Genomic DNA, 113162 nt, shown 5'->3' with positions numbered 1-113162 from the left:
ACCCAGACGCGGCTGTTGCGCGTGCTGGCCGATGGCGAGTTCTATCGGGTCGGCGGGCATGTCCCGGTGCGGGTGGATGTGCGCATTATCGCCGCGACCCACCAGCATCTGGAAAAGCTGGTCGAGGAGGGGCGCTTTCGCGAGGACCTCTTTCACCGGCTCAACGTGATTCGCGTGCATCTGCCAAGACTCTCCGAGCGGCGCGAAGACATCCCGCGGCTGGCCCGCCACTTTCTGGCCGAGGCGGCCCGTGAGCTCTCCGCCGAGCCCAAGATGCTTACCGAGGCCGCCGAGCAGCATCTCTCGCATCTGCCCTGGCCGGGCAACGTGCGTCAGCTGGAAAACACCTGCCGCTGGCTGACCGTCATGGCGTCCAGTCGTGAAGTGCTCATTGATGATCTGCCACCGGAGCTTCGTGATCTCGAAAGTCCCGGCGAAGGGAGCGGTGACTGGCGCAGTGCCTTTCGTGAATGGGCGGATCGGGCGCTGGCCGCCGGCCATACCCATTTACTGGAAGAAGCCGTGCCGGATTTTGAGCGCATCCTGATCGAGACGGCGCTCAAGCACACCGGCGGGCGCAAGGGCGAGGCCGCCGAACTGCTGGGCTGGGGGCGCAATACCCTGACCCGCAAGCTCAAGGTGCTTCTGCCGGCGCTGGCCGACAGCGCCGACTAGATCGGACCTGTTCCGTCGCGTTTCAGGGCGCTCCGTGTTGGTGCGTTATGGGACAAACGTATAAAGTAGATCGCCATCAAGGATGGGCCGCCAGGGCCCATCGCCGCTTTCTGATGTTCAGGAGTTGTCATGGCTACCCCTTCCCAGCACGATCTGCGCTACCAGTTTCGCGACCTGCTTGCCCGCGAGGACTGCTACTTCACTGCCTCGACCTTTGATCCCATGTCGGCCCGTATTGCGGCGGACCTGGGGTTTGAAGTCGGCATTCTGGGCGGTTCGGTGGCCTCGCTGCAGGTGCTTGCGGCACCTGACTTTGCCCTGATCACGCTGAGTGAGTTTGTCGAACAGGCCACCCGTATCGGTCGCGTGGCGCGCCTGCCGATCATTGCCGATGCCGACCATGGCTACGGCAACGCGCTCAACGTGATGCGCACCATTACCGAGCTCGAGCGGGCCGGCGTGGCTGCCCTGACCATCGAAGACACGCTGCTGCCGGCCAAGTACGGGCGTAAATCCACCGATCTGGTGCCGCTGGAAGAGGGTGTGGGCAAGATTCGCGCGGCCCTTGAGGCCCGTATTGACCCCGCCATGTCCATCTTTGCCCGTACCAATGCCGGGGTGCTCAGCACTGAAGACGCCACCACGCGCGCCATGGCCTACGAACGTGCCGGGGCTGACGGCATCTGCATGGTCGGCATTCGCGATTTTGATCATCTGGAAAGCATCGCCGAACACCTGAACATTCCCCTGATGCTGGTCACCTACGATAATCCCGAACTGCGCGACCGTGAGCGGCTGGCGCGGGCCGGCGTGCGCGTGGTGGTCAACGGCCACGGTGCCTATTTTGCCGCCATCAAGGCCACCTATGACTGCCTGCGCGAGCAGCGCCAGATTGCCGATGGCAACCTGAACGCCTCAGAGCTCTCCACGCGCTACTCAACGCTTGAAGAAAATCGTGAATGGGCGCGCCGCTATATGGACGTCAACGAATAAGCGGACGTTAACGAATAAACGCCGGCAAGTGCCGGGGATTCATCAGTGAATGGCCGGCGCCTGTCGTGCGGGCCCCAGGGGACGAGGCGACATGAGTCAAATGCAGTGGGAGCAGTTGCTGGCCCCCGTGCGTCTGGATGACAAGACGACCGAACGAGAGCGTGAAATCGGTCGCAGTCCTTTCCACAAGGACTTTGATCGCATCGTCTTTTCAGGCTCGTTTCGCCGTCTGGGGCGCAAGACGCAGGTACATCCGCTGACCGAAAACGATCATATCCACACCCGGTTGACCCATTCGCTGGAAGTCGGCTGCGTGGGTCGCAGTCTGGGCATGATCGTGAGTGAGCGTTTGAGCGATCGCCTGCCGGGCTGGATCACGCCAGCGGATATGGGCGTGATCGTGCAGGCGGCCTGCCTGAGTCATGACATCGGCAACCCGCCCTTTGGCCATGCCGGCGAGTACGCCATTCGCGATTGGTTCAAGCGCGCCGAAGCCGACGGCACCGGCTTTCTGGAGGCGCTGAATCCGACCCAGCGGGCAGATCTTCTGACCTATGAAGGCAACGCCCAGGGATTTCGGGTGGTCACCCAGATCGAATACAACCAGTTCAACGGCGGCATGCGCCTGACCGCGCCGACGCTCGGGGCAATGCTCAAGTATCCCTGGACCGTGGAGCGGGCGGGGCTGGCCGGCAAGTTTGGGGCCTATCAGTCGGAGAGCCGGCAGCTTGAGCGCGTGGCGGGCCTGCTCGGGCTCAAGCGCTTGAGCGATCATGCCTGGTGTCGTCATCCCTTTGCCTGGCTGGTCGAGGCCGCCGATGACATCTGCTATGCCCTGCTCGATCTCGAGGATGGTCTGGAAATGGGCATCCTGCGCTTTGAAGAAGTCGCCGGCGTACTGACCCATATCGCCGGCGGCGAGCCCGAGGATTACGCCCGCATGTCGTTCGAGAACGTCTCCCAGCGTCGGCGGATAGCGGCGCTGCGCGGTGCGGCCATGGAGCGGGCGGTCAATGAAGTGGCGGCGACCTTTGTCACCCATGAGCAGGCGCTGCTTGAAGGCAGTCTGGAAGATGACCTGCTGGATTTATGTCATCCGGATCTGGGCTGGGGGGTGAGCGAGGCCAAGAAAATTGCCCGCGACCGCATCTTTCGCAATGCGCGCAAGGCCAAACTCGAGATCGGTGCCTACACGACGCTGGGCATCCTGCTGGAAGCCTTTATCGGCGCGGCGCATGAGCTGCATTTCACCGGACAGTCCAGCTTCAAGCATCAACGTGTGCTGGCCCTGATCGGCGAAAACACCCCGCAGACCCAGTGGCCGCTATATGACAGCTATCGCCGCATGCTTGATTTCATTGGCGGCATGACGGACAACTTCGCGGTCGATCTCGCCCAGGAGATGGGCGGCAGGCTGCGCGGAGAGTAACGCCAAAAAAGCAGGCGCAGGGCAGATCAGGACCAAAAAAACGCTGGGTGCGGCATGGCCGCACCCCGCGTTTTTCGTTGGAAACTTCGTGTTCCTTTAGAACCACACCTCCATCTGGGTGCCGAAGGTCCACTCGCTGCCGGTAAAGCCGTCGCTGCCCAGTGCGTCATCATTGGAGAAGTTGTTGAGGTCATCGTCCCAGTCGCTCCAGGTGGCGAACAGGCGAATCTCGGGACGGTTCCAGAAATCGCCAACCTGCGGTTTGAAGGTGGGCGCAATGGTCAGGCGCGTATAGCCGCCGTTGACGCTCTCAAATACCTGACGAGTCTGGTTGCCATCGGGGCCCGTCAAATACCCATATCCAGCGGGGTCTAGATCCATCCACTGGTAGCTCGCCTCGTACTGCATCTCGAAGTTCTCGGTCAGCTCGTTGGCCAGCCGCGCGCTGAGGGTGACCCAGTCATAGCGATCGCCGTCGGCGTAGCGGTCGTGGCTGGTCTGGGCCAGCAGCGCCGGGGCAATACGCCATTTGGGGGCGAGATAGGTGGTGCCATAGATCGCCAAGCGACCGGTATTGGCGTCTTCGTTCAGATTGCCGTCAGAACCCAGCGCCTTGACCTCAGCGCCCAACCCGTGGCCGTACATCAGGGCTGTCTTGAAGGTGCCTTCGCCCATGCCAAAGAAGCTGTCGCCATGGTAGGCCACCATGGTATGGAAACCGTCTTCGGCGACGTTGTCGCCCGGTATGCCGCCGCGTGGGTCATTGTCCCGCTCGTCGTTGTCGTTGGCCGACATACCGCTGACCATCCACTGCCAGGGGCCAAAGCGGTTGTTGGACGTCAGAATCAGGTTGTCGGTATCGCCCTGCAGATCGGGCTGCTCATCGGTGACAACGGGGTAGTTGCTGAAACTGCGGCCATAGAGCGAGAAACTGGTGTCCCAACTGTCGGTCACGCTGATGTCATAGATCCCCGCGCCGGTGCCGGCGAGGAAGATAATATCGCTGTCGAGCCAGTGGATATCGAAGTTGTCGCGATCAAAGCGCTTGCCCGCCCAGATCGAGGCATTTTCAAACGCGCCGGTGAAACTCGGCAGGTCGCTGAACTCGACAAAGGCCTGGCGCACGTTGAGATCTGATTCATCGGCGGTCCAGTCGTTGCTGGTGGTGACGCCATCGGCCAGCATGATGCGATACAGCGCCTTGGAACCGTTGTCGTAGCGCTGATTGTAGTCAAAGACCGTTTCGACGTAGGTGTCCGGCTCGTTGCCCAGTCGACCCACGGCACCTCCCGAGCGGCCGGCCGGCGTCAGATAGGGGCCGCCGGGTGCGCTTTTGCGATCGCTGCCGATCAAGAGCCCCGAGCGGGCGTAGACGCTCATCGACAGTCCTTCCGCTTCGTCCTCTATGCCTTCTTCACGTACCGGAGAGGGAATGCTGCCAGCTGAAAGTTCCTCTTTTCCGGCATCCTGTGACGTGTTGCCCTGAACCAGCTGCGGCGAGCCCTGCTGCTTTTCCAGCGCCGCTTCGGCCTGGGCGGCGCGCTGTTCGGCCTGGCTGGCTCGACGCTCAGAGGCGGCTATGCGCGCTTCCAGCTCGGCGAGTCGCTGTTCGATGGAGCTGTCAGCGGCCAGCGCGCTGGTGGGCAGGGCCAGCGCCAGCGCAACGGCAACGGCCAGGGGGTGACGCGTGAAGCGGTGAGGCGAAGGCATGGTGATGTCCCTTGTTTATGGTTGTTGTCACGATCCTTCTGCTCGTTGACTCGGCAGTCTTGTTATGCACGCAGTGGGTGCAGGATCGTAAAGGGAACTTACAGAGCCCTGGTTAAGGTTTCACTCATACATTGGTCTCTGTGACAAAAGGTTATAAATCCATTGTCCAATGTCGCTATCGTGTGGCGAAAAGTACCTTTTCGGATTGACTTAAACGATTAAGCCAAACATCTGGCGTTCGCCCAGGAGGCGCTGTCATGAAATCCGGATTGATTCCCGCAGGCTGTCTGTTGATGGTCGTCGGCGTCGTCTCGCAGGCGACTGCGGCTGATCTCACCATTTCCTGTGGCGCCGTGGGCGCCGAGCTGCAGCTTTGCAAGGCCGGGGTTGAACGCTGGGAGGCCAAAAGCGGCCACAGTGTCGAGGTTGTCTCCACGCCCAATTCGGCCACCGAGCGGCTGTCGCTTTACCAGCAGATTCTCAGCTCGCGCTCCGGCGACATCGATGTGTTTCAGATCGATGTGGTATGGCCCGGCATGCTGGCGCCCCATCTGATCGATCTAAATGAACATCTGCCAAAAGGTGCTACCGACGGCTTTTTTGAGGCCATCGTCGACAACAACACCGTCGATGGCAGGCTGGTGGCAATGCCCTGGTTCACCGACGCCGGTGTGCTCTATTACCGCAAGGATCTGCTCGACAAATACGGCCTTGAAGTCCCCGCCACCTGGGAGGCACTGACCGATGCGGCGCATACCGTGCAGGCCGGTGAGCGCAAGGCCGGGCACGGTGATTTCTGGGGCTATGTGTTTCAGGGCCGCGCCTACGAAGGGTTGACCGTCAACGCGCTGGAGTGGATCGCCAGCTATCCCGATGGCGGCACCATCGTCGATGAGGACGGCAAAATTACCGTCAATAACCCTCAGGCGGCGAAAGCACTGTCGCAGGCCGCCGGATGGATCGACGATATCTCACCGAGAGGCGTGCTCAACTACACCGAAGAGGAGGCGCGCGGCGTCTTCCAGTCGGGTAATGCGTTGTTCATGCGCAACTGGCCCTACGCCTGGGATCTGGTGCAGTCCGAGCAGAGCAGCATTCGTGACCGGGTCGATGTCGCCCCCCTGCCTGCCGGTGGCAAGGATGGCCATAGTGCCGGAGTGCTGGGCGGCTGGAATCTGGCGGTATCGCGCTACAGCGATCATCCCGACATGGCCGCCGATCTGGTCGCCTTTCTCACCTCGCTCGATGAGCAAAAGCGTCGCGCCATTGATGGCGCCTACAACCCGACACTGCCAGCGCTCTATCAGGATGAAGAAGTACTGGCGGCGGTGCCCTTTTTCGGCACGCTTTATGAGACCTTCACTTCAGCAGTCCCGCGACCGGCCGCCGTCACCGGCGACAACTATCCTCGCGTCTCCAATGCCTTTTTTAACACGGTGCATGAAGTGCTTTCCGGCAATGTCGCCGCCGATCAGGGGCTTGAGCGTCTTGAAGGTGAGCTTGAGCGTATCAAACGTCGTCGCTGGTAAGACGCTCGAAGGAGCACATCATGGCCGCACAAGAGTCGAACGACGCCCCGTCTGAAAATGCCCGTTACCCAGGAGGTAACGGGTCATCAAGGCCATCGGCCGAAGGCCCGCATCGCGAGCGTGGCACCCGGGTACGTCGCCAGCGGGTGCGTGCGGCCTGGCTGTTTCTGACGCCCATGCTGATCGGGCTGGCGGTGGTTGCCGGCTGGCCGCTGATGCGTACCTTCTGGTTCAGTCTGACCGATGCCAGCCTGTCCAGCCTTGGGGGCGCGCAGTTCATTGGCTTCGAAAATTATCTGGTTTTCGATAACGGCTGGTATGGCATTCTTGCCGACCCGCTGTGGTGGCAGTCGGTGTGGAATACGCTCTATTTCACCCTGATTTCGGTGTCACTGGAAGCGGTGCTGGGCGTGATCGTGGCAATGGTGCTCAATGCCCGCTTTCGCGGCCGCACTCTGGTGCGTGCAGCCATGTTGATCCCCTGGGCGATTCCGACGGTGGTATCGGCCAAGATCTGGGCGTGGATGCTCAATGACCAGTTCGGCATCATCAACCATATGCTGCTGGGGGTCGGATTGATCGATACACCGCTGTCATGGACGGCGGATGCCAGCCTTTCCATGTGGGCGGTCATCATGGTCGATGTCTGGAAGGCCACTCCCTTCGTAGCGCTTTTGGTGCTCGCGGCGCTACAGATGCTGCCCAGCGACTGTTATGAGGCGGCAAGGGTCGACGGTATTTCTCCAGTGAAGGTTTTCTTTCGCGTGACGCTGCCCTTGATCACCCCGGCGCTGCTGGTGGCAGTGATTTTTCGGGCGCTGGATGCGCTGCGCGTGTTCGATGTGATCTACGTGCTGACGTCCAACGCAGCCTCGACCATGACCATGTCGATCTACGCTCGACAGCAACTGGTCGAGTTCCAGGATGTGGGGTATGGCAGTGCGGCCTCGACGCTTCTGTTCATGATCATCGCACTGGTGACGGTGGTTTACCTCTACCTCGGGCGCCATCGGCTGGGAGGGGGTAAATGAGCCTGCGCATGCTGAAGTCCATCCTTTTGAAAATCGGCTTCTGGGCGCTGGTCGCCGTGCTGGTGCTCTACGCCGTTTTTCCCTTCTACTACGCGGTCGTGACCTCACTGAAACCCTCAAGCGAGCTGTTTGAGGTGAGCTACTGGGTCGATAGTATCGATTTTTTCAATTACGCCGCGGTGCTTTCTCAGCCCACGTTTCTGGCAGCCATCCGCAACTCCGTGCTCGTGGCGGTCAGCGTGGTGATCATTGCGCTGCTGCTGGGTCTGACCGCGGCCTGGGCGCTCGGTCGAGTGCGTTTTCGCGGGCGCACCATGGTCATGATGATCGTGCTGGGCGTGTCGATGTTCCCTCAGGTGGCGGTGCTGTCGGGGCTTTTTGAGGTCATTCGCACGCTTGATCTCTACAACTCGCCCGGCGGTCTGATTCTGAGCTACACCATTTTTACCCTGCCATTTACGGTGTGGATTCTGACCACTTTTATGCGCCAGTTGCCCGATGAACTCGAAGAAGCCGCCATCGTCGATGGGGCTTCCCCCTGGATAACGCTAACGAAGGTGTTCATGCCGCTGCTGTGGCCGGCCATGGTGACCACAGGGCTTCTGGCCTTCATTGCGGCATGGAATGAGTTCCTCTTTGCCCTGACCTTCACGCTGACCGATACCCAGCGCACGGTGCCGGTCGCGATCGCGCTGATTTCCGGCGGCAGCCAGTATGAATTGCCCTGGGGGCCCATCATGGCGGCCTCGGTGATCGTTACTGTACCGCTGGTGGTGCTGGTGGTGATCTTCCAGCGTCGCATCGTCTCCGGTCTGACGGCGGGTGCCGTCAAGGGCTGATATCGAAACGCCTGCCACGCTTTGGCGTGGCCCGCTCTGCAGGAGGTAGACATGGCTTCCGTGACGCTTGAAAAGGTCAACAAGCGCTTTGGTTCGACCCGGGTCATCGAGGATGTCTCGCTCGATATCAGTGATGGTGAATTCGTGGTCTTTGTTGGCCCCTCGGGCTGTGGCAAGTCGACCCTGCTTCGCCTGATCGCGGGCCTTGAGTCGATCACCCATGGCGATCTGATGATTGATGACACGCGGGTCAATAACATGACCCCGCCGGAGCGCGGCATCGGCATGGTGTTTCAGTCCTACGCGCTTTATCCGCACATGAGCGTGTACGACAACATCGCCTTTGGCCTGAAACTTGCGAAGTCTGACCGACAGACCGTCGATGAGCGAGTGCGACAGACTGCGAAGATCCTGCAACTTGACGGTCTGCTGGACCGGCTGCCAAAAGCGCTCTCCGGGGGGCAGCGCCAGCGTGTGGCGATCGGGCGGGCCATGGCGCGCGAGCCCAGAATTCTGCTGTTTGACGAGCCGCTTTCCAACCTTGACGCCGCCCTGCGCGTACAGACCCGCAACGAAATCGCCCATCTGCATGAACGCCTGGGTGCCACCATGATCTATGTGACCCATGATCAGGTCGAGGCGATGACCCTGGCCGATCGTATCGTGGTGCTCAATGAGGGGCACGTCGAGCAGACCGGCTCGCCGCGTGAACTCTATGAGCGACCCGGATCACGTTTTGTGGCCGGCTTTATCGGTTCACCAAAGATGAACTTTCTCACCGTAAAGGCGCGTCGCGAAGGCGGTGCCGGCTGTCGAATCAGCGTTCCTGGCATGGGTGAACATGTGCTGTCGCGTCAGCTGAATTCTGACAGCGAAGGAGGCGCCGTCACGCTGGGTGTACGTCCTGAGCATCTGAAGCCGGTAGCGGCAACAGGGGCGGTGGGATTTAACATTCTCAACGTCGAATATCTGGGCAGTGAAGCCTACCTTTATCTGGAAACGCCAGACGGTGAGCCTCTTGTATGTCGTACCGAGGCGCCCAGTGCCTTTGCGCGCGGCGAGCGCGTCACCCTGGACTTTGCCCCCCATCAGGCTCATTTGTTTGACCACGAGGGCCGGGCACTGCCACCGGTCGACGCCAGTGAAGCCAGAGTGTCAGCCACAATGTCCTGAACTTCTCCCTACACGACGGAAGCCCATATGACTCAGCAGCATTCCCGGCCACAGTGGTGGCATGACGCCGTGATCTATCAGATCTATCCGCGCAGCTTCATGGATGCCAACGGTGACGGTATCGGTGATCTGAACGGTATTATTCAGCGGCTCGATTACCTGGCAAACCTGGGAGTCGATGCGCTCTGGCTGTCGCCCTTTTATCGCTCGCCGCAGGCCGATGCCGGCTACGACGTGGCCGACTACCGTGATGTCGATCCGCTGTTCGGCACACTTGAAGATTTCGATTCGATGCTGTCAGGCGCCCATGAGCGCGGCATGAGAATCATCGTGGATATCGTGCCCAACCATACCTCCAGCGAGCACGTGTGGTTTCAGGAGGCGCTGGCATCAAGCTCCGGCAGTCGGGAACGGGCGCGCTACATGTTCCGGGAAGGGCGCGGCGAGCACGGGGAGCAGCCGCCCAATAACTGGCAGAGTGTCTTTGGTGGGCCGGCCTGGACGCAGGTGCCGGGTGAGCGAGAGTGGTATCTGCATCTGTTCGATACGCGCCAGCCCGACCTCGACTGGCGCAATCCCGAGGTGCTGGAAGAGTTCGACAACGTTCTGCGCTTCTGGCTCGAGCGTGGGGTCGACGGGTTTCGCATCGATGTCGCCCACGGCATGATCAAGGTGCCGGAACTGCCGGACTGGGACGGCAGCCAGGAAATGATCGAGGGCGGCAATCGGGGGCCCATGTGGGATCAGGAAGAGGTCCATGAGATCTATCGCCGCTGGAACCGGGTGCTGACCGAGTTCGGTCGCGACCGCATGATGGTCGCCGAGGCCTGGGTGCATCCGCCGGCGCGAACCGCGCGTTATGTGCGATCCGACGAGATGCAGCAGGCGTTCAACTTTGATTATCTGCTCACCCCCTGGGATGCCGACAAGCTGCGCCGTGTCATCGATACCTCGCTGGAGAGCTACAGCGCGGTCGGGGCGCCCACGACCTGGGTAATGTCCAATCATGACAGCGTGCGTCACGCCTCGCGGCTGGGGCTTTCACATCCGGGCCAGCGGCCCAACGGCATTGATGCCGACGGCGAACAGCCTGACGAGGCGCTGGGGCTGCGCCGGGCACGGGCACTGATCATGCTGACACTGGCGCTGCCGGGCTCTGCCTATCTCTATCAGGGCGAGGAGCTGGGACTGCCGGACCACACCACCATGCCGGCCCGCTATCGTCAGGACCCGACGTTTCATCGCACCAACGGTGAGCAGATCGGGCGTGATGGCTGCCGCGTGCCACTGCCCTGGCGCGCCGATGCGCCGGCCTTCGGCTTCAACACCACCGGGGAGCGCTGGCTGCCGCAACCGGAGAGCTATGCCCGTTACTCGGCCGATCGCCAGCTTGAGGATGCAGACTCGACGCTCGAACTCTATCGCCGGCTGCTGGCCATGCGCCATGAGTACGGGCTGGGCCACGGCGAGCTGGTCTGGCAGGAGAGTTCGCGCAGCGACGTGCTGAGCCTGACCAATGGCGGTGTAACTCTGGTGCTCAATCTGGGGGAAACCCCAGTGGCATTGCCCGAGGGCCAGGTCGCCCTGCAAAGCGCGACGGATGCCATCAGTCATGGTCAGCTGGCCGGTAATGCGGCGGTCTGGTTAACGACGCCTTGAACCGTCCACTGGTGCCGGCCATGCATCACTGCCAGGGCATTCTGGCCCGGGGCAGGGCATGAGCCGGGCCCGTCCGATGACGCTCAAGGCCGTCGCGGCACATCTGGGCGTGTCGACGGCGACGGTTTCCAACGCCTTCAACCGCCCCGATCAACTCTCTGCCACGCGCCGTGAGGAGATCCTGGCGGCTGCCCGGGCGCTGGGCTACAACGGCCCAAGCCGCCAGGGGCGCACGCTGCGTACCGGCTGCACCGGCATTATCGGGGTCATGCTCTCGGATGGGCTGGGGTACAGTCTCGGCGATAGTGTGGCGGGCGATCTACTGGCGGGAATCGCCGAGGTACTGGATGACCGTGGTTATCACATGCTGCTGCTGACGGATGCCGCCCGTACCGACCGTCAGAATGCTTCGCTCAACGGCGTGGCCGATGGCTATCTGATCTACGGCTCAATTCCTGAAGCGGGCACCATGGCGCTGCTGCGACATCAGCATCAGCCACTGGTGACCGTGGATATGCGCCTGCCGGGACTGGCCTCCGTTCAGATCGATCATCGCAACGCGGCGCTGAGCATTGCGCGTCATGCGCTGGCCGGCGGCGCACAGCGCCCGGCCATCGTGGCCCTTCGCATGACCCTGGAGGCACCCGGGGGCAGGCTTGAACGGTGCTTGCGCTGGTCCGAGCCCAATTCGGTGGCCATTGAGCGACTGGCCGGCTTTGACCAGGCACTCATGGAGGCCGGCCACGATCCCGAGGCGGTGCCGCTATGGAACGTTGATGGCAATACTTATGAGGCTGCAGCGCCCGTCATCGAGGCGCTGCTGGCTGACTCCGCCCCGGATCTGTTGCTGTGCATGTCGGACCGGCTTGCCCTGACGGCGCTGAGCCTGGCCGAACAGCGCGGTCTGGCCGTCCCCGGCCAGCTGAGGCTGACCGGCTTTGACGGGATTGCCGAAGGCCAGCATCGCCGACCCATGCTGACCACGGTTCATCAGGACAGCCATGCCAAGGGCGTCATGGCCGCCCGCATGGTGACCGGTGACTGCGATCAAAGCGAGGTGGTTCAGCCTGTCTGGCTGATCCACGGTGATACCTGCCTCAGCGTCAACTGACCTGACCTGACCTGCCATGCCTTCATCAGTCAGTTCTGTCTGGTGTGGATAAACCTGATCTATATTTGAGACGGCCACAGAGCAGGTTCGAATGATGCGCTGGCAAGTGCTCATGGTAGCCTTCAAATTGACAGCAACAGTAACTATAAATCTTTTGGATAAAAGCGAAGAAGTTGAAAACACAGCGTTATAGGTTATATTGAATATCCGTTCAATAAACATCGGCGCACAGGCGACGCTCATGCCGGGTGATCCTACTTCCCGCGGACCGAGTCAGTCTCTGGCCTGATAACAATATCGGAACCCGCTATGCGCAATGCTTTTGCTCAACTCGAAAAGCCGATTTTTTTCGGCTCACTTCTGCTGTTACTGGTCGTTACCATCCCATTGATTGTCTTTCCCGAAGTGGGCGCTGTCTGGGTTGCAGCGGCCCAGAGCTTCGTGACCGAACACTTCGGCGTGGCCTATCAGCTCATGGGAGTCGCCTCGCTGGGCTTTATGCTCTATATCGTTTTCAGCGATATAGGCCAGATCAAGCTCGGCGACCCTGACGATGATCCCGAGTTTTCACTGCTTTCCTGGGGTGCCATGCTCTTTGCCGCCGGCATTGGCGGGGCCGTCGTGTTCTGGGGGATGGTCGAGTGGGCCTACTACATTCAGAGCCCGCCATTTCATCTTGAGCCCTTTTCCGAAGAGGCGGCTACCTGGGCGGCGACCTACGGTATGTTTCACTGGGGTCCGATCGCCTGGTCGATCTATCTGGTACCGGCACTGCCCATGGCCTACTTTCTGCACGTGCGCAAACACAAGGTGTTACGCATCAGCGAAGCTATCCGACCGGTACTCGGGGAGAAGCTGGCCCGCGGCTGGCTGGGCAACATCATCGATGTGCTCTTCATTTTCGGCATGCTGGGTGGCGGCGCCACGTCGCTGGGGATTTTGGTACCGCTGATCAACATTGGTGTGGGGGATCTGTTCGGCTTTGAACCCAATACCACCAGCCAGATTGCGGTATTGCTCGGTACTACGGCCATCTTCGCCGTCAGTGCCTGGCGCGGTCTCAAGGGGGGGATCGAGAAGCTCTCCGACATCAATATGTGGCTAGGGCTTGTGATACTTGCTTTCGTGTTGATTGCCGGGCCTACCCTGTTCATTCTTAATACCGGGCTTAATTCGATCGGCATGATGCTTTCCAATCTGATGCACATGGCGACCTGGACCGAACCCTTTGGTGGGCTTCAGGGCTTTGAAGACTCCGGTTTTCCGGGCTCATGGACCATCTTCTACTGGGCATGGTGGCTGGTATTTGCCCCAACCGTCGGACTTTTCATAGCTCGTATCTCCAAGGGACGTCGCATCAAGACCATGGTGGCCGGATCGATCTTTTTCGGCTCTCTGGGCTGCGCGCTCTTTTTCATTATTCTGGGCAACTTCGGGCTCTATCTTCAGCTTTCCGGCACGCTGGATGTGGTCGGCATCATGAACAACCAGTCTGCCAATGCAGCCTTCTACGCCGTTCTTCATCAGCTGCCGTTTTCCTGGATCCTGATTCTTGGGGTCGTGATTTTGCTGGCGATCTTCACCGCAACCACCTTTGACTCGATTGCCTATATTCTGGCCTCCGCGTCCGAGAAGAATCTTGAAGATGAGCCGATGCGCTGGCATCGCCTGTTCTGGGCCTTCGCACTGTCGCTTTTGCCGATGACGCTGCTCTTTCTGGGCGGACTTCAGACTCTGCAAACGGCCAGTATCGTCAGTGGCGTCCCGCTGCTTGCCATCGCCCTGCTGCTGATGATCTCGATGGTGCGTGCGGCCAAGTATGATTTGCGCTATCAGCCAAGCTATAACGAGCCTGAAATCAATATCGAGGAGTTCCCCAGGCACGATCCCTGGACGGAAGAAGGCAGTTGGGACCTGGCGCAGAACGAAAGCGGTAAAGAGGTGCGTACCGACAGCCCTGATGATAATGCGGCCGGAGAAGCGGGCACCTCGCCTCGCTGAGAACCGTCATGCTATTAAAAGGCCCCATCGCTTTCGGCGATGGGGCCTTTTTTATTGCCAGAACTGTCCTGTCGCTTGGCCCGTGGGGGTTCAGGCTTTGGCCGCCGGCCGCGCCAGCGCGATGGCAAGCGCTGCGGCCACGGCCAGCGCGATAAAGGCGTAGTGCAGCGTGATGGCCTCGGCCAGAAACCCCAGCATTGGCGGGCCGCCCAGCATGCTCAGATAGCCCAGCATGGCCACCGAGGCGATGGCACCCGAAGGTGACATGGCGCGGTTACGCCCGGCCAGGCTCAACAGGCACGGGAACAGGGTCGACATGCCAATGCCGGCCAGCGCGAACCCCAGCAGGGCCGCGGTGGGGCTGGCCGCCACAATGGCCAGCCCGAGACCGAACAGGGCCAGTGCACTGCCGGCTTCAAGGGCTCGTATCGCGCCGACCCGGTCCAGCCAGCGATCTCCCAGCAGGCGACCGACGGCCATGGTGCCGGTGAACACGGCAAGCCCGAGGGCGGCATGCCCGCGCGAGGCGCCCAGTTCGGTGAGAAAAAGCGCCGACCAGTCCGCCATCGACCCTTCGATGAAGACCACGGCCGCCGCGATGATACCCAACAGCCAGACTCGCCCCTTCGGCCGCACGAACAGGGCACCAACAGGGCGTTCGGCACGCGGCGGCGGGGCCAGCAGATGGCGATGGCTGATCAGAATGCCCACCATCAAAAGTCCCGCGACCAGCAGCAGATGCCAGCGGGGCGTCAGCCCCAGCGTGGCCAGCGCCCCGCCAATCAGGGAACCGGCCATGCCGCCCAGGCTAAACAGGCCGTGAAAGGAAGACATAATGGAGCGTCGATAGCGCCGCTCGAGCGTGGCGGCCTGATCGTTCATGGCAATATTGAGAAGCCCCATGCCGGCACCAAAGACCACCAGCGCCAGACCCAGCGTCAGCATTGAAACGGCAGCGCCGATCAACACCAGTGACACCACGATGGCGCAGGCCGCCACGCGCGTAATGCGCCGGCTGCCAAAGCGGGTGTTGAGATAATTCGACAGCAGCGTCAGACACAGCGACCCTACCACCGGACACAGCAGCAGGGCCCCGAGCTGGGACTGCGACAGGTCCAGCAGGGTACGAATATCGGGAATGCGAACCGCCCAGTTGGAAAAGGACAGGCCCGAAAGGGCAAAAAACCAGGCAATGGCGGCGCGGCTCGCGGGCGCATGCGTCGTGATGCTCTCACCGGCGGGCTCATTCATGGCGTACTCCTTGTCAAGCAGGATGCGCCCGTGGCCTCCGGCAGCAGGGGCGCATCGTCTTTCGTGGTCGTAATCAAGAGGGTGAGGCCGGCGTCACGGCGCACGCTGGGCGCCGGGCTACGGGCCTGTCGGAGAAAGCGCATGGTGGGTCTGATGGTCATCGGTCAGACGGATCAGCGCCTGGATGACATCGTCATGCAGCGGCTGTGGCAGCACCGGCTGCTCGCGGCGCTGCATGAAGTGCACCAGTTCATTGTCGCCGACCACCCGGACATCCTCGTTGTTTCGGACCCGCTCGATGCGCCAGCCCGGCATGACCAGCATGGCCTGAACAGGCACCTCCCGCTTGCATTCGCGGCTCAGGCGCTCCTGCAGCCAGCGTTTGGCACGCTGGGCTTCGCGTACGGGGCGGGTTTCTTCCCGGTCGGGAAAGAGAAGCCGCTCGCCATCGAGTCGAAGTGTTCGGGTGCTGTCCAGGGCGGCTTCGGGGCCTGCGTGACGAGTGCGGACCAGCAGTGAAAAGATGCCATGCTCGGTGACCACGACATGGTCGATGGTGTACCCCTCGGCCGGCACATCGTGAAAGATGCAAATCCCCTGATGCTGCGCCCGCAAAAGGCTCTGCAGGTCATGCGCCACGTTCATGGCGCCGGCCAGCCGCAGACGCAGATTAGAAATTCGGTAGGAAAGTGCCATCATGAAAGCGCCCACGATCATTGCCGCGATCGTGGTGATCAGTCCGTAAATGCTCCATTCGATCCAGTCCTGATAGGACGAAAACAGCATTCGGCCCATGCCATAGATCAGTGGCGTAATGGCCAGTACGGGCCCAAGGGCGCCGGCGAGAAAGAGTTTGACGCGCGCCTCGGCCAGGCGTTCGCGAAAACGATTGCCGGACTGGCGAAGCCGGTGGCCGGAAGGGGAAAAACCGGGCTTGTCCTGAAACAGATGGCGCAGTCCGAGGACCACCACGGCGGTGGCGAACAGGGGGGTCAGAAAAATCAGGGGAAGCAGATATTCCAGCCAGCGCATGACGTCATCCCGATAGGTTGAGGTTTAGTCTAGCGTTCTGTCGGGTTGGCATCCATGCCCGACAGAGTTTTTGCTGGCCAACGCCACGTTCGGCCAGCAGGTCGTGAGGAGAGGGCATGAGTAGTGTTGTGACAGATAGCCCGATGGGCGTTGATGAACAGGCACTGATCGATCTTGTACGGCGGTACCCGCGTCTATGCGTTTTAACAGGCGCCGGAGTCAGCACCGACAGCGGTATTCCCGATTATCGGGATGAACGGGGCGAGTGGAAACGACCGCCGCCCATGACCCATCAGGTCTACATGAAAAGCCATCTCGGCCGTCAGCGCTACTGGGCACGCAGCCTGGTCGGTTTTCGCCTGCTGGCGAACGCCTCGCCCGGGCGAGCCCATCACACGCTGGCCGAGCTGGAAGCGCAGGGGTTTATCGAGGGCATCATTACGCAAAATGTCGATCGCCTGCATCAGAAGGCGGGCAGTCAGCGGGTGGTGGATCTGCACGGCCGGGCCGATCTGGTGCGCTGCATGCAGTGCAATCTGCTGGTGCGTCGCCATGTGCTGCACGATCATCTGGCCACCCTCAACCCTGACTGGGTGGGGATGGAGGCCGAGATCGCCCCGGATGGCGATGCCTATCTCGACGATGTGGATTTCTCTGACTTCCGGCTTCCGGACTGCCCGCGCTGTGGCCACGGTATTTTAAAGCCCGATGTGGTGTTTTTCGGTGACAACGTGCCGCGCTGGCGTCTGGAGCGGGCCATGTCGATGCTTGATGACAGTCAGGCCCTGCTGGTAGTGGGCTCGTCGCTGATGGTGTTTTCAGGCTTTCGCTTTGCCCGGCATGCCGCGTCCAAGGGGCTGCCGATCGCCTGCATCAACCGGGGACACACTCGCGCCGATGCGCTTTATGCGCTCAAGTGCGAGGCGCCCATCGACGAGAGCCTGACGGCCCTGCTGGCCGGGCTGTCAGACGCTCAGGGCAGGCCGTCTATCGACTGACCGGCGTCAGCGGCACACGTACCTGCTGCGTGGGCGCGCCATCGGTCAGCACCGGTAACGGCTCCATGGTCAGATAGCGCGTGTTGTCCCCTTCATGCAGCGCGGCACTCAGGGCGTAGCGACGATCGCTGTCGATATAGTGACGGTCATACTGCAGCATGAAGGGCACCGGCCAGCGCCCGTGCGTGTTCTGATCGACCTGGGCGATGGTGGTGCGCCCCTGAGTGAGGTCGAGCAGTCGAATTTCCAGCCGGGCATCATCGGCAATCGGCGCCTGCTCATCGCTGATGGCCTCGCCCGAGAGCGTGGCAAAGTCAGGGCCGCTGGCAAACAGGGAGCAGCCACTCAAAAGGCCTGTCACCATCAGCGGGGCGACCGCCAGTAACGGGCGAAAACGACGCATCTGCATGATCAGCCCCCCGCCAGCTTGACGGTATGGCCACGCTTTTCCAGCTCGGCGCGCAGCGTGTCGCGATGATCACCCTGAATTTCGATGATGCCGTCCTTGAGTGACCCGCCGCTGCCGCAGCGCTTTTTCAGCACCTGCAACAGGGCCTTGAGTTCTTCGGTGTTCAGGGGGATGCCGTGCAGGGTCGTCACCCCCTTGCCCTTGCGCCCGGACGTTTCGCGTTTGATGCGCACGATGCCATCCAGCCCGGCGAGGCGCGCGGCCTCCTGCGCTTTCTGATCATCGTCCTCGTCGTGCTTGCGCATATCCCCGGTTTCGGTGGAATACACCTTGCGGCTCAACTGATCGCGCAGTGATGACATTGCCTGACTCCCGCTCGCCTCATGAAGGCTCAAGAATAGCGCAGCGCCGGCGTCATTCGAAATGACAGGCGGCGCTGTCGCGTGAGAAATACAGATCCAAAACGGTGCTTTTCTCTCAATTGATTGCCGGTGCCCTGCGTAAACTTGTGGTCATTAAATGACGTCGACCTCATCGGCGCACCGGAACTTCGATCATTCTTGAGAGGCTACATCATGCGTCGTATCGCTACTGCCGTCATCACTGGATCCCTGTTGCTGGCTACCAGCGCCGCTGCCATGGCGGAAGAGCACTGGTCGGTCGCCGGCAGTGCCGGTACGACCGGTCTGGGCGCCAATGTCAGCTGGCGCTTTCATGATCACTTTGCACTGACGGCCGGCTACAGCGGTTACAACTATGATGACCTGGACCACACCAACGGTGATGTCACCTACAAGGGTGAGGTCGACATGGACATCTACAGCCTCAAGCTGGATGTCTATCCGTGGGTCAACAGCGGCTTTTTTATCTCGGCAGGTGCGGTTAAGCCGGATGTCCAGCTCAAGGCGGTCGGTCGCTATACCGGTGACGATACATTTGACGACATCGGCGGAATTTCCATCAGCGCCGATGACGCTCGCCTGGATGGTCGCGGCAAGCTCTCCGATGGTGTCGAACCCTATCTGGGTATTGGCTGGCGCAACAGCTCGAAGCAGGGACTGGGCTTTTATGCCGAGGCTGGCGCCTTCTGGATCGATCCCAGTGTGTCTCTGACGCCTCGCGGCGATGCCCTCAATATTCCGGGTGTGCGCCCTATCGCCGAACAGGAAGCGCGTGATCAGGAAGACGATCTGCGTGACGACCTCAACAAGTACAATATCTACCCGGTCGCCGTCATCGGTGTCGAATACACGTTTTAAACCCGATTTTTCGTGAGGCCTGCCCCGCTTTAAGCGGGGCTTTTTTGTGGCCATGGTTCGGGATTGCCCGGTTGCCTGTCTCGAAACCTGTCATGAGGGCAGACGTCGCCGCCTGATGCTCAAGCCGACAGGCACCCGGTCGATAAGACTGGCAGGCCTGCCTGAGTCACCGGCTGTGGCGACAACCTGTTGGCAAGGCGATGGCGCCACCTTCTAAACAGTGACGAACACTTCGAAAGCTGTCGATCGGTGCCGCGGACAATGGAAGCCACCATGCAGGAAGATGCCACCGAGCTGGACCGCGCGCTGGAAGGCAAAGGACGCCTCGATAGGGTCACGATACCGGCCGGCAGAAGAAGCGCCTTTGCTGCCATGACGCTGGCACCGCGTCGCCGCGCCCTGTCGATGTCGGTGCTCATCGGGACAAGCTTTTATGTGGCCTTTGCCCCCGGGGACGCGTTCGCCGTGCCCGATCAGCGCCATCTGGCCCTGATCTTTCGCCTGGCCATCATGCTACCGATAGGCATGGCGGTGTTTTATTGGCTTCGTCATGCCCGCTGCTCACTGATCCGCCAGCAACTCGTTGCCTGTGGTTTTCATTTGCTGGCCGTGTCGCTTCTGGCGCTTTTGATCACGCGCTCCGATTCCATTAATGCTTTGGGGTTTGTCTTTGCCAACTACGCCGTGTTGATGGCCATGGTGATCAGCATGGCGCTGCCCCTGCGGCTCGTGCTGGGGCTTGCCACTATTGTGGTGCTGATCCAGGGCATGGCGATTGCCTATGGGCCTCTCCGGTTACCGGTGCTTGAACTTCATAATGTCATGATTGCCATCGTGATCATGGGGCCGGCGATGTTTGCCAACCGGACGCTGGAAAACGAGCGCCGCCGGCATTTTCTGCTGGTCGAGCGTGAACAGCTTCGCCAGCGCCAGCTGGCCGAACAGCGCGATATGCTCGGTCGGCTGGCCGCGCTGGATCCTCTGACCGATCTGGCCAATCGACGCGGATTCCATGCAGGCCTTGCAAGCGATCTCGACCGTCTGGCCCCGGGGGCGATGGTGGCGATGGCCATGATCGATATCGACCATTTCAAGGCCTATAACGATCACTACGGCCATGCCGCCGGCGATGAGGCGCTCAGGCGCGTGGCACAGGCGCTGGCAGATGCCGCTCGCCCGGCAGGGCGTGCCGGGCGAATGGGGGGGGAGGAGTTTGCCGTTTTCGTGACCGGCCTCTCCGGCAATGAACTGGCCCTTTATGCCGAGCGTCTGCGCGCTAGCGTGCAGCGCCTGATGCTGGTGCATCATCACAGCACCACGGCCAGCGTCATGACCATCAGCGTTGGGGTGGCGCTGGGAGCCGCAGGCACCTCGGAGACCAAGGTGCTGCTCGGGGCCGCCGACGCCGCGCTCTATCGTGCCAAGGCGGCCGGGCGTAACCGGGTGGTGATCGAGGGTCTGGACCGGCCGGACACGGGCGTCAGCCGGACCGGCTGAAACGCGCCTGAGGATGGCGGAATATGGCACCACTACCTGACAGCACCGAAGGCTTGCGCCAGGCTTGATGAGATCGTTTTTATTCACGAACCCATCAGGAGTTCTCATGGCACAGGGAAAGGTGCGCTACGCCGTGGTCGGCGGTGGAGAAATTTCACAGGGCGCGTTCATGCCGGGGATCGCGGCCAGCGACAATTCGGAAATGACGGCGCTGGTCACCGGTGACCCCAAAAAGGCCGAGGTGCTGGGCAAACGCTACAACCTCAAGGTCTACGGCTACGATGACTACGAGACGCTGTTGAACTCCGGCGAGATTGACGCGGTTTACGTCGCCACACCCAACTTTCGTCATTGCCAGGACACCGTTCCGGCACTGGAAGCGGGCATTCACGTGCTGTTGGAAAAGCCGATGGCGACCAGCATTGAAGATTGCCAGGCGATGATCGAGGCCGCCGAGCGCGGCAATGCCAAACTCATGATTGCCTACCGGCTGCACCATGAGCCGGGCACGCTGGAAATGATTCAGTACATGCGCGAGGGCACCATTGGTGCGCCGCGCACGTTCTCCTCCCAGCTGACCCAGGATCTCAATGAGAAAAACCACCGTGCCCTGCACGGCTACTGGGCCGGCCCGGTGCCCGATATGGGGGCCTACCCGATCAACGCGGTACGTCATCTGTTCGGTGCCGAGCCGGTCGAGGTCAGCGCCATGAGCGATAACACGCCGGGGCGCGACTACACCTGCGATGACAGCGTGACCGTCAGTCTGCGTTTCCCTGGGGGGCGACTGGCCCAGTTCTTCGTCAGCTATGCCACCAGCGGGCACAATCATTTTTCGGTCGTCGGTGAGCGAGGCGCCCTGTTGGCACGCCCCAGCTACATGTTTGGCCCCGGCGTGTCGATTGACTATGACCTGAGCGTTGACGGTGAGACCACGGCGCATTCACCCGGCGCGGTCGAGCAGTTTGGCGGACAGACCGACTACTTCTCGCACTGCATTCTCCATGACCTCGCGCCCGAGGCCGACGGCATGGAAGGGCTGCGTGATGTGCGCATTCTGGACGCCATCGAGCGCGCGCTCACGACCGGTCAGCCGCAGTCGCTCGACCCGCTTGAGTATCGCCACCGCATTCGTCCTGACCAGGTGCGTCGCCTGACGCCGGTCGAGCCGCCGGAAGTGGTCAGCGTCGAGACCATCAGCGGAAATTGAGTTCACCGCTGCGGCAGATGACGCTCACAAGGGCCGCCTGACCGGGCGGCCCTTTTTCATGTCTGTCTTGCTGTTTGCCTTTCATGCCGGAGCTCGTATAGGGATCCGGCATGAAGGGCATGCCGACATGATCAGGACAGCATCAGCATGGGTTTTACCCTTGAATGACTGTCATGCCAGATCAGGGCCTGGCGCCAGTCGGTGAGCCTGAAATCCCGCGTGGCGGGCATGTCGATATCACGCAGCAGCGCCCAGAGGGTTTCAAAGCTTTCCTGCCACTGATGGGGGTTCAGCCCGGCAATATGATCGCGCAGATGAAAATGCCGCACGCGGGCGTTCATGCTGCACGGACTGATGGGCGCGCCGGACAGCAGTCCATAGGTAACCAATATACCGTCGGGCGGCATGTGGCTCAGCAGGCGGTCGGCCAGTCGTCCGCCGGTGGCATCAAACAGGCGCTGGGCGTGTGCGGCGGCAGCCTCTATGGCAGCGTGATCTTCCTGATCCAGCACGTGAACGCCCATGTCGGTCAGCGCCTTGCGGTGATGGGCACTGCGGCAGATACCGGTCACCGAGCGGGCGCCACAGCACAGCGCCCACTGCGCCAGCAGCCGCGCACAGTTTGAACCGGCCGCAGTCAGGAGCACATCGCATCCGGCGACCGGCCAGCGTCGCAGCATGGCCATGGCCGCCATCGGATGGATCCAGGCCCGAGCCGCCACATGATCGGGAATATCGTCGGGCACGGGTACCGCCAGACGGGGATCGCAGTCCAGCGACTGCTGCCAGGTACCCGGGCCGCGCAGCGGCAGCACCCGGCGCCCCTCGAGCGCGCGCCATGGACCATGGGCCTGGGTCACCACGCCCACGCCTTCATGCCCTGCCACCAGCGGAGGCTTGATCCGATGGCGATAGGCGCCGGCAATCGGGATCAGATCCGAAGGATTGATCGGGGCGCAGCGCATGCGCACGCGCATCCGCTCCCGAGGCAGCGGGCCATCGGGCTGTGGCTCCAGATGCAACACCTCCAGCGGCGAGCCAAAGCGGTGATAGCGCAGCGCAGGGTCCTGCATGTCGAGCATCAGATCAGGGTGGGCATGGGCAGCCGTCATGAGGTGGCCTCCTTTCGAATTGTTGTGGCTAAAACAGATCGATCTGCTGATGGGACGGTGCAAATCGTGTGGTGTCGAGGCGCTCTTCCTCACGGCGTCGGTTAAGTCCGAGGCGGCGAATACTCAGGCGAAAGCGCTGGGCCAGCAGATCGGCGAAGGGCCCTTCGCCACGCAGGCGATGGCCAAAGCGGCTGTCGTTATCGCGCCCGCCGCGGGACTGGCGAATCAGGCTCATGACGTGCGCTGCCCGATCGGGGAAATGTTCGAGAAGCCACTGTTCAAACAGCGGGCGCACTTCAAGGGGCAGGCGCAGCAGGGTGTAGCCGGCGCTGGTGGCACCGGCATCAAGCCCGGCCTGCAGGAGCGTCTCCAGTTCCATGTCATTGATCATGGGGATCATCGGCGCGGTAATGATGCCGACCGGTACCCCCGCCTTGCGCAGCGTGCGGATCACTTTCAGTCGCGCACCGGGCGAGGCTGCCCGCGGTTCCATGACCCGCTTGAGCTCATTGTTCAGTGTGGTGAAGCTGATAAAGACCCTGACCAGTCGCAGGTCTGCCAGCTCGGTGAGCAGGTCCAGATCGCGCAGAATCAGCGTGCTGCGGGTGGTGATGGTCAGCGGATGTCGATGGCGCAGCAGCACCTCAAGCAGCTGGCGGCTCAATTGGTGCTGACGCTCGATGGGCTGATAGGGATCGGTATTGGCGCCCAGCGCGATGGGCTCGCAGACGTAGCCGGGGGAAGCGAGCTCCTCGGCCAGCAGGCCGGGCAGGTTGGTACGCGCGATCAGGCGCGTTTCAAAATCAAGCCCCGGGGAAAGGTCCCAGTAGGCATGAGAGGGGCGGGCAAAACAGTAGATGCAGCCGTGTTCGCAGCCCCGATAAGGGTTGAGCGAGCGTGAAAAGGGCATGTCCGGTGACTGATTGCGCGAGATCGCCGTTCGACTGTGTTCCAGACGGACCTCGGTAGCCCGACTGACGGGGGCATCGTCCTGCCACCAGCCGTCATCGACCGCCTCGATGCGGATGCGATCGAAGCGGTGATGCAGGTTGGCGCTGGCGCCGCGGCCGATAATGGATTCACCTGACATACCCGAGCCCTCTCTGAATACTGTTTAAATATACAGTTATCTCGGAGAGAACCCAAGGCGTCCCTGACGTTTGTTCTGCAGTTACGCCAGCGCTTTCAGATCCTTCAGCAGATTCTCAAGGCGTGCCTCGGTGAACCCTGAAAAGGACACCAGCGCCCGCAGCGGCAGATAGTGGCCCATGGCATTCATCAGGTCATCACCGCCTTCGCGCGCCATCAGATCATTGAGCATCGGCAGTTCATCGGCAATGTCGGCAAGATGCTGGCGCAGCACCCGGGTGGCGTCCTCACGGCGCTGAAGATCGCCCAGCAGGGTATTGCGATCGATCACCGGCAGCGCCACGTCATCGCCCTGCACGTCAAGGGTTTGACTCAGACGGATATCGCGCGAAGACGCGCCGATGCGGACCTCAAAGGTGCCGGTGGGCAGGCGCCAGTCGCCACGCTGCGCGTCGTACCAGCAGAAATCCCGCCGCGTAAGCCTCAGCTCGACCCGTGCGGTCTCGCCCGGTGCAAGCGCTACCCGATCGAAGCCGCGCAGGGCCTGCGTCGCCACCGGCACAGTCTGCGTCTGATCGCTCAGATAAAGCTGCACGATCTCACTGGCCTCCCGCTCGCCGCTGTTGGTGATATCGCAACTGATCGTCAGACTGCCCTGACCGTCGAAGTCGCTGGCAGAGAGCGTCAGGTTGGCGTAGTCAAAGCGGCTATAGCTCAGGCCGTGACCGAAGGGAAACAGGGGTTCGGTGCCCAGCGTGTCATAGTGGCGATAGCCCACAAAAATACCTTCGCCATAACGCACCACATCGCCCTCACCGGGGAAGTTGAGATGGGCCGGTGTGTCCTCCAGCCGCTGCGGGAAGGTTTCAGCCAGCTTGCCGCTCGGCGAAACCTCGCCATAAAGCAGATCGGCCAGGGCCGCGCCGACGGCCTGTCCGCCCAGATAGCCTTCCAGAATGGCGCTGACCTGACCGACCCAGGGCATTGCGATCGGCGAGCCGTTGGCCAGCACCACCACGGTATTGGGCTGAACGCGGGCCACCGCCTCGATCAGGGCGAGCTGGTTGGCCGGCAGGTTCAGATGCGTGCGGTCATAGCCTTCGGACTCGTGACGCTCGGGCAGCCCCAGACAGAGTACGGCAACGTCGGCGTGGCTTGCGGCGGTCGCTGCGTCCTGCTCGAGCTGCTGATCGGGCGCATCGCGGTCGATCTCGAAGCCTTTTGTATAGTCAAGGCTTGCGTCCCGGGACCTGAGGGCTTCCAGCAGGGTTTCGACGCGGGTGGCGTTGACGTGTGAGCTGCCGCCGCCCTGATAGCGCGGACGTTCGGCAAATTCGCCGATCACCGCCACACGATGCTCGTTGGACAATGGCAGGGTGCCATCGTTTTGCAGCAGCACCATGCTGTCGCGTGCGATGTGGCGGGCCAGCTGGTGATGGGCCTCGGCATCGAATTCAGCGCTGTCCTTGCGGGCATCATGCGCCCTGAAGGTAATGCGCAGCAGACGCTCGACGGCGCGATCCAGTACCGCTTCCTCCAGCCGGCCCTCTTTTACTGCCGCAACGATCTGTGCGTCGCGCTCGCCGCCGGAGGCCGGCATTTCGAGCTCCATGCCGGCCTCAAGCCCCGGGACGCGCTCGTTGACGGCGCCCCAGTCAGAGACCACAAAGCCTTCAAAGCCCCATTCATCGCGCAGGATATCGGTCAGCAGCCGCGAATGTTCGCTGCAGTACTCGCCGTTAAGCCGGTTATAGGCGCACATGACCGTCCAGGGCCGGGCTTCCTTCACGGCATGTTCAAAGCTTGCCAGATAGATCTCGCGCAGGGTGCGCTCGTCGATACGGGCATCTACCGACATGCGGCGATGCTCCTGATTGTTGGCGGCAAAGTGCTTGAGCGAGCTGCCCACGCCACGCGACTGGGTGCCGCGGATGTGGGCGGCCGCCAGGTGCGAGGAGAGCATCGGGTCTTCGGAGAAGTATTCGAAATTGCGCCCGCACAGCGGCGAGCGCTTGATGTTGGCCCCGGGGCCCAGTACCACATGCAGCCCTTCTGTCTGTGCCTCATCGCCCAGCGCGGCGCCGAGCTGTTCAAGCCGTTCGACACTCCACGAGCTGGCAAGGCCTGCCGCGGTCGGAAAGCAGGTGGCCGGCTTGCTGTCATTGACGCCCAGATGGTCCTGCTCCTCGCCCTGAGCGCGCAGTCCGTGTGGTCCGTCGGAAAGATTGATCGCCGGGATGCCCAGGCGTTCAACGACTTTTGTGCGCCAGAAGTTATCACCCGAGCACAGGCCGGCCTTCTCCTCCAGCGTCATTTGTTCGATCAGTGTCTTCAGGTTGCTCATGCAGTGGCTTCCTTGTGGGTTGAATGGATGGGAGGTGAGGGTCAGGCTGCTGTCGGTTTGGCGGTACGGATTTCGGCCATGCGGCGGTCCCCCAGCGGGTAGATCAGCATCAGCACCGCTACCCCGAACGCGCCCACGGCCGGCAGCACGCTCATCATGGATTTGATCAGTACCAGCACGGTCTCGCTCTGCGAGGCATTGGGGGTGTAGCCATAGGTGCTGAACAGCACACCGGTCAAAAGCCCGCCGATGCTCATGCCGAATTTCTGGCTGAAGGTGACCGCGCTGGTGGTGGTGCCGGTCGCCCGGCGGCCGCTTTTGTATTCCACGTAATCGGCGATATCACCGACCATCGCCCACATGGTGGGCGCGATGATGCCGTTGATGAACTTGGCAGCCATGAAAGCGGCAAAGTAGAACGCCGGGCCATGGTCGGCGGCCACGAAAAAACTTGCCAGGGCGACGCCGTAGGCAAGGTTGGCGCCGATCATGACGCGGCGTTTGCAAAAGCGGCGCATCACCAGCTGATTGAAGATCACGCCTGCCACCATACTGGCGTAACCCATGGCCAGAAACAGCGACACTGAAGATGCTTCACCCAGGTAGTACTTGAAGAAGTAGATGGCTGCCGAGTCCGGCATTAGCATGAGGGTGAAAATCAGGATGCTGGTGGCAAACATGATCCAGAACGGCCGGGCGCGCCCAATGTGAGCAAAGCTTTTCAACGGGTTGCTGGCGCTGTCACCTTCCACGTAGCGCTCGCGCACGCCCTTGAAGGTCAGCAAAAAGACGACAAAGGTGATGACGCCATAGACGGCATAGGTCAGTGCAAAGCCGCGCTGCTCGTCGCCGTTGCCCAGAAAATCCACCAGCGGCAGCGTGCCATAGCTGATCAGCACAAAAGCAATGTAGGAGAGCAGCATGCGGTAGTTGGTCAGCTGGCGTCGCTCGTCGTTGTCGGTCGTCATCGATACCGGCAGCGCCGAATAGGGAATATTGACCAGGGTATAAAGCCCCATCAGGGCGATGTAGGTCGCGAAGGCGTAGATGATGCGGCCGTTCTCACTCAGTGCCGGCGTGGTAAAGGTCAGTGCCAGCATCGCCCCGAGCGGCAGCGAAAAAAACAGCAGGTAGGGGCGCAGGCGGCCAAAGCGGGTGCGGGTACGATCAGCCATCAGACCCACGGCCGGGTCGGTGATGGCGTCCCACAATCGGGTCACCAGAAACAGCGTACCGACCAGCGCCGGACTGATGCCGAACACGTCGGTGTAGAAATACATCAGATACAATGACAGCGAAGCCCAGGTAAAGGCGCTGGCAAAGTCACCCATTCCGTAGCTCAGCTTCTCCCGAACTCCCAGCATTGAGGCACCCTCGTGATCGGCATGTATTTATGAAACCGGTTTCATGATGGCGCGTTGCGTTGTCTCTCACTATGCGACCTTGGCAGGAATCGCGGTATGAACACGACAACAGGGCGCCGCGGTACGGGAAGCAGAGGGGATGGGTTGCCGTGGCACACGGCATCTGGTCAAGTAGCCGGATCATTTCAAGGACAACACCATGCCTACCATTCGTGAGGTGGCTGCGTACGCCAGCGTTTCTGCTGCCACGGTGTCTCGCGTCATGAAAGGGGAAGTGCCGGTCAATGCCGAGACGCGCGGACGTGTCGAGGCCGCCATCGCTGCACTGGGGTACGCGCCCAACGCCTTTGCCCGCTCGCTGGCTTCCAACCGGATGGGGGGCGTGGGACTGGTGATCTCGCATCTGGCCGGCCCCTTCATGGGACGCGTCATGATGACGCTGGAAGCAACGCTGCGCCGCGCCAACGTCTCCCTGCTGGTCGCCAGCGGCGGCGGTGAGGCTGGGCGCGAGCAGGAGGCCGTGGACTTTCTGCTGGGCCGACGCTGTGACGGGCTGATTGTGCACGCCGATGCGCTGTCAGACGCCATGCTTGCAACGCTTGCAGCCACCACACCGCTGGTAGTGTTCAACCGACGGGTGCTGGAGATCGATGCGCACTGCATTTACCTGGACAACGAGTGCGGCGGCTATCTGGCCACGCGTCATCTGCTGGATCAGGGTCATCGCCATATCGCGTGTCTGACCGGGCCGCTGCGCCAGCAGGACGCCGCCGGGCGACTGGCCGGCTACCAAAGGGCCTTGAAAGAACGGGGCATCCAGGTAGATGAGCAGGCCATTCTTGAGGGTGACTTTACCGAGCGCAGTGGCGAGCAGGGCATGGCGGCCCTGCTGGCGCGCGCGGCGCCCATCACGGCGGTGGTGGCCGGTAATGACGATATGGCACTGGGCGCCATGACGATATTGCGGGCGCGAGGCGTGGCGATTCCGCAGACCCTGTCACTGGTGGGTTATGACAACGAGGCCTGTGCGCGACACGTCATGCCGGCACTCACGACCGTACATGCCCCACTCGAGGAGATGGCGCAGGAAGCTGCCGAGCGCCTGCTCAAGCTGGTGGCCGGCGCCTCACTGCCGGCCCCGACACCTTTCATGCCCACATTGATCGAACGGGAGACGGTTGGGCCGCCGCTGTCCTGATCATTTCTGCTCTGGCGTCATGGTCGTGGTCGTGGTCGTGGTCGTGGTCGTGGTCGAGGTGTCACCGTCAAGGGCGAGCTCACGGGGCGCTCGTTTGAGTCGCCTGACATTGATAATGGCGATGCCGCCGACCACCAGTGCGCCACCGACCAGCTTGTTGAGCGCCATGCTTTCATCCAGCATCAGCACGCCCAGCACGACCACCACCAGCGGTGTCAGAAGTGACAGCGGAATGAGGCGCGCCACTGAATGTCGCCGCAACAGGGTATTCCACAGCCCATAGGCGAGAATCGAGGACATCACGGCGCTGTAGATGACCGCCCCCCAGCCACGCCAGCCGGCCTCCATCATGGCGGTCCACTGATGCTGCTCAAACAGCAGAGATCCCATGCCGACCAGCGGAATGGCGAACATCGACAGCCAGCCGGCCATGGTCAGCGGCGCGATCTCCGGGCCTGTCTTGACCAGCAGATTGGTAATCGCCCAGCCCAGCGCGCTCAGCAGCAAAAGTGTCAGTGGCAGCGGACCGGGCAGGGTAGGGCCACCGGCCAGCACCACCACGCCGGAAAAGGAGACGAGCATGCCGATGACCGGTTTCAACCGCAGGCGCTCCTTTAAAAAGATGGCGGCCAGAATGGTGGCAAAGGGCGTGCCCAGCTGTACCAGCAGGGCCCCGGTACCGGCTTCAGCGTAGTTGAGCCCGATGAACAGAAAGCCGAAATGCATCAGCCCGAAGCTGGCGGCCAGCTTCAGCACCAGCGGCAGCTGCGCACGCGTGATCCGGGTGAACGGGACGATCAGCACCGCCACCAGTGCAAAGCGCAGGGTGGTCATCAAAAGCGGCGGCATCTCGGCCAGGCCAAGCTTGATCATGATGCTGTTGAACGCCCAGATCAAAATAACGACCAGCACCAGATAAAAGTCGCGAAGCGGCACGATGTCTCCCGCAAATAATGAACAGATAGTGTGCAAGACGTCCTGGAAGGGCCGGAAAGAACGGCTCGAACGTCTGGATCAGTCCTCCCATGTTAGCAGCTTGCCCGCATCGACCTCATGATCATCGACCTTGCAAGTCGAGCAGATACTGGCAGCCACCTGAAGGGGCTGTTGTCCTGCAGCACCCATCGATTTTAAAGGATGGCTTGAACCCGAGAAGTCGTTAAGCTTGCCTATTGATCCATATTGCGAGGAAACAGGACATGCGTCAGTGGCAGGTTTTGACAGGTGCCGTATTGATGATGGGGCTGGCCGGCTGTGAAAGCATTCAGAACATGGCGGATAACCTTCCCGGCATGTCCAGCGCGGGCACGGTCGACAGTGCGCCGACGGTCAAGCGCCAGGTGCCTTTCCCGGTCGAGACCTATGCGGCGCTTGCCAAAACCGGTACCGCGACCATCAAGGGGCGTCTGGCCTATCAGCTGACTTCGGGACAGACTGTTTACGGCAATCGTGAGAAGGTCTCTATCGCACCGGCCACCGAGTACTCGGCTGAAGCCGCCGACAAGGCCCTGGCCGGTCAGCGCGTCGAGCCGGCCGACCCGCGCGCCCAGGCCTATACCCACATGACCACCACCGACGCCAATGGCTACTTCACGGCGACCGGCATTCCGGCCGGCACCTTTTATGTGGCCGGCACCGTGGCCCTGCCGGGCGGTCAGGGGCGCAGTCCCTTTATCCTCAAGCAGGTCCGAGTGAAGGAAGGCGGCTCGGCCAATGTGACGTTGAGGCGATAATAGAAGAGCGAAGCGTCGATAGCGATTCAGCCCTGTTGAACCATCCTGTCCTGGAGAGCCTCAATGAAAGCCGACATGCTCGCACCTGCTGCCGTACTGATCCTGTGGTCACTGGTCATGCTGTTCTGGATGGCCTTCAGTCGTTTCAGGGCCATGAAGGCTGCCGGTGGCGATCTTAAAGGCGCCCGGCCGGGTGGGCGCGGGCAGGATCTCGACGGGGTGTTGCCTGAGCGCGCCAACTGGAAAGCGCACAATTACACCCATCTGATGGAGCAGCCCACGATCTTTTATCCGGCGGTCATTATTCTGGCCGTGATGGGCGCCAGTCCCGTAGATGTGTTCCTTGCCTGGTCCTATGTGCTATTTCGCATCATACACTCCGTGTATCAGGCCACCGTCAACCGAGTTGCGGTGCGCTTTCCCCTGTTTCTGGTATCGACCCTCACGCTGATCTGGCTTGCCGTACGGGCGGTGGTGGTCACGCTGTTTGCCACCGGCACTGTTTAAAGGGTCGGCGACCCATGCGGGAATATGTGCAATGTGATCCAGCGATGGGGCATGCGTTTTCTCCCTGAAACGCCGGCGGTCGGGACACTTCCGGTATTCATAAAAAAACCGGCGCCTCAGGGCGCCGGTTTTGTATGGTCGGTCATCGCTGACCGTCACGCGTTAACGCTTCAGCTCTTTTTGGAGAGGGTGGCGAGTGCATCATTGAGGATTTTGCTCGGACGCATGGCCTGACCGGCCAGCTCGATATCCGGGTGGTAGTAGCCCTTGATCTCGACGGCCTTGCCCTGCACGCCGTTGAGCTCATCGAGGATCGCCTGCTCGTTGTTGCTGAGCGTTTCATAAAGCTCGCCGAAGAGCTTTTTGAGTTCGGCGTCGTCGTCCTGTTCGGCCAGTGCCTGAGCCCAGTAGAGCGCCAGGTAGAAGTGGCTGCCACGGTTATCAAGCTCGCCGGTCTTGCGCTTGGGCGACTTGTCACTGTCCAGGAACTCGCCGTTGGCGCGGTCCAGGGCGTTGGCCAGCACAATGGCGCGCTGGTTATCAAACGTCTTGCCCAGGTGCTCGAGCGAGGCAGCCAGTGCAAGGAATTCACCCAGTGAATCCCAGCGCAGATGGTTTTCTTCCACCAGCTGCTGCACGTGCTTGGGCGCGGAGCCACCGGCACCGGTTTCAAACAGGCCACCGCCGTTCATCAGCGGTACGATCGAGAGCATCTTGGCACTGGTGCCCAGCTCCATGATCGGGAACAGGTCAGTGAGATAGTCACGCAGTACGTTACCGGTGACCGAGATGGTGTCCTCACCGCGGCGCGTACGGACCAGCGTGTACTGCATGGCTTCGACCGGCGTCATGATCTGGATGTCCAGACCGCTGGTGTCGTGATCCTTCAGGTACTGTTCGACCTTTTTGATCATCTGCGCGTCATGGGCACGCGCGCTGTCGAGCCAGAAAATGGCCGGCGTCTGGCTGTCACGCGCACGGGTCACGGCGAGCTTCACCCAGTCCTGGATCGGTGCATCCTTGGTCTGGCACATGCGCCAGATGTCTTCGCGCTCGACCTTGTGCTCAAACAGCACGTTGCCGCTGTCATCGGTGACGCGCACGGTGCCGTCGGCCGGAATCTGGAAGGTCTTGTCGTGGGAGCCGTACTCTTCGGCCTTCTGGGCCATCAGACCGACATTGGGCACGCTGCCCATGGTGGTCGGATCAAAGGCGCCGTTTTTCTGGCACTCCTCGATGGTGGCCTGATAGATGGTGGCGTAGCAGCGATCGGGAATCACGGCCTTGGCGTCATGACGCGCATCGTCAGCGCCCCACATCTTGCCGGAGTCACGAATCATCGCCGGCATGGAGGCGTCGATGATGACGTCACTGGGCACGTGCAGGTTGGTGATGCCCTTGCTGGAATCCACCATCGCCAGTGACGGGCGCGACTTGTAGAGCGCCTCGATGTCGGACTTGATGGTGTCCTGCTGATCTGCCGGCAGCGAGGAGAGCGCCGAGTAGAGATCGCCCACGCCGCTGTTGGGGCTGAAGCCGGCATTTTTGAGCGCATCGCCGTGCTTTGCCAGCACGTCACGATAAAACTCGTCGACCGCGATGCCGAACATGATCGGGTCGGAGACCTTCATCATGGTGGCCTTCAGGTGCAGCGAGAACAGTACGCCCTGCTTTTTGGCGTCCTCGATCTGCTCGGCGATGAACGCGCGCAGCTGGCGGCTGCTCATGCTGGCGCCATCGACGATTTCACCCTCGGTGACGGCAACCTTTTCCTTGAGCACGGTCGTCGTGCCGTCGTTCTGGACCAGCTCGATCTTCAGGTTGCCGGCACGGTCGATTACGGCGGATTTTTCGCTGCCGTAGAAGTCGCCCTCGTTCATGTGGGAGACGTGGGACTTCGAGTCTTTCGACCACTCGCCCATGCGGTGCGGATACTTCTTCGCGTAGTTCTTGACCGACTTCGGCGCGCGGCGGTCGGAGTTGCCTTCACGCAGAACCGGGTTGACGGCGCTGCCCTTGACGCGGTCAAAGCGGGCGCGGATGTCCTTTTCTTCATCGCTTTCCGGCGACTCGGGATAATCGGGGATGGCGTAGCCCTGACCCTGCAGCTCCTTGACGGCGGCCTTGAGCTGAGGCACCGAGGCGCTGATGTTGGGCAGCTTGATGATATTGGCTTCCGGCGTTTTGGCCAGATCGCCCAGTTCGGCCAGATGGTCACCCATTTTCTGGTCGTCTTTCAGATAGTCGGGGAACTGCGCCAGGATGCGGCCGGCCAGCGAAATGTCGCGGGTTTCAACGATAATGCCGGCAGAATCGGTGAAGGCATCAACAATGGGGAGCAGCGAATGGGTGGCCAGCGCAGGTGCTTCGTCGGTGAGGGTGTAGATGATTTTCGGCGTGTTGGACATCCTGGTATAAACCTCTCTTGTCACTGCGATTGCATGGGATACATGACGGTTGCATGAAGCTGGAGCGGTACGTAGTGGTCGTGAAAGGGCAGTCTGTCGTCTGTCTTCACACCCACTCGCACGACGATACGTCTTGCCTGCGAAGCGCCCGGGGGCCATGGCGCGTGCAAGCGCATGGGCCAGCGATCCGATCATGGCGAGTATAACAGCGCACCCTGGCCTGTGCATGACCGGCCACCACGCGCCTTTTCACCCCGGGACGCCGTCATTTCACAAGTCTTTAAGACATCTGAAACCGGGGCTCGGACCGGCAGCGAGTGTGTCATCATCCCCGCCTTCATTGACCGTCAATGATCAGGGGGCCCGACGCATGGGCCCACGACATGAATGACAGGGGTATCCATGGCCTTGAGCCTGCAGCATCAAAAACAGCGTCTTGGTGACCGGCTTGCCGCACTGATGGATCATCGCCGCGCGCTCTGGCTGCTGTTTGTGGCCTCGATACTGGAAACCCTGATTGTTCCGATTCCGATTGAAACGGTCCTGATCCCCTGGATGGTGATGCGTCCCGGGAAGCGCTGGTGGCTGGCCACGGTGGCACTGGCGGGCAATCTGCTGGCCGCTGCGATCGGCTACGGGCTGGGCGCCTGGGCCATGGGTCAGTTCGGCGATCAATTGATTACGCTCTTTGGTGGCCAGCAGGCGTTCAACGACTTCGATCAGCGCTTCATCGATAACGGCTTTCTGGCCGTGCTCTCCATTGGCGTCATTCCGATTCCATTTCAGATTGCCATGCTGGTGGCCGGCAGCACCGGCTACGCCTTCCCCCTGTTTATGTTGGCCGCCCTGCTGGCGCGTGGCGCGCGCTATTTTGGCCTGGCGCTTTTGGTGCACTTTTTCGGTGACCGGGCGCTCAAGCTCTGGAAGCGCCATGAGCGCACCATGATGGGGATACTGGTCGCCGCCGCTGTAGGCGTTCTGATCTACAAGGGCATTGGTCTGCTGGGCGATGTCTCAGGCTGAAAATTTCCTGTGATAGCGTTGTTCAAAAAAGCCATCCCGCAGGATGGCCTTTCAATCATCGGTGCTGGACACCGGCGCCTCATCACAACGTGATCAGCCGATGTCGTCCCGGCCAAGCACGATCAGACGATTGGGCAGCTCGTTACGCTCATGGGTGGCGGGCACATGCGTCTTCAACAGAGCACCGCAGGCCTCAACGCAGTTCAGAAAGCCCTGCTGGGTCTGACCGGCGCGCACCTTTTGTGTGAAGTCAGCCACGATCTCGGCCCAGGCGGCGTTATCCAGCCGGCTGGAAATGCCCTGATCGACCAGAATCTCGACGTAGCGCTCGGCTTCAGAGACGAAAATCAGCACGCCGGTGCCAGCCTCGGTCCGATGCAGGTTCTGTTCGAGAAACTGGCGTCGGGCCAGGTTGGCCGCGCGCCAGAAGCGTACGTGACGCGGGATCAGGTGAGTGATGACTCCGGGCAGGCGAAAGAGGATCGCCAGCACCACAAACAGGACCCATTGCACCAGAAGCACCATCCAGGGGCCGGTCCAGAATACATCGAGTCCGAACCAGCCGGCCAGCAGGGCTAGTGCGCCTGGCACGATCAGGGCCACAAGCCCTGCCCACAGCAGCGGAATATAGGCATAGTCGTCCGCCCGGGGGGCCAGTACCGTGACAATTTCGGCATCGGTGTCGCGCTCGACGCGGGCAATTGCCTCGCCCACCTCGCGCTGTTCGTGCTCTTTCAGTAGTGACATACCGCGTTATCCTTGTTTGATCGCGACCATTACCAGCCGCCGGAAGCGCCGCCGCCGCCGAAGCCGCCGCCGCCACCGCTGAAACCACCGCCGCCGCCGAGGCCGCCCCCTGATCGGCCGCCACCGCCAAGCGCGCCGCCCAATAGCATGCCGCCGAGCAGACCGCCTCGTCCGCGGCCACCTCGACCGCCGCCACCGCCTCGCACGATCAGCATGACAATGAAGAGCAGAATCGACAGCCAGATGCCGGCGCCCCCGAGCTCTCTGGACTCGCGTTCCGGCTGCTGTCGGGTTTGGGTCTGTGCCAGCGGGTCGCCACCCAGTACCTGGATCATGGCCTGACTGCCCTCGACGATGCCGCGGGCATAGTCGCCGTCACGAAAGGCCGGTGTGATCACCTGGTTGATGATGGCGGAAGACTGCGCATCGGTCAGACGCCCTTCAAGGCCATAGCCGACCTCGATGCGCACTTTGCGCTCATCAAGGGCCACGATCAGAAGGGCGCCGTTATCCTTGTCCTTCTGGCCGATGCCCCAGGCACGGCCAAGCTGATAGCCGTACTGCTCGATGGTCTCTCCGCCCAGGTCGGGCAGCGTGACCACGACCACCTGTTCACCGGTGGCCTCTTCATGGGCCGCCAGCGTCCGGGAAAGCTTCGTTTCAGCGGCCGTGTCGAGCAGCTGGGCGTTGTCCACCACGCGCCCGGTCAGTTCGGGAAAGTCGGGCGCGGCCTGAGCGACTGCCGTGCACAGCAGCAGCAAAAGGCCGACGGCGAGCGAGCGTGTCAGTCGCATCAGTAAGTCACCTCTAGCATCAGAATTTCACCTGCGGGGCCTGGTCTGCGTTTTCGGCAGTGGCCTCGAAGTTCTCGCGAATCGGCAGGTCGCTATACATGATCTTGTGCCAGATGCTGCCCGGGAAGGTACGGATCTCGGTGTTGTAGGCCTCGACCGACTGTATGAAGTCGCGCCGTGCCACCGCAATCCGGTTTTCCGTGCCTTCAAGCTGGGACTGCAGCGCCAGGAAGTTCTGATTCGACTTGAGCTCCGGGTAACGCTCCGATACCGCCATCAGACGACTCAGTGCGCCGCTCAGCTGGCGCTGCGCCTGCTGAAACTGTTGCATCTGTTCGGGATTGTTGAGCGTATCGGCATCGACCTGAATCGACGTGGCCTTCGAGCGCGCCTCGATCACGGCCGTGAGCGTCTCCTGCTCCTGACTGGCATAGCCTTTCACCGTTTCGACCAGATTGGGGATCAAATCGGCACGGCGCTGGTACTGATTCTCGACCTGAGACCAGGCGGACTTCACCTTTTCATCCAGCGTTGGAATCTTGTTGACGCCACAGCCTGACAGGGTGAAACACAGACACAGCAGCGCCAGACACTGCCAGTGAAGGGCGCGCAGGCCGGTGCGAGCAGAGCCGGTGCGAGCAGAGGAGTAGCGGTCGTAATACATGGACATGGGTTGGGGTCTCGAACGAACGGGCTTGAGGACGTCACGGCAAAAATCATCACCATGACGGCCCACGGATGATGTCAGTCTAGATGGCGGTACGCCAATCGTCTTCAGGATGGCGATATTGCGTGTTCACACGACCAAAGCAGCAGCCGCAAAGGACGGTGATTTCTCCCGGTGCCCCCTATGCTCAGAGCTGACATGATGTTCTGGAGAACACGCTCATGAAAGCATCGAAAACCGTAATGTTGGGGCTGAGCCTGGTGCTGGTTCCCGTGATGGCCCTGGCCACCTCGCCGCCGGAGGATGACAGCTCGGCGACCCAGCCGTCTAATGCCACATCGTCCAGTCAGAATACCGGCGAGCTCTCCCGTCAGGGGGGCGCCAGTGGTATGGAGGGGCAAAGTGGCAGCATGCAACGGGAGCGCCAGCAGGAAATGGAGGCGTCGCATGAATCGTCTGCTCCTGCCATTGGCACACACGGCCAGCGTCAGCAGGACGGTGCCGGCAGCATGAACGAGCACAACACCACCAAAACCGACCAGGGCACCGCCAATATCCCCGACCAGCGCACTCAGGATGATACCGCCCCGTAAATCGGTCGGGAGCGTCATCGATACGCCTGCCTCATGAGCAGGCGTATTGAGCCTGCCATCATGATGCTGTTCGGCGATTCAGACCTGTGACGGCCACTGCCATCACAGTGACGGGGACCAGCAGCCACAGATTAAGTGCCTGCCAGCCCAGCCAGGCATTGAGCGGCCCTGCCGCCAGTGCCGAGAGCGTGACCAGACTAAAGACCACGCAGTCATTGAGCGCCTGTACCCGAGGCGCTTCTTCGGGCGTATGGGCGCTTGCAAGCCACGCACTGGCGGGAATGAACGTGAAGTTCCAGCCCAGCCCCAGAAGCACCAGCCCCATGCCAAAGGCATGGAGGGTTGGGGCAAGCAGTGCGCAGACCGCACTCAGCGCCAGCAGCGCTGCGCCTGTCAGAATCATGCGGACGTGGCCGAAACGTCGGATCAAATGGCCGGTGACAAAGGAAGGCGCAAACATGGCCAGCACGTGCGCACTGATCACATGCCCCGTGGCTTCGAATCCGTGGCCGTGGTGTGCCATGGCCAGTGGGGTGGCCGTCATGGCCAGATTCATGACCGTATAGCCCAGCGCCGCGGCCATAATGGCGGCGGCCAGCCGTGGTCGGCGCAACAGCGTGATCCGGGAGACCGACGTATTCCGGCGACCACGAGGCAGCGGGTCGGTCAGATTCAGGCTGGCCACAATCACCAGCGCCACAAGATACAAACCGGCAAGCCCTGCAAGCGTGCCCAGAAACGGCACGGCGAACAGATGGCGGGAGACGCCGGCCAGCCAGGGTCCGAACAGCGCTGCCAGCACGCCGCCTGCCATTACCATCGACAGGGCGCGATCACGCTGGTCGGGGGCGGCATCCGCCGCAGCAAAGCGATAGAGCATGCCGGCACCGATACTGGCGCCAATCCCGAAAGCACCCAGGTTAAAGCCGACGAAGCTTTCTCTCATCAGTGACAGTGCTGCCAGAGCAATGCCGGCCAGCCCTGTCAGATTGGCCATGATAAAGGTGCGCCGCCGTCCGAAGCGCGTCGTCAGCCAGCCGGCCGGCAGGGTCGCACAGGTCGTGCCCAGCATCTGGGCGGCCACCGGCAGGGTGATCCAGGTCTGCGCCGGCGACAAATGTGCACCGATCAACGGATTGATGGTGATCAACATGATATTGCCGCTGACCAGCAGGGCCTGACACAGAGCCAGCCACCACACCGTTGCCGGCAGCGGTGCTGATGGTAAGGGGCGCGTCATGAGCAGGTTCCCGAGCCGAAGCGACACTGAAACAGGCGGCGTGGCTGACAGTTCGGATGGATCAAAAGATCGAGGGTATGGGGCATCGACGGCTTTCCGCAGAGAGATGGCAGAAGTCTGCAACCGTCCAGCAATGTCGGCAACGACTTATGGCCCACCGATTCGGACATCAAGAAGGTGGCATTGTGCGCGACCGCCTTTTGTCATGCTCTCTCAGTCCAGCATGGCGACATGACCTGGTTGTGCCGAGACCCGTGTCAGCCAGGCATTAATGGCGGGGTAGCCGGAGAGATCAAAACCTCCTTCATGGGCCACATGGGTGTAGGCGTACAGGGCGATATCGGCCAGCGTAAAACGATCTCCTGTCATGAAGGAGGTTTTTGTCAGCTGCTGCTCCATGACGGCAAGAGCTGCATGCCCTTCACGTTGTCGATCAGCCAGGTCCTGACGTCGTTCATCCGGCGTGTTCAGATAGCGCACGATAAACCGCGCCGAGGCTACGGAAGGCTCGTGACTATACTGCTCAAAAAATAGCCACTGAAGCATGCGTGCACGTTCCAGTCGCGTCGTCGGTATCAGCTCACTGCCGTCAGCGAGAAAGCAGATGATGGCATTGGACTCTGCCAGGCAGGTGCCATCTTCCATCTCAAGAACCGGAATTTTTCCATTCGGGTTGCGCTGTAAAAATGCCGGTGTGTGGGTATCTCCGCTCAATACAGACATCTCTGTCCATTGATAGGGCAGAGACAAATGGCGCATGACAAGTTTTACCTTATAGCAATTGCCTGAATGCTGATCACCGTAGACGCGGTACATGACACCTCCTGTGTTCTGTGTCTGGAAGGGTTGTTCGGATAAAATATTATTTGCCTTTGGTAAAGGGTGCGCCGCTTAACCAGCCGGCCTCCTGCTCGGCCACGCCTTTCTCTTTTAGTGCGCCACACACTGCTTGCCGTGTGGCCTCATCCTTGTGCTGCGCCGCCTTGTGCTTGCTGACCAGACGCTCAATGCGAAGCTCGACGCCCACAATCGCGCGACACATACCCTCGATGTAATCCGCTGGCGCGTCCTCAATTGACCAGGGGGCGGTTTGTTCGCGTTCAAATCGGGTAGTCAGTTCGGCGACGTGTGCCTTGAGCCAGGCAGGATCCTCGATGAATCGAAGCGTGCCGTGCGCCTGTACGCTCAGGTAATGCCAGGTGGGCACGACCCGACCATGTTCGCGTTTGGCGGGATACCAGCTCGGCGTAATGTAGCTGTCGGGCCCATGGAACAGCGCCATGGCCTGTGTCGGTGGTGTTTTCAAGAGTGAGTTGGCACGTGCAATATGGCCTTCCAGTACACCATGTTTGCTGCGCTGGGCATTGAGTAGAAGCGGCAGCGAATTGGCATCGACCCCGTCGCTTGAGACGGTCACGAGCGTGGCGAAAGGGCAGCGCGCCATCAGGGCATGCTGCGCTTCAAGGCTGGTCATCTGGAAATGACGTGGGAGACACATGGTTTACGCTCCTGAAGGTACATGGGCGATCAGGAAGATAGCCTCAGGTTCTCGAGAAACCGTCATGATCCTGATCCCGGCACGGAAAGCAGATACGTGTCGAAGGCTTCGTTTTTCTGCCAGCCCAGCGATTCATACAGCGCTTTTGCCGCGTGGTTGTGGGTCTGGGTGCGCAGCATCAGCGAGCTTGCGCCGTGCTCCTGTGCCCGGGCCGTGGCGGCCTGCATCAATGCCCGGCCGATGCCGCGACCGCGTGCCTGCGGCGCGACAAACAGGTCGTTGAGCAGCCAGCGTGAGGCAAGGCTGACCGTCGAGAGCATCGCATAGAGCTGCACGAAACCGTCCGGGCCGTGGCCGGCGTCGTGGACCAGTAAGCAGGAATCCCCACGCTCAAGGCGCTTATGGAGAAAGCCACGACAGGCCGCTTCATCACTGTCCTGTTGATAGAACACGCGATAGTCGTTCAGCAGTACGGCCAGCGCATCGAGATCGAAAGAATTGGCAGTTCGAATATTAGACATGAAGACTCCAGGGCGTGGTGACGTTCGGCTATCGTGACCGCATACTGGTTCTTTCATAAGCACCAGTTTTTAAAGAATCAGGAGAACCGGTTGAGCAGGCTTGCACGAACGGCGTGGGTGATCGAGGCACTGGCCATGCGCCTGAGCAGCCACTGTGATCAAGGGCTGAGCCAGCGGTTGTATGGCGCCCTGCGCGGCTGGATCGAATCAGGCGAACTCGCCGCCGGGGAGGCGCTGCCGTCGTCCCGGCGGCTGTCGCGTGAGCTGAACATTGCCCGTAATACGGCGCTTGCGGCACTGGATCGGCTGACAGCCGAAGGGTTTGTGGTGACCCGTCCGGGGGCCGGGCTTTTTGTGGCGCGCCTGGCGCTGGTCGAGTCGGTGCAGCAGAGCCCGGTTGCTTCTCGGAAGGTGGCCCTGTCCCATCGGGGAGATCGGTTACTAACGGCCTGTGCCCCGTCCGGCGGCGGGCATCGCGCCTTTGCGCCCGGCGTTCCGGCGCTGGATCTTTTTCCCCGCGAACAGTGGCAGCGGCTGCTGCGGCGCCATCAGCAGCGTGCCCCTGAAGCGTGGCTGGCCTATCAGGCGACCGGCGGCGTCACGGCATTAAAGACCGCGCTATGTGACTATCTTCGACTGTCGCGTTCGGTGCGCTGTACGCCGGAACAGATTCTGATCACCCAGGGTGCCCAGCAGGGCTTTGAACTGATCGCGCGGCTGCTGGCCGACCCCGGAGACCGCGCATGGGTCGAAGAACCCGGCTACGCCGGGGCGCAGGCTGCCCTGATGGCCGCAGGGTTGTCGCTGGTGCCGGTGCCCGTGGATGACGACGGCATTGATGTACAGCGCGCCCCCGAAGGGCCGGCGCCGAAGCTGATCTACGTCACGCCATCGCATCAGTATCCGTGTGGCATCACGTTGAGCCTGGCGCGGCGACTGGCATTGCTGGAATCGGCTCGAGGCAGCGGGGCCTGGATCATCGAGGATGATTACGACAGCGAGTTTCGCTACAGCTCACCGCCACTGGCCTCGCTTCAGGGGCTGGTCGAGCCGTCTCCGGTCATTTACGTGGGCACCTTCAGCAAGGTGCTCTATCCCGGGCTGCGGCTGGGCTATCTGGTGTTGCCCCCCGCGCTGGTCGACCCTTTTCGACGCGCCAACGCACGACTGAATCGCGAAGGGCAGTATGTGGCGCAGGCGGCGCTGGCGGAATTTATCGAGCAGGGGCACTTTTCCCGTCACGTGGCTCGCATGCGTCGGGCGTATCGATCACGCCAGGCGGCACTGCGAGAGGCGCTGACGCCCGCCACTGCCGAGGGGCTGACGCTTTCAAACGGCCATGCCGGCATGCATCTGCTGGTACCGCTTGAGTCCATGGCGCTGGAAAGGGCACTGGTGGCCGCGGCGAAGCGACAGGAGATTCAGCTCTCGCCGCTCTCGCGTTATTTCGCAGGACCTGCGCCGCAGGCCGGTCTGGTCCTGGGCTATGCGGGCAGCCATGAGCAGGACATTGCCCGGGCCGGTGACTGGCTGGCCCGGGCATGGCAACGCCTGCGCCACAATCAGCACTGAGGTGCTGACGTTTGGCACGGCTCAGTTAAGCCCAAGCAGGCCGCGCAGGGTCGAAAGATCCTCTGCCAGAACCGTGACCGGCCCGACCAGCGCACGACGGTGCGTGTCGCTGACCTCGTCATAGGCGTCAAAGCCCTTTTCGGGATGCTGGGGGTCTACTCGATACTCGGCCAGAATCGCTTCGACATGGTCAAAGTTCTGCTGAATCCGCTGCACGGTGTCGGCGTCTTCCTGCTCGGCCAGCGGCCTGAACAGGGAAAATATTTCACGGGCGCCATCCACGTTGGCCTGAAAGTCCCACAGGTCGGTGCGGCTGTAGCGGTCTTCTTCACCGGAGACCTTGGTCGCGGCGACCTCTTCCATCAGAGCGGCCGCGCCGCCCACTACGGTTTTGGGCGGAAAGGTCAGATCCTGTACGCGGCTATCCAGCGTGTTGATATTGTCCATGAGCCCCTGGGCATAGCCGTTCATGCCTTTAGTGCTGTGATCATGAAACAGGGCGTACTCCAGCCGGTGAAAACCGGTGAAGTCAGGATCCTTGACGCCATGTTCATAGTCATCTTCGCGCGCGTCGATTCTGGCATCCAGATCGGCGAACAGCTCGGCGATGGGCTCGATGCGTTCGTAGTACACCCGCGTGGGCGCATAAAGCGCCCGGGCCTTGTCCACGTCACCGGCCCTGATCGCCGCCGTAAATGCTTCGGTATGACTGACCAGATCTTCAAGATTATCGAGCACGTAGAGCTTGTACTCGGCGACCGGGCCAACCAGCGCGTCAGGGGAGACCGCGGCCTGGGCCGGCAGCTGGAAGGTCATCAGCGCCAGCGCACCGAGGGCGGGCAGGGTGTTTCGAAGGTTCATGGTCTGTCTCCTGATGGGGTTCAAGTCTGTTTCTGTGCACTGGCCTGGCGTACTCGACAGGCCGGGCGCTATTGAGGATCAGGCGGTGGCAGCCAGCAGGCTGCGCCCCAGAAAATCGCTGTCATCGGTGACGCCGGGCAGCACGAAGAAATAGCCCCCGCCGACCGGTTTGATGTACTCCTCCAACGGTTCGCCATCCAGGCGCTGTTGCACGGCGATGAAGCCGGCTGCCAGGTCGGCCTGAAAACAGATAAACAGCAGCCCCATGTCGAGCTGCCCGTTGGTTTCGACGCCGTTGGCGTAGTTGAACGGCCGCCGCAGGATGCGATGCTTCTCGGTCGCCGGGGTACGCGGGTTGGCCAGTCGGATGTGGGCATCAAGCGGCGTGACGTGACCTTCGGGGTCTGCAGCGTAATCGGGAACATCCTGCTCCTGGCCGCCGGAGAGCGGCGCACCGCTCATCTTGCGGCGTCCGAAGATGGCTTCCTGCTCCCCCAGCGGCGTACGGTCCCAGCGTTCGACAAGGTTGCGAATAATGCGCACGGCCATGTAGCTGCCGCCATGGGTCCATGGCGGCTCATCGCGCTGCCCGTCGATCCAGACCAGCGCGTTCATCAGTGGCTGGTCCTCGGCGGCCGGATTGGCAGAGCCATCGCGAAAACCGAGAAAATTGCGAGCGCTGCCGTTGAGGTCACCCGGCGACGGCGGCAGCAGGGGAACGGTGCCCGTCTGTTTCCAGCGCACCAGCAGCCCGCCAGGCGTGTTCTTGATGATATCGCGCAGCGCGTGATAGACGGTGTCGATCGTATTGGCGCAGATCTGGATCGCAAGATCGCCATGGCAACGCGGCGCATCGAGCGCATCGTTGGGAAATTTCTGCATGCGCTGCAGATGGGTCGGGCGCTGTGAGGCCAGCCCGAAGCGCTCATCAAACAGCGATGTCCCCACGGCCACGGTCATGGTCAGCCCGTCGGGGGCAATGTGTGGGCCGAGCGTACCGGAATCCGGTGGCGGAAACCGTGGGTCATGTTCGGGATAGCTACCGCCCCGGGTCAAAAAGGCGATACGCGCTGTCAGCGTTCGCAGCAGGGTTTCCAGCGCGTCCCGGTCCATGGCCAGGATATCGAACGACACCACCATGCCGGTCGCCTGACGCGGCGTGACCACGCCTTGCTGATGGCGTCCGTAAAAGGGATAGGCGAGTTGCTCGCTCTGCTCCAGGGGCGCGCTGGTCATCTCCTGGCGGTGTGGCGCCTGCTCATGCGGCAGCCGGGCCAGTGCCTGACCGGGACAGAGCCCGCTCAGGCCCAGCCCGAGGCCGGTCATGCCGGCACCGCGTAAAAACCGGCGGCGATCCAGCGCCGTATCGTCGGTGAGGATAAAGGGGCAGCGTGTCGGGTGTTGGTCGTCTGTCATGGCGGATCCGGTATCGGCAACGGGATTAACCGCTCAAACCGAGCGCGTGATTGATCGAGGACAGCTCACCGGCCAGAGCCGCACTGTCCTCCAGCACATGCCTGTCTGCGCTGCCTGCCGAGGCCTCGACAAGATCCTGTTGCAGGGTCGCAAGTGCGGCATTGAGGGAACGGGCCGTGTCGGGAGCCTGCTGCTGAAGCAATGGGTCGAGCAGCATGACAATCTTGGCCACGCCCTCGGTCAGGCCCTTGAGGTCATCGAGTGCCTGCGGTGTCAGGGCGTCGCGGGATGTCTGCCGGTCGTGCCACGCCTGCAGGATGCGAGCGCTGCCGCTGGCCAGCAGGGCCGGTGGGATCGCGGCATCTGCAAGCCGTGTCTCGAGGGCCTTGATATCGCGGACCAGCTGATCGGCCATCGGCTGCAGGTCGGCCGTGCTCCGGGTGACGAAAAGCGCATTGGCCAGTCGATGAAACCCTGTGAATTCCGGATCCTGATCGCGTCGGGCGAAATCATCGGCACGTGCGTTCAGATGCTGGTCCAGATCGCTGAACAAACCGATCGGTACGGCCAGGTGCTGATCAATGCGTCTCGCCTCGCGCCAGGCGTTTTGCGCCGCCACCAGATCGCCGATGACTACGGCCTGATGCAGCGCCTCGATATGGCGCTGGAGCTTGCGCATCTGCAGCGTGGTATAGACGCGATACTCGGCCAGAGGACCCACAAAAGCTGTGGCGGCCAGGGTCTCGGGGACGGCTGCAGCCTCCCCCGGGGTGACGTGCAGCGTGCCGCGAGGATTGCTCAACAGGCCGCAGGTCATCGCGTAGTCACCCGGTTTCAGGCGCACGGTCAGAGGCTGTTGCAACCCGGGCGTGATGTTTTCCCGCTCCGCCAGCACCATTACCCCGTCGATAATTTCCCACTCGATCGCGCGATCTGATCGATTAACGATGGTGAACGTCTGCTGGCCGGCCGGCACCTCAAGCCGTGCCGGCTCACAGCCACTGGCCGTGACCTGGATGAGCGTACCGTCGCGGTGGGGTTGACGGTTTTTCAACGACACAGCGAACACGGCCAGGGCCATCAGCATGAACACAAATGACAGCCACAGGCCTGTACGCAGCGTGCGTGGCGAGGGGGCGGTGGGCGTCATGACTGGACGCCTGCGCGTGTCTGGCGAGCCGCGGCACTACCGGCTGCCCGGCGCGTCAGCAGAAGGCACGTTGTGAACAGCAGATAGCCCAGCCAGGCCACGACGTCGCTCAGGGTCGGCGCCGGCTGGTAGCCAAGGAGGCCTGCCAACAGTGACCCGAGCGGGGTATCCAGTGGCAGCACGTGGTTGAGATCAAAGACCACCTGCTGAGCATGATTCCATACGCCGGCCTCGTGGAGGGCGCGTACCGAACCGGCGAACAGGCCTGCTGCGACCAGCACAATGAAAAGGCCGGTCAGGCGGAAAAAGTGGCCCAGCGGCAGGCGCAGGCTGCCGCGATAGAGCGCCAGTCCGATCAGGGCGGCGCTGGCGATACCCAAAAGGGCACCCAGCGGGGCCAGTGCCCCCTGGCTCTGCTGAAAGATGGCCAGCAGGAAGAAAATCGACTCAAGGCCCTCCCGGGCGACGGCCAGAAAGACCATGCCAATCAGCGCCCAGCCATGCTGTCGGTGCCTGTCAAAGGCCTGATCCAGTGCGACGGTCAGCTCGCGTTTCATGTTGGCCGCGGCCCGGCGCATCCACATGACCATCCACGTCAGCATGCCCACGGCGAGAAACCCGACCACCGCCTCGAAGAGTTCCTGCTGGCGCTGAGGGAATTCGGCGCTGGCAAACTGCAGCCCGGCGCCTGCCAAAAGCGACACGCCGGCGGCGAGGAACACGCCAATCCATACGGCGGGCATCCACGCCTGCCGGCCGGTCTGGCGCAGGTAGCTGGCAATGATGCCGACGACGAGGGCGGCTTCCAGACCTTCGCGCAGCATGATGAGAAACGGAATGAGCATGAAAAGGCACCTGCAGGAAGGACCAGAACATACGAAAAAGCGTTTGTTGCAAAAAGTAACGCATCGCATCGGGAATGATAATTGTTTTCATCAAGCAAGGGCAATGGCTTTATCGCCGCAGGCAGCAAATGCGCTGATACGCACAGACGTGTCGTAGAGCGGCGCTCCGGCTGCCTGTGCCCAGCTGTACTATATTGTGGGTATGAATCGGTCGTTATAAACAATGATGGGCATAAGCAGGGCCTGACCCCGTGTGCCCTGGCCGTCAGTTGAGCGTCAAGGCCGTCGATCAGAAATGACATGCGATTGATCTGGTTGGCCTCTGGGCCCACCAGAAGGGAGAAACGATCATGGCCGGTGGCTGGACACGAGATGGTGCAGTACAGGATCAGATTGACGACACTGTGGAAGAGGGCGTGGCCCGTGCGCGCAGTCATCTGACGAACCGGGGTGACAGCCTGACGCACTGTGAAGAGTGCGAGGCACCGATCCCCGAACGCCGGCGCGAGCTGGTGCCGGGCGTGCGCCTGTGCGTGGAATGTCAGGCCGAGGAGGATCGTCACACCAGCCGCAGCGCCGGCTTTAATCGTCGTGGCAGCAAGGACAGTCAGCTGCGCTGAACGCTCTTCTCGAACCATCGGGCCTGCCGGCCCGTTTTTTTTCGTCTCTTGCCCTATTTGCTTATTTCGAGCATAAGTCGGTCGCGCTATGCTGTCGCCCCGACATGACGGTAAAAGGCAGATTGAGATGACCACGGCGCGCTGGGTGGGAGTGGTATGGCTACTGGTGATTCCGGGCATCGTGCTGCCCTTTACCCTGCTGTCAAACGTGCAGGCCTGGTATGGCAGCTTTCTGCTCTGGAGCGTGCTGGGGCTGGCGGTGATCGTGCTCAACGTACTGGCGACCCGCCATTTTGGGCGTCCTGCCCGCCCCGTTGAAAAAGGCACCCATCATGAGTGAGTCGCTGATCTGGAGCGCCGTGGGGCTTTATCTGGTGGTGTCGCTTGTCGTGGCGTGGCGTTCGCGACAGGGGCAGGGCACTGGCATGGCGGACTACTTTCTGGGCAATCGCCAGATGGGCGGGGTGGTCTCGGCATTGAGCTACAGCGCCACCACCTACAGCGCCTTCATGATGGTAGGGCTGGCCGGGCTGACCTATGCCGGCGGTGTCGGCGCGCTGGGTTTCGAGATTCTCTATTTTGCCGGCGTATCGCTGGTGGCGATTTTCGGGCCACGCTTCTGGGCCGTGGGTCGCCACTTCGGGTTTGTCACCCCTGGCGAGATGCTCGGGCATCGGTATGAAAGCCGCGGCGTAGCGATTGCCGTCACGCTGACCAGCTGCCTGTTTCTGATTCCCTATGCCTCGGTGCAGCTGGCCGGCGTTGGCTATCTACTCTCCGGCATGAGCGGCGGGGCAGTGTCTTTTACTACCGGCGTGGTGGTGGCCACCCTGCTTGCCATCGTTTTTTCCCGGATTGCCGGCATGCGCTCGGTGGCCTGGACCGACTCGCTGCAGGCACTGTTCATGATTGTGGCCTCGACGCTGGTCGCGCTGCTGGTGGTGCATGAGCTGGGCGGGTTCGGGGTGCTTTTCGATCGGCTGGCCCTTGAGCATCCGCAGTCGCTGGTGGTGCCGGGCAACGGTGTGTTCAATCTGGTCAACTTTCTGGGGCTGACCCTGCCGTGGTTCTTTTTCAGCCTGTCCAACCCGCAGGTCAGCCAGCGCCTGTTCATGCCGAAGGATCTGAGTGCCATGCGGCGCATGCTGCTGGGTTTTCTGGTGTTTGGATTTATCTACACACTGGTGTCGGTGCTGTGGGGCTTCTCGGCGCTGGTGGCCTTTCCCTCGCTTGAAAGTGCCGACCTGGCCACGCCGACGCTTCTGGCCTCAAACCACGTGCCGCCGGTGCTGGGTGTGATCGTGATGGTGGGCATTCTGGCCGCGGCGGTATCGACCATCGACTCGATCATGCTGACGCTGGCCTCGATGATTGCGCGCGATCTTCGCCGGTCGCCAAAGGGCGATCGCAGTGAGCAGGCGCAGCTGCGGCTGGGCAAGTGGGTAATGCCCATGATTGCGCTCATCGCGCTGGGCTTTGCCGAGCTTCGTCTCGATCTGATTGCGGTGCTGTCGGTGGCCTCCTCAAGCGGGCTGGTCGTGGCCGTGCCGGCCATTGTGGGGGCCTTTTTCTGGCGTCGCGGTACGGCAGCCGGGGCGCTGGTCAGCATTGTGAGCGCCGGTGCGCTGGTGCTGGCAAGCTTTGTCACCGGCCTCAAACCGCTGGGTCTGCCGCCGGGCCTTTGGGGCCTGCCGGTTGCGACGCTTTTATATGTCGTGGTGAGCCTTGTGACCCGGCCACCCCGCGATGGGGCGCAGTTCATGCAGATTGCCGCCCGAGCATCGCAAACCCGAGTGTGACAACGACGACAGCGCCGCCCAAAGGGCGGCGCTGTCGTATCAAGCGCTATCAACTCCGTCCATCACAGAGCGTGAATCAGGCGACCAGGCGGGTGCGAATCAAGCGCGTGACCAGCCAGGCGCGCAGCTGTGAAAGCTCGTCGGCGCAGAACTCGTTACCCATGGTGTGGGCGTGGTAATCGACGCTATAACCCATGCGCATGAACTGATCGGAACGCTGACGCGCCGCCGCTTCGCCCACGATCGGGTCCTGGCGGCCGTGATGCATGGTGATCAGCAAGTGACGGTTGGCGTTATGGGTGTTTGAAGGCATGGTGCCCAGTGCCGTGGAGAGCATCATCAGTCCGCCCAGCCCCTTGCGAAAGCCCAGTGCTGCGTGGGCGGCAATATCGGCACCCTGACCAAAACCGCCCAGAATGATCCGGCTGGCATCGATGCCATCGGCCAGTGCGCTGTCGATGCGCATCTCGACCTGACGTACGGCATCGACCATCTGCTGTTGGGCATGGCCGCCGGCGACCTCGCCGGGGGCAGCGTCATACCAGGCGCTGGCACGCTCGCCCTGACGGCATTCAAGCTGACGCATCGGGGCGCCGGGCAGTACAAAGCGTACGGCGCTGCTGTCAGGCAGGGCGAGGGCATGGAACAGCGGTTCAAAGTCGTAACCGCTGCCACCCTGGCCGTGCAGGAAGATAACGCAGGCATCCGCCGGACGGCCGCTGGCGGGTTCGATGATCGAAGACTGGGCAAAGGACATGTCGACACCTTGAGACTGTGGAAGCGATGTCCCAAGGATGACGCTGGCGTGATCTCATGTCCGTGCCGTAAAAGGCGATCAGCCCTGCCGGCGCCGTATTTAAGCGCCCCGGCATGGCAGGCATGATTTTCCTGATGCCGGGCATGAGCTCTCTTTCCTGCCCTTTGCTCCTGAACGGCTGAGGGGCTTCATGAGCCTGCGATGAAGATCCCTATTTTCCCAGTCGCTCGATCAGCCACTGACGAATGGCCGGCACCTGATCGGCGCTGATGGTATGAACCATCGGCCAGGTCCGGTATTCCACGTTATAGCCCATGTCGGTCAGGCGCTGGACGGCCCGCTGGCCCAGCGTTTCATCCACGACCGGGTCCTGAGTGCCGTGATGGATCTCGATCGGCGTGGTGCGATTGGCGTCGTCCGGCCTGATGCTGTCGGCGGTGGCAAAATAGGTCGACATGGCCAGCACTCCGGCCAGAGGTTCGGGATAGGTCAGGGCCGCTTCGTAGGCGACCGCGCCGCCCTGGGAAAAGCCGGCCAGCACGATGCGGCGACTGTCGATACCGCTGGCGATTTGCTCGTCGATCAAACGATGGATGCGCTGTGCCGAGGCCCGGAGCTGGACTTCATCGATCTCGCGGTTGAGCGCCATGCTGGTGATGTCATACCAGGCCGGCATGGTCATGCCGTTGTTGACGGTCACCGCCAGCTGGGGGGCGTGAGGAGAGACAAAGCGCACCGGCATGTCTTCAGGCAGCGACAGCGCCGGGATGAGCGGGTCAAAATCGTGGGCGCTGGCCCCGAGGCCATGCAGGATGATGACCACGGCGGTGGCCGGCGTGCGTTCGGGTTCGACAATGACAGGGGGCTGCTCGGTCATGGGAAGTCCTGTGGATCTTTAAAAGGATGACCGGATGGTGCGCGAGTGCGGCGGGGCTGTCCATGGGTACTGGTGGACGGGTACTGGTAGATAGGCACTGGTGGCGCCGAACGGGATCGGCCAGGCTTGAAGGGCTTTCTTGATCACTTGAAGGGGATACTGCCATGAAGTCTCAAACTCTCTGGACGCTGGTTGGCACGGCCACGGCGGCGGCCACCGGCATCGCCATGCGTCAGGCCATGAAAAAGACCTTCCGCCACGGTATCTTTGAACCGCCCGTCAATCCGGATCGGGATGACATCGAGTGGCGTCAGGCGCTTTTATGGGGCGCGGCCAGCGGTATGGCCGTGGGCGCGGCCAGGATCGTCGGCTGGAAGATGGCTTCGGCCGGCATGCGTCGTACCCGCCGGTCACGCCGGGGGCAGCGGCTGCTGGCACGACTCGAGGATTGATCTCCCCTCGGAAGAGGGTGCCCGCCCGGCTTTATCGCCCCGCTGGCGGGTGCCTGCGGGACAGGGCTCGACCGGGGTGTGGACGAAAAATCGCTGGAGACGCTTGTTCAAGGTCTTCGTGCGGCGCAGAGTCGTTGCACTCTGAAGTCTCTCATGTAATGATACTTTATAACATTTACCCGATGCCGAGCGTGGGTCTGCTCGGCATCGCGTCGTCATGGAATCACGTCGTGTCTCGTCACCTTTCTTCTACGGATGATTCGCCGAACGCCCAGCGCGCGCGCGATGATCATGTCATGCGCCGCTGTCAGCGCTCCATTCTGGCCTCCTCGGTGGGCTGGCGGTTGTTGCTGGCAGCGGTGGGTCTGGTTGGGCTCTGGTCCATGGTGCACTGGGCGGTGGCCGTGCCATGAGCTGCCCTGATCTGAAGGGTGCGCCCATCCACCTTGAAAACCTGACCATTACCTACCAGCGCCACCCGGCCGTTCATCATGTGACCGGCAGTTTCGAGGCCGGCAGTCTGACGGCGATTATCGGCCCCAACGGGGCCGGCAAGTCGACCCTGATCAAGGCGCTGACCGGCAACATGGCCGCCTCCGAGGGCCGCATTGACCGGGCCGGGATGTCAGCCAGCCGCTATGGCTATCTGCCCCAGGCCGCCGAGGTTGATCGCAGCTTTCCGCTGAGTGTCTTTGATACCGTCGCCATGGGGGACTGGCATCGCCTGGGCGTGTTTGGCGGCATGAAGCGCCAGGATGTGGCCCGGGCGCTGGATGCGCTCGACAAGGTCGGTCTGGGCGGTTTCGAGCAGCGACGCATCAGCGAACTCTCCTCTGGACAGTTCCAGCGCGTGCTGTTTGCCCGTCTGTTGCTGCAGGATGCGCCGGTCATTTTGCTGGATGAACCCTTCAACGCCATCGATGAGCGCACCACCCGCGATCTGCTGACCCTGATCCGTCACTGGCATGACCATGGCCGCACCGTGATTGCCGTGCTGCATGACATGTCCCAGGTGCGTCAATGCTTCCCGCAGACGCTTTTGATGGCACGCGAGGCGATTGCCTGGGGGCCGACCGAAGAGGTGCTGCAACCGCACCACCTGAAGCGGGCCAACATGATGGAAGAGTCCTGGCGCCAGGATGCCCATGCCTGTGAACTTCATGAGGAGCAGGCATGAGCATTCTCACCACGGTTTATGACGTCACCCTGGCCCCCTTTGTGGATTTCGGCTTTATGCGCCGGGCGCTGGTGGCCTGTATCGCGCTGGGGCTGGGCTCGGGCCCGGTGGGCGTGCTTCTGATGCTTCGACGCATGAGTCTGGTCGGCGATGCCATGAGCCACGCCGTACTGCCAGGCGCTGCGGTCGGCTTTCTGGTCGCGGGACTGTCGCTGCCGGCGATGGGGCTGGGCGGGCTGATCGTAGGGCTGGCCGTGGCACTGCTGTCGGGGCTGGTCAGCCGCACGACCGCCGTGCGCGAGGACGCCAGTTTTGCCAGTTTCTATCTCACCTCGCTGGCCGCGGGCGTTTTGATCGTATCGCTCAAGGGCTCGAGTGTGGATCTGTTGCACGTGCTCTTTGGCACCATTCTGGCCATCGATCAGAACGCCCTGTATCTGATTGCCGGCATTTCCTCGCTGACGCTGGTGCTGCTGGCGCTGATCTACCGGCCACTGGTCATGGAGTGCTTTGACCCCGGCTTCTTGCGCGCCGTTGGCGGGCGCGGGCATCTCTATCACGTGCTCTTTCTGCTGCTGGTGGTGCTCAACCTGGTGGCGGGTTTTCAGTCGCTGGGCACGCTGATGGCGGTGGGGCTGATGATGTTGCCGGCGGTCGCGGCGCGCTTCTGGGCGGTCAGCCTGCCGGGGATGATGTTCAGCGCCATGCTGGTGGCCTTTCTGGCCGGCATCGTCGGGCTCAACATCTCCTTTCATACCGGCGTGGCGTCGGGCCCGACCATCGTGCTTTCGGCCAGCGGTATCTATCTGCTGTCGTTTCTGTTCGGGCGGCTGGGCATCGTGCGTCAGCGCCTGTCACGGCCACATCTGGCCGGCTAGATCGGGTTTTGGGCCAGCGTTTCTACTGTTAAACGGGGAGCATGCATGAAGATCAGAGTCTGGTGGGCCGGGGCAGCCGTACTGGCACTGTCACCGCTGTCGGCGGCGGTAGCGCAGGCCGCTGACATCAAGGCAGTGGCCTCCTTTACCGTGCTGGCCGATGTGGTCAGCGAAGTGGGGGGCGACCGGGTCGAGGTGTCGAGTCTCATTGGCACCAACGGCGACCCGCACGCCTATGAACCGACGCCGAACGACGTGCGTCGGGTGCGTGACGCTGACGTGGTATTCATGAGCGGGCTGGGGCTTGAAGGCTGGATGGATCGTTTGATCACCACCTCCGGCTTCAAGGGCAAGCCCGTGGTGGTCTCAAAGGACATTCACACCCGTGAAATGGATGAGTCATCGCACGAGCATGAAGAGGGTCATGACGGCGAAGATCACGATCATGGCCATGACGCGGATGCTCACGATGACCATGAGGAGGGTGATGGCGGTCATCACCATCATCATGACGGCCCCGACCCCCACGTCTGGAACAGTCCGGCCAATGTCGAGGTGTGGGTCGACAACATCGTGGCAGCGCTGTCGAAGGCGGACCCGGCCGGGGCCGAGGAATATCGTGCCAACGGCGATGCCTACAAGCAGGAGCTCGAGTCGCTGGATGAGTATGCCAGAACGCAGATCGAGGCCATTCCCGAGGCCCGGCGCAAGATCCTGACCTCCCATGACGCCTTCGGCTATTTCGGCGACCGCTACCATGTGACCTTTCTGTCGCCGCTTGGCATGACCACCGACAGCGAGGCCTCGGCGAAGGATGTGGCAGGGCTCATCACGCAGATGAAGGGCGAGCACATCAAGAGCTATTTCTTTGAAAACTCCAACGACCCGCGGCTGGTCGAGCAGATCGCCAATGCCGCAGGTGCCGAGCCCGGCGGCGAGCTGTACGTGGAGGCACTTTCAAAAGACGATGGTCCGGCGTCGACCTACGCCGACATGTTCCGCTTCAACGTCGATCAGATGGTCAGGGCCATGAAGCAAAGCGACTGATTTATCGCCCTTGTACCGGCTTGTTCAGGGCCCGGCCTCTTCAGGGAGTGCCGGGCCTTCATGTCTGTGATGTTCTATTCTTTTGATCCGGACGGATCACTTTATCAATACGCGGCCCCGGCCGCCGGAGTCACCATGTTTCCGACCTTTACCCTGCGCTATTCGCGTCTGCCGGCCCATTTTTTTGAACCCTTTACGCCGGTCACCGTTGAACAGCCCACCCTGATTGCCTTCAATCAAACGCTTGCCGAGACGCTGGGGTTTGACCTGACCGCCTTCGATGAGCAGCAGGCCACCGAGTGGTTTTCCGGCAATGAGCTGCCCCCTGGCGCCGAGCCGGTCGCTCAGGCCTACGCCGGCCACCAGTTTGGCGGCTTCTCGCCGCGGCTGGGCGATGGGCGCGCGGTGTTGCTGGGTGAAGTCACCGACCGTCACGGGCAGCTGCGTGACATTCAGCTCAAGGGGGCAGGGCGCACGCCCTTTTCCCGTGGCGGTGATGGTCGTGCGCCGCTCGGCCCGGTGCTGCGCGAATATCTGATCAGCGAGGCCATGCATGTCATGGGCATCCCCGCCACGCGGGCGCTGGCAGCCGTCACGACCGGCGAACGGGTCATGCGGCGCATGCCGGAACCCGGCGCGGTGCTCACGCGGGTGGCCTCAAGTCATATCCGGGTCGGTACCTTTCAGTACTTTGGCTCGCGTCATGACGCCGAGGCCGTGCGAGTGCTGGCCGATCACGTGATCGAGCGACACTATCCCGAGCTTTCCGATACCCCCGAGCAGGATCGCTATCTGGCGCTGTTAAAGGCCATCCAGCAGCGTCAGGCCGAGCTGGTGGCGCGCTGGATGGGCGTGGGCTTCATTCATGGCGTGATGAACACCGACAACACCTCGATTGCCGGCGAGACCATCGATTTTGGCCCCTGCGCCTTCATGGAGCGCTATGACCCGAAGACCGTCTTCAGCTCGATCGACACCGGCGGGCGCTATGCCTACGTCAATCAGCCGGTGATTCTGCAGTGGAACATGGCGCGTCTGGCCGAGGCGATGCTGCCGCTGTTTGATGCCGATGAGCAGCGCGCCATCGAACGCGCCACCGAGGTGGTGCAGGGCTTCTCCGAGCAGTATCTCGACGCCTGGCTTGGAGTGATGCGTGAAAAGCTGGGCCTTGTGCAGGAAGAAGACAGTGATCAGGCGTTGATCGAGGCGCTGCAGGAGGCCATGCGGGTCGGGCGCGCCGACTTCACCCTGACGTTTCGTCAGCTCGGCGAGTGTGCTCGCGGTGAAGACGGTGACGCGGCGCTTCTGGCGCTGTTTGAACAGGACGCGGGCATTCGCGCCTGGCTTGAACAATGGCGTGCCCGTCTGGCGCGCGAGGCGCGCAGCGCAGATGAGATCGCCCGTCACATGCAGGCGATCAATCCGCTTTATATCCCGCGCAACCACCAGGTCGAGCAGGCACTGAGCGCCGCCGCCGAAGGCGATTTTGCACCTTTCGAGACGCTGCGCGAGATTCTGGCCCACCCGTTTGAAGAGCAGCCCGGGCGTGAGGCCTGGACATTGTCGGCCTCGCCCGATGAGGCCGTGTTTCGGACCTTCTGCGGGACCTGAGGCCGACTAGAGCACGACCTCGCAGCGCGTGGCGCTGCTTTCATGAGCGGCGTCGAGCACGCGCATGACCTCGCGGGCCTGCTCGGGGGTCACGGCGAGCTCGGCCTCGCCGTTCAGGTGCGCCACGATGTTGTCATAGTAGGCGCGGTAGTCACCCCGGGCGTTATCGATGGGCTCGCTGTCCCCGGTGTCGCCGTGATGGAGCACGCCGCGCTTCGGGTCTTCTCCCCAGCCGGGCTGGTCGGGGGTGCCGCCGTCGCGCAGGGTCTGTTCCTGGGTGTCGATCCCGTGCTTGATCCAGGACGCGCGGGTGCCATCGACCGCGTAGCGCAGCGAATCATGGGCGCTCAGGGCGTGGCTTGAGAGCACGACGCGATGATGGTCATAGCGCAGCAGCACGTGGAAATAATCCACTGCGCCGCCGCCTGGTCTGAGCGTGGCCAGATCGGCGTAGACGGCGCGCGGCGTGCCAAACAGGGTTACGGCCTGATCGGCCAGATGCGAGCCCAGGTCATACCAGGCACCGCTGCCGGGGCCGGGGCGCTCGCGCCAGCGGTCGCGGACCTCGGGGCGAAAGCGGTCAAAGTGCAGGTGGCAACGGGTGACATCGCCCAGACGGCCTGCCTCCAGCAGCCCCTTCAGGGTCAGAAAGTCAGCGTCCCAGCGGCGGTTCTGGAAGACGCTGAAAACTCTGTCATGATGGCGGGCACAGGCCGTGATGTGCTCAAGCTCCTCGCCATCCAATGACACGGGCTTGTCGATGACCACGTGCTTGCCGGCCTGAAGTGCTGCCATGGCAAGTGAGGTGTGAGTGTCGTTGGGAGAGGCAATCACGATCAGATCCACCTCGGGGTCACTGAAGGCCTGATCGGCCGTGGGATATACGTCGATATCCGGCAGGTCAGCGTGAACGTCGTCCGGGCGGCTGGAGACCACACCCTTGAGACGCATGCCGTGGGTGTGGCGAATCAGGGGCGCATGGAAGACGCGCCCGACCAGCCCGTAGCCGACAATCACGGTGTTGATGGGGGAGTGCATGTATTGTCTCCGTGTCCTTGTATGAGCGTGCACCGCGCCAGTCGCGGTCTGTGATATGACCTGCCAACCTGATCAAATGATGGAGCGCGCATGACCGATACAACCGCCGGAGCCCTGGCGCCCAGGGGCCGGGTAACCCGGTCCCACTGGACGGACTGGGGCAAGTGGCTCGCCCTGATCTCCATGACCGTGGACCACGTGGTGCGCTATGCGCTGTCCAACGAGCTCTCCTGGCAGTTTGGCTGGGCGAGTTCGACCATCGGGCGGGTGGCGTTTCCGCTGTTTGCCGCCATGGTGGCCTGGCATGGGCTTTTCGATACCCGCAACCCCATGCGCTATGCACGGCGCATCCTGGTCATCGGTCTGATCGCACAGCTACCCTATATGCTGATGCCGCGTTACTCCAGCGTGTTGGTGATCAACGTCTGCTTTACGCTGGCCTTCGGACTGGCTTGGGGCGCCTGGCTGCGCCAGCTGCTGGTGTCGCCGCCGAAGGACGGGCGTGCTCAGGTCACGAGTGCCGCCGCCGTGGCGCTGTCCGTGATCATCTGGTACACGGTGGGGCCGCTGCTGGAATACGGCCGTTTCGGGCTCCTGATGGTGCCGGGGTTCATGCTGGCGATGGCGTGTTATCAGCACTTTGATCACGGTCTGGCGCGCATCTGGGCCTGGCTTGCCGGGGTGCCGATTCTTTTGATCACGGCCCAGCTCAATATCTACACCATCAGCAAGAGCGTGGCCTTTTCGACCACCCTGATCGTTCTGGTGATCGCGGCGGGTCTGGCCCGTTTCATCCCCCGGGTGGTGCGCATGCCGCGCTGGCTGTGGCTGGGCTGGTATCCGGGGCATCTGGCCGTGATTGCCCTGATCGTTTATCTCCCCTATATGCTGACGACCTGATCATCTTTCGAGAGTGAGTGACCCATGTTTTCTGATGCCATGATATCGACCGCCGGTCTGCGCCGCGCCCTGTCCGGGCTCTTGCCGACCCTGATGCTGCTGGGCACGCTGATGAGCGCGCCCGCCGGGGCCGACACTCAACAGGTCCCCATCGTGTTTCCCGAGCATGTCCAGCAGGGGAGCATGGTTATCGGGCGGGTGCCGCCCGGCAGCCAGGTCACCCATGCCGGACGCACGCTGGGGGTCACCGATTACGGCACGGTGGTGTTCGGGATCGGCCGTGATGCCACAGGCGCCAGTCAGGTCGGGATTACCTCGCCCGATGGGCAGCAGCGCACGGTGAATATTCAGGTGACGCCGCGGGACTTCCCTGTCGAGCGCATCAATGGTGTGCCCCCAAAGACCGTGTCACCGCCGCCCAAAATTGCCGAGCGCATTCGTCGTGAGCAGGCCGGCGTCAGTGACGCCCGCACGCGCGATGAGCGTATTCCCGATTTTGCCGAGCACTTTATCTGGCCGGTGAAAGGGCGCATCAGCGGACGCTTTGGCAATCAACGCATTTATAACGGCACGCCGGGTTCTGCGCATTCGGGCATGGATATTGCCGCGGCAACCGGCACACCGGTCAAGGCGCCTGCCGGGGGCATTGTGACCTTTGCCAACCCGGATCTGTATCTGACCGGCGGCACGGTACTGATCGATCACGGCTACGGCATCAGCTCCAACTTCCTGCATCTGTCAAAGCTGGATGTGAAGGTGGGTGATCGTGTGGCGCAGGGCGATGTGATCGGCGAGGTGGGGGCGACCGGTCGTGCTACCGGGCCGCATCTGCACTGGGGCATGAACTGGTTTGATACCCGTATCGATCCGCTGCTGGTGCTTGAGCGTCAGTAGTCTATTGTCAGCGCGGGCTATTCCCGCCCTGGCGTTTTAATCGTGGCTATGGCCACCATAAGATATTTCAACGGTCATGGGCCTCAAGCTGTAAGGGTTTGAGGCGATAATCCCTGTCCATATTAAATAGCGCGTTAATTAATAGCGCGCTAACAGGACTGGATGGCTTACATGACAATGTCTTCAGGCATCTCAACGCTTTCGAACATGCGCGTTCGCACCCGCATGATGCTTGGTTTCTCTGCAATACTCTTTTTGATCGTATTACTGACAACCATTGGCGTATGGCGCGTCGGCGAGATTGATCGTGGACTAACCCACATAAACGATGTCAACAGCGTCAAGCAGCGCCATGCCATCGACTATCGCGGTAGTGTCCATGATCGAGCCATTGCGCTGAGAGATGCCACGCTGGTCAGCGACAATGAACTGCCCCAGGTCACGGCGCTGATCGACAAGCTGACGGCGGATTACCAGACCGCCGCGGCCAGCATGGCAGTCATGGCGACCAATGATGAACAGTTCACGGCCGAGGATCGTCGCCTTCTGGCCAGCATTGACGCTGTGCACGATCGCACCATGCCGCTGATCGAGCGTGTGCTGGAGGCTCGCCGTCGTGGTGATATCGACGGCGCGCAAGCCCTGCTGCTGTCGCAGGCGCGCCCGGCCTTCGTGGACTGGCTGGCCTCGATCAATGCCTTCATTAATTATCAGGGCGCCATGAATGATGCCGAGGCGGATGCGGTGCGCGGCATCAGCGGTGGTTTCAAGACCACCATGATCATCCTGTGCTCGATTGCCGTACTGCTGGGCATTGTGGTTGCCACGCTGATTACCCGTGGGCTCTTGAAAACGCTGGGTGCCGAACCCGGTGACGTTCGGACGCTGGCCGAGGCAATCGGTCGTGGTGAGCTGGATGCGCCACGCAAGGTTTATCAGGAAGAGAATCGCAGCATCATGGCCGCATTGAGCGGTACGGCGGATCGGCTGCAGGAGACCGTGGCCAACGTACGTCGCACTGCACACGAAGTGACTCACGCCAGCGGTCATATCGAGCAGGGCAACAGCCAGCTCTCTTCGCGTACCGAGCAGCAGGCCAGCGCGCTGGAGCAGACGGCGGCTGCCATGGAAGAGCTCAGTGCCACGGTGCGCCAGAATGCCGATAATGCCCGCGACGCTGAACAGCTGGCCACCAGTGCCGCCGGTGTGGCCGAACGCGGTGGTGAGGTGTTTGGCAGCGTGGTAGTCACCATGAAGGAAATCAACGAGGGGTCGCGGCGTATTTCGGAAATTATCAGCGTGATCGATAACATTGCCTTCCAGACCAACATTCTGGCGCTCAACGCCTCGGTCGAGGCGGCCCGGGCCGGCGAGCAAGGACGTGGTTTTGCGGTCGTGGCCGGTGAAGTCAGAAGTCTGGCCAGCCGCAGTGCCGAGGCGGCACGTGAAATCAACAAGCTGATTTCAGAAAGCGTTACTCGTACTGAAAAGGGTACGGTGCTGGTGGATCAGGCCGGTCAGACCATCGATGAGGTGGTGACCTCCATCAAGCGTGTTCACCACCTCATGGGCGATATCAGCCGCGCCAGTATCGAGCAGAGCACCGGGGTCAGTCAGGTGGGTGAGGCCATCGGCCAGCTTGATCAGACCACACAGCACAACGCCGTCATGGTCGAGAAAAACGGTGAGGCGTCACGCAGGCTTTATCAGCAGTCACAGGCGCTGGTCGAGGCCGTCTCGGTCTTCCGTCTGGCCCCTTCGGTGACGAGCCATTCCGTGGCGGTCGAGCCGGGGCAGGCGAGCGCTCCGATCTCGAAGGACACCGCAAAGCCTGAATTTGCGAGGGAGAGCATTTTCCGGCCGAAAGCTTCGCCTGGCAAGGCTCACGAAGCCACGGTTGATGAGTGGACAAGCTTCTAGCGGCAGGGAAATCCCTGGAGGTAGAAAAGCCTCAAGGGTAGCTGAACCGTCAGTCCGCGGCGTGATCGCTCAGTGACTGACGGTATTGGCGGATAAGACGTTTGATCAGAAGTGAAATCAGAAAGACCAGCCAGCCAACCGTCATCAAAAGACAGGCCAAAGTCCATTGCTGGGCGTCGGGCAAACTGCCAACGATGCGTTCGAGCAACCACCACAGCGGCGGGGCCAGCAGCATCGGGGGGTAGAGGATGTGCATCCACATTTCGGTGCGACGTTTTCTGACCCGGTAGCGAGCAAGCGTGAGTTTCAGCGGTTGCCACAAAAGCGTTGTCAGCGCGCAGACCAGTACCACAAGGGTCGCCAGCAAAAAGACGAGACTCTGATGGTTGACCAGCGACCACTGAATGCTCCAGGCATAGCCGACCCACAGGGCGCCTTCGAGCAGGGCAGCGGAATCGGGCCAGCTACCGGCATAAAAGAGTCGTTTGTTCATGGATGGCCTGTTTTGCACTTTGTCGCAGTGTAGCGCCGAGCAGGAGCTACGGAAACATGCTTGCAAAAAGGCGTTACAAAAGGGGCCCTGTTCCGGGAAGGAACCGGGCCCCTTTATCGAGCTTGAGCAGCGTGTCGTCAGACGTTATTTCGCGGCGTCGCGCAGGGCGCTGACGGCCGGCAGGGTCTTGCCTTCGACGTACTCGAGGAACGCACCGCCACCGGTAGAGATATAGGAGATATCATCGGTGACGCTGTACTTGTCGATGGCGGCCAGCGTGTCACCACCGCCGGCAATCGAGAAGCCGTCACTGTCGGCAATGGCATGTGCCATGGCCTTCGTGCCGCCACTGAACTGATCGATCTCAAACACGCCGACCGGACCGTTCCACAAAATGGTGCCGGCTTCACGCAGAGCCTCGGCGTAGGTCTCGGCGGTCTGGGGGCCGACATCGAGAATCATCTCATCGTCACGCACCTCATCGACGTTGCGGATGACCGCCTCGGCCTTGTCGGAGAACTCGGTCGCCACGACCACATCGATGGGCAGGGGCACGCTGACCCTGTCCATCAGGGCCTTGGCCTGATCGACCAGGTCGGCTTCATACAGGGATTTGCCCACGTTGTAGCCGGCAGCCGCGATGAAGGTGTTGGCGATACCGCCGCCCACGATCAGCTGGTCGCACTTCTCGGAAAGGGCGTTGAGGACCTCAAGCTTGGAAGAGACCTTGGAGCCGCCGACGATGGCGACCATCGGGCGCTTCGGGCTGGACAGGGCCTTTTCGAGTGCGTCCAGCTCCGAGGAGAGCAGCGGACCGGCGCAGGCGTCCGGGGCAAAGCGGGCCACGCCGTGGGTCGAGGCCTGAGCGCGGTGCGCGGTGCCAAAGGCATCCATCACGTAGATGTCGCAGAGGCTGGCATATTTCTTCGCCAGGGCCTCGTCGTCCTTTTTCTCGCCCTTGTTGAAGCGCACGTTTTCCAGCAGCACGACTTCCCCTTCCTGTACCTCGGGGTCCTGCTCCAGATAGTCGCGCTCCAGGCGTACCGTCATGCCCAACAGCTCACCCAGGTGATTGGCCACCGGTGCCAGCGACTCTTCGTCGTTGGGCTCCCCTTCGGTCGGGCGGCCCAGATGGCTCATCAGCATGATGCGAGCATTTTGCTCAAGGGCCGTGCGAATGGTGGGCAGGCTGGCACGAATGCGGGCATCCGAGGTGACCTTTCCATCCTTGATTGGCACGTTGAGGTCCTGACGAATCAGGACACGCTGGCCGGCGAGATTCAGCTCGGACATCTTGCGCACAGTCATGTCGCTACTCCCGTAATGGTAAGTGGTAAGCATTGAGCGGTAAGGATAGCCCTGATACTGCCTTCAGGACCGATTTGAAAACTTCCCCCAGCATAGCAGGGACATGGAAAATGAAGACAGTCGCCGCGGGCGTCATTATCGATGGGACGGGCGCTGTGGCGGGTATGCGACTTTCGTCCAGGGGGTGGCGATAGCGCGCATCGCGGTCAAGTGAGCCAAGGTGTTGTCGCCTCACAATGGGAACCCGTCATGGCGGCCCTGAGCACGTGGTCGTCTGTGACAGACATGCAGTGCGGCCGCCTTCATGCGTGAATACTACTGACAAAACATGACATGAACTGCAACGTATAGTTGCTTATGCTGTCCAGGCCGCGGCATTGGTCTGCGGCAATGCAAAATCTTTCGTAGAAAAGAGGATGAAGATAATGACAGATATCGCCAGGCTGCTGGGAGAGGAAGCGGATAGCCTGTTGAACCATACCTGTGCCGGATTCAAGAAAGAGGACCTGCACCTGCCGGGCCCCGATTTTGTTACTCGGGTCATGATGGACAGCAGCCGCTCGCCGCACGTACTGCGCAACATGCAGACCATCTTCAACCATGGCCGACTCGGTGGCACAGGCTATGTGAGCATGCTGCCGGTGGATCAGGGAATCGAGCACTCGGCCGGCGCTTCCTTTGCGCCCAACCCGCAGTATTTTGATCCGAAAAACATCGTTGAGCTGGCCATTGAGGGCGGCTGTAACTGCGTCGCCTCCACGCTGGGTGTCCTGTCATCGGTAGCCCGTCGCTACGCGCACCGCATTCCGATGATGGTCAAGCTCAACCACAACGAGACGCTGACCTATCCGGCCATCTACGACCAGACGATTTTTGCGCAGGTCGAGCAGGCGCATGACATGGGTTGTGTCGCCGTTGGTGCCACCATCTATTTCGGCTCGCCGGAAAGCCGTCGCCAGATCCAGGAGATCAGCGAGGCGTTTGAGCGCGCGCATGAGCTGGGCATGGTCACCGTGCTGTGGTCCTACCTGCGTAACCCCGAGTTCAAGAAAGACGGTACCGATTATCACGTCTCTTCTGACCTCACCAGTCAGGCCGTGCATCTGGCAGCGACCATCAACGCTGACATCGTCAAGCAGAAGCTGCCGGAGAACAACGGTGGCTATCGCGCGGTCGGCTTTGGTCATACGCATGACCGCGTCTATGACGAACTGCTCAGCGACAACCCGATTGACTGGGCACGCTATCAGGTCGTCAACAGCTTCATGGGCCGTGCTGGCCTGATCAACTCTGGCGGCGGCTCCAAGGGCCATTCCGACATGGGTGAAGCCGTGCGTACCGCGGTCATCAACAAGCGTGCCGGCGGCATGGGTCTGATCTCCGGACGCAAGGCGTTCCAGAAGCCGCGTGAAGAGGGCGTTGCCCTGTTGAACGCCATTCAGGACGTCTATCTGGACAAGAGCGTCACCATCGCCTGATCGGCATGTTCTGACGTTTGAGACGCAAAAGGGCCCGGCAATTCATTGCCGGGCCCTTTCTTTTGCCTTCAGTCCTTTGTCTACAGCACAAAGGATCTCTGAAGTACCGGACGGCGCGGGCCGCCCGGTGCGTGTTGGCGAGTTACGCCTTGAACATCTGTTCGGCGCGCTCAACCACTTTCTCGACCGTGAAGCCGAAGTGCTTGAACAGATCACCGGCCTTGCCGGATTCGCCGTAGGTGGTCATGCCGAACACGTGACCGTCCAGACCCACATACTTGTACCAGGTCGACGGAATGGCGGCTTCGATCGCCATGCGCTTGCGAACGCTGTTGGGCAGTACGGACTCGCGATACGCCTCGTCCTGCTCATCAAACGCGCTGGTGCAGGGCATGGAAACCACACGAACCTTTTTGCCCTTGCCTTCGAGCTCTTTTGCCGCATCCATCGCCAGGCCCACTTCGGAACCGGTGGCGATCAGGATCATTTCCGGCTGGCCGCCTTCGGCGTCCTTGAGGACGTAGCCGCCGCGACGAATGTTCTTGAGCTGCTTGTCATCGCGCGACTGGGCCGGCAGATCCTGACGCGAGAAGATCAGCGCCGTGGGGCCGGTTTCACGCATGAGACCCTCAACCCAGGCAGCAGCCGTTTCCGTGGCATCACAGGGGCGCCATGTTGCCAGGCCCGGCAGGTTGCGCAGATCCGCCAGCTGCTCGACCGGCTGGTGGGTCGGGCCGTCTTCGCCCAGACCGATGGAGTCATGGGTAAAGATGTGGAGGATGCGGGTATGTGACAGGGCCGACATGCGAATAGCGTTATGCATGTACTCCATGAATACCAGGAAGGTGGCGTCATAGGGAATGAAGCCGCCGTGGGTGGCGATGCCGTTGGCGATCGCGCCCATGCCGAACTCACGCACACCGTAGTGCAGGTAGCTGCCGTCGAAGTTGTCCTTGCTGACCGCCTTGGCACCCTTCCAGAGGGTCAGGTTGGACGGCGCCAGGTCGGCACTGCCACCAAACAGTTCAGGCAGTTCCGGGGCCAGCTCGTTGAGCACGCCCAGAGAAGCCTTGCGCGAGGCGGTAGTTTCGGACTTTTCCTGCGCCCGCTTGATCAGGGCATCGCCGTCAAAGCTCTCGGGCAGCTTGCCGTCGTAGCGACGTTGAAGCTCTTTGGCGAGTTCCGGATGGGCCTTTTCATAGGCGGCCATCTTCTGCTTGTACTCGTCTTCGAGCTGCTGGCCCTTGTCGCTGGCATCCCACGCCTTGTAGACGTCATCGGGGATCTCGAACGCGCCGTATTCCCAGCCCAACTGCTTGCGGGCTGCTTCGACTTCTTCTTCACCCAGCGCCGCGCCGTGGCTCTCCTCCTTGCCGGCCTTGTTGGGCGACCCGAAGCCGATCACGGTCTTGCAGATGATCAGAGTCGGCTTGTCGGTGACTTCCTTCGCTTCACGGATGGCGGCATCGATCTGCTCGGCGTCATGGCCGTCGACATCACGAATGACGTTCCAGTGATAGGCTTCAAAGCGCTTGGCGGTGTCATCGGTGAACCAGCCTTCAACTTCACCGTCGATCGAGATGCCGTTGTCGTCGTAAAAGACGACCAGGTTGCCAAGGCCCAGAGTTCCGGCCAGCGAGCAGGCTTCATGACTGATGCCTTCCATCAGGCAGCCGTCACCGGCAAAGACCCAGGTGCGGTGGTTGATGATGTCATGACCATCACGGTTGAACTGAGCGGCCAGCGTGCGCTCGGCGACCGCCATGCCGACGGCATTGGCCAGACCCTGGCCCAGCGGGCCTGTCGTGGTCTCGATGCCCTGGGTATAGCCGTGTTCCGGGTGACCGGGCGTTTTGGAGCCCAGCTGGCGGAAGTTCTTGAGCTCTTCCAGCGGCAGTTCATAGCCGGTCAGATGCAGCAGCGAATAGTGCAGCATTGAGCCATGGCCGTTGGACAGAATGAACCGATCACGTTCTGCCCAGTCAGGATTTTTCGGGTTGTGCCTGAGGTGATCGTTCCAGAGCACTTCTGCGATGTCAGCCATGCCCATCGGCATGCCCGGGTGGCCGGAGTTGGCCTTTTGCACGGCATCCATTGAAAGCGCACGGATGGCATTGGCGAGGTGACGACGCGAGGTCATATCTTGGTGAACTCCTGCCTGCTGGTGGTGAAAGGGGGCGCTGGCGACAGCGACCGAGTCAATGGGCCGTGGCACCAGCGCCCGCATCGATGTCGCACATCTTTATTTGCCAAGAGTAGCTGCATGAAATGGTGATGTCGCCCCCCTGGGATGAAGAAGGGCGCATCAAAACTGATGTGTCATCTCGGAATCGAGCGTCAGCGAGACGCGTCATGAAGGGTCATGACTTCATCAAGGATCTGTTCAAAGGCGCTTGCATCATGCACGAATCGGCCAAGGAACATCCCCTGCACGCTGCCCTCCAGACGTGACAGAAGTCCCGGGCCAGCACTGCCCCCATAAATGACGCGCCCGCCACCGTGGCCATCCAGCCAGGCCTGAAGCTTGATGCATACGGCACTGATATGCTCTTTCGAAGCCGGCTGAGGAGCACCGATCGCCCAGTGGGGCTCGTAGGCCACGATCAGATCGGTCTCTCTGGGCTGTGGGACATCCGTCAGTGCACTTTCTACCTGACGGATGCACTCACTGGCCGCAACGTCCGGGTCGCCTTGTTCAATCTCGCCCACACACAGCACGGGAGAGAGCCCGTTTGCCATGGCCTGCGCGGTCTTGGCGGCAATCAGTGTTTCATCTTCATGGAAATGGCGCCGACGCTCGGCATGACCGACTTCCACGCAGCGACAGCCCATCTCGGCGAGCATGGCGGCGCTGACTTCTCCGGTCCAGGCGCCAGGCGGCTGATCGGAAAGGTTCTGCGCCCCGATGCGGATATCAGTGTCGCGCACGATCTCAAGCACCGGTGACAGCGTCGGGAAGGAGGGCATGATGAAAAGCGCGGCATGCCCCTGCGTCACGGCGGGATGCTGACGAGCGATGTCGGTGACCTGACGACACCAGTCCAGCGTTTTCTGATAGCCAAAATACATCTTGAGGCTGGTGCCGATAAGCAAGGGGGCGGCCATGTCTCTCTCCTGTGGTTGGACCGTAAACAATCGCCTAGAGCACATCCACAACGGCGCGGATGATCATGGACAGCGAGACTGCACCGGCATCCGGGGTGCCCTTGCTCTTTTCTGCCAGCGGGCGCGCGCGGCCAATTTTCGGCACGAGATCGGCGGTGTCCTTTGCAGCCTGCTCGGCGCGATCTGCACCGGCCTGCCAGGCCGTTTTCAGATCATCGCCGGCCTCGATGCGCTCGCTCAGCACTTCACTGAAGGGCACCAACACATCGACCAGCGTCTTGTCGCCGACCTTTGCCTTGCCAAAGTGCATGATGTTATCGCGGGCATCGCGAACGCCCTGGGCGATACAGGCAGCGTCGGGTTTTTTCTCATCGCCGATGGCCATGGCCAGTGAATGCAGCGCCGCGCCCCAGATGGCGCCGGAGGTGCCGCCGGCGCGGTCGGCCCAGGCATCGCCTGCCATGCGCAGGGTTGTCCCGGCACCGGCGCCGCGCTCTTTTACCTCGCGGGCCTTTTCAACGGCTGCCTTGCCACCGCGTGCCATGCCAATACCGTGATCGCCATCGCCGGCCACGGCGTCAATGCGACCGAACTCCTCTTCGTTCTCTTCGATCACCTTGTAGGTGGTTTCAAGGGCGGCAAGCACTTTTGCCGCCGCGTCCTGGGACTCCTGGGTGGCATCGGGAATGGCATCGGGGTCGGGAATGTCGAGTTCGGCGGCGTCGAGTTGTTCGACGGCCGTCACGCTGCCCTTGCTGTAGGCAGGCGTGTCGCAGGGCGCGGCCCAGAATTTCTCGAGCTCGTCATCAAGCCAGAACAGCGTCAGCGAGGCGCCGGCCATATCGAGGCTGGTCACCAGTTCGCCCACTTCGGGGTCGACAATCTCGAGACCTGCCTCTTTCAGCAGTTGGTTGACGCGGCGATAGACCACGAACAGCTCTTCATATTTCACCGTCCCCAGACCGTTGAGCAGCACCGAGGCGCGGGCGCCCTTTGCACTGCCCACGCCTTCTGGAAGCTCTTCCAGCAGCCGTTTGACCAGCAGCTCGGCCAGCTCGTCGGCAGTGGGAATATCCTGCTCGCTGATGCCGGGCTCGCCGTGGATACCGAGACCGACGGCCATCTTGCCTTCCGGCACATGGAAGAGGGCGTCATCGGCACCGGGCAGGGTGCAGCCATCAAAGGCCACGCCGAAGGAGCGGGTACGCAGATTGGCGGCTTCCGCCACGCGCACCACTTCTTCAAGCGAATAGCCGGCTTCGGCAGCGGCCGCGGCAATCTTGAACACGGTCAGGTCGCCTGCAATGCCACGACGCTTTTGAATCTCTTCAAGACTGGCGCTGGAAACGTCGTCGATGACCTTGACCATTTCACAGGGGATGCCTTCGCTGACCAGCCGGTCGCGTGCCTGTCCAAAGTGCAAAACGTCACCGGCATAGTTGCCATAGCTCAGCAGAACGCCAGCGCCATTGTTGGCGGCACGAGCGACCGTATAGATCTGTTGGGCCGATGGCGAGGCAAACAGGTTGCCCATCGCGGCGCCGTGCGCCAGACCCTGGCCGACCAGGCCGCAAAAGGCCGGGTAGTGACCGGAGCCGCCGCCGATCACGACGGCAACGGTATTCGGCTCGCTTTTCGTGCTGCGGATTACGCCGCCGGGCACCTGGCGCACCCGGTGAGCGTGAGCGGCCACAAAGCCTTCGGTGGCTTCGTCAACAAAGGCAATCGGGTCGTTGAAAAGGCGTGTCATGACGGGCGTACTCCTGATAAGGCGAAAATGACCGGGCATCGCGCGCTGCTCCTTGATGCAGGGACGTTTGATGCCTCTCTCCCCTTCGCGTGCATGCGCACCCGAACAGGAAATTGTCAGAACGATAATATGATCCTGACGTGTACATTTGTTAGAAACGTTGGGACTATATTAGCCCTGCGGCCGATCACTTCGCATGAGACTTTGGTTTTACTATCGCCCTTTGTAGGGGGTGTGGCAGCGTATTTATGCCCAAAGGGGTGATATCTTCGGCAGTTGAGAGCGTTTTTACGAGCCGAGGTTATGAGCTGGCAGGGTCTTTCATATGAATACGCTTTGTTCATATGATCGGTAAGGCCTACGCTATAAAAGTGTCAACGTAGACGGTGACCGTTCACCAGGAGAAATCATGACAGCAGAGACCAAAAAGCTTCGGGTCGCACTCGGATGTGATGAAGCCGCTTATGACATGAAGCAGGCCATGGTCGAGCACGTGCGCTCGCTGGGTCACGAGGTCGAAGATTTCGGCACCCATAATGCCGAACCGGTGCTTTATCCCGATATCGCCTTTGCCGCTGCCCATGCGGTCAAGGAAGGTCGTGTCGATCGCGCCATTCTGATCTGCGGCACCGGCATTGGTGTGGCCATCTCGGCCAACAAGGTGCCGGGTATTCGTGCCGCACAGGCGCACGATACCTATTCTGCCGAGCGCGCGCGCAAGAGCAACGATGCCCAGATCCTGACCATGGGCGCGCGCGTCATCGGTGTCGAGCTGGCCAAAAAGATTGCCGAGTCCTTCCTGGAAAGCGAGTTCAGCGGGGGCGGCTCACAGGCCAAGGTCGATCGTATCAACGAATACGAGCGTGGCCAGGGCGCCAACGGCTGAGATGCCCTGGCTGTCGGGTCGGGCATGTATCGACTCCGATTGACAGACGATGGGTTGAACGACGCAGCGGCGCATCTCATGATGCGCCGTTTTTATATCGATACCCTGCCAGGCGCCAACAGCAGGGCAGGATCCTTTTTTGGAGCAGTCTCTGATGACCGAGCGTGCTGATCCCGACATTGTGCTGATGACCGAGATTGCCAGTCTGTACTACATGCAGGGTGAAACTCAGGAGGCGATCGCGGTCCGTCTTGGCATGTCGCGCATCAAGGTCGGGCGCATGCTCAAGCGGGCGCAGACGGAGGGCATCGTGGATGTTCGTGTGCGTCATCATCCGTCAGTGGCCGCCGAGATCGAACAGGCCCTGATCCGCCGCTTTGGCATTCGCCGGGCGCTGATTGCGCTGGACTGCGCCGATGCCGACCAGCAGCGTCACGAGGTTTCGAGTCTGGTGGCCGATCACCTCTCGCGTACGCTGGAAGACGGCACCATGGTGGCCGTCGGCATGGGTCGCAACGTCGGCACCGTGGCGGATAACGTCTTTACCCAGCGCACCCGTCAGTGCTCGTTTATCTGCGCCATCGGCGGCTCGCTGCGCGCCGGGGAGTACATGAACCCGGATCACATCTGTCGGCGGCTGGCGGCGAAATTCGGCGGCGAGAGTGAAACGCTCTATGCGCCCGCCATGGTGGCCAGTGCCGAGCTGCGCGATGCCATGCTGGACAACCCGACCGTGCGCCAGACGCTCGATCGCGCCCGACGCGCCGATATCGCCATGATCGGTGTGGGGGATCTGTCCGAAGACAGCAATATGGTGCGCATGGGCTGGTTCTCGCCCTCCGAAATTGCCGAGGCGCGCCTGTCCGGTACGGTCGGCGACATGATGGGCTATGACTTCATAGATCTGAACGGCCACGCTTCCAGCACGCCCATGCAGGGCCGTGTGATCGGACTCACCATCCCGGATCTGGCGCGCATTCCCGAAGTCATCGCCATTGCCAGTGAAAGTACCAAGGCCGCCGGCATCCTGGGGGCACTGCGCACCGGTGTGATCGACGTTCTGGCCACCAGCGCCACCAACGCCCATACCCTTTTGCATCTCGACGAGGCCTCGCGTCAGTCCTGAGATACTGTTGGCGCTCCCGGAGCGCTGCGCAGACTCTGTATTCGCAGGGACTGCTCGTTCCATACCTCGAAATGCGCACTCATGGCCTGGCGAGCTGCCTCGGGGTTACGCGCCTTCAGGGCCTCGACAATGGCATCATGGGTGGCATTGGTTTGTTCGGCGCTATCGCGAGAGCGTCTGACCAGCACGCGGCGGTGATGCAGCACCTGCTTGAGCACCGAGGCCAGTCCCTGGAAAAGCATCATGATCACCGGGTTGCGGGTCATCCAGGCCAGCTGTTCGTGGAACTCGTAATCAGCATTGATGCCTTCCTCGATACTGGTCGCATGCTTGATGCGATCGCATAGCGCCGCAAGAATATCTACGTCCCGGTCTTCGGCAAGCCTGGCGGCCTGCTGAACGATTTCGCGCTCCATCATTTCGCGAGCACTTTCAAGGGCCTCGACCGAGACATAGTTCAACTGCAGCGCCAGATCGAAATAGAGCTGGACGAAATCCGGCTTTGGCATCTTCAGAAAAGTGCCGCGTCCCTGGGTACGCTCGATAAATCCCAGATGCTCAAGCGTGGCCAGATGTTCACGCAGGCTTGAACGCTGCAGGCCGAAATGCGTGGCCAGTTCACGTTCAGGGGGCAGCCGAAGCCGCCCCTGTTCATCCATTCGGGTAATGGTGACCAGCTCGCGCAGGCGGGCCAGCAGGGTATCGGTCATGGCAACGTCGCAATTAAAAGGATCGGAAGCCATTTTGGCATTTTCCGACCCGTCAATGTAAAGACGGACAATACCCGCTTTGGTGTTACATCCAGCCGCGGATGCGGCGCACCATGGCCTCGGTAGAAATACCGTAGCGGTCGTGTAGGGTCGGTAGGGCGCCGGCGTCAAGGAAGGCATCCGGCAGGGCAATCTGCTTGAAGGGCACATTAATGCCGCGTCGCATCAATAAGGACGCCACAGCTTCGCCCAGCCCACCTACCTCGGAATGGTTTTCGGCCACCACGACCAGTCGGCCGTTGTTTTGCGCCTCCTGCAGGATAGTCTGCTCGTCCAGCGGCTTGATGGTTGGTGAATGCAGCACGCGCACGCCAATGCCATCGGCACGAAGCTGCTCGGCGGCTTCCAGCGCACGCATGGTCATAAAGCCTGCTGAAATCAGCAGCACTTCGTTGCCTTCGGTCAGGGCCCTGGCCTTGCCGATCTCAAAGCGGTAGTCGGCGTAGTCATCCAGTACGACCGGTACCTTGCCGCGCAACAGGCGCATGTAGACCGGGCCCTGGTGCTCGACCATGGCAGGTACGGCCTGCTCGATGTCCAGCGCATCGCACGGGTCGATGATGGTGAGGTTGGGCATGGCGCGGAAGATGGCCACGTCGTCGGTTGCCTGGTGGCTGGGGCCGTAACCGGTGGTCAGGCCCGGCAGGGCGCAGGCGATCTTGACGTTGAGCTTCTCTTCGGCGATGCCCATGGCGATGAAATCATAGGCACGACGCGAGGCGAATACACCATAGGTGGTGGCAAAGGGGATAAAGCCTTCGCGTGCCATGCCGGCGGCGGCACCAAACAGTAGCTGCTCGGCCATGCCCATCTGATAGAAACGGTCCGGAAACGCCTGACCAAAGATATGCAGATCGGTGTACTTGGCCAGATCCGCCGACAGGCCGACGATCTCTTCGCGTTGACGTGCCAGCTCCACCAGCGCATGGCCAAAGGGCGCCGGGCGGGTTGGCTGATTTTCGTCGGCGATGGAGGCAATCATCGCTGACGTGGTCAGTTTCTTGCGGGGTTGGTTCTGTTGAGCCTGGCTCATGTTTTCTACTCCAGCGATAAATGGCGAAGGGCGTCTAAGGTAGATAAAGGCTCAGGATGCTTTAAATCCGGCTTCCAGCACCTCCAGTGCCTTTTGCCACTCATCGGCATCGACCCGAATGAAGTGGGTTTTCTCACGCTCTTCCAGAAACGGCACGCCCTTGCCCATCAGCGTGTCGCACAAAATCATGCGCGGTTTGGTCTCAGGGTGCTTGCGGGCGTTGTCAAAGGCCTCTACCAGCGCCTCGATGTCGTTGCCATCAACACGTTGTGTGTACCAGCCAAAGGCTTCCCAGCGATCCACCAGCGGCTCGTAGCCCAATGTGGTGGGTGTGGGGCCGTCGGCCTGTTGATTGTTAACGTCCACAATGGCGATGAGGTTATCGAGCTTGTGGTGCGAGGCCGACATGGCAGCCTCCCATGTGGAGCCTTCATTGAGCTCGCCATCGGAGAGCAGGTTGTAGACGAACGAATCCGACTTTTTGCGCTTGAGCCCTAGCGCCATGCCGACCGCAATACCCAGGCCGTGACCGAGCGAGCCGCCGGTAATCTCCATGCCCGGCGTGTAGGCCGCCATGCCGGACATTGGCAGACAGCTGTCATCACTGCCGTAGCTTTCAAGCTCGCTTTCCGCCACGAAGCCTGCTTCCAGCAGGGCGGCGTAGAGTGCGATGGCGTAGTGACCGATAGAGAGCAGGAAACGGTCTCGACCTTCCCATTCGGGGTCGTCCGCCTGATAGCGAGTGGCATGGAAATAGGCCACCGCCAGCACGTCGGCGACGCCGAGCGCCTGGCCGACATAGCCCTGTCCCTGGACCTCGCCCATCCTTAGCGCTTTCTGGCGAATCCGGAAGGCGCGTTCATCAAGTGAAATCTCGCGATCAGGTGTTGATGTCTGTGCTTGCATGTCAGCTCCCGAATGGTGCGGTTGCAATTAATTGGTAGTACCAATTTTGGATAGTCTGCAGAAGCGCTTCCATGAATCACATAAGACCTTGGTTCAAGCAGGCCATAAAAGAATTTTTGAAGAAAAATATGGCAGCTAGAGTTGCCATCTGTTCTTTTTATTGGTTGACCAAAACTTTTAATTGGAAGCGCCACGACGTAATCTTTGGTCTTAGAGTTCCTTTTTTGGCGATTTTAGGGCTTTGAAAACAATTACTTGATGAGTAAGCCCAAAGTCGAACAATTGATTAGGTTGACTGTTAACAATGCCGCCGTGTATTGCTTTAAATCATGAGTAAAGGCGGCGCCAAAGGGGCTGCCTGCAGGTTTCCATCGGCCAGATCGAGGACAGCATCATGCAGCGGATCACCATGAGTGGGCGGCAAAACAGGAGTCAGGGATTTTCGAAAGGCTGGCGCTGGTGTCAGACCTTTGCCCTGGCAACAGGGCTAGGGGCCAGTGCACTAATGGGAAGTAGTGCACAGGCAGCACAAACGCTGGTATTGGGGCATGGTGCTGCCCCGGGCAACCCAAGGGCGCTGGCTGCCGAGCATATGGCCGAGCTGGTTAACGAATACAGCAAGGGCGAGCTTGAGCTGACCATTCAGGGGTCGGAACAGCTGGGATCTGATTTACAGATGCTGCAGCAGGTACAAAGCGGTGCACTGGGGCTGAGTGCCAATAGTCAGGGTGCCCTGGCCAATATTGTGCCCAAGGCCAACGTGTTTGGCCTGCCTTTTCTTTTTGACTCCCCGCAGGCGGCCTGGCAGGTCGTGGATGGCGAGATTGGTGACGAGGTCTCCGAACAGGCTGAGCAGCGCGGCTTTAAGGTTCTGGCCTGGTGGGACAATGGATTGCGCCAGTTCACCAACAACGTCCGCCCAATCACGTCGCCTTCTGACATGAAGGGTCTGAAGATGCGTACGCCACAGGATCCAGTGACCATCGATACATTGCGCGCCTTGGGTGCCAACCCGACGCCGCTGGCCTTTGGCGAGCTCTACGTAGCGCTTAAACAGGGCACCGTGGACGGTCAGGAGAACCCTGTAGTCAACATCGTCTCCTCGCACCTGGAGGAAGTGCAGAAGTATCTGTCGCTGTCGGACTATCGCTATGAAACCACCCCTGTGGTGATCGGACTTGCCTCCTGGCAGCGTCTTTCAAAAGACAACCAGGAGGCCCTCATGAAAGCGGCTCGTGAATCCACCGATTTTGAACGTCAAACCCTGATCAGTCAGACCGATGAGCTGCTGGAAAAACTGCGCAGTGACAAGTCTATTGCCATCAACAATGTGGATACCCAGGCATTTCGCCAGGCGACTGCGTCAGTGGATGAAACCTGGGAAGGCAAACTTGGCGATATCGTTAGCCGAGCCCGCGAGGCGGCCAAAAGCGCCAACGCACAGCACCCGGGTACTAACTGATCCTCATGTCGGGGCCGGGGCGCCGGAACTGTCGCCCAGCCCTGATACGACGTGATGATAAAAAGAAGGTGGGGGCAAACCCATGACGCAATCGCATGGTGTGCTCAACGAACAGGCATTACACACTCCGCAGGTCGGGCAGATGAAAAAAAGGCAGACGCATGCAGACCCGGTGCAGCAGGAACGTCAGGCGTCAACGGGCAGGTTGGTGAGATGGCTTGCCCGCGGTCGACGACTTTTTGATCTGGCCGGCAGTGTCGTCGTTTTGATGACCACACTGATCATTGGTGTGACGTTGATGGCCGGTGTTGTCGTGCGCTATTTCCTGAATGGTTCGCTGGCGTGGGGCAGTGAGCTGCCCGTTATTCTTTTTCCCTGGCTGGTCATGGGTGGCGTAGTCATGGCTGCAGCACGCCATGAGCACCTGGGCGTAGATTTCTTTTTGAGAAAGATGTCGGCGGCCACCGGGCGTGTCGTGCTGTCCGTCATGCAAGGATTCATCATCATTTTGATGGCATCACTGATTTATCAGTCACAGTCACTTTTGATGTTTTTACAGTATCAGAGCACGCCCGTTCTGGGGTGGTCGGCCAGCTGGGCCTTTTACAGTCTGCCGGTCGGCGCCATCGGTGTGCTCTTGCTGGCCATCATCGATTTGATCGGGTTGGTTAGCGGGCGTGAGTCTGTCATCAAGGAGATGCCGGTATGACGCTGATTGCCCTGCCTCTTTTCATGCTGTTGCTGGCCCTGGCGCTGCCGATCGGTTATGCCCTGCTGGGCGCCAGCAGCCTGGGTATTCTGGTCAGTGGAAACTATCCGCTATCCATCGCGGCCCAGCGCTTTTTTGATTCCACCCAGAGCTCGCTGCTGCTGGCGATCCCGTTTTTTATTCTGGCCGGCGAGCTGCTGATTGCAGGTACGCTGGGCCAGCGTATCATCCATTTTGCCGGGTTGCTGGTGGGCCGAGTGCGTGGCGCGCTGGGGCAGGTGAGTGTGGTCACCTCGATGCTGTTTGCCGGCGTGTCGGGCTCTGCAGTGGCAGATGCCTCAGCGCTGGGCTCGGTGCTTATCCCCTGGCAAAAGCGGGAAGGCTACCCGGCGCCCTTTGCTGCTGCGGTCAATTCGGCCAGCTCGGTCATAGGCGTCATCATTCCACCTTCAATCCCGTTGATCATCTATTCAAGCGTCTCCCAGGTATCGGTCGGGGCGCTCTTTCTGGCCGGTATTATTCCGGGTTTGATATTTGGTCTGGCCAGCCTGATCGCCGTATATCTGATTGCTCGACGCGGCAATTTCCCTCGTCAAAATCAGCCCTTTTCGCTGTTCGGCATCATCCGCGGCTTCTTCGAATCCCTGCCGGCCCTTTTGATGCCGGTCATTATCCTGGGCGCCCTGATCGGCGGTATTGCGACACCAACCGAAATCAGCGTGGTAGCGGTGTTCTATGCGCTGATTGTACGGATCTGCTATCGCGATCTCGGTTTTGCCAGCGTGCTGCAGTCAATTCTCAGTGCCGGGCGTGCCACTGGCGCCGTCATGCTGCTGATCATGGCTTCCTCTGTACTGGGTTGGATCATGACAGTGGATCAGCTGCCTGCGCAGCTGGTGAGCTTCGTTAATGGGCTGGAGCTCTCCGATGTACTGATCATTGTATTCATGAACCTGTTGATGCTGGTGGTAGGGGCTGTCATCGACATGACGCCAGCCATCCTGCTGTTGGCGCCCATCATGATTCCGCTGGCAGACGCCATCGATATGAGTCTGATACAGCTGGGCATCATGATGGTGCTCAACCTTGCCATCGGGCTTTTTACGCCGCCGGTCGGTACCACGCTCTTTATCTCCTCCTCGATTGCCGGCGTACGGATTGAAGAGACGGCCCGTGCGCTGGTGCCATTTTACATTTTCGCACTGATTGTATTGATGTTGGTGAGCTATGTGCCGGCACTGTTTCCGGCGGGTTAGAACGGGACGCGGCTTTCTAGATGGATGCCGTATCAAACTTTGACTGTTTTTATTGTTAACAGTCGACAAAGGAGGCTGGAATGAGTGTTGAACTGCCCTCTGCCGAACAGATGCGTGCTGTTGGCATGTCGGTCAGTACCGCGGCCTGGGATGGCTACGACTGGCCTGACGTTTTCGCTTCGATGGCGCGGCTCAATATCGGTGATGTTGAAGTGGCTTTCATCAAGGGCTATGTCAACGAGTTCACCGATGACGATTTAAACGACGAACTGGCCCATGAGCTGCGCACCCTGATGGCGCGCCACGGCCAGCGCTGTACGGTGCTGTCGGCTCATATCGACCTTGGCGAGGCCGGGGCTGCCGAGAGCATGGCAGTGCGTATTCGCTTTGCCGCGGCCCTGGGGGCGCGTTATCTGATTTCCAATGCGGCAAGCCAGGCCGGGCGTGATCATTTCGAACAGGGACTCGATCACATGATGTCGTCCGCGCGCGAGGCGGGCGTCAAACTCCTGTTCGAAAACCCGGGTGATGGCAGCAATAACCTGATTAACCAGGCCAGTGAGCTATCGACGCTGCTGGCGCGACTCGATGCGTCTGCGGCCGGCATCAACTACGACCCGGGCAATTTGATTTCGCATTGCCCGGCGCTGTCGCCTCTTGATGACGCGCTCCAAGCCATCCCGCAGAGCGACCATCTGCACCTCAAGGCGGTGAGCCGCGGACATGATGGCTATCACTTTGGTGCGCTGGGTACCGGTGATATCGACTATGCCCCCATTGTTGAGGCACTGGCGGCGCGCCGCCTGCCCTTTAGCCTCGAACTGCCCTTCCGGCTGCGGCGTGATGAGCACGCGCAGCCCAACAAACAGGCCGAGCCACTGCCGCTTGAGGAGATCGAGCGCGACGTGGCGGCGTCCTTGCGCTGGACGGCGCAGAACCATCCGGCCCTGTAATTACCCGTGGTCATTCACTTCAACCTCGTCCAGGAGTACATCATGAAAGGATTGTTGGAAGATAAGGTATGCATCATCACCGGCGGCGCCGGTCCCCGCGGGATCGGCAAGGCTGCCGCGCGACTCTTTCACGAGCATGGCGCCATTGTGGTGATTGCCGATCTGGATCTGGAAAAAAGCCGCGAGGCGGCGGCTGATGTCAGCAGTGAGCGTACGCTCGGGGTAGTCTGCGACGTGACCGACAAGGCTTCCTGTGAGGCGGCCGCGAAGACGGTGGCAGACGCCTTTGGGCGTATCGACGTGCTGATCAACAATGCGGGCATTACCCAGCCGCTGAAAACCATGGAGATCACGGCAGAGAACTACGAGCAGGTCACTGACGTCAGCCTACGCGGCATGCTGTACATGTCTCAGGCCGTACTGCCTTACATGGTGGAGCAGAAGGGCGGTGCTATCGTGAACACCTCGTCGGTCTCTGCCCAGCGCGGCGGCGGCATTTTTGGCGGTCCGCACTATAGCGCGGCCAAGGCGGGTATGCTGGGCCTTTCAAAGGCGATGGCACGTGAGTTCGGCGTCCACAATATTCGTGTCAATTCGGTGACGCCTGGCCTGATTCAGACCGATATCACTGGCGGCAAGCTAACCGATGAAATAAAAACGCAGATTCTGACCGGTATCCCACTTAATCGCCTGGGCGATGCCGCGGATGTAGCGCGCGGCTTTCTGTTTTTGGCCTCCGAGCTCTCCTCTTATACCACTGGTGCCGCGCTTGATATCAACGGCGGCATGCACATGTATTGATGATGTTGGGCGCAGGCCATGCCTGCGTCCGCTTTCACCTCATCTGCTCGTCGGCCTGCTGGTGAAGTGCCTGTGACAGGCGCAGTGCTGCTTCCTGCATGTGGTTGGCCAGTACGGCTGCGGTCCGATCGCCGTCCTCCTCACGCATGGCATCAATGATTCTGACGTGACGCTCCGCAGCCATGTTATGCAAGGCGCGTTCAAGACCTGCCGACATGATGCAGATGCGAATCGGCCCTTCCAGCGTCGCCCAGGTTTTCAGCAGTACCTCGTTGCCACTGAGTTGACACAGGAGGCGATGAAAGCCCATATCGGCCTCGATCTGTTCAGTCAGGTTGCCTTCAAGGCGAGCCATTTTCTCGGCCTGTGCGGCCAGTCTTGCAATATGAGCCTCTCGCTCTGGCTGGTCACAGATTAGCCGTGCGGCCAGGGTCTCCAGCGATGTGCGAACCCGGTAGATGTCTAAAACTTCCTTGCTATCGATGTAGCGTATGCTGAGCTGACCGCGTGCACCTGCGACCAGCAGCCCTTCCTGCTCCAGACGACGCATGGCCTCACGCAGGGTGCCACGGCTAACGCCAAACGCGTTGGATAGATCGGTCTCCACCAGATGATGGCCGGGCGGTAGCTGCCCGGTGGTGATCGCCGATCGCAGTGCGTTTAGACACTGGTCACGAAGGGTGGTGCGCTGAAGGCTTTTAATGCTCATGTATAGCTCCTGTCGACACAATAAAGCAGACGTCATGATTGCCATTAATAGCATTGTGAACTGTCAACAACTAACAGGAGGTAACGCACCAATGATCTGTCCGGGAGAAAATGCTCTCATTATCAATGCCCTCTACGGCGACTAACTTTAGTCGCAGCCCCTCCCGATGAATCAGTTTATTGCCTTTTATTTCAGAGCGTTAAAAACGTTAAGCATAAAGTCTTAGCGCTTGGAGTCCGCCCGGGGATTGCAGGCAGCAGGCGTCACAGCGTTAATACATTTGAACGAAGGCAGGTCAAATGATTCGAGTCAGGCACTATCGATGTAGCGTCCAGTGCGCCTGAAAGTCTTGCAAACACCCGCCCCTGCAGTGGAGACCGGTTTGATATGACAGCAGATGCCAGTACCCATGCCCGCCCTCGCTCCCGCAAAAAAAAGAGTCGTGCCATCACGGCAGTTGTGGTGGTAGTCGTGGCCGCCGCCATGGCCTGGGATACGCATGTGGTCGAGCAGGGTGCGCAGTCCGATGTTCAGAGCGGACAGTTTTCAGCAGAGCGTTATGGTCAGGAGCAGTTCCCGGAAATTATGCAAAACGTTGAATCGCGCGCCGTGGAGGCCCCGGAACTGGCACAGGCGCTAAATGATGATGCCAGCGCGGCCGGCGAGCGCTACGGAGTGGCCAGCGGGATTGCTCCAATCTTTCCGGTGCATTTCACCGGCACGGTCGGAGAGGGCAAATCCGGCATCTACACGATCGACATTCCCGATATGCCTGAAGGCACCCGGATTCGGGTGCAGACCGGGCCGGCCATCAATGGCACCACACTGCGTGATGCCACCGGCGACATCAGCTTTGGCCAGTTTACCAATCAGATCGAGTATCAAGATGCGGGTGCTGCCATCAACAATGCCATGAAGGCCGAGGTACTCGAAGGTGTGGATACTGCAGCGCTGAGCGGTAAAACCGTTGAGGTCACCGGCGTGTTTCAGATGATCAATCCCAAAAACTGGCTGGTCACCCCGGTGGCCCTCGATGTGCAGTAGGGCGGGACAGGAGTGAATGCCATGAGCAGCGCAAACAGTGTCATGGACAGGTCAACGATTTCGGGCAGTAAGACGGGTGATGTCGTGCTGTCGGCGCGTAATGTGGCCAAGTCCTTTGGCAGCGTGCACGCGCTCAAAAGTGTCAACTTCGATATCCGCCGCGGTCAGGTCACCACGCTTTTTGGTGAAAACGGCGCGGGCAAGTCGACGCTGATGAAAATTCTTTCCGGCGTAATGCAGCCCAGTGCTGGCGAGATTGTGCTTGACGGTGAGTCGGTGCGTTTTTCTTCCACCGTGGATGCCCAGCGCCACGGGATTTCAATCATCCATCAGGAGCTGAGTCTGGCGCCCAACATGAATGTGCGTGACAACATTTTCATGGGACGTGAACTGGGTGGGCCGGGCGGTGTGGATTATGCCGGCGAGGCCCGTGAAACCGAGCGACTGATGGCGGAACTGGATGAGCCCATCGATCCGATGACGCTGGTGGAAGACCTGCGTCTGGGTCAGCAGCAGATTGTGGAGATTGCCCGGGCGCTGTCAGTCAACTCGCGCATTCTGATCATGGATGAGCCGACCTCGGCCCTGTCGGCTTCGGAAGTTGAAGTGTTGTTTCGGGTCATCGAGGATTTAAAGAGTCGCGGCGTCTCGATCGTCTATATCTCGCATCACCTGGAAGAGGCGCTGACCATTACCGATCACGCCGTGGTGCTGCGTGATGGCGCCATGACCGCCTGGGCCGAGCGCCGCGAGATCGATCTGGAGTGGATCGTGCGTCACATGGTGGGCGAGAACTTCGATCTGGGCTCGCCGCCGACCGGCTATGAAATGGGCGAGGTGGCGCTGTCGTTTGACAACATCAGCGTGGCGGATGTGGCCGTACCGGAACGTTCGGTTGTGGATCGTTTGTCGCTGGCAGTACGCGCCGGGGAAATCGTGTGTATTTACGGCCTGATGGGGGCCGGGCGCACGGAGCTTCTGGAGTGCGCTGCGGGGCGCGTACCGGCAAGCGACGGTCGGATCATGCTGGAGGGTGAGGATATTTCCGGTCTGAGCATTGCCGAGCGTATAGAGCGCGGGCTGGTGCTGGTGCCGGAAGATCGCCAGCGTGATGGGCTGGTGCAGACCATGGCAGTAGGCGAGAACCTGTCGTTGGCCAGCATCGGTGCCTTTACCCGGGGCTTTCTGACCTCGCGCGCTCGCGAGCAGAACGTGATCGAGGATTCCATTCGCAACGTGCATATCAAGACCGACGGCGGTGCGGCCGGTATCGGGTCACTCTCGGGCGGCAATCAGCAAAAGGTCGTCATCGGCAAGATGCTGGCGACCCGGCCACGGGTCGTCATCCTCGACGAGCCCAGTCGCGGCATCGATATCGGTGCCAAGGCCGAGGTGTTCCGGCTGCTGGCTGAAGGCGCCTCGAAAGGACTGGCGGTGATCTATTCGACCTCTGAGGTAGGGGAGTGTCTGAGCGTGGCGCATCGCATTGTCGTGATGAGCCGGGGCCGGATCAGTGCAGAGTTCGGGGCCGATGTCAGCAGGGAAGAGATCATGGCGGCCTCCGGTGAATCCGTTGCAGGCTGAAATACGTGTATGGCAGGGATCACTATCATGTCCGATGTTCGTCAGAGTGCTTCACCCGCGAGTTCCAGCCCGTCGTCTGACCGCGTGGCACCGCGGCGTACCGGCGGTTTCGACCTGGGGCACATTCTCCTTGAAGGTCGGGCCTTTTTTGCCCTGATCGCCATCATCGTCATCTTTGCGATGCTGTCACCGGTTTACTTCTCGACCGCCAATTTCCTGACCATGTCCTCGCACGTGGCCATTTTCGGGCTGCTCTCGATTGGCATGCTGCTGGTCATTCTGACCGGAGGGATCGATCTTTCGGTCGGTTCCACCATGGGGCTTGCCGGCGTCATGGCAGGTTTTCTGATGCAGGGGGTGTCGGTAGATGCCTTTGGTGTGACGCTTTATCCGCCGGTCTGGGCCGTGGTGGTGCTGACCTGTGTGCTGGGCGCCTTTGTGGGCATGATCAACGGCGTGCTGGTGTCGATTTTCAGGGTGCCGGCTTTTGTCGCCACACTGGGCACGCTTTATGTGGCGCGTGGTGCGGCGCTTTTGATGACCGACGGGCTGACCTACAACAATCTGAGCGGTAACCCGGAGCTGGGTAATACCGGCTTTGACTGGCTGGGCTTCAATCGGCTTTTTAATGTGCCTGTCGGGGTGCTGATCTTTGCCGCAGTCGCCATTGTCTGCATGTTCGCCCTCAATCGAACGCCTTTCGGCCGCTGGGTATACGCCACCGGGGGTAATGCACGCGCTGCGGAACTTTCCGGGGTGCCGGTCAAGCGGGTACAGATCTGGGTCTATGTGCTCTCCGGTGTCTGTGCCGCCATTGCCGGGCTGGTGCTCTCTTCACAGCTGACCTCTGCCGGGCCCACGGCCGGCACCACCTATGAGCTGACCGCGATTGCCGGTGTGGTGATCGGTGGGGCGGCGCTGACCGGAGGGCGCGGGAACGTGCGCGGCACGCTTTTGGGCGCGTTCGTGATCGGGTTCCTCTCCGATGGACTGGTCATCATCGGGGTCTCCTCCTATTGGCAGACCGTGTTCATGGGCGCGGTAATCGTACTGGCGGTGCTTTTGAACAGCATTCAGTACAAGCCGCGTAAAAAGCGTACTGCCAGTACCGAGAATCAGAAGGCTTCATCGCCCTCCGGGCCAGCGTGAGCTGGCTCATGTGGGATCGAAAGGCCGGCTCGCCGGTATACCAACCGTCAAGGCAAGGGGAAGCATCATGTTGAGAAAGGGAACACGTCTTTTGATGGCGGGCCTGGCCATTGGTGCCATGGTCGTCGGGGGCAGTGCCCTGGCGCAGGATCAGCAGAAGGGATTGATTTCAATCATCGTCAATGACCCCTCCAATCCGTATTGGTTGACCGAGGGTAATATTGCCCGCGAAACGGCCCAGGAGATGGGCTACAGCGCCAATGTCAGCGCCCACAAGGGTGATACCAATTCCGAAAGCCGGCAGATCGATACGGCAATTACCAACAAGGCTAAGGCAATTATTCTGGATCCGGCCAACGCTGATGGCTCTGTCGGCGCGGTGAAAAAGGCCGTTAACGCCGGCATTCCGGTCTTTATCGTCAATGCCGAGATCAACCAGCAGGGGCTGGCGAAGGCCCAGCTGGTGTCCAATAACGCTCAGGGCGCCGCACTGGGCGCGCAGCAGTGGGTCGAGGCTGTGGGCGACAGCGCCCGCTATGTCGAGCTCAAGGGTGCGCCGTCCGACAATAATGCTGCAACCCGCTCCAACGGCTATCAGACCGTATTGACCCAGTATCCTGACCTCGAGCTGGTGGCCTCTGATGTGGCCAACTGGGACCGCACCCAGGGCTACAGCAAGACCCAGAGCATGCTACAGGCCAACCCGGATATTCAGGGCCTGATCAGCGGTAACGATGAGATGGCACTCGGTGCGGTCGCGGCCCTGCGCGAGTCGGGTAAACTCAAGGACGTCGTGGTAGGCGGTTTCGATGGTTCTCCTGATGCTGTCAAGGCCGTCAAGGACGGCGACATGGCCTACACCGTACTGCAGCCGGTAGCGGTGTTTTCAAAGCGTGCCGTGGAGCTGGCTGATCAGTTCATCCGTACCGGCGACACCGGTCTGAACGGTGAAAAGCAGCTTTTTGACTGCCTGCTGATCACGCCGGACAACGTCGATCAGGTGACGTCACCCTTCGTGCTGGAACAGTAAGCGTCAATATCGCAATGCAGCATCGAAGCCGCCTGACAGGGCGGCTTCTTTTGTTTGTGGTGGATCTGGTTGCTGGATGAGTTTTACTGCCAGGCTGGCAGTAGATGACGCTCTGTTCAAATGTTCGGGCACGGGTCATTGAATGCGCTTTTGACATGGCCATGAACGGGGCAGACATTCGTCGTGTGTCATTTGTAAAAAACCAGAGTAATCAGTTCGATAAAACGTTGTTGCGCTAAAGTATAAGGCTTGTGGCGCGGACATTTGATTGACCGGCTGCGGCTCACGGCGTTATTTCATTTGTCCACGGCAGGAACAAATGATGTTTGTACAACGCCACGAGGTGAGCATGTCTGACACGCTGACGCAGGATAACGTCTCTCAACACGACATCCCCAAAACCATGCACGCCGTGGTCGCCTATGGCCCCGGTGACTATCGCTATGAAGAAGTACCGGTTCCCGAACTCGATAATGACCGGGAAATTCTGGTCAAGGTTGAGGGCTGCGGCATCTGTGCCGGTGACATCAAGTCCTTTGATGGTGCGCCGAGTTTCTGGGGCGACGAGCATCAGCCGGCTTACATCAAGGCGCCCATGATCCCCGGGCACGAGTTTATCGGTCGGGTTGTGAAGGTCGGGGATGCGGTCAAGGACTACAAGCCCGGTGATCGCGTGATCTCCGAGCAGATCGTGCCCTGCTGGGACTGTCGCTTTTGCGGCCGTGGCCAGTACTGGATGTGTGAAAAGCACGATCTCTACGGCTTCCAGAGCAACGTGAACGGCGGCATGGCCGAGTACATGAAGTTTACAAAGGAGGCGATTAACTATCACGTGCCCGAAGAACTGCCGCTGGAGAAGGCGATTCTGATCGAGCCTTATGCCTGTTCGCTACACGCCGTTCAGCGCGCCAGAATCGAGCTGGGTGACGTGGTGGTGCTCTCCGGTGCGGGAACCCTGGGACTCGGTATGGTGGGTGCCGCCAAAAAGGCAGGCGCCGAAAAACTGATCGTGCTGGATCTTTTTGACGAGCGTCTGGAGCTGGCCAAAAAATTCGGCGCCGATATGGTGCTTAATCCCAAAAACGATGACGTGGTGTCGATCATCAAGGAGATGACCGGCGGTTACGGCTGTGATGTCTATATCGAGGCCACCGGCCATCCGAAATCGGTCGAACAGGGGCTGTCGATGATTCGAAAGCTGGGCCGCTTCGTCGAGTTCAGCGTGTTCAAGGATCCGGTCAGTGTGGACTGGAGCATCATCTCCGATCGCAAGGAGCTTGATGTGCTGGGCTCGCACCTGGGGCCTTACTGCTACCCGCTGGTGATTGAGGGCATCAAGAACGGAGACTACCCCACTGACGGTGTCGTGACGCACAAGCTACCACTGGAAAAATTCGAGGAAGGTTTTGAGCTCATGACCAGCGGCGCAAAATCACTGAAGATCGTGCTGATCCCCTGAGTGCAGATCCGAGACAGCGCGGCCACCATGCCGCGCTTTTTTTGTGCGTGTACTTCCAGCCTGAATTCATACAGCCCACGGACATTGTCATGTCCACCAACACATTTTCGGGTGAAGCGAAGGCTTTGAGTGACTCGCGCCGATGGCAGGCAGAGTGCCTGCCACCAGTGACGCAGGTTCAGGCCATCTCGACCCAGTCCGGTGACTGAGCGACTTCAACGCGGCTGATCAATTCAAGCCTGCCTTCGTTGAGATGATAGGCGGCCACATGATGGGATTGCTGGCCCGCCGCCAGCATCAGCGTTCCTGTTGCATCCAGCGCAAATCCTCTGGGCTGCGCCTCGACTTCAAAGGCGCCGATACGAGTGAGTTCGCCGCTGTCGGCATCCACCTCAAAGGATGTCACCAGCGAGCTGCTGCGCTCGGAGGCATAGAGGTAGCGACCCTCGGCGTCGAGATGAATGTCTGCTGCCCAGAAGGTATCAGCACTGCCCTTGTCTACCACGACTCGCTGTCGCTTGTTGAGGGTTCGAGTGCCACTGTCGTAGTCAAACAGTGTAATGGAACCGTCCAGCTCGCCGAGGAGATAAAGCCTTGTGCCGGCGGTGTTGAAGATCAGGTGCCTGGGCCCGGTGCCATCGGGAAGCGTGACCTCGATCGTGTCTTCAAAGGGAGGCTGGGCCTCAAGACTGGCGCAGTAAAGGCGGTCGCCGCCGAGGCTGGTGAACAGCAGATTGCGTTGATCCGGGTCAGGGAGAATGCAGTGGGCATTGGGCTCGGTGTCCCATCGACCCTGTTCGCCCTGTACGCTACCGTCAGAGGCGATCTCGTAGGCGGCGACCATATGGTGGTGATAGGACGCCGAGAAAAGCCGGTTTTCCCGTGTGGTGCAGGCGAGATACGCCACGCTTTCTTCGATGGGAAGGCTCGATACCGGCGTCAGCTGATGGCTCTGTGCATCAATGGCAAAGGTGAAGATGCCCATGGGGGTGCCGCGCCCGGCAGCATACAGATGGCGCCGATCCGGACTCAGGCACAGCGGCATGGAGCCACCGGCCTTTTCAAGGTCGGGGAGTGTGACGCGCTGAATCAGTTCAAGGCGCTCGTGTGCGTAGCGCACCAGACAGACCTCGCCGGCGCCGCCACAGCCGATATAGGCAAAAAGGGATTGCGATGATGACATGTGCCCACCCTGATGTTGAACGTGAAGGGACAAGGGTTACAGTCGTGCGCCCTTTAATCCAGTCAGTGATTGTAGGGTTCAAGGCGCTTTAAGGCGTCATCAACCATGGTCTGGCCTCTCAAGTGGCACGGCTCTGGCATGAACGTGTTGCGTGATGACCATGAAGACATTGCACGGGCGTGGGTTAGGCACTTTGCTTTTACCGGGTGTAAACTTTTCGCATTGTGCCGATAGTATCGGTATCCACATTAATGACAGGACGTCTGTTGTCTGCAGCACGGTCTGACTTTCCATGTTTTTGCTCACAAATGAGCGATAAAAGGATCCAGAGTCTTCATGAGCGAATACTCCCTGTTTACCTCCGAATCCGTCTCTGAAGGACATCCGGACAAGATTGCCGATCAGATCTCCGATGCAGTGCTTGATGCCCTGATTGCCCGCGACAAGCAGGCCCGCGTGGCCTGTGAAACGCTGGTCAAGACGGGCGTGGCGATTGTAGCCGGCGAGATTACCACCAGTGCCTGGGTGGATCTGGAAGAGCTGGTGCGTCGCGTGATCTCGGATATCGGTTATACCTCCTCCGAGGTCGGCTTTGATGGCGCCACCTGCGGCGTGCTTAACCTGATCGGCAAGCAGAGCATTGATATTGCTCAGGGCGTGGATCGTACCCGCCCCGAGGATCAGGGCGCGGGTGATCAGGGGCTGATGTTTGGTTATGCCACCAACGAGACGCCGTCCTATATGCCGGCGCCGATTCATTATTCGCATCGTCTGGTCGAGCGTCAGGCGGAGCTTCGCAAGAACGGTACGCTCTCCTGGCTGCGCCCGGATGCCAAGAGTCAGGTGACCTTTCGCTACGGCCAGGATGGCAAGCCGGTCGCAGTCGATGCGGTCGTGCTCTCAACGCAGCATGACGAGAGCATCTCGCAGGAGGAATTGCGTCACGCTGTCGAGGAGCTGATCATTCGTGATGTGCTGCCGGCCGAGTGGATCACCGAATCGACGCGCTTTCATATCAACCCGACTGGCAAGTTCGTGATCGGCGGGCCGGTCGGCGATTGTGGTCTGACCGGTCGCAAGATCATCGTGGATACCTATGGCGGCATGGCACGTCACGGTGGCGGTGCCTTCTCCGGCAAGGACCCGTCCAAGGTGGATCGCAGTGCGGCCTACGCCGGGCGCTATGTGGCCAAGAACCTGGTCGCTTCCGGGATTGCCGAGAAGTGCGAGATCCAGGTGTCCTACGCGATCGGTGTAGCCGAGCCGACTTCGGTGGCGATCAATACCTTTGGCACCGGCAAGATCAGCGATGACAAGATCATCGAGCTGGTACGCGAGCATTTCGATCTGCGGCCCTATGCGATCACGCGGATGCTGGACCTGCTCCACCCGATGTATCAGCTCACCGCCTCCTATGGGCACTTCGGGCGGGAACCGTTCGAGCACACCTATACCTGGAAGGATACGCGCGGCGAGATGCAGACCGAGACCTTCACGGCCTTCCCCTGGGAAAAAACCGACCGGGCCGAAGCGCTTCGAGACGCTGCCGGACTATAAGCCCTGCTCGACAGGCCGGTGCATCCCGCGCCATTGCCCTGAAAGGCCCACGTGCGCGTGGGCTTTTTTGTGAGAGAAGTTTGTCTATGCTCAAGGGCCCCTGCCTGTCCCAAGCAGACCGATTCTTCGATCGAGCACGTTTCTCATGCTGAACATTGCTGCGCTTTTTATTACCGTGACCGCGCTTTTTTCGTGGTTCAACTATCGCTTTCTCCGCCTGCCGGCCACCATTGGTGTGATGGTGGTGGCTCTGGTGATGTCGCTGGCGCTGATCGCGCTGGATCATCTGGGCTTTACCTATGTGACGGACCTGACCGAGCAGTGGCTTGGCAGCATCAACTTCAATGCGCTGTTAATGGACGGCATGCTGTCGTTTCTGCTGTTCGCCGGGGCCCTGCATGTCGATATCGACAAGCTCAAGCGCTATCGCTATTCGATCGGCTTTCTGGCCTCGGTGGGGGTGGTGGTGTCAACACTTGCCATTGGCAGTGCCGCCTGGTGGCTGTTTGCCACCTTTAATATCCATGTGCCTTACCTTTACTGCCTGGTCTTTGGCGCGCTGATTTCACCGACCGACCCGATTGCCGTTCTGGGCATCATGCAAAGCGCCGGGGCCCCGGAAGACATGGAGGTCAAAATCGTGGGGGAGTCGCTGTTCAACGACGGCGTGGCGGTCGTGGTCTTTACCCTGCTGGCGGGTGCGGCCACGGCCGGTGAACAGCTCACGGCGACGCATTCGCTGATGCTTTTTGGCGAAGAGGCCGGGGGCGGCCTGCTGTTGGGAATGGTGATGGGCTATATCGCCTATCGGATGATGAAAAGCATCGATCAGTATCAGGTCGAGGTGCTGATCAGTCTGGCGCTGGTGCTGGGTGGCTATGCGCTGGCCACCTGGCTTGCGGTCTCCGGGCCGATCGCGATGGTGATTGCCGGGCTTTTCATCGGCAACCGTGGTCGTGAGCACGCCATGTCGGAAAATACCCGGCGCTATGTCGATGGCTTCTGGGAGTTGATCGACGAGATTCTCAACGCCGTGCTGTTTGTTCTGATCGGCCTGGAGCTGTTGCTGATTCCGTTTGAGTGGAGCTACCTGATGGTGGCCGGCCCGTTGATCCTGATCATCCTGTCGGTACGCCTAGTCACCATCGGGCTGCCCATGATGGTGATGCGACGCTGGGTCGACTATCGCCGCGGCACCACACGGGTGCTGACGTGGGGTGGCCTGCGCGGTGGGATTTCGGTGGCACTGGCCCTAGGGCTGCCGGACAGCGAGTACCGTGAGCCGGTCGTGATGATTACCTACATCATCGTGTTGTTTTCCATCCTGGTGCAGGGGTTGACCATCGGCAAGCTGGTCAGTCACGTGGTACCGGGTGTCGACCCTTCGTCGGCCGACTCGAAACATCATTGAATGCCGGCCTCGTGTTTTGCAGCGAGAGGCCGATAGTACGAGCAGCGCTGTCAGCGTTTGCGCCTGGTATTGACCACCAAAGGTACCAGCCCGCTATAATTTGCATCAGATTTTATCGCCTCACGCGTTTGTGGGGTGTCATGTCCACCCGAGGGGCGCTGCAGCAAAGGCACGACTTTTGCGAGGCTCGGGCTGGATACTCCGGATTCAACGGCGCCCGCTATCTGCCAGGAGTGTTTCATGGCTACTGCCGAAAACGCCGTTCATCAGGACTATAAGGTCGCCGATATTAATCTGGCCGACTGGGGCCGCCGCGAGATTCGCATCGCCGAGACCGAAATGCCGGCGCTGATGAAGATTCGCGCCAAATATCGCGATCAGCAGCCGCTCAAGGGCGCCCGTATCGCCGGCTGCATCCACATGACCATTCAGACCGCGGTGCTGATCGAGACGCTGATCGAGCTGGGCGCCAGCGTTCGCTGGTCCTCGTGCAACATCTTCTCGACCCAGGATCAGGCCGCTGCTGCGATTGCTGCTGCCGGCACCCCGGTCTTTGCCTGGAAAGGCGAAACCGATGAAGAGTTCTGGTGGTGCATCCAGCAGACCATCGAAGGTCCGGATGGCTGGCGCCCGAACATGGTGCTCGACGATGGCGGCGATCTGACCCTGATGCTCCACGATGATCACCCCGAACTTCTCGATGTCATTCACGGCATCAGCGAAGAGACCACCACCGGTGTTCATCGCCTTGTCGAAATGATGCGCAAGGGCACGCTGCGTGTGCCGGCCATCAACGTCAACGACTCGGTCACCAAGTCAAAAAACGACAACAAGTATGGCTGCCGCCACTCGCTGTCGGATGCCATCAAGCGGGGTCTTGATCACCTTCTTTCTGGCAAGCAGGCGCTGGTCATCGGTTATGGCGACGTGGGCAAGGGCTCGGCGGCTGGTCTTCGCAACGAAGGCATGATCGTCAAGGTCAGCGAAGTCGATCCGATCTGCGCCATGCAGGCCTGCATGGACGGCTACGAAGTGGTTTCGCCCTATATCGATGGCGCCAACGACGAGTCCGGCAGCAACCTTGATACCTATATGCTGGGCAAGATCGATGTGCTGGTGACCACGACCGGCAACATCAACGTCTGTGACGCTGGCATGCTGGGTGCAATCAAGAAGGGTGCCGTGGTGTGTAACATCGGTCACTTCGATAACGAGATCGATACCGCCTACATGCGCAAGCACTGGGCCTGGGAAGAGATCAAGCCGCAGGTCCACAAGATCTATCGCGATGGTACGCCGGGCAACTTCGATCCGACCAGCGGTGACTATCTGCTGCTGCTCTCCGAAGGCCGTCTGGTCAACCTGGGTAACGCGACCGGTCATCCGTCACGCGTCATGGACGGCTCCTTTGCCGACCAGGTGCTGGCACAGATTCACCTTTATGAGCGCCGGTTTGCCGACATCCCGTTGGATGAGCGTCCGGCCGTGACGGTAGAAGTACTGCCCAAGCAGCTTGACGAGGAAGTCGCTCGCTATATGGTTGAAGGCTTTGGTGGCACGCTCACCAAAATGACCCCGAAGCAGGCCGAGTATCTGGGCGTGCCGCAGGAAGGGCCGTTCAAGCCGCATGAATATCGCTATTAATGTCTAAATAGCATTCTGTGACACTTTCACGCCGTCCCATTCAGGGGCGGCGTTTTTGTTTGACGGCTGAGTGCTGTGGTGATGGTCGATGTTCCGGGGGCATCGCTGCGTTCAGCCCAGGACTGCTAGCGCGTCATCAGTTTTCTGAGCTGAGTGACGGTGCGAGTATTGAGCACGTCCTTTTTTTCAAGCCAGCCGCGACGGGCCTGCGTTACGCCAAGCACCATGTGCCCCAGTTGCTCGGGGGTATGAGCGTCGGTATTGATGGCAAGGGCTACGCCAATGTCGCGCGCCATGCGTGCCCAGTGGTCGGCGAGATCAAGTCGGGCAGGCTGTGCATTGATTTCGAGAAAGACACCGCGTGCCCTGGCCCCACGCAGTACGGCCTCGATATCAACCTCGTAGCCCTCGCGGCCGTTGATGATGCGGCCGGTAGGGTGCGCCAGAATATTGACGTGTGGGTTGTCCATGGCGCGCAGGATGCGGTTCGTCTGTTTCTCTCGTGACAGGTTGAACTTCGAATGTATCGAGAAGACGCAGACGTCGAGCTCTCTTAGCACGTCATCGGGAAGGTCAAGAGTGCCATCTTCCAGGATGTCGACCTCGTTGCCTTTCAAAACGGTAAAATTCTTCAAGCGCTCGTTGAGGGCATCGATCTCTGCCATCTGCTCGCGCAGGCGTCTGGCGTCCAGACCGTTGGCCATGGCCAGCCGTTTGGAGTGATCGGTGATGGCGATATAGCGATAGCCGCGACTTTTGGCGGCGTGCACCATGTCCTCAAGGCTCGCCTTGCCGTCGGAGGCAGTGGTATGCATGTGCAGATCACCGCGGATGTCCTCCAGAGTAATCAGCTCGGGGAGTGTACCCTCGCGGGCGGCATCGATCTCGCCACGGTTTTCCCGCAGCTCCGGAGGAATCCAGGGCAAATCGATCCTTGATAGAACGTCTTCTTCGGTACGGCCTGCCAGCTGTTTTTTCCCCTTGTAGATGCCGTATTCATTGATCCTGAGCCCGCGGTCGGTGGCCATTTTGCGAGTGGCGATGTTGTGTGCCTGCGAGCCGGTGAAATAGTAAAGGGCGGCACCAAAGCTCTTGTCGGCTACCACGCGTACATCCACCTGCAGACCCGAATGCAGATAAACGGTGGATTTTGTTTCGCCGTGAGAGACGATTTCGGCAATCTCCGGGTAGTCCATCAGGTGTGCCATGATGGCCGGGCCGTCATCGCTGCTGACCAGAATGTCGAGATCGCCAACGGTGTCGCGGCCGCGTCTCAGGCTACCGGCGGCACTGATGCGCTGGGCACTTTTGGCGTGTTCCAGCCAGGCGATCAGGTCGGCCGCGGCCCGGTGAGCTTCGTCGAGTCGCGTTCGGGGTGGGGTATCCTCCAGGCGTTCGGCCTCCTTTAGAATACCGGCTTCGGTCTTTTCACCAAAACCCTCGAGTGCGCGGATACGGCCTTCACGAGCGGCCTTTTTCAGGGACTCGAGACTGTCGATGCCCAGCGTCTCGTGAAGCTGGCGCACACGCTTGGGGCCCAGCTGACTGACCCGCATCAATTGCAAAAGCCCGGGCGGCAGACGCTTTTCGACGTCCTCAAGTACCGTGAGGTGGTCCGTATTGATCAGCTCGGTAATCTTCTCGGCCAGATCACGGCCGATACCGGACAGCTCGGTCAGGGGCTCGTCACGTGCCACCATGTCCTGCAGGGCATGGGGGTGGGATTCAATGGTCTGCGCAGCACTTCGATAGGCACGCACACGAAAGGCGTTGGCGCCTTCGATATCCAGCAGATTGGCCAGGCGGTTGAGGGTACGGGCGATATCGGCGTTTTGCATGAGTCTCGGCTTCCGGTCCGGTCACATGAAAGGAGGGCAGAACTGCTGCCAGCATGACGGCGCACAGGCCTTTTTTCGTTTCCGGTAGTCTGTGATCGTCGATGACAGGTTCGAAAGAGGGCCGCCGGGCGGCCCTCTTCTGACAAGACAAGGCAGGGCAAGGGTTATTCCCAGCCAAGCTTTTCCATGTAGGCCCGCGCATGAACGTCGACCGCCTTGATGGCGTAGACGACCTGATCCGGCGTCAGCGGATAGGCCAGATTGTGGATCGATTCTCCATTCTTGAGTGCGGCTTCGGCCACGCGATACAGGTCTTCGTCGCTGATGTCCTTGAGCTTGAGCGCTTCCAGCGTCATCGGCAGGCCCAGTGCCAGGTAGAGATCCAGATATTCTTCCAGCTCGGCCTGAGGCGTCTGATCCAGAATCAGCTGGGCGACAGTGCCATAGGCGACCTTTTCACCGTGAGTGAGCTCATGGATTTCGCCGTGCAGGGCGGTGAAACCGTTATGAATGGCATGAGCACCGGCCAGCCCGCCGCTTTCGAAACCAAGTCCGCTCAACAACGTATTGGCCTCCACAACGGCCTCAAAGGACGGGGTCACAATGCCGGCCTGGTTGGCCTGATAGGCGAGCAGGGCGTGATCGAAAAGCACTTCTTCGCATTTTTCACCGATGGCCTGACCCAGAATCGTTGCCTGACCGCCGGCCATGTTGGTGGCGCAGGCGCGAATGGCAGCGCGCGCCTCGACCCAGGTGGCCAGAGCATCGGCAATGCCGGAGGCCAGAAAGCGCGGAGGAGCGTTAACGATAAGGGCGGTGTCGACCAGCACCAGGTCGGGGTTTTTGTTGTAAAAGCGATAGGACTCGAACTCGCCCTCGTCGCTGTAGATCACTGACAGCGCACTGGTCGGGGCATCCGTTGAGGCGGTGGTGGGCAGTACGGCACAGGCTGCTTTCATCCTGTCCGCCACGCCCTTGGCGGTATCCAGTGTCTTGCCGCCGCCAAAACCGATGACCACATCCGCCTTGAGTACCTCGCCCTGCTGGATCAGTCGATCAATTTCGGCGCTTGAGGATTCACCTTCAAAAATGGCGCGCTCAAAGCGTATGCCGCTGCTTTCAAGGCTGTCACTCAACGCTCTGCCGGCCATTTTCCAGACGAAATCATCGGCGATGACCAGTGCCTGCTGACCCAGTTGCGACACGTAGTGACCGGCTCGGGAAAGCGTATTGGCGCCCTGAACATAGCGGCCGGGGCTGATAAAGACCTTCTCGCTGGGAGCGGACATCAGTGTTCTCCTTGGATAGTGGCGATAGAATGGTGACCAAATGAGTGTAGCTGTCTCTATAGCCTCTTATGGGCAACGATTCGACGGATGTCGATGTTATGTCGATAATTGTCTGTCATTGAAGGTGTTTAAAGAGACGCAGTTCATGCGTTGTCGAGACTGTCCGGGAGGATCCGATGGCCAGAAGGCCCAATGCACGCACTCTGTTTGTGTCCGATCTTCATCTGGGCACGCCTGATGCCCAGGCACAGCTGTTGCTCAATCTTATGCGGCTGGTGCGCCCTGAAAGGCTGTATCTGGTTGGTGATGTCTTTGATCTGATCGCCATGAAACGTCGGGCCATTTCGGTGCTGGATGGCCACCAGCAGCGTCTGGTGCGTCATATCCTGCGGCTGGCCCGGACCGGCTGCGAGGTCATCTATATCCCGGGCAATCATGACGCCGCCTTTCGTACCTTCTGCGGCGAAACCTTTCGCAGCATTGAAGTCCGGCGCGATGCCGTTCATGTCACACAGGATGGTCGGCGTCTGCTGGTCAGTCATGGCGACGAGTTTGATGGCCACTTCAAGGCGCCACGGTGGAAACTGGTCGTGGGCGAGATGGCGCTGCATACCATGCGTCGGACCAACCGCTGGACCGTCCAGGCCCGTCGTCGCATGGGGCGCCCGTATTGGTCATTGTCAGCAGCGCTCAAGCGTCGTTCAGGTAACGTCAAACACTTTGCCGGTGCCTTTCGTCAGTCCGCCCTGGCGCGCGTACGTCGGGAAGGAGTGGATGGCTACATCGGTGGCCATATTCACATCCCCTTTTTCGGCGAGTGTGAAGGTTTTGTGTACTGCAACGATGGTGACTGGGTCGAAAACTGTACGGCGCTGGTTGAAGAATTTGATGGTCGGCTGCGTCTGGTCGACTGGCAGAACAAGACGCTGGTGGATGATCCCAGGCCGCCCTCCGGGCACCGTGAGAAAACCGAGACCGAGGACTGGCTGGCTGATGAAGAGGGCCAGTTGACTTCGGATTAAAATAAAATTAATCCGGGCGCTGCTACTAACAGACTGAATCCTTTCGGGTTTTAAACGTCATGAAAAATTGTGGCGTTTACTTTTGAAACCCGATGATGACAAAACGTACAATGTCCCTGAAAATTGGCTTATGCGGCATCTTGTCCCCGCGACGCTGGCCGCATCACCATTTCCCTACCCCTTCTTTATCTGTATCACCTGATAAAAACCATCCCATTAGTGGGAAGTATTAATAATCGGTGAGGTCATGCCGATAAACAGTGACTGGTCACATCGGCCAACGGTCGATGTTCAAGCATGACGCCTGCCCGCCCTGACAGCCGGTAAATTCGGCAGGCGATGAGGAGATTGACCCATGACGGTTAATGTAACCCGAAGACAGTTCTTCAAGCTGGGGGCGGCAGGTGTGGCCTCTTCCAGCATGGCGATGATGGGGTTCGCCCCGGAGTCGGCTGAAGCGTCCGTTCGTCAGTTCAAACTGACGCACGCCAAGGAAACCCGCAACAACTGTACGTATTGCTCGGTGGGCTGCGGCGTTCTGATCTATAGCCATGGCGATGGTTCCAAGAACGCTCGTCAGGAAGTCTTTCACATCGAGGGCGACCCGGACCATCCGGTTTCTCGTGGCTCTCTTTGCCCGAAGGGATCGGGGCTTCTGGACTTTGTTCGCAGCGAAGGCCGTCTTGAATACCCGCAGGTACGTGCGCCGGGTTCAAGCGAGTGGAAGCGCGTCAGCTGGGATGAAGCGCTCAACAAGATTGCGCGTTACATCAAGGATGACCGTGATGCCAATTTCGTCGAACGTGACGAAAAGGGCGGCACGGTCAATCATTGGACCACGACCGGCTTTCTGGCCGCTTCGGGTTCCTCCAATGAGGCTGGCTACATCACCCACAAGGTGGTGCGTAATCTTGGCATGGTAGCTTTCGACAACCAGGCGCGCGTCTGACACGGACCGACGGTGGCAGGTCTTGCCCCAACATTCGGTCGCGGTGCGATGACCAATCACTGGGTCGACATCCGCAATGCCAATTTGATTCTTTCGATGGGCGGCAACTCTGCCGAGGCTCACCCCGTGGGTTTTCGATGGGTGACCGAGGCCATTGAGCACAACAAGGCCAAGCTGATCTGCATCGATCCGCGTTATACGCGTACCTGTGCAGTGGCAGACTACAAGGCCTTTATCCGTACCGGGACCGACATCACCTTCCTGGGCGGTTTGATCCATTATCTGATCACGACCGATCAGGTACAGCACGAGTACGTCCTCAACTACACCGATGCCTCGCTGATCGTGCATGACGATTACGGGTTTGAAGACGGTATCTTTACCGGCTACAACCCGGACAAGCACACCTACGATGACAAGTCATCGTGGATGTACAAGCTCGGTGATGACGGCTTTGCCCTGCGCGATGAATCGCTCAAGGACCCGCGCTGTGTCTATCAGTTGATGCGTGAGCACTACAGTCGCTATGACATCGATACGGTGTCGAGTATCTGTGGCATGCCCAGAGAGCATATCGAACATATCTGGGCGGAAATCGGCAAGATGGCCGTGCCGCACAAGACCATGACGATGCTCTATGCGCTGGGCTGGACGCAGCATTCGATTGGCTCGCAGATTATCCGCACGGCCGCCATGGTCCAGCTTTTGCTGGGGAACATGGGCATGCCGGGGGGCGGCGTCAATGCGCTGCGCGGTCACTCCAATATCCAGGGACTGACCGATCTGGGACTGCTCTCTCAGTTGCTGCCGGGCTACATGACGCTGGCCAATGCCGCCGAGCAGGACTATCCCGCGTATATCAAAAAGCGCGCCAAGCAGCCGATTCTGGAAGGTGAGGTCTCGTACTGGAAAAACTACGAGAAATTCCATGTCAGCCTGATGAAATCCTGGTTCGGTAATGCCGCAACCGAGGAGAACAACTGGTGTTTTGACTGGTTGCCGAAGCTTTCCAGACCGCTTTATGACGTGCTGGATACCTTTGACCGTATGTACAAGGGCGAGATCAACGGCTACTTCTGCCAGGGCTTTAACCCGCTGGCGTCGTTCCCCAATCGCCAGAAGGTCACGGAAGGGCTGTCCAAACTCAAGTATCTGGTCGTCATGGATCCGTTGAATACGGAAACCAGCGAGTTCTGGAAGAACTACGGCGAATACAACGACGTTGATTCGAGCCAGATCCAGACCGAGGTCATTCGTCTGCCGACGACCTGCTTTGCCGAGGATGACGGCTCGATCGTCAACAGTGCCCGCTGGCTTCAGTGGCACTGGGCTGCGGCACCCGGCCCGGGCGAGGCACGTCCGGATACGCGCATCATGGGTGATCTGTTTATCCGTATTCGCGAGCTCTACCGTCAGGAAGGCGGGGTTTTCCCCGATCCGATCCTGAATCTGGACTGGGATTACAACATTCCCGAAGCACCGTCCTCGGAAGAACTGGCTCAGGAGTACAACGGTCGTGCGCTGGTCGATCTGACCGATGACAACGGCAACGTGACCCGAAAGGCCGGCGAGCTGCTGTCAAGCTTCTCGGAAATGACTGCTGATGGCCGTACGGCGTCGGGGTGCTGGATATTTTCCGGTGCCTGGACCCAGGACGGCAATCAGATGGCACGGCGCGATAACTCCGACCCCTACGGCACCGGCAACACGCTGGGCTGGGCATGGGCATGGCCTGCCAACCGGCGCGTGCTGTACAACCGTGCCAGTGCCGATACGCAGGGCAGGCCCTGGGGCAAGGAAAAGGCGTTTGTCTGGTGGAGCAGCGAGCAGGGGCGCTGGATCGGCGCCGATGTCCCCGACTTTCCGTTGACGTCTGAACCGTCGAAGGGCGTGAGTCCGTTTATCATGCAGACCACCGGCGGCGGTAACTTCTTCGCCGGTCAGAGCATGGTCGATGGTCCGTTCCCGGAACACTACGAACCATATGAGTCACCGATCGACAACAATCCGCTGCATCCGAACAACCCGCTGGCGAGAAACAATCCGGCAGGACGTATCTTTGATAAGGATCGCGCGGATCTGGGGTCACGAGAGGAGTTTCCGCACGCGGCAACGACCTATCGCCTGACCGAGCACTTCCACTACTGGACCAAGCACGCGCGTCTTAATGCGGTGGTGCAACCGGAGCAGTTTGTGGAGATCAGTCATCAGCTGGCTGAGGAAGTCGGTGTGGTCGCCGGGGACTGGGTCAAGGTGTCTTCCAATCGCGGCTTTATCAAGGCCGTGGCAGTGGTGACCAAGCGTCTACAGCCGCTGCGCATTGGGGATCGTGACGTGCATCACGTAGGTATTCCGATTCACTGGGGCTTCACGGGTGTGGCGAAGAAGGGCTATCTGGCCAACGCTTTGACGCCTGTCGTGGGCGACGCCAATACCCAGACACCGGAATACAAGTCATTCATCGTCAAGGTCGAGAAGGCATAAGGGAGGGCATATGATCAATTCACAAAATATCGTTGCCCGCTCCGCAACGACACTACCGGCACCGCATGCACGCGACAACGTGGTCGAAGTGGCCAAGCTGATCGATGTCTCCAAATGCATCGGTTGCAAGGCCTGCCAGGTCGCCTGCATGGAGTGGAATGACCTGCGTGATGACGTGGGCGAGTGTCATGGGGTGTATGACAACCCCATGGACCTGACTGCCGAGTCATGGACGGTGATGCGCTTTAACGAAGTCGAAACCGATTTTGTGGGCGGCGATGACGTGAGCCGGGAGAAGGAGCTTTCCTGGCTGATCCGCAAGGATGGCTGCATGCACTGTGCCGAGCCGGGCTGTCTTGAGGCCTGCCCGGCCCCGGGTGCGATTGTGCAGTATGCCAACGGCATCGTGGATTTTGATTCCAACAACTGCATTGGCTGTGGTTACTGTATTACGGGCTGTCCGTTCAATATTCCGCGCATTTCGGAAAAGGACAGCAAGTCCTACAAGTGCACCCTGTGCTCTGATCGTGTCAACGTTGGATTGGAACCTGCCTGCGTCAAGGCCTGCCCGACCAACTGCATCGAGTTTGGAAGCAAAAAGGACATGCTGGCGCGCGCTGACAAGCGTGTGAACGATCTGAAAGAGCGCGGCTACGAACATGCCGGGATCTATGATCCGGCAGGCGTGGGCGGTACACACGTCATGTACGTGCTGCACCACAGCGACGAGCCCGGGCTTTACAGCGGTCTGGCGAAGGATCCTCGCATTTCGCCGGTCGTTGGTGCCTGGAAGGGCATTACCAAGCCCATCATGTCCGCCATTCTGGGGATCACGGCGTTTGCCGGCTTCTTCCACTACATCACCAAGGGCCCGAAGGAAGAGCCTACGGATGAGGAAGTCTTCGGTGAAGGCGATGACCATCATCGTGTCTCACGTGAAGAGGAGCATCGGTCATGAACTTCAGGAAACAAAAGACCATGCTGCGTTACGGCCCGGGTACCCGGGCCAATCACTGGGCCATGGCAGGCGCCTTCATTTTGCTGGCGCTGTCGGGGCTTGCCTTCTTTCATCCACCGTTTTTCTTTTTTACTGACATGCTGGGCGGGCCGGTCTGGTCGCGAATCCTGCATCCCTTTATCGGTGTGGTGCTGTTTGTGCTGTTTGTCATCATCGCGGTGCGACAGCTCAAATATAATCTGCTGATGAAAAACGATGTGCAGTGGATGCGCCAGATGGGCGATGTGCTCAATAACCGGGATGAAAAACTGCCGCCGATTGGCAAGTACAATCCGGGCCAGAAGATGGTGTACTGGGCGCTGATTCTCTGCATTCCGGTGCTTTTGATCACGGGTGTGATCATGTGGCGGCCGTGGTTTGCCGGGTTCTTTCCCATTCCGCTGATTCGCGTGGCAAGTCTTGTGCATGCACTGGCGGCCTTCATTGCGATTGCGACCATCATCGTGCACGTCTATGCGGCCATCTGGGTCAAGGGTTCGATCAAGGCCATGACCCGTGGTCGCGTGACGCATGCCTGGGCGAAGCATCATCATCCGCTCTGGTATGAAGAAGAGATGAAAGACCCCTCGCAGCGTGCGGGAGACGAGAACGCCTCCGAGCGTGACACGACATCCCATCACGGAGATCGCCATGACAGCCGAACATCAGGCTGAACATGATTACGGCGCCACACCCGGCGGGGTCGTTGAACCCCCCGCTGTGGTGCTGCCCGAACGGCGTCTTTTCAGCCATCGGGCCCGGCGCCTGCGCGACCTTTCCAGACGCATGCGCTCAATGGCCGATTTTCTCGGCTTTGCTGCACGTCTGGCGCAGGCCCAGCATCAGGTTCTGCAAAAGCGTACCAGTACCTTTACGCCGGACAGCCAGGCCTTCGATCTGGCACTGGAGCACGGCATGCCTCCGCTTTCAGTCCAGTCATTGCAGGCTGATCTGGACTGGCAGGAGGATCTGGACGCCCTGTGTGATGCGCTGGAGCTTAATGTGGGGCAGGCGCAGCAGCAGCTGATCCGTCAGCTCCGCCAGCTTGAGCACAAGACGCGCCAGGACATTGCCACTGAGGTGCTTGAGGCCGGCACGGGAACGGAAGATTTCCGCGCCTTCATGCCGCTGGTCGCCGCTGCCCTGCAGGTGGCATGGCTTCGCCAGTGCTCCGTGTTGCCTCGTCCGCCAAAGCGGGCCGAAGGCACGGCGCAGACAGTCTGCCCCTGCTGTGGTGCACTGCCGGTGGCCAGCCTTGTTCAGGTAGGTCGCGAGCGTTCCCGTGTTCGCTACATGCAATGCTCGATCTGTGCCGCCGAGTGGTACATGGAACGGGCGCGCTGTACGACCTGCTTTGAGACCGGAAAACTGGATTACGTGAGCCTTGAGGGCGAGGACGGCAAGCGGCCGTTACCGGTTCGTGCAGAAGCCTGCGGTGACTGCCATAGCTATGTAAAGATCATTCATCTTGACACCGAGGTGGATGCCGACGCGCTGGCTGATGATCTGGCAAGTCTGGGGCTGGATATCATGATCGCCCGCGAGCGTGATATCGGTCGCAGCAGCTATAACCCCTGGATGGTGGCGGGCTGATCGTCATGGCTTGTCCCTTGAACGCGCTCAACAGGAGCGCGTTTTTTTATGTGGTTATATCAAAACAATCTCTATAGAAAATGTATCCTGCTTGTTTCAATACTTTTTTAAGGGATGATGGCCGGCTTGAAGGATGGTGTACCTTATGGTCCGATTCCAGCCTGTTACTGCCTGAGCATCTTCCATACTCCGGGTTAATGGTAATGCCTGAATTAAAAGGTGAGCGTGTGTTGAATCAACGCCCTTATCCCGATCTCATGAAAGGAGCCCTTGATGGATGACCCGCGTCGTTACCTGCCGGCAGTGGACGTGCTGCTGTCTCATCAGGCGATGGAGCGCTCGCAGATCAGCCATCGGCTTAAAATACGTGCCGTGCGCGAACTGCTTGCCAGCGAGCGCCAGCGCCTTTCACGGGCCGATGCCACACCTCTCGAGTCTGAGCAGCTGGTTTCGCAGGCGCTTGATATGGCCCGATCGCTGAGCGCTTCCAGTGCGCCTAGCGTTTTCAACCTGACCGGTACCGTTATCCATACCAATCTGGGGCGGGCACCGCTGGCCGAGCCTGCCATCGAGGCCATGACTCGCGCCGCCCGACATTCCCTGGCGCTGGAGTACGACATCGATAGCGGCCATCGGGGAGATCGCGATCAGGTTGTTGAATCGCTTTTATGTGAGCTGACCGGCGCGGAAGCAGCGACGGTGGTCAACAATAATGCTGCCGCCGTGGTATTGACGCTGTCGGCGCTGGGCGCCGGCCGTGAAGCCGTGATTTCTCGCGGTGAGCTGATCGAGATTGGTGGCTCGTTTCGTCTGCCTGACATCATGCACACCTCCGGCTGCTATCTGCGCGAAGTGGGGACCACCAACCGTACCCATGCGCGGGATTTCGAGCAGGCCATGGGGGAGGAAACCGGCATGATCTTCAAGGCGCATACCTCCAATTACGCGGTGGAAGGATTTACGGCCGCCGTGGAGGAAAGCGAGCTGGCGCGCATTGCCCATGCTCGTGACGTGCCCTTTATTGTGGATCTGGGCAGTGGGGCGCTTACGGACATGGCGGCACTGGGATTGCCTGACGAGGCCCGCCCCCGGCAGAGCATCGAGGCCGGTGCGGACGTGGTGACCTTTAGCGGTGACAAGCTGCTTGGCGGTCCTCAGTGCGGTCTTGTCGTGGGCAGCCGTGATTGTATTGATCGTATTCGGCGTCATCCTCTCAAGCGGGCGCTGCGCGTCGACAAGCTGATCATGAGTGCGCTGGAGGCCACCCTGCAGCTGTATCGGGACAGTGACGACATCGCGCGCGATATTCCGACACTGACGCTGCTGACACGTCCACAGACCGATATTGCGTCCACGGCCGAACGTCTACTGCCGGCACTGGTCGAGCATTTATCCGATATGCAGGTCAGTATCGCTCCATGCAAAAGTCAGCTGGGCAGTGGTGCGCTGCCGGTGGACCGCCTGCCCAGTCATGCCTTCGTGATTGCCCCGATCGCGTCGGAGCGCCGCTCGGGAGAGCGCAGCCTGCGCCTGATTGAAACCGCTTTCAGACAGCTGCCAAGGCCAGTGATCGGACGACTGCATGACGGGGCGCTCTGGCTGGATCTGCGCTGTCTGCAGGGCGAGGCCGAAGAGCGCGCCTTTGTAGAGCAGCTCGGCCATCTCTCGCTCAATCGGGATTCTGGATCATGATTGTAGGCACGGCAGGCCATGTCGATCATGGCAAGACAGCGCTGATTCACTCGCTGACCGGCATCAGTACCGATCGGCTGAGCGAAGAACAGGCGCGCGGTCTGACCATCGAGGCCGGCTATGCCTACCCGGAACTGTCTGATGATTTCGAGCTGGGGTTTATTGATGTGCCCGGGCACGAAAAGTTTATCCACAACATGTTGTCGGGTGTGGCGGGCATCGACACCATGCTGCTGGTCGTGGCGGCGGATGATGGCGTCATGCCCCAGACCCGTGAGCACATGCAGATACTGCGTCTTTTGGGTATCGACCGGGGAGTAGTGGCACTAACGAAGTGTGATCTGGTCGAGCCGTCGCGCATTCTGGAAGTACATGAGGAGATTCAGGCGCTGCTGGCCGGCTCGCCGCTGGAAGGCTCGCAGATCTTTGAGGTCTCCAGTCGGACCGGTGAGGGCATTGCCGCGCTCAAGGACGAGCTCTGGCAACGCGCTCGGGCCAGCGACGCCGAAGTGGCACAGGGCAACTTTCGCATGGCCGTGGATCGTGCCTTTACCAAGACCGGTTCAGGGCTTGTGGTCACGGGCACGGTTGTGGCTGGCGAGATTTCGGTGGGCGATAGCGTCAGATTGTTTCCCTCCAATCATGACGCCCGTGTCCGAGGACTTCGACGTCAGGGACGCGTGGCCGAGCATGCCCGCCAAGGTGACCGGCTTGCCCTGAATCTGGCGGGGCCGGGCATTGATCGGGAGATGGTTCAGCGCGGTGACTGGGTCGTGGCCCAGGCGCTACCGACGCCTTCGCTGACACGCGTGGATATTGCCCTTGAGCTTCTTGACGATGCGCCCCCCTTGAGCCACTGGTCGGGGGTGCATCTGCATCTGGGGGCGTCGCACGTCACCGGGCGCATTGCCCTGCTGGAAGGACAGCAGCTGCTGCCCGGGCAGCGCATGCTGGCGCAGATGATTCTGGAGTCGCCGCTGCATGCCTGCCTGGGAGATCGCGTCATCGTGCGCGATCATGGCGCGCAACATACCATTGGCGGCGCCATTGTGCTCGACGGTACGCCACCGCGCCGCGGCCAGCGTTCAAAGGCGCGTCTTCAGTGGCTGGAGAGCTGTCGTCAGGCAGTCATGGGCAGCTCGGCCGGCATGTCTCTGGACGAGCCGCTCAGGATGGCTCTGAGGCTGCGTTCGGATGGCCCGGATGTGTATGGTCTGGCGCGTAACTTCAATCGTACGCCGGCTTCGCTGGCCCGGGAGTTCGAGGCGCTGGGCGCGTGGGTCATCAGTGCCGGTCAGGAAATGCGGGCCTTCTCCCCTGAGGCGCTGGAGTCGCTTCGGGTACGCATACTCGAGGTGGTCACTGAAAACCATGAGCGCGAGCCTGCCATGCTGGGCACCGAACGCGAGCGTCTGCGCCGCCAGGTAATGCCGGGGCTGCCCAGTGCGCTGTTTCGCCAGATTGTTCAGCCGCTGATGACGACAGGCATGCTGAAACAGCATGGTCCTTTTTTGTCGCTGCCGGAGCATCAGGCCGCGCTATCAGATGAAGAAGAGGTTCTCTGGCAGCAGATTCAGCCGCATCTTGCTGCAACGCCCTTCGATCCGCCCCGTGTCCGGGACCTGGTTGGACTGACAAATATCGGCGAGGCACGGGTGCGTCAGGTATTGACCTCGGCCGCGCGTCTGGGGCGTGTCTATCATGTGCGCCGCGATCATTTCTTTCTCGCTCAATGCGTGTTTGATATGGCCGACATGATTCAACAGCTCGAGACGGCTCAGGGCGCGGCGCATGTCGCAAGCTTTCGTGACCGGCTGGGCATCGGGCGCAAACTGGCAGTCATGATCCTGGAGTTTTTTGATCGAATCGGCTATACACGACGGGTGCGCGATGACCATGTCGTGCGCCGGGCCGACATGTGGCATTAATTAAGCTATCATGCAGGCTTGCTGTAATACCCTTTGATGGTATACCTGCTGACACCGTTCGATTACGGAAAGGCTTCGTCCCCCGGTGGGGCGCTCGGGCTTCAAACCCGAGAGGGGCTGCCAGCAGTCCCTGGTGGGTTCGACTCCCACGCTTTTCCGCCATTTCCGGCACCATCAGTGCTTCCGGCACCCTCAGCGCCGCTCTGATGACGGCCAATGCAGGGGGCGTTGCTTCCCCTCCATTTGTCCTTCAAACGCTTTTGCTTTTCTGATCATGAATTCTGCTTGATCAGTACCCTCGAATCTTTCATTTGGCCTGGCCTCCCGGCGTCGTCACAATACATGGCATCCACTGCTGCTCGACCACTGCCCCGAACGGGCAGGCCACAGGCGCACACATGCTCCTGTCCGGTCGACGGCGCGACTTGTGAAAGGACTTCAGACCCATGAGTGATGCCTGCGCCCCCGAACTGAGCTTCGAGTTTTTTCCGCCCCGTACCGAGGCCGGTCAGGAGCGACTGCCGGAAGTCTATAAAAGGCTTGCCGAGCTTAATCCGCGGTTCTTTTCAGTGACCTTTGGTGCCGGCGGTACAACGCGCGATTTCACTTTTGATGCCGTCAAAAACATGTCACGGGATACCGGCGTCTGTACGGCGCCGCATCTCTCCTGTGTGGCCAGTGACAAGGAAGATATCCGCAGACTTTTGGCGCACTATCGTGAGCATGGCATCAAGCGCATCGTGGCCCTGCGCGGTGATATGCCCTCAGGCATGATGGGGATCGGGGAGCTTCGCTATGCCCGCAATCTTGTCGACTTCATTCGCGAAGAAACCGGTGATCATTTTGACCTCACCGTCGCCGCCTACCCGGAGTGTCATCCGCAGGCGCAAAACTTCGAGCGTGATATCGATCATTTTGTCGACAAGGTGCGCGCCGGGGCCGACATGGCCATCACGCAGTACTTCTTCAATCCGGATGCCTATCATCACTTTGTAGACAGGGTTCGTGCCCGCGGTGTGGATGTACCGATCGTGCCGGGCATCATGCCGATCACCAATTACACCAAACTGGCCCGTTTTTCCGAAATGTGCGGTGCCGAAATTCCGCGCTGGGTGCGTCGTCAGCTTGAAGCCTATGGCGATGACAGTGAAAGCATTCAGGCCTTCGGGCACGAAGTGGTGACGCGTCTTTGTCAGCAGCTGCTGGATCAGGGCGCGCCGGGACTGCACTTTTATACGCTCAACCAGGCAGAAGCCTGCACAAGGCTTGTGGCTGATCTCTCGCTTGAGCATGCCCGCCATTGATTGGTCGCATTGGTTTGAGCCAGCTAGTCTTGTGGGTACGCCAATCGTTAATGGGCTGACTTGAGAGGACTTGTGATGAAAAAATTGTTTCTGGCATCTGCGCTGCTGGCAATGACACCGCTGGCCATGGCCGACACGACGGTAGAGTTGCACAAGGCGAACGACAAGGGCGTGGGCGAATCCGTAGGCACCGTGACCTTCGAGGATACCGATTACGGACTGCTGGCTACGCCTGATATTTTCGGTCTGCCGGGATTTGGCATGCATGGTTTCCATCTGCATGCCAACCCGAGCTGTGATCCTTCGACCACCGATGGCAAGGTGACACCGGCTGGCGCTGCCGGCGGCCACTTTGATCCCGAAGACACGCAGACGCATGCCGGCCCCTATGCCGAGGACAGCCATCTGGGTGACATGCCGCTGCTGGTCGCAGACAACGATGGCAACATCAAGACGCCGGTGCTGGCGCCTCGCCTGAAAGAGAGCGATCTTGCCGGGCACGCCGTCATGATTCATGAAGGCGGCGACAATTACAGTGACAGCCCGAAGCTGGGTGGCGGTGGCGCGCGCTGGGCCTGTGGCGTGATCAAGGGCGCCAACTAATCCGGAGCGTTGCTTGCTGAAAAAAAGGCCCTGCCGATGAATCGGCAGGGCCTTTTTAATGCATTGGCAGTCAGCGCAGTCGTCGCGCTGGTGAGGTTAGCGTTTGCCCGGGTCGATGATCTTGACCGGCTGAAAGTCATCGCTTTCTTTTTTCGGTTCACCTCTGGAAACGCGCGTCTCCAGTGGATCAAGCGTTTCTTCGGTCATGGGCAGCTGCTCGAAAAAGTCACAACTGACGCACTCTCGATAGCGCGTGCCGTTGCTCTCCCAGCTGCGGATACGGTCCATGGCGCTACAGCGCGGGCAAATGGCCCCGGCGATAAAGCGTTTGGGGGTTGACTGATTCATCAGGGCTCCTGACCGGCAGTGAACGTCTGCCGGTCGTGATGCAGGGGTCAGGCAGTTTGTTGAATACCGCTATGGCGAAGCAGCGGTTCGATGCTGGGTTCACGTCCACGAAACTCCTGAAACAGGACCGCAGCATCGCGGGCGCCGCCCTGTTCCAGAATGCTGGTGCGAAAGCGCATGCCCGTGGTCTGGTCAAAGACGCCGGCGTCTTCAAAGGCCGACCAGGCATCTGCCGAGAGCACTTCGGCCCACTTGTAGCTGTAGTAGCCTGCCGCGTAGCCACCGGCAAAGATATGGCTGAACCCATGCTGGAAGCGGTTGAACTCGACTCTGGGCACCACGGAGACCTGATGACGGACGCTGTCCAGCAGGGACTGGATATCGTCGGCATTCGGCGCCTGATGTTCCCGGTGCAAGCGCAGATCAAACAGCGAGAATTCGATCTGGCGCACCATGGTCATGGCGGACTGGAAGTTGCGGGCTGCCTGCAAGCGATCGAGCAGATCATCCGGCAGGGGGTCGCCGGTATCCACATGGGCGGCGATCAGGTCGAGCCCTTCGCGTACCCAGCAGTAATTTTCCATGAACTGGCTGGGCAGCTCGACAGCGTCCCAGGCCACACCGTTGATGCCGGAAATATCCGCCACCCGCTGACGGGTCAGCATGTGGTGCAGTCCGTGGCCGAACTCATGAAACAGGGTCAGGACTTCATCATGGGTCAGCAGCGCCGGGCGATCCCCTACCGGACGAGTGAAGTTACAGGTCAGATAGGCCACCGGTAGCTGAAGACTGCCGTCTTCGCGCTCACGTCTGACCCGGCACTCGTCCATCCAGGCGCCGCCGCGCTTGCCCTCGCGCGCATAGAGATCGAGGTAGAACCCGGCGATGACGCTGTCATTTTCCAGAATGTCGAAAAAGCGCACATCGCTGTGCCAGCGCGGTGCCTGGGTATTTTCACGAAAGCTGACGTTGAAGAGTTTGCCAATGACCCGGAAAAGCCCTTCCACAGCGCCGGGCGCGGGGAAATAAGGGCGAAGCTCTTCCTGTGAAATGGCATAGCGCGCTTCGCGCAGCTTTTCACTGGCATAGCCGGTATCCCAGGGCGCGAGCTGTTCGATGCCCAACTCATCGCGGGCAAAATCGCTGAGGTTTTGAAACTCTTCGGTGGCCTGAGGGACGGCGCGGTTTGCCAGATCCTGCAGGAACTCGAGCACCTGGTCGGGGCTGTCCGCCATCTTGGTGGCCATCGAGTAGTCGGCATAGGTGTCAAAGCCGGCCAGTGCCGCAATCTCCTGTCGGAGCGTCACGATGTCGGACATCACGCCCGAGTTATCGAATTCGCCGGCATTCGGGCCCTGATCCGAGGCGCGGGTGACAAAGGCGGTATATACCTCCTCACGCAGGGCACGGTCATCGGCGTGGCTCATGATCGGGAAGAAGCTCGGGAAGTCGAGCGTAACGCGATAGCCATCGACACCCTTGGCCTCGGCATTGGCGGCCAGGGTTTCCAGCGCGCTCTGCGGTAGTCCACCCAGACGCTCGCGCGGAACATCCAGATGCCAGGCCTGCGTGGCATCCAGCACGTTATTGGAGAAGGTGTTGGACAGTGTGGAAAGCCGGGCCTGAATGTCGCCAAACCTTGCCTTCTTTTCTGACGGCAGATCGACACCGGCCAGGCGAAAGTCACGCAGTGTATTGTCGATCGATTTGCGCTGGCCCTGATCCAGCTGCGCATATTCGTCGCTTTCTGCCAGCGTCTGGAAGGCCTTGAAAAGCCCTTCATGCTGACCCAGCCAGGTGCCATAGGCCGATAGCTTGGGCAGGCAGGCCTGGTAGGCTTCGCGCAACGCCTGCGAATTCATGGTGGCATTGAGGTGCGATACCGGTGACCAGGCCTGAGAAAGCTGGTCATTGATGGCTTCAAGCGGTACTGCCAGCCCCTGCCAGGTATAGTCGCCTTCCTCGACCAGCTTTTCGATGGCTGCCCGGTTGCGTGCGAGCAGCTCGTCCACGGCCGGCTCGATGATGTCGGGTGTAATGGCCTCGAAAGGGGGAAGCGTATGGGATTCGAGCAGGGGATTGGTAGACATGAAGCGACCTCGCGGTTGGCGAAAGATATACTGCTGACAATGAGGGTGTCGGACGCCGGTTTCAATGCAGGCGCCGGGCATCATGAGTTGATTCAGTGCGCATCATGGCGCGGCAGAAGGGATGCAGGACATGTCCGAAGTGGTAGAGCGCTGGGGGTCACGACGTGCGTTCATTATAGCAGTGACAGGGGCGGCAGTCGGTCTGGGCAATATATGGCGCTTTCCCTGGATGACTGGCGAAAATGGAGGCGCTGCCTTTTTATTGCTCTACGTGGTGTTTCTGGCCCTGCTGGGGTTGCCGGTCATGGTGGCCGAAATCATGATCGGCCGGGCCGGGCGTCGTACACCCATGCAGGCGCTGACCTTTCTGGCACGCGACGTTGGCAAGAGCCGGCACTGGGGGCTACTGGGGCTTTTCGGTGGCATCACCCTGTTTTTCATACTTTCCTTTTATTCCGTGGTGTCCGGCTGGTCGATCGAGTATCTGGTGGAGGCGTTTACCGGCGGCTTTGCATCGCGCACGCCGCAGGAAATCGGTAGTGCCTTTGAGAACTTTCTCGCAAGCCCCGGCCTCGTGCTGCTCAATCACAGCATTTTTCTGTTTTTGACCATGGCGGTAGTGGCCAGCGGGGTCGGCAGCGGTCTGGAGCGACTCAATAATCTGCTGATGCCGCTGCTCTATCTGCTGTTGATCCTGCTGGTGGGCTACGCCTTTACCACCAGCGGATTCACGACCGCGCTGTCCTGGCTTTTCAAACCCAATATGTCGGCACTGACGCTGACGGCCATCTTTAATGCGATGGGACATGCCTTTTTTACCCTTGCCGTTGGTGCAGGGGCCCTGATGGCCTATGGGGCCTATATGCCCGATGATCAGAGCCTGCCCCGGGCCGTGATTACCGTGGCCGTGCTGGATGTGGCAGTTGCCCTGCTGGCCGGCATTGCCATCTTCTCGATTGTCTTCTCGCAGGGTATGGACCCGGCCTCTGGTCCGGGGCTCATGTTCGTAACGCTCCCCATTGCCTTTGCCGATTTGCCCGGGGGTGCGCTGTGGCTTGGCTGCTTTTTCGTGTTGCTGCTACTGGCGACCTGGACCTCTTCCATTAATCTTGCCGAACCGATGGTGGCCATGCTGGGCAGCGCCGGTCTGACACGGCCCTTGGGAGCGTTGATCATCGGTGTCGGTGTCTGGTTGATGGGGCTGCCCTCGGCGCTGTCCTTTTCGATCTGGTCGGATGTCCGTCTGTTCAATGACATGACGCTGTTCGATCTGGCCACAACGCTGCCGATCGACATCATGCTGCCTATCGGTGGATTGTTGATTGCCGTCTTTTCGGTCTGGGTCGTGGCGCCGCCTCGTGCGATGGAGGCCATTGGGGCCGGCGAGCGCTTTTATCGAGTATGGCGTGCGGTGGTGCGATGGATCTCCATTCCGCTGCTGATTCTGGTGTTGCTGGGCTTTTTCCTGATGAAATAGCCGCGTCCTGATGTGTCTGAGGGTGGGGCGAGGGCGCTGGCGGCATCGCTCGGGTTGTTGCAGACTGAGACGACACATCGGGCAGGGAGAAAGCACATGGGTATTCGAAGCTTCAGGGGAGTGTCGCCGTCACTGGGCGAGCGAGTCTTCATTGATGACAGCGCTGTGGTACTGGGCGATGTCACGCTTGGGGATGATGTCTCTGTCTGGCCGACGGCAGTTATTCGCGGTGACATGCACCGTATCCGTGTCGGCGCCAGAACCAGCATTCAGGACGGTTCGGTGCTGCATATCACCCATGCCAGCGATTACAGCCCCGGGGGATATCCGCTGACGATCGGTGATGATGTCACCGTCGGTCATCGCGCCATCCTGCATGGCTGCACCATTGCTTCAAAGGTGCTGATTGGCATGGGCGCCACGGTACTGGATGGTGCCGTGGTGGAAAGCGAAGTGCTGGTGGCGGCAGGGGCTGTGGTTCCCCCGGGCAAGCACCTGGAAAGCGGCTATGTCTACGGCGGCAATCCGGTACGCCAGCTGCGCCCGCTCAAGGAGTCCGAATACCGCTTCTTTACTTATTCAGCGGCCAACTATGTGTCGCTCAAGGATGAGTTCCTCTCTCAAGCCGACCGATAACGCTGTTCCGACGGCTGCTATATCATTGTTGTCACTGGGAAAATTGCGCCATAATATGGGTTTATATCCAGTATTTGAGTTATGGCCAATTTCAAAACGCATTTTACGGTAGCGGCGGTCGGTGGGGCACTGGCAGGTGCACTGGGCTGGCAGGCAGGTCTCTGGCCCTTCGTTGACAGCTTTCCGGTCGCAGGGCTGGTCGCGCTGGGCGGGATTGTTCCGGATATCGATGCCGATCAGTCTCGTGCCGTGCGCCTGCTCTTTACCCTGATGGCCATGCTGGCCGTGATCGGTTGTGTGTCGGCGCTTCAGCCCTTTTTGTCCCTTGCAGAGCTAAGCGGTGCGGGTGTCGGCACCTATCTCTTCGTACGTTATCCTCTGAGCAGTCTCTTCAAGCGCTTCTCCGTTCATCGCGGCATCTGGCATTCCCTGCTGGCGGCGGTACTGTCATCACTGGCCGTTGCTGTCGTGAGTTATCAGCTTTTTATACAGACCGCCATGCAGTCATGGATCCTTGCTGGGGCCATGCTGATCGGCGTGCTTATCCATCTTCTGCTGGATGAGATCTACAGTATCGATATCGAAGGCCGACGCCTGAAGCGCTCTTTTGGAACGGCCTTCAAGCTCTACGATTACGGTACGCCGCAGACGGCACTGTTGATGGGCATTGTTATTGTGTCAATGACGCCCTGGTTGCCACCTTATGATGCCCTTCAGGCTATTGGTGGGCGGGTGTTGGCGCTGTGGCGTTGATCATTAGGCCATGGGAGGAAGGGACATGGTGCAGCAGGAAATACTTCTGTTTGATGTTGGCGGTGTTCTGGCCGACTGGGATGGCATTACGCCGCTGGTGAACCTGACCCAGGGCAGATTGAGTCGTGAAGAGGCTCGTCGCTTCTGGCTGGAGTTCACCCCGCTGGCTCCCTTTGAAACAGGGAAGGCGTCGGCCACTGGTTTTCTGGAAGCGGCCGTTGAAGCCCTGTCACTGGATATGACACCCGAAGCGTTTGGACAGCATTTCGCCGGCTGGGTGTCTGGGCTCTATCCAGGGACTCTGGAAATGCTCGAGCGGATTGATCCGCGCTTTTACAGGGCCATCCTCAGCAATAACAATCCCCTTCACTGGGTCGTCATTCAGCGTACCGGACTGGAGGCATACTTTGATGCCCTCTTTCTTTCTCACGAGATTGGCTATCGCAAGCCGGATCCGCGTGCGTGGCAGCACGTGTTGAAGGCACTGTCATGCAATGCCGGGCAGATTACTTTCCTTGATGACAATCCCGAGTGCGTGGATGCCGCTCGTGCGCTGGGTATGCACGCACATCTGGTCAAGGGCAGGGAAGCCCTTGAAGCATGCCTTGAAAAGGAAGGCTATCTGCTTTCCTGAAAGCGTCTCTCTAAAGCATCTATTTTATAGAGGGTCTCTCTATATATAGAGCGATCGCCAAGCGGACCTGTCCCCTGCCATGACAGAAAAATGAAAGTTTTTGACGAAAGGGGTTGCGCCCTCAGGGTCTGATCTATAAAGTACGCATCCGCTGCCACGGAGCACACGGCGACGAGGCAGCGGGGAAGGTAAGCAGGTGATTGTTTTGACTGAGGTTTTGGTCACCCAATCAGGATCACGGATCCAGCCGCTGACTTCCGA

102 protein-coding genes, 1 tRNA gene and 1 riboswitch (1 of these 104 running past the window's edge) are annotated in these 113162 nt (G+C 60.4%); of the genes, 64 read left to right on the top strand and 39 right to left on the bottom strand.

Going from position 1 to position 113162, the window contains the following annotated elements; all coding sequences use genetic code 11:
- The 3 genes from ntrC to KSP9073_RS00495 all read left to right on the top strand — a co-directional run.
- Positions 1–675, top strand: the end of a protein-coding gene (gene ntrC, locus KSP9073_RS00505; RefSeq protein ID WP_108841009.1) for a nitrogen regulation protein NR(I). 741 nt of this gene lie to the left of the window's left edge; only the last 675 of its 1416 coding nucleotides appear in the window; its start codon lies beyond the left edge, outside the window; its stop codon occupies positions 673–675.
- A gap of 129 nt (positions 676–804) precedes the next feature.
- Positions 805–1668, top strand: a complete 864-nt coding sequence (locus KSP9073_RS00500) for an isocitrate lyase/PEP mutase family protein (RefSeq protein WP_108841008.1) — start codon at positions 805–807, stop codon at positions 1666–1668.
- Between the two features lie 91 nt (positions 1669–1759).
- The gene (locus KSP9073_RS00495) at positions 1760–3097 is read left to right on the top strand and encodes a deoxyguanosinetriphosphate triphosphohydrolase (protein WP_108841007.1); all 1338 of its coding nucleotides are present in this window, start codon (positions 1760–1762) and stop codon (positions 3095–3097) included.
- Between the two features lie 96 nt (positions 3098–3193).
- Here the strand turns inward: KSP9073_RS00495 and KSP9073_RS00490 are convergent, their stop codons facing one another.
- Positions 3194–4807 carry a carbohydrate porin gene (locus KSP9073_RS00490; protein WP_108841006.1) on the bottom strand — a complete coding sequence of 538 codons (1614 nt, stop codon included), beginning with the start codon at positions 4805–4807 and terminating at the stop codon, positions 3194–3196.
- A gap of 257 nt (positions 4808–5064) precedes the next feature.
- Between KSP9073_RS00490 and KSP9073_RS00485 the strand changes: the two genes are divergently transcribed.
- The 7 genes from KSP9073_RS00485 to KSP9073_RS00455 all read left to right on the top strand — a co-directional run bounded on the left by KSP9073_RS00485 (position 5065) and on the right by KSP9073_RS00455 (position 14150).
- Entirely contained in the window at positions 5065–6336 is a 1272-nt protein-coding gene (locus KSP9073_RS00485) for an ABC transporter substrate-binding protein (protein WP_108841005.1), read from the top strand.
- Between the two features lie 20 nt (positions 6337–6356).
- Positions 6357–7367: a carbohydrate ABC transporter permease gene (locus KSP9073_RS00480; RefSeq protein ID WP_108841004.1), complete on the top strand. Its 1011-nt coding sequence runs from the start codon at positions 6357–6359 to the stop codon at positions 7365–7367.
- 8 nt (positions 7368–7375) lie between these two features.
- Positions 7376–8206, top strand: coding sequence for a carbohydrate ABC transporter permease (locus KSP9073_RS00475; protein WP_439330924.1), 831 nt, complete (start codon positions 7376–7378; stop codon positions 8204–8206).
- A 51-nt stretch (positions 8207–8257) separates the two neighbouring features.
- Positions 8258–9379 carry an ABC transporter ATP-binding protein gene (locus KSP9073_RS00470; RefSeq protein WP_108841002.1) on the top strand — a complete coding sequence of 374 codons (1122 nt, stop codon included), beginning with the start codon at positions 8258–8260 and terminating at the stop codon, positions 9377–9379.
- Positions 9380–9406: 27 nt separating this feature from the next.
- Positions 9407–11038, top strand: a complete 1632-nt coding sequence (locus tag KSP9073_RS00465) for a glycoside hydrolase family 13 protein (protein WP_108841001.1) — start codon at positions 9407–9409, stop codon at positions 11036–11038.
- A 58-nt stretch (positions 11039–11096) separates the two neighbouring features.
- Positions 11097–12149 carry a LacI family DNA-binding transcriptional regulator gene (locus KSP9073_RS00460; protein WP_243409057.1) on the top strand — a complete coding sequence of 351 codons (1053 nt, stop codon included), beginning with the start codon at positions 11097–11099 and terminating at the stop codon, positions 12147–12149.
- Between the two features lie 309 nt (positions 12150–12458).
- Positions 12459–14150, top strand: a complete 1692-nt coding sequence (locus KSP9073_RS00455) for a BCCT family transporter (RefSeq protein ID WP_108840999.1) — start codon at positions 12459–12461, stop codon at positions 14148–14150.
- A gap of 90 nt (positions 14151–14240) precedes the next feature.
- Here the strand turns inward: KSP9073_RS00455 and KSP9073_RS00450 are convergent, their stop codons facing one another.
- Entirely contained in the window at positions 14241–15401 is a 1161-nt protein-coding gene (locus tag KSP9073_RS00450; protein WP_108840998.1) for an MFS transporter, read from the bottom strand.
- A gap of 117 nt (positions 15402–15518) precedes the next feature.
- On the bottom strand, positions 15519–16433 hold the full coding sequence (locus tag KSP9073_RS00445; RefSeq protein WP_108840997.1) for a nuclease-related domain-containing protein: 915 nt from the start codon (positions 16431–16433) through the stop codon (positions 15519–15521).
- A 116-nt stretch (positions 16434–16549) separates the two neighbouring features.
- On the opposite strand from KSP9073_RS00445, the gene KSP9073_RS00440 reads away from it, so the two are divergent.
- Positions 16550–17431 (top strand): NAD-dependent protein deacetylase, encoded by an 882-nt coding sequence (locus KSP9073_RS00440; protein ID WP_108840996.1) that lies wholly within the window; start codon positions 16550–16552, stop codon positions 17429–17431.
- On the opposite strand, the gene KSP9073_RS00435 is transcribed toward KSP9073_RS00440, so the two are convergent.
- Both KSP9073_RS00435 and KSP9073_RS00430 read right to left on the bottom strand, forming a co-directional pair.
- A complete protein-coding gene (locus tag KSP9073_RS00435; RefSeq protein ID WP_108840995.1) occupies positions 17421–17840 on the bottom strand; it encodes a YbaY family lipoprotein in 420 nt (139 codons plus the stop codon). The two genes, KSP9073_RS00440 and KSP9073_RS00435, sit on opposite strands and share 11 nt — an antisense overlap.
- Before the next feature lie 2 nt (positions 17841–17842).
- Positions 17843–18202, bottom strand: a complete 360-nt coding sequence (locus KSP9073_RS00430; protein ID WP_108840994.1) for a translation initiation factor — start codon at positions 18200–18202, stop codon at positions 17843–17845.
- Positions 18203–18415: 213 nt separating this feature from the next.
- Between KSP9073_RS00430 and KSP9073_RS00425 the strand changes: the two genes are divergently transcribed.
- From KSP9073_RS00425 to KSP9073_RS00415, 3 genes are all read left to right on the top strand, one after another.
- Entirely contained in the window at positions 18416–19099 is a 684-nt protein-coding gene (locus KSP9073_RS00425) for a hypothetical protein (RefSeq protein WP_108840993.1), read from the top strand.
- A gap of 273 nt (positions 19100–19372) precedes the next feature.
- Positions 19373–20596 carry a GGDEF domain-containing protein gene (locus KSP9073_RS00420; RefSeq protein WP_165814111.1) on the top strand — a complete coding sequence of 408 codons (1224 nt, stop codon included), beginning with the start codon at positions 19373–19375 and terminating at the stop codon, positions 20594–20596.
- Between the two features lie 106 nt (positions 20597–20702).
- A complete protein-coding gene (locus KSP9073_RS00415) occupies positions 20703–21806 on the top strand; it encodes a Gfo/Idh/MocA family protein (RefSeq protein WP_108840991.1) in 1104 nt (367 codons plus the stop codon).
- A 131-nt stretch (positions 21807–21937) separates the two neighbouring features.
- Here KSP9073_RS00415 and KSP9073_RS00410 read toward each other — a convergent pair whose 3' ends face one another.
- The 4 genes from KSP9073_RS00410 to KSP9073_RS00395 all read right to left on the bottom strand — a co-directional run bounded on the left by KSP9073_RS00410 (position 21938) and on the right by KSP9073_RS00395 (position 27715).
- The gene (locus tag KSP9073_RS00410; RefSeq protein ID WP_207771382.1) at positions 21938–22918 is read right to left on the bottom strand and encodes a zinc-dependent alcohol dehydrogenase family protein; all 981 of its coding nucleotides are present in this window, start codon (positions 22916–22918) and stop codon (positions 21938–21940) included.
- 28 nt (positions 22919–22946) lie between these two features.
- The gene (locus tag KSP9073_RS00405) at positions 22947–24008 is read right to left on the bottom strand and encodes a PA0069 family radical SAM protein (protein ID WP_108840990.1); all 1062 of its coding nucleotides are present in this window, start codon (positions 24006–24008) and stop codon (positions 22947–22949) included.
- An 81-nt stretch (positions 24009–24089) separates the two neighbouring features.
- A complete protein-coding gene (locus KSP9073_RS00400) occupies positions 24090–26351 on the bottom strand; it encodes a glycoside hydrolase family 3 C-terminal domain-containing protein (RefSeq protein ID WP_108840989.1) in 2262 nt (753 codons plus the stop codon).
- A gap of 41 nt (positions 26352–26392) precedes the next feature.
- Positions 26393–27715 (bottom strand): MFS transporter, encoded by a 1323-nt coding sequence (locus KSP9073_RS00395; RefSeq protein ID WP_108840988.1) that lies wholly within the window; start codon positions 27713–27715, stop codon positions 26393–26395.
- 199 nt (positions 27716–27914) lie between these two features.
- On the opposite strand from KSP9073_RS00395, the gene KSP9073_RS00390 reads away from it, so the two are divergent.
- Complete coding sequence (locus KSP9073_RS00390; protein ID WP_108840987.1) at positions 27915–28913, top strand: LacI family DNA-binding transcriptional regulator; 999 nt, start codon at positions 27915–27917, stop codon at positions 28911–28913.
- On the opposite strand, the gene KSP9073_RS00385 is transcribed toward KSP9073_RS00390, so the two are convergent.
- Complete coding sequence (locus KSP9073_RS00385) at positions 28914–29849, bottom strand: DMT family transporter (RefSeq protein ID WP_108840986.1); 936 nt, start codon at positions 29847–29849, stop codon at positions 28914–28916. It abuts the gene before it with no gap.
- Positions 29850–30112: 263 nt separating this feature from the next.
- Here KSP9073_RS00385 and KSP9073_RS00380 point away from each other — a divergent pair, with 263 nt between their 5' ends.
- Both KSP9073_RS00380 and KSP9073_RS00375 read left to right on the top strand, forming a co-directional pair.
- Complete coding sequence (locus KSP9073_RS00380) at positions 30113–30646, top strand: carboxypeptidase-like regulatory domain-containing protein (RefSeq protein WP_108840985.1); 534 nt, start codon at positions 30113–30115, stop codon at positions 30644–30646.
- Between the two features lie 63 nt (positions 30647–30709).
- On the top strand, positions 30710–31153 hold the full coding sequence (locus KSP9073_RS00375; RefSeq protein WP_108840984.1) for an MAPEG family protein: 444 nt from the start codon (positions 30710–30712) through the stop codon (positions 31151–31153).
- A 170-nt stretch (positions 31154–31323) separates the two neighbouring features.
- Here KSP9073_RS00375 and KSP9073_RS00370 read toward each other — a convergent pair whose 3' ends face one another.
- On the bottom strand, positions 31324–33561 hold the full coding sequence (locus KSP9073_RS00370) for an NADP-dependent isocitrate dehydrogenase (RefSeq protein ID WP_108840983.1): 2238 nt from the start codon (positions 33559–33561) through the stop codon (positions 31324–31326).
- A gap of 402 nt (positions 33562–33963) precedes the next feature.
- Here KSP9073_RS00370 and KSP9073_RS00365 point away from each other — a divergent pair, with 402 nt between their 5' ends.
- Positions 33964–34584: a YqaA family protein gene (locus KSP9073_RS00365; RefSeq protein ID WP_108840982.1), complete on the top strand. Its 621-nt coding sequence runs from the start codon at positions 33964–33966 to the stop codon at positions 34582–34584.
- Between the two features lie 93 nt (positions 34585–34677).
- On the opposite strand, the gene KSP9073_RS00360 is transcribed toward KSP9073_RS00365, so the two are convergent.
- Genes KSP9073_RS00360 through KSP9073_RS00350 form a run of 3 tightly spaced genes read right to left on the bottom strand, consistent with a single transcriptional unit; the run spans position 34678 to position 36795 of the window.
- Complete coding sequence (locus KSP9073_RS00360; protein ID WP_108840981.1) at positions 34678–35331, bottom strand: TPM domain-containing protein; 654 nt, start codon at positions 35329–35331, stop codon at positions 34678–34680.
- A 29-nt stretch (positions 35332–35360) separates the two neighbouring features.
- Positions 35361–36125, bottom strand: a complete 765-nt coding sequence (locus KSP9073_RS00355; RefSeq protein ID WP_108840980.1) for a TPM domain-containing protein — start codon at positions 36123–36125, stop codon at positions 35361–35363.
- A 19-nt stretch (positions 36126–36144) separates the two neighbouring features.
- Entirely contained in the window at positions 36145–36795 is a 651-nt protein-coding gene (locus KSP9073_RS00350) for a LemA family protein (protein WP_243409056.1), read from the bottom strand.
- A gap of 218 nt (positions 36796–37013) precedes the next feature.
- On the opposite strand from KSP9073_RS00350, the gene KSP9073_RS00345 reads away from it, so the two are divergent.
- Entirely contained in the window at positions 37014–37385 is a 372-nt protein-coding gene (locus KSP9073_RS00345; RefSeq protein ID WP_133240959.1) for a hypothetical protein, read from the top strand.
- Between the two features lie 58 nt (positions 37386–37443).
- Here the strand turns inward: KSP9073_RS00345 and KSP9073_RS00340 are convergent, their stop codons facing one another.
- From KSP9073_RS00340 to KSP9073_RS00325, 4 genes are all read right to left on the bottom strand, one after another.
- Entirely contained in the window at positions 37444–38625 is a 1182-nt protein-coding gene (locus KSP9073_RS00340) for an MFS transporter (RefSeq protein WP_243409055.1), read from the bottom strand.
- A gap of 213 nt (positions 38626–38838) precedes the next feature.
- Positions 38839–39441, bottom strand: coding sequence for a glutathione S-transferase family protein (locus tag KSP9073_RS00335; protein WP_108840978.1), 603 nt, complete (start codon positions 39439–39441; stop codon positions 38839–38841).
- A gap of 46 nt (positions 39442–39487) precedes the next feature.
- On the bottom strand, positions 39488–40123 hold the full coding sequence (locus KSP9073_RS00330; protein WP_108840977.1) for an FMN-binding negative transcriptional regulator: 636 nt from the start codon (positions 40121–40123) through the stop codon (positions 39488–39490).
- A gap of 62 nt (positions 40124–40185) precedes the next feature.
- A complete protein-coding gene (locus KSP9073_RS00325) occupies positions 40186–40644 on the bottom strand; it encodes a GNAT family N-acetyltransferase (RefSeq protein WP_108840976.1) in 459 nt (152 codons plus the stop codon).
- A gap of 135 nt (positions 40645–40779) precedes the next feature.
- On the opposite strand from KSP9073_RS00325, the gene pdxR reads away from it, so the two are divergent.
- Positions 40780–42216, top strand: coding sequence for a MocR-like pyridoxine biosynthesis transcription factor PdxR (gene pdxR / locus KSP9073_RS00320; RefSeq protein ID WP_108841960.1), 1437 nt, complete (start codon positions 40780–40782; stop codon positions 42214–42216).
- Between the two features lie 21 nt (positions 42217–42237).
- Here pdxR and efeO (KSP9073_RS00315) read toward each other — a convergent pair whose 3' ends face one another.
- The 4 genes from efeO (KSP9073_RS00315) to efeU form a co-directional block, all read right to left on the bottom strand.
- The gene (gene efeO / locus KSP9073_RS00315) at positions 42238–43077 is read right to left on the bottom strand and encodes an iron uptake system protein EfeO (protein ID WP_108840975.1); all 840 of its coding nucleotides are present in this window, start codon (positions 43075–43077) and stop codon (positions 42238–42240) included.
- Positions 43078–43155: 78 nt separating this feature from the next.
- Positions 43156–44493, bottom strand: coding sequence for an iron uptake transporter deferrochelatase/peroxidase subunit (efeB, locus tag KSP9073_RS00310; protein ID WP_108840974.1), 1338 nt, complete (start codon positions 44491–44493; stop codon positions 43156–43158).
- Positions 44494–44518: 25 nt separating this feature from the next.
- Positions 44519–45643, bottom strand: a complete 1125-nt coding sequence (gene efeO, locus KSP9073_RS00305; RefSeq protein WP_108840973.1) for an iron uptake system protein EfeO — start codon at positions 45641–45643, stop codon at positions 44519–44521.
- Positions 45640–46488, bottom strand: a complete 849-nt coding sequence (efeU, locus tag KSP9073_RS00300; RefSeq protein WP_108840972.1) for an iron uptake transporter permease EfeU — start codon at positions 46486–46488, stop codon at positions 45640–45642. Before efeU ends, efeO (KSP9073_RS00305) begins: the two co-directional genes overlap by 4 nt.
- A 350-nt stretch (positions 46489–46838) precedes the next feature.
- On the opposite strand from efeU, the gene KSP9073_RS00295 reads away from it, so the two are divergent.
- From KSP9073_RS00295 to KSP9073_RS00285, 3 genes are all read left to right on the top strand, one after another.
- Positions 46839–47108 carry a DksA/TraR family C4-type zinc finger protein gene (locus KSP9073_RS00295; RefSeq protein ID WP_108840971.1) on the top strand — a complete coding sequence of 90 codons (270 nt, stop codon included), beginning with the start codon at positions 46839–46841 and terminating at the stop codon, positions 47106–47108.
- Between the two features lie 127 nt (positions 47109–47235).
- Positions 47236–47448: a hypothetical protein gene (locus tag KSP9073_RS00290; RefSeq protein WP_108840970.1), complete on the top strand. Its 213-nt coding sequence runs from the start codon at positions 47236–47238 to the stop codon at positions 47446–47448.
- On the top strand, positions 47441–48907 hold the full coding sequence (locus KSP9073_RS00285) for a sodium:solute symporter family protein (RefSeq protein ID WP_108840969.1): 1467 nt from the start codon (positions 47441–47443) through the stop codon (positions 48905–48907). Before KSP9073_RS00290 ends, KSP9073_RS00285 begins: the two co-directional genes overlap by 8 nt.
- A gap of 76 nt (positions 48908–48983) precedes the next feature.
- Here the strand turns inward: KSP9073_RS00285 and KSP9073_RS00280 are convergent, their stop codons facing one another.
- Together KSP9073_RS00280 and KSP9073_RS00275 are read right to left on the bottom strand one after the other, a co-directional pair.
- The gene (locus KSP9073_RS00280; RefSeq protein WP_108840968.1) at positions 48984–49664 is read right to left on the bottom strand and encodes an alpha/beta hydrolase; all 681 of its coding nucleotides are present in this window, start codon (positions 49662–49664) and stop codon (positions 48984–48986) included.
- A 211-nt stretch (positions 49665–49875) separates the two neighbouring features.
- On the bottom strand, positions 49876–50541 hold the full coding sequence (locus KSP9073_RS00275; RefSeq protein ID WP_108840967.1) for an alpha/beta hydrolase: 666 nt from the start codon (positions 50539–50541) through the stop codon (positions 49876–49878).
- Between the two features lie 164 nt (positions 50542–50705).
- Here KSP9073_RS00275 and KSP9073_RS00270 point away from each other — a divergent pair, with 164 nt between their 5' ends.
- From KSP9073_RS00270 to KSP9073_RS00245, 6 genes are all read left to right on the top strand, one after another.
- Positions 50706–50993, top strand: coding sequence for a DUF4235 domain-containing protein (locus tag KSP9073_RS00270; RefSeq protein WP_108840966.1), 288 nt, complete (start codon positions 50706–50708; stop codon positions 50991–50993).
- Positions 50994–51223: 230 nt separating this feature from the next.
- Complete coding sequence (locus KSP9073_RS00265) at positions 51224–51406, top strand: hypothetical protein (RefSeq protein ID WP_133240958.1); 183 nt, start codon at positions 51224–51226, stop codon at positions 51404–51406.
- Entirely contained in the window at positions 51403–52170 is a 768-nt protein-coding gene (locus KSP9073_RS00260) for a metal ABC transporter ATP-binding protein (protein ID WP_108840964.1), read from the top strand. Before KSP9073_RS00265 ends, KSP9073_RS00260 begins: the two co-directional genes overlap by 4 nt.
- Complete coding sequence (locus KSP9073_RS00255; RefSeq protein WP_108840963.1) at positions 52167–53048, top strand: metal ABC transporter permease; 882 nt, start codon at positions 52167–52169, stop codon at positions 53046–53048. The genes KSP9073_RS00260 and KSP9073_RS00255 overlap by 4 nt, the downstream gene beginning before the upstream one ends.
- Before the next feature lie 45 nt (positions 53049–53093).
- Positions 53094–54095 (top strand): metal ABC transporter solute-binding protein, Zn/Mn family, encoded by a 1002-nt coding sequence (locus KSP9073_RS00250; RefSeq protein ID WP_108840962.1) that lies wholly within the window; start codon positions 53094–53096, stop codon positions 54093–54095.
- A gap of 135 nt (positions 54096–54230) precedes the next feature.
- Positions 54231–55706 carry a protein adenylyltransferase SelO gene (locus KSP9073_RS00245; RefSeq protein WP_108841959.1) on the top strand — a complete coding sequence of 492 codons (1476 nt, stop codon included), beginning with the start codon at positions 54231–54233 and terminating at the stop codon, positions 55704–55706.
- Positions 55707–55712: 6 nt separating this feature from the next.
- On the opposite strand, the gene KSP9073_RS00240 is transcribed toward KSP9073_RS00245, so the two are convergent.
- Entirely contained in the window at positions 55713–56744 is a 1032-nt protein-coding gene (locus KSP9073_RS00240; RefSeq protein WP_108840961.1) for an oxidoreductase, read from the bottom strand.
- A 90-nt stretch (positions 56745–56834) separates the two neighbouring features.
- Between KSP9073_RS00240 and KSP9073_RS00235 the strand changes: the two genes are divergently transcribed.
- The 3 genes from KSP9073_RS00235 (at position 56835) to KSP9073_RS00225 (ending at position 60458) form a co-directional block, all read left to right on the top strand.
- Positions 56835–57644, top strand: coding sequence for a TraX family protein (locus KSP9073_RS00235; RefSeq protein WP_108840960.1), 810 nt, complete (start codon positions 56835–56837; stop codon positions 57642–57644).
- Positions 57645–57668: 24 nt separating this feature from the next.
- Positions 57669–58538: a M23 family metallopeptidase gene (locus KSP9073_RS00230; RefSeq protein ID WP_207771381.1), complete on the top strand. Its 870-nt coding sequence runs from the start codon at positions 57669–57671 to the stop codon at positions 58536–58538.
- Positions 58539–58709: 171 nt separating this feature from the next.
- A complete protein-coding gene (locus KSP9073_RS00225; protein WP_165814110.1) occupies positions 58710–60458 on the top strand; it encodes a methyl-accepting chemotaxis protein in 1749 nt (582 codons plus the stop codon).
- 49 nt (positions 60459–60507) lie between these two features.
- On the opposite strand, the gene KSP9073_RS00220 is transcribed toward KSP9073_RS00225, so the two are convergent.
- Complete coding sequence (locus KSP9073_RS00220) at positions 60508–60951, bottom strand: hypothetical protein (RefSeq protein ID WP_108840958.1); 444 nt, start codon at positions 60949–60951, stop codon at positions 60508–60510.
- A 144-nt stretch (positions 60952–61095) separates the two neighbouring features.
- Positions 61096–62259, bottom strand: a complete 1164-nt coding sequence (locus KSP9073_RS00215) for a phosphoglycerate kinase (protein ID WP_108840957.1) — start codon at positions 62257–62259, stop codon at positions 61096–61098.
- A gap of 425 nt (positions 62260–62684) precedes the next feature.
- On the opposite strand from KSP9073_RS00215, the gene KSP9073_RS00210 reads away from it, so the two are divergent.
- Positions 62685–63737, top strand: coding sequence for a class I fructose-bisphosphate aldolase (locus KSP9073_RS00210; protein ID WP_108840956.1), 1053 nt, complete (start codon positions 62685–62687; stop codon positions 63735–63737).
- A gap of 142 nt (positions 63738–63879) precedes the next feature.
- Here KSP9073_RS00210 and tkt read toward each other — a convergent pair whose 3' ends face one another.
- The 3 genes from tkt to KSP9073_RS00195 all read right to left on the bottom strand — a co-directional run bounded on the left by tkt (position 63880) and on the right by KSP9073_RS00195 (position 68592).
- Entirely contained in the window at positions 63880–65877 is a 1998-nt protein-coding gene (gene tkt, locus KSP9073_RS00205; RefSeq protein WP_108840955.1) for a transketolase, read from the bottom strand.
- Positions 65878–66074: 197 nt separating this feature from the next.
- Positions 66075–66842, bottom strand: a complete 768-nt coding sequence (locus tag KSP9073_RS00200; RefSeq protein ID WP_108840954.1) for a triose-phosphate isomerase family protein — start codon at positions 66840–66842, stop codon at positions 66075–66077.
- 34 nt (positions 66843–66876) lie between these two features.
- Positions 66877–68592 (bottom strand): dihydroxyacetone kinase family protein, encoded by a 1716-nt coding sequence (locus KSP9073_RS00195; protein ID WP_108840953.1) that lies wholly within the window; start codon positions 68590–68592, stop codon positions 66877–66879.
- Positions 68593–69001: 409 nt separating this feature from the next.
- On the opposite strand from KSP9073_RS00195, the gene rpiB reads away from it, so the two are divergent.
- Together rpiB and KSP9073_RS00185 are read left to right on the top strand one after the other, a co-directional pair.
- Positions 69002–69478 (top strand): ribose 5-phosphate isomerase B, encoded by a 477-nt coding sequence (rpiB, locus tag KSP9073_RS00190; protein ID WP_108840952.1) that lies wholly within the window; start codon positions 69002–69004, stop codon positions 69476–69478.
- 154 nt (positions 69479–69632) lie between these two features.
- Positions 69633–70604 (top strand): sugar-binding transcriptional regulator, encoded by a 972-nt coding sequence (locus KSP9073_RS00185; protein WP_108841957.1) that lies wholly within the window; start codon positions 69633–69635, stop codon positions 70602–70604.
- Here KSP9073_RS00185 and KSP9073_RS00180 read toward each other — a convergent pair.
- The 3 genes from KSP9073_RS00180 to KSP9073_RS00170 form a co-directional block, all read right to left on the bottom strand.
- Positions 70595–71314 (bottom strand): FadR/GntR family transcriptional regulator, encoded by a 720-nt coding sequence (locus tag KSP9073_RS00180; protein ID WP_165814109.1) that lies wholly within the window; start codon positions 71312–71314, stop codon positions 70595–70597. The two genes, KSP9073_RS00185 and KSP9073_RS00180, sit on opposite strands and share 10 nt — an antisense overlap.
- Positions 71315–71399: 85 nt before the next feature.
- The gene (locus KSP9073_RS00175; RefSeq protein WP_108840950.1) at positions 71400–72407 is read right to left on the bottom strand and encodes a transketolase family protein; all 1008 of its coding nucleotides are present in this window, start codon (positions 72405–72407) and stop codon (positions 71400–71402) included.
- A gap of 51 nt (positions 72408–72458) precedes the next feature.
- Complete coding sequence (locus tag KSP9073_RS00170) at positions 72459–73313, bottom strand: transketolase (RefSeq protein WP_108840949.1); 855 nt, start codon at positions 73311–73313, stop codon at positions 72459–72461.
- A gap of 71 nt (positions 73314–73384) precedes the next feature.
- Here KSP9073_RS00170 and KSP9073_RS17565 point away from each other — a divergent pair, with 71 nt between their 5' ends.
- From KSP9073_RS17565 to KSP9073_RS00145, 6 genes are all read left to right on the top strand, one after another.
- Positions 73385–73558: a hypothetical protein gene (locus tag KSP9073_RS17565; protein WP_165814108.1), complete on the top strand. Its 174-nt coding sequence runs from the start codon at positions 73385–73387 to the stop codon at positions 73556–73558.
- 149 nt (positions 73559–73707) lie between these two features.
- A complete protein-coding gene (locus tag KSP9073_RS00165) occupies positions 73708–74775 on the top strand; it encodes a TRAP transporter substrate-binding protein (RefSeq protein WP_108840948.1) in 1068 nt (355 codons plus the stop codon).
- A gap of 82 nt (positions 74776–74857) precedes the next feature.
- Positions 74858–75484: a TRAP transporter small permease gene (locus KSP9073_RS00160; RefSeq protein WP_108840947.1), complete on the top strand. Its 627-nt coding sequence runs from the start codon at positions 74858–74860 to the stop codon at positions 75482–75484.
- Positions 75481–76740, top strand: a complete 1260-nt coding sequence (locus tag KSP9073_RS00155; RefSeq protein ID WP_108840946.1) for a TRAP transporter large permease — start codon at positions 75481–75483, stop codon at positions 76738–76740. The genes KSP9073_RS00160 and KSP9073_RS00155 overlap by 4 nt, the downstream gene beginning before the upstream one ends.
- An 80-nt stretch (positions 76741–76820) precedes the next feature.
- Positions 76821–77693 carry a sugar phosphate isomerase/epimerase family protein gene (locus KSP9073_RS00150; protein ID WP_108840945.1) on the top strand — a complete coding sequence of 291 codons (873 nt, stop codon included), beginning with the start codon at positions 76821–76823 and terminating at the stop codon, positions 77691–77693.
- Between the two features lie 42 nt (positions 77694–77735).
- Complete coding sequence (locus KSP9073_RS00145; protein ID WP_108840944.1) at positions 77736–78494, top strand: SDR family NAD(P)-dependent oxidoreductase; 759 nt, start codon at positions 77736–77738, stop codon at positions 78492–78494.
- A gap of 34 nt (positions 78495–78528) precedes the next feature.
- Here KSP9073_RS00145 and KSP9073_RS00140 read toward each other — a convergent pair whose 3' ends face one another.
- Positions 78529–79203, bottom strand: coding sequence for a GntR family transcriptional regulator (locus tag KSP9073_RS00140; protein WP_108840943.1), 675 nt, complete (start codon positions 79201–79203; stop codon positions 78529–78531).
- A gap of 387 nt (positions 79204–79590) precedes the next feature.
- Here KSP9073_RS00140 and KSP9073_RS00135 point away from each other — a divergent pair, with 387 nt between their 5' ends.
- The 5 genes from KSP9073_RS00135 to KSP9073_RS00115 all read left to right on the top strand — a co-directional run bounded on the left by KSP9073_RS00135 (position 79591) and on the right by KSP9073_RS00115 (position 85469).
- Positions 79591–80247: a DUF2291 family protein gene (locus tag KSP9073_RS00135; protein WP_108840942.1), complete on the top strand. Its 657-nt coding sequence runs from the start codon at positions 79591–79593 to the stop codon at positions 80245–80247.
- Between the two features lie 21 nt (positions 80248–80268).
- The gene (locus KSP9073_RS00130) at positions 80269–81831 is read left to right on the top strand and encodes a sugar ABC transporter ATP-binding protein (RefSeq protein WP_243409054.1); all 1563 of its coding nucleotides are present in this window, start codon (positions 80269–80271) and stop codon (positions 81829–81831) included.
- Positions 81832–81858: 27 nt separating this feature from the next.
- Complete coding sequence (locus KSP9073_RS00125; RefSeq protein WP_108840941.1) at positions 81859–82980, top strand: ABC transporter permease; 1122 nt, start codon at positions 81859–81861, stop codon at positions 82978–82980.
- 67 nt (positions 82981–83047) lie between these two features.
- Positions 83048–84010 carry a D-ribose ABC transporter substrate-binding protein gene (locus KSP9073_RS00120; protein WP_108840940.1) on the top strand — a complete coding sequence of 321 codons (963 nt, stop codon included), beginning with the start codon at positions 83048–83050 and terminating at the stop codon, positions 84008–84010.
- Positions 84011–84359: 349 nt separating this feature from the next.
- Positions 84360–85469, top strand: coding sequence for an MDR/zinc-dependent alcohol dehydrogenase-like family protein (locus KSP9073_RS00115; RefSeq protein ID WP_108841955.1), 1110 nt, complete (start codon positions 84360–84362; stop codon positions 85467–85469).
- Positions 85470–85647: 178 nt separating this feature from the next.
- On the opposite strand, the gene KSP9073_RS00110 is transcribed toward KSP9073_RS00115, so the two are convergent.
- On the bottom strand, positions 85648–86652 hold the full coding sequence (locus KSP9073_RS00110; protein WP_108840939.1) for a lactonase family protein: 1005 nt from the start codon (positions 86650–86652) through the stop codon (positions 85648–85650).
- A gap of 336 nt (positions 86653–86988) precedes the next feature.
- Between KSP9073_RS00110 and metK the strand changes: the two genes are divergently transcribed.
- The 3 genes from metK (at position 86989) to ahcY (ending at position 91264) form a co-directional block, all read left to right on the top strand.
- The gene (gene metK / locus KSP9073_RS00105; RefSeq protein WP_108840938.1) at positions 86989–88209 is read left to right on the top strand and encodes a methionine adenosyltransferase; all 1221 of its coding nucleotides are present in this window, start codon (positions 86989–86991) and stop codon (positions 88207–88209) included.
- Positions 88210–88354: 145 nt separating this feature from the next.
- Complete coding sequence (locus KSP9073_RS00100; RefSeq protein WP_108840937.1) at positions 88355–89620, top strand: cation:proton antiporter; 1266 nt, start codon at positions 88355–88357, stop codon at positions 89618–89620.
- A 144-nt stretch (positions 89621–89764) separates the two neighbouring features.
- A riboswitch (S-adenosyl-L-homocysteine riboswitch) is annotated at positions 89765–89846 on the top strand.
- Between the two features lie 14 nt (positions 89847–89860).
- Positions 89861–91264, top strand: a complete 1404-nt coding sequence (gene ahcY / locus KSP9073_RS00095; protein WP_108840936.1) for an adenosylhomocysteinase — start codon at positions 89861–89863, stop codon at positions 91262–91264.
- A 125-nt stretch (positions 91265–91389) separates the two neighbouring features.
- On the opposite strand, the gene polX is transcribed toward ahcY, so the two are convergent.
- On the bottom strand, positions 91390–93102 hold the full coding sequence (gene polX / locus KSP9073_RS00090) for a DNA polymerase/3'-5' exonuclease PolX (protein WP_108840935.1): 1713 nt from the start codon (positions 93100–93102) through the stop codon (positions 91390–91392).
- A gap of 164 nt (positions 93103–93266) precedes the next feature.
- Positions 93267–94391, bottom strand: coding sequence for a glycerol dehydrogenase (locus KSP9073_RS00085; RefSeq protein ID WP_108840934.1), 1125 nt, complete (start codon positions 94389–94391; stop codon positions 93267–93269).
- Between the two features lie 176 nt (positions 94392–94567).
- On the opposite strand from KSP9073_RS00085, the gene KSP9073_RS00080 reads away from it, so the two are divergent.
- From KSP9073_RS00080 to sodC, 11 genes are all read left to right on the top strand, one after another.
- Entirely contained in the window at positions 94568–95413 is an 846-nt protein-coding gene (locus KSP9073_RS00080) for a UDP-2,3-diacylglucosamine diphosphatase (RefSeq protein WP_108840933.1), read from the top strand.
- Positions 95414–95768: 355 nt separating this feature from the next.
- Complete coding sequence (locus tag KSP9073_RS17960; protein WP_108840932.1) at positions 95769–96362, top strand: molybdopterin-dependent oxidoreductase; 594 nt, start codon at positions 95769–95771, stop codon at positions 96360–96362.
- A gap of 12 nt (positions 96363–96374) precedes the next feature.
- Positions 96375–98846 (top strand): formate dehydrogenase-N subunit alpha, encoded by a 2472-nt coding sequence (fdnG, locus tag KSP9073_RS00070; RefSeq protein WP_108840931.1) that lies wholly within the window; start codon positions 96375–96377, stop codon positions 98844–98846.
- Positions 98847–98856: 10 nt separating this feature from the next.
- Positions 98857–99804, top strand: coding sequence for a formate dehydrogenase subunit beta (fdxH, locus tag KSP9073_RS00065; protein ID WP_108840930.1), 948 nt, complete (start codon positions 98857–98859; stop codon positions 99802–99804).
- Positions 99801–100517, top strand: a complete 717-nt coding sequence (locus KSP9073_RS00060; protein ID WP_108840929.1) for a formate dehydrogenase subunit gamma — start codon at positions 99801–99803, stop codon at positions 100515–100517. The genes fdxH and KSP9073_RS00060 overlap by 4 nt, the downstream gene beginning before the upstream one ends.
- Positions 100495–101436, top strand: a complete 942-nt coding sequence (gene fdhE, locus KSP9073_RS00055; RefSeq protein ID WP_108840928.1) for a formate dehydrogenase accessory protein FdhE — start codon at positions 100495–100497, stop codon at positions 101434–101436. The genes KSP9073_RS00060 and fdhE overlap by 23 nt, the downstream gene beginning before the upstream one ends.
- 273 nt (positions 101437–101709) lie before the next feature.
- Positions 101710–103128 (top strand): L-seryl-tRNA(Sec) selenium transferase, encoded by a 1419-nt coding sequence (selA, locus tag KSP9073_RS00050; protein WP_108840927.1) that lies wholly within the window; start codon positions 101710–101712, stop codon positions 103126–103128.
- Positions 103125–105056: a selenocysteine-specific translation elongation factor gene (gene selB, locus KSP9073_RS00045; RefSeq protein ID WP_108840926.1), complete on the top strand. Its 1932-nt coding sequence runs from the start codon at positions 103125–103127 to the stop codon at positions 105054–105056. The genes selA and selB overlap by 4 nt, the downstream gene beginning before the upstream one ends.
- Positions 105057–105122: 66 nt before the next feature.
- A tRNA-Sec gene (locus tag KSP9073_RS17560) sits at positions 105123–105218 on the top strand.
- Between the two features lie 284 nt (positions 105219–105502).
- The gene (gene metF, locus KSP9073_RS00040; protein ID WP_108840925.1) at positions 105503–106360 is read left to right on the top strand and encodes a methylenetetrahydrofolate reductase [NAD(P)H]; all 858 of its coding nucleotides are present in this window, start codon (positions 105503–105505) and stop codon (positions 106358–106360) included.
- A gap of 75 nt (positions 106361–106435) precedes the next feature.
- Positions 106436–106963, top strand: coding sequence for a superoxide dismutase family protein (gene sodC / locus KSP9073_RS00035; protein ID WP_108840924.1), 528 nt, complete (start codon positions 106436–106438; stop codon positions 106961–106963).
- A 96-nt stretch (positions 106964–107059) separates the two neighbouring features.
- On the opposite strand, the gene KSP9073_RS00030 is transcribed toward sodC, so the two are convergent.
- Positions 107060–107311 (bottom strand): YheV family putative zinc ribbon protein, encoded by a 252-nt coding sequence (locus KSP9073_RS00030; protein WP_108840923.1) that lies wholly within the window; start codon positions 107309–107311, stop codon positions 107060–107062.
- Positions 107312–107358: 47 nt separating this feature from the next.
- Positions 107359–109401, bottom strand: a complete 2043-nt coding sequence (gene prlC, locus KSP9073_RS00025) for an oligopeptidase A (protein WP_108841954.1) — start codon at positions 109399–109401, stop codon at positions 107359–107361.
- Positions 109402–109531: 130 nt separating this feature from the next.
- On the opposite strand from prlC, the gene KSP9073_RS00020 reads away from it, so the two are divergent.
- From KSP9073_RS00020 to KSP9073_RS00005, 4 genes are all read left to right on the top strand, one after another.
- Positions 109532–110878, top strand: a complete 1347-nt coding sequence (locus KSP9073_RS00020; RefSeq protein ID WP_108841953.1) for a sodium-dependent transporter — start codon at positions 109532–109534, stop codon at positions 110876–110878.
- A gap of 96 nt (positions 110879–110974) precedes the next feature.
- Entirely contained in the window at positions 110975–111514 is a 540-nt protein-coding gene (locus KSP9073_RS00015; protein WP_108840922.1) for a gamma carbonic anhydrase family protein, read from the top strand.
- An 81-nt stretch (positions 111515–111595) separates the two neighbouring features.
- Positions 111596–112267 (top strand): metal-dependent hydrolase, encoded by a 672-nt coding sequence (locus tag KSP9073_RS00010; protein ID WP_108840921.1) that lies wholly within the window; start codon positions 111596–111598, stop codon positions 112265–112267.
- A gap of 25 nt (positions 112268–112292) precedes the next feature.
- Entirely contained in the window at positions 112293–112901 is a 609-nt protein-coding gene (locus tag KSP9073_RS00005) for an HAD family hydrolase (RefSeq protein ID WP_165814106.1), read from the top strand.
- Positions 112902–113162 lie beyond the last annotated feature (261 nt).

The organism is Kushneria phyllosphaerae, assembly GCF_900312995.1.
Lineage (GTDB): Bacteria > Pseudomonadota > Gammaproteobacteria > Pseudomonadales > Halomonadaceae > Kushneria > Kushneria phyllosphaerae.
The sequence above is the reverse complement of the archived record's forward strand: the minus strand, read 5'-3'. Positions and strand labels throughout refer to the sequence as shown.

What these genes read in the sequence shown, in the direction of transcription:
- KSP9073_RS00500 (WP_108841008.1), top strand. Translation starts at nt 805, where the DNA reads ATGGCTACCCCTTCCCAGCACGATCTGCGCTACCAGTTTCGCGACCTG.
- KSP9073_RS00495 (WP_108841007.1), top strand. Translation starts at nt 1,760, where the DNA reads ATGAGTCAAATGCAGTGGGAGCAGTTGCTGGCCCCCGTGCGTCTGGAT.
- KSP9073_RS00490 (WP_108841006.1), bottom strand. Translation starts at nt 4,807, where the DNA reads ATGCCTTCGCCTCACCGCTTCACGCGTCACCCCCTGGCCGTTGCCGTT.
- KSP9073_RS00485 (WP_108841005.1), top strand. Translation starts at nt 5,065, where the DNA reads ATGAAATCCGGATTGATTCCCGCAGGCTGTCTGTTGATGGTCGTCGGC.
- KSP9073_RS00480 (WP_108841004.1), top strand. Translation starts at nt 6,357, where the DNA reads ATGGCCGCACAAGAGTCGAACGACGCCCCGTCTGAAAATGCCCGTTAC.
- KSP9073_RS00475 (WP_439330924.1), top strand. Translation starts at nt 7,376, where the DNA reads ATGCTGAAGTCCATCCTTTTGAAAATCGGCTTCTGGGCGCTGGTCGCC.
- KSP9073_RS00470 (WP_108841002.1), top strand. Translation starts at nt 8,258, where the DNA reads ATGGCTTCCGTGACGCTTGAAAAGGTCAACAAGCGCTTTGGTTCGACC.
- KSP9073_RS00465 (WP_108841001.1), top strand. Translation starts at nt 9,407, where the DNA reads ATGACTCAGCAGCATTCCCGGCCACAGTGGTGGCATGACGCCGTGATC.
- KSP9073_RS00460 (WP_243409057.1), top strand. Translation starts at nt 11,097, where the DNA reads ATGAGCCGGGCCCGTCCGATGACGCTCAAGGCCGTCGCGGCACATCTG.
- KSP9073_RS00455 (WP_108840999.1), top strand. Translation starts at nt 12,459, where the DNA reads ATGCGCAATGCTTTTGCTCAACTCGAAAAGCCGATTTTTTTCGGCTCA.
- KSP9073_RS00450 (WP_108840998.1), bottom strand. Translation starts at nt 15,401, where the DNA reads ATGAATGAGCCCGCCGGTGAGAGCATCACGACGCATGCGCCCGCGAGC.
- KSP9073_RS00445 (WP_108840997.1), bottom strand. Translation starts at nt 16,433, where the DNA reads ATGCGCTGGCTGGAATATCTGCTTCCCCTGATTTTTCTGACCCCCCTG.
- KSP9073_RS00440 (WP_108840996.1), top strand. Translation starts at nt 16,550, where the DNA reads ATGAGTAGTGTTGTGACAGATAGCCCGATGGGCGTTGATGAACAGGCA.
- KSP9073_RS00435 (WP_108840995.1), bottom strand. Translation starts at nt 17,840, where the DNA reads ATGCAGATGCGTCGTTTTCGCCCGTTACTGGCGGTCGCCCCGCTGATG.
- KSP9073_RS00430 (WP_108840994.1), bottom strand. Translation starts at nt 18,202, where the DNA reads ATGTCATCACTGCGCGATCAGTTGAGCCGCAAGGTGTATTCCACCGAA.
- KSP9073_RS00425 (WP_108840993.1), top strand. Translation starts at nt 18,416, where the DNA reads ATGCGTCGTATCGCTACTGCCGTCATCACTGGATCCCTGTTGCTGGCT.
- KSP9073_RS00420 (WP_165814111.1), top strand. Translation starts at nt 19,373, where the DNA reads ATGCAGGAAGATGCCACCGAGCTGGACCGCGCGCTGGAAGGCAAAGGA.
- KSP9073_RS00415 (WP_108840991.1), top strand. Translation starts at nt 20,703, where the DNA reads ATGGCACAGGGAAAGGTGCGCTACGCCGTGGTCGGCGGTGGAGAAATT.
- KSP9073_RS00410 (WP_207771382.1), bottom strand. Translation starts at nt 22,918, where the DNA reads ATGACGGCTGCCCATGCCCACCCTGATCTGATGCTCGACATGCAGGAC.
- KSP9073_RS00405 (WP_108840990.1), bottom strand. Translation starts at nt 24,008, where the DNA reads ATGTCAGGTGAATCCATTATCGGCCGCGGCGCCAGCGCCAACCTGCAT.
- KSP9073_RS00400 (WP_108840989.1), bottom strand. Translation starts at nt 26,351, where the DNA reads ATGAGCAACCTGAAGACACTGATCGAACAAATGACGCTGGAGGAGAAG.
- KSP9073_RS00395 (WP_108840988.1), bottom strand. Translation starts at nt 27,715, where the DNA reads ATGCTGGGAGTTCGGGAGAAGCTGAGCTACGGAATGGGTGACTTTGCC.
- KSP9073_RS00390 (WP_108840987.1), top strand. Translation starts at nt 27,915, where the DNA reads ATGCCTACCATTCGTGAGGTGGCTGCGTACGCCAGCGTTTCTGCTGCC.
- KSP9073_RS00380 (WP_108840985.1), top strand. Translation starts at nt 30,113, where the DNA reads ATGCGTCAGTGGCAGGTTTTGACAGGTGCCGTATTGATGATGGGGCTG.
- KSP9073_RS00375 (WP_108840984.1), top strand. Translation starts at nt 30,710, where the DNA reads ATGAAAGCCGACATGCTCGCACCTGCTGCCGTACTGATCCTGTGGTCA.
- KSP9073_RS00370 (WP_108840983.1), bottom strand. Translation starts at nt 33,561, where the DNA reads ATGTCCAACACGCCGAAAATCATCTACACCCTCACCGACGAAGCACCT.
- KSP9073_RS00365 (WP_108840982.1), top strand. Translation starts at nt 33,964, where the DNA reads ATGGCCTTGAGCCTGCAGCATCAAAAACAGCGTCTTGGTGACCGGCTT.
- KSP9073_RS00360 (WP_108840981.1), bottom strand. Translation starts at nt 35,331, where the DNA reads ATGTCACTACTGAAAGAGCACGAACAGCGCGAGGTGGGCGAGGCAATT.
- KSP9073_RS00355 (WP_108840980.1), bottom strand. Translation starts at nt 36,125, where the DNA reads ATGCGACTGACACGCTCGCTCGCCGTCGGCCTTTTGCTGCTGCTGTGC.
- KSP9073_RS00350 (WP_243409056.1), bottom strand. Translation starts at nt 36,795, where the DNA reads ATGTCCATGTATTACGACCGCTACTCCTCTGCTCGCACCGGCTCTGCT.
- KSP9073_RS00345 (WP_133240959.1), top strand. Translation starts at nt 37,014, where the DNA reads ATGAAAGCATCGAAAACCGTAATGTTGGGGCTGAGCCTGGTGCTGGTT.
- KSP9073_RS00340 (WP_243409055.1), bottom strand. Translation starts at nt 38,625, where the DNA reads ATGACGCGCCCCTTACCATCAGCACCGCTGCCGGCAACGGTGTGGTGG.
- KSP9073_RS00335 (WP_108840978.1), bottom strand. Translation starts at nt 39,441, where the DNA reads ATGTACCGCGTCTACGGTGATCAGCATTCAGGCAATTGCTATAAGGTA.
- KSP9073_RS00330 (WP_108840977.1), bottom strand. Translation starts at nt 40,123, where the DNA reads ATGTGTCTCCCACGTCATTTCCAGATGACCAGCCTTGAAGCGCAGCAT.
- KSP9073_RS00325 (WP_108840976.1), bottom strand. Translation starts at nt 40,644, where the DNA reads ATGTCTAATATTCGAACTGCCAATTCTTTCGATCTCGATGCGCTGGCC.
- pdxR (WP_108841960.1), top strand. Translation starts at nt 40,780, where the DNA reads ATGCGCCTGAGCAGCCACTGTGATCAAGGGCTGAGCCAGCGGTTGTAT.
- efeO (WP_108840975.1), bottom strand. Translation starts at nt 43,077, where the DNA reads ATGAACCTTCGAAACACCCTGCCCGCCCTCGGTGCGCTGGCGCTGATG.
- efeB (WP_108840974.1), bottom strand. Translation starts at nt 44,493, where the DNA reads ATGACAGACGACCAACACCCGACACGCTGCCCCTTTATCCTCACCGAC.
- efeO (WP_108840973.1), bottom strand. Translation starts at nt 45,643, where the DNA reads ATGACGCCCACCGCCCCCTCGCCACGCACGCTGCGTACAGGCCTGTGG.
- efeU (WP_108840972.1), bottom strand. Translation starts at nt 46,488, where the DNA reads ATGCTCATTCCGTTTCTCATCATGCTGCGCGAAGGTCTGGAAGCCGCC.
- KSP9073_RS00295 (WP_108840971.1), top strand. Translation starts at nt 46,839, where the DNA reads ATGGCCGGTGGCTGGACACGAGATGGTGCAGTACAGGATCAGATTGAC.
- KSP9073_RS00290 (WP_108840970.1), top strand. Translation starts at nt 47,236, where the DNA reads ATGACCACGGCGCGCTGGGTGGGAGTGGTATGGCTACTGGTGATTCCG.
- KSP9073_RS00285 (WP_108840969.1), top strand. Translation starts at nt 47,441, where the DNA reads ATGAGTGAGTCGCTGATCTGGAGCGCCGTGGGGCTTTATCTGGTGGTG.
- KSP9073_RS00280 (WP_108840968.1), bottom strand. Translation starts at nt 49,664, where the DNA reads ATGTCCTTTGCCCAGTCTTCGATCATCGAACCCGCCAGCGGCCGTCCG.
- KSP9073_RS00275 (WP_108840967.1), bottom strand. Translation starts at nt 50,541, where the DNA reads ATGACCGAGCAGCCCCCTGTCATTGTCGAACCCGAACGCACGCCGGCC.
- KSP9073_RS00270 (WP_108840966.1), top strand. Translation starts at nt 50,706, where the DNA reads ATGAAGTCTCAAACTCTCTGGACGCTGGTTGGCACGGCCACGGCGGCG.
- KSP9073_RS00260 (WP_108840964.1), top strand. Translation starts at nt 51,403, where the DNA reads ATGAGCTGCCCTGATCTGAAGGGTGCGCCCATCCACCTTGAAAACCTG.
- KSP9073_RS00255 (WP_108840963.1), top strand. Translation starts at nt 52,167, where the DNA reads ATGAGCATTCTCACCACGGTTTATGACGTCACCCTGGCCCCCTTTGTG.
- KSP9073_RS00250 (WP_108840962.1), top strand. Translation starts at nt 53,094, where the DNA reads ATGAAGATCAGAGTCTGGTGGGCCGGGGCAGCCGTACTGGCACTGTCA.
- KSP9073_RS00245 (WP_108841959.1), top strand. Translation starts at nt 54,231, where the DNA reads ATGTTTCCGACCTTTACCCTGCGCTATTCGCGTCTGCCGGCCCATTTT.
- KSP9073_RS00240 (WP_108840961.1), bottom strand. Translation starts at nt 56,744, where the DNA reads ATGCACTCCCCCATCAACACCGTGATTGTCGGCTACGGGCTGGTCGGG.
- KSP9073_RS00235 (WP_108840960.1), top strand. Translation starts at nt 56,835, where the DNA reads ATGACCGATACAACCGCCGGAGCCCTGGCGCCCAGGGGCCGGGTAACC.
- KSP9073_RS00230 (WP_207771381.1), top strand. Translation starts at nt 57,669, where the DNA reads ATGTTTTCTGATGCCATGATATCGACCGCCGGTCTGCGCCGCGCCCTG.
- KSP9073_RS00225 (WP_165814110.1), top strand. Translation starts at nt 58,710, where the DNA reads ATGACAATGTCTTCAGGCATCTCAACGCTTTCGAACATGCGCGTTCGC.
- KSP9073_RS00220 (WP_108840958.1), bottom strand. Translation starts at nt 60,951, where the DNA reads ATGAACAAACGACTCTTTTATGCCGGTAGCTGGCCCGATTCCGCTGCC.
- KSP9073_RS00215 (WP_108840957.1), bottom strand. Translation starts at nt 62,259, where the DNA reads ATGACTGTGCGCAAGATGTCCGAGCTGAATCTCGCCGGCCAGCGTGTC.
- KSP9073_RS00210 (WP_108840956.1), top strand. Translation starts at nt 62,685, where the DNA reads ATGACAGATATCGCCAGGCTGCTGGGAGAGGAAGCGGATAGCCTGTTG.
- tkt (WP_108840955.1), bottom strand. Translation starts at nt 65,877, where the DNA reads ATGACCTCGCGTCGTCACCTCGCCAATGCCATCCGTGCGCTTTCAATG.
- KSP9073_RS00200 (WP_108840954.1), bottom strand. Translation starts at nt 66,842, where the DNA reads ATGGCCGCCCCCTTGCTTATCGGCACCAGCCTCAAGATGTATTTTGGC.
- KSP9073_RS00195 (WP_108840953.1), bottom strand. Translation starts at nt 68,592, where the DNA reads ATGACACGCCTTTTCAACGACCCGATTGCCTTTGTTGACGAAGCCACC.
- rpiB (WP_108840952.1), top strand. Translation starts at nt 69,002, where the DNA reads ATGACAGCAGAGACCAAAAAGCTTCGGGTCGCACTCGGATGTGATGAA.
- KSP9073_RS00185 (WP_108841957.1), top strand. Translation starts at nt 69,633, where the DNA reads ATGACCGAGCGTGCTGATCCCGACATTGTGCTGATGACCGAGATTGCC.
- KSP9073_RS00180 (WP_165814109.1), bottom strand. Translation starts at nt 71,314, where the DNA reads ATGACCGATACCCTGCTGGCCCGCCTGCGCGAGCTGGTCACCATTACC.
- KSP9073_RS00175 (WP_108840950.1), bottom strand. Translation starts at nt 72,407, where the DNA reads ATGAGCCAGGCTCAACAGAACCAACCCCGCAAGAAACTGACCACGTCA.
- KSP9073_RS00170 (WP_108840949.1), bottom strand. Translation starts at nt 73,313, where the DNA reads ATGCAAGCACAGACATCAACACCTGATCGCGAGATTTCACTTGATGAA.
- KSP9073_RS17565 (WP_165814108.1), top strand. Translation starts at nt 73,385, where the DNA reads ATGAATCACATAAGACCTTGGTTCAAGCAGGCCATAAAAGAATTTTTG.
- KSP9073_RS00165 (WP_108840948.1), top strand. Translation starts at nt 73,708, where the DNA reads ATGCAGCGGATCACCATGAGTGGGCGGCAAAACAGGAGTCAGGGATTT.
- KSP9073_RS00160 (WP_108840947.1), top strand. Translation starts at nt 74,858, where the DNA reads ATGACGCAATCGCATGGTGTGCTCAACGAACAGGCATTACACACTCCG.
- KSP9073_RS00155 (WP_108840946.1), top strand. Translation starts at nt 75,481, where the DNA reads ATGACGCTGATTGCCCTGCCTCTTTTCATGCTGTTGCTGGCCCTGGCG.
- KSP9073_RS00150 (WP_108840945.1), top strand. Translation starts at nt 76,821, where the DNA reads ATGAGTGTTGAACTGCCCTCTGCCGAACAGATGCGTGCTGTTGGCATG.
- KSP9073_RS00145 (WP_108840944.1), top strand. Translation starts at nt 77,736, where the DNA reads ATGAAAGGATTGTTGGAAGATAAGGTATGCATCATCACCGGCGGCGCC.
- KSP9073_RS00140 (WP_108840943.1), bottom strand. Translation starts at nt 79,203, where the DNA reads ATGAGCATTAAAAGCCTTCAGCGCACCACCCTTCGTGACCAGTGTCTA.
- KSP9073_RS00135 (WP_108840942.1), top strand. Translation starts at nt 79,591, where the DNA reads ATGACAGCAGATGCCAGTACCCATGCCCGCCCTCGCTCCCGCAAAAAA.
- KSP9073_RS00130 (WP_243409054.1), top strand. Translation starts at nt 80,269, where the DNA reads ATGAGCAGCGCAAACAGTGTCATGGACAGGTCAACGATTTCGGGCAGT.
- KSP9073_RS00125 (WP_108840941.1), top strand. Translation starts at nt 81,859, where the DNA reads ATGTCCGATGTTCGTCAGAGTGCTTCACCCGCGAGTTCCAGCCCGTCG.
- KSP9073_RS00120 (WP_108840940.1), top strand. Translation starts at nt 83,048, where the DNA reads ATGTTGAGAAAGGGAACACGTCTTTTGATGGCGGGCCTGGCCATTGGT.
- KSP9073_RS00115 (WP_108841955.1), top strand. Translation starts at nt 84,360, where the DNA reads ATGTCTGACACGCTGACGCAGGATAACGTCTCTCAACACGACATCCCC.
- KSP9073_RS00110 (WP_108840939.1), bottom strand. Translation starts at nt 86,652, where the DNA reads ATGTCATCATCGCAATCCCTTTTTGCCTATATCGGCTGTGGCGGCGCC.
- metK (WP_108840938.1), top strand. Translation starts at nt 86,989, where the DNA reads ATGAGCGAATACTCCCTGTTTACCTCCGAATCCGTCTCTGAAGGACAT.
- KSP9073_RS00100 (WP_108840937.1), top strand. Translation starts at nt 88,355, where the DNA reads ATGCTGAACATTGCTGCGCTTTTTATTACCGTGACCGCGCTTTTTTCG.
- ahcY (WP_108840936.1), top strand. Translation starts at nt 89,861, where the DNA reads ATGGCTACTGCCGAAAACGCCGTTCATCAGGACTATAAGGTCGCCGAT.
- polX (WP_108840935.1), bottom strand. Translation starts at nt 93,102, where the DNA reads ATGCAAAACGCCGATATCGCCCGTACCCTCAACCGCCTGGCCAATCTG.
- KSP9073_RS00085 (WP_108840934.1), bottom strand. Translation starts at nt 94,391, where the DNA reads ATGTCCGCTCCCAGCGAGAAGGTCTTTATCAGCCCCGGCCGCTATGTT.
- KSP9073_RS00080 (WP_108840933.1), top strand. Translation starts at nt 94,568, where the DNA reads ATGGCCAGAAGGCCCAATGCACGCACTCTGTTTGTGTCCGATCTTCAT.
- KSP9073_RS17960 (WP_108840932.1), top strand. Translation starts at nt 95,769, where the DNA reads ATGACGGTTAATGTAACCCGAAGACAGTTCTTCAAGCTGGGGGCGGCA.
- fdxH (WP_108840930.1), top strand. Translation starts at nt 98,857, where the DNA reads ATGATCAATTCACAAAATATCGTTGCCCGCTCCGCAACGACACTACCG.
- KSP9073_RS00060 (WP_108840929.1), top strand. Translation starts at nt 99,801, where the DNA reads ATGAACTTCAGGAAACAAAAGACCATGCTGCGTTACGGCCCGGGTACC.
- fdhE (WP_108840928.1), top strand. Translation starts at nt 100,495, where the DNA reads ATGACAGCCGAACATCAGGCTGAACATGATTACGGCGCCACACCCGGC.
- selA (WP_108840927.1), top strand. Translation starts at nt 101,710, where the DNA reads ATGGATGACCCGCGTCGTTACCTGCCGGCAGTGGACGTGCTGCTGTCT.
- selB (WP_108840926.1), top strand. Translation starts at nt 103,125, where the DNA reads ATGATTGTAGGCACGGCAGGCCATGTCGATCATGGCAAGACAGCGCTG.
- metF (WP_108840925.1), top strand. Translation starts at nt 105,503, where the DNA reads ATGAGTGATGCCTGCGCCCCCGAACTGAGCTTCGAGTTTTTTCCGCCC.
- sodC (WP_108840924.1), top strand. Translation starts at nt 106,436, where the DNA reads ATGAAAAAATTGTTTCTGGCATCTGCGCTGCTGGCAATGACACCGCTG.
- KSP9073_RS00030 (WP_108840923.1), bottom strand. Translation starts at nt 107,311, where the DNA reads ATGAATCAGTCAACCCCCAAACGCTTTATCGCCGGGGCCATTTGCCCG.
- prlC (WP_108841954.1), bottom strand. Translation starts at nt 109,401, where the DNA reads ATGTCTACCAATCCCCTGCTCGAATCCCATACGCTTCCCCCTTTCGAG.
- KSP9073_RS00020 (WP_108841953.1), top strand. Translation starts at nt 109,532, where the DNA reads ATGTCCGAAGTGGTAGAGCGCTGGGGGTCACGACGTGCGTTCATTATA.
- KSP9073_RS00015 (WP_108840922.1), top strand. Translation starts at nt 110,975, where the DNA reads ATGGGTATTCGAAGCTTCAGGGGAGTGTCGCCGTCACTGGGCGAGCGA.
- KSP9073_RS00010 (WP_108840921.1), top strand. Translation starts at nt 111,596, where the DNA reads ATGGCCAATTTCAAAACGCATTTTACGGTAGCGGCGGTCGGTGGGGCA.
- KSP9073_RS00005 (WP_165814106.1), top strand. Translation starts at nt 112,293, where the DNA reads ATGGTGCAGCAGGAAATACTTCTGTTTGATGTTGGCGGTGTTCTGGCC.